The sequence below is a fragment of the Arthrobacter sp. 10L424 genome, from assembly GCF_056395325.1.
This window is the reverse complement of record NZ_JBFTJH010000002.1, coordinates 168,690-281,892: the sequence shown is the minus strand read 5'-3', so window position 1 is coordinate 281,892 and position 113,203 is coordinate 168,690. Positions and strand designations below refer to the sequence as shown.

The window sequence follows — 113,203 nt, the reverse complement described above, 5'->3', positions numbered from 1 at the left end:
GATCTCCGCCCGGGCCCTGCAGCTCGACGCCGTGTTCGAGGTGCGCCGCATCATCCAGCGGCTGCGCCCCTCCGCACTGTTCGCCGCCGAGACCCTGAACGGCTTCCACCTGGAACCGGGGTTCATCGAGAACGGCTCCAGCGAACTGCTGGCCGAGGTCACACCGGCGCCCCTGCACACCACCCTCGCTGCGACGGACTCCGTCGTGAAGTTCCTCGCCATTGTCCGGGAGGGCACCGCCGACGAATTCCTCGCCGAAGTAACCCCCGCCGTCGCGCATCTTGCCGCCGCCACCCACTCGGCCCCCAACATCGCGCTCCTGGAGCTGTCCCTGCCCGGCGTCAACAAGGCCGTCACCCTCGCCGAATACGCTGCTTCCCTCGGCATCGCCTCCGCCGATGTGGTGGCCTTCGGGGACATGCCAAACGACATCGAGATGCTGCGCTGGGCCGGCGACGGCTACGCGATGGCCAGCGGCCACCCGGAAGCCATCCTCGCCGCCGGGCAGCAGGCCCCGCACTTCGACGACGACGGCGTCGCCCAGATCCTCGAGGCCAAGCTCGCCGCCCTGGGTGTCCGGCTGCCCTGACGCGCCGGCAGGGCCCCGCCGCGACTGGCCCGGTCAATCCAACAGCGGGCCCGCGCGGACACCGGACTCCCAGCTATTGGTCAACTGGCGTTCACTTTGGCGTCCTACGCTGAAATCTCACGACGGATCAGCTGACTGACGGTGGGACATCATGGCCAGGTACCGCACGAACAATATGGAAGACATGCCCCTGCGCCCGGCGGCGCCGGACGCGCACTGGAAGAGCCTGCAGCAGGGTGACCGGGTCAGCGTCCGGCTGGCGCCCGGCTACGAGACCGGAGGCCGGGTGGACGCCGTCACGGCCGACCACACCGCCGTCTGGGTAGACCTCGACGGCGGCCGTGGCCGCACGCTGCTGCACTGCAGCGACGGCGTGGAGATTCTTCCGCACACGAACTGATCCAGCCCGTCGGGCGGCCGGAGCACAGCAGAATGCCGGCGCACAGCAGAATTCAGCGTTAACCAGAGACTGAACGCTTTCACGGTCACTGATCGCCAGGGAGCTACGGCCCTGTGTGAAGGACGGTGCCGCCCAGGCTCTTCTGGATGCGATCCGGGTCTTCGCTGACGACGGTCCAGTTCTTGCCGACGTTGACTGAACCCTGCCTAGCCGGCGTCCCGAAATCAAGCTGCGACTGCAGGTACATGTCGTTGCTATAGGTAGCAAGGAATAAGAACTCGCCGCAGCTTCCCGAGGAGGAGGCGAACTTTGCGGGCGGTGTGTCCAAGACCAGCTCCGGGCATCGCAGGCCGGCGGATTCCACAGCTTCCTTTAATTCGTCAATGGTCCCAAACGTGCCGCCATCGGCCGGCGGGGGCGTGGCATTGGAAGTGGAACAAGACGCCAATGAGAGAGCGATGACGGCTGTGGCAGCGCCCAACGTAAGTCGGTTCATATCTGGTCCCCAATCAGAAAACTCTTCCGTCACTCCAGCCTACGGCCGGCGAAAGCCTCAGCCGCCCAACCAGATCGGCTGAATCCTGAATTGATACCGGAATTGACCAGGGGAGCATTGAAAGCAAGGCCCTCCTGGCACGCATTGCGCGCGGGTCAGCCTACGGGCTCGATTAAACGAACTGTGGCGCCTTCCGGGGCCGCGGATGCCTGTCCGCACAGTGCTGTGCCGTGCTCCGCTAGGCTTCAGGAGTGAGCACCCTGCACCCGTTTTTTGCCTCCGGCTCTGCCGCCGCTGACGGTCCGGATCTTCCCGTGGCCATGGCCCACCGCGGCTTCTCCCGCGACGGCCTGGAGAACTCCATGGCCGCGTTCCGCGCCGCCGTCGAACTGGGGTTCCGGCACCTGGAGACGGACGTGCACACCACCGCCGACGGCGTTCTGCTGCTGTTCCACGACGAGACCCTGGACCGGGTCACGGACGGCCGCGGGCGGATCTCGGAACTCCCGGCAGAGACAGTGGCCCGGGCAAGAATCGGCGGCGCGGAGCCTATCCCGCTGTTCGAGGAACTCGCCGAGGCCTTCCCCGACGTCCGGTTCAACCTCGACGTCAAGGACTGGAACTCGGTGGACACCCTGGCCGCGGCGATCGAACGGTTCGGCCTGCATGACCGGGTACTGATCGCCAGCTTCTCGGACCGCCGGCGCCGGGCCGTACTGAAGCAGCTGAGCCGCCCCGCCGCTGGTTCGGCCGGCATCGTATCCAACGCCCTCTTCGTCCTGCTCGGACCGGTACTCCCCGCCCCGCTCCTGCGCCTCACGGCCGGACGTGCGCTCCGCGGCGTCCACGCCCTCCAGGTCCCGGTCAGCTACGGTGCCGTGACCGTGGTGACCCCCGGCTTCGTCCGGCGCGCGCACCGGCACGGGCTGCAAGTGCACGTCTGGACCGTCAACGATCCCGCGGAGATGCACCGGCTGCTGGATCTCGGGGTGGACGGGATCGTCACTGACCGGGCGGACCTGCTCAAAGAAGTCCTCCAGGAACGCGGCGTCTGGAGCGCCTGAACCGGGCCGGCTTCCGGGACTGGCAGGATGGGACCATGCGCATTTTGATCGCCCCGGACAAGTTCAAGGGCTCCCTGACCGCCGCCGAAGCCGCCGCCGCCATCGCCGAAGGAGCCCTGCGCGTCTATCCCGACGCCGAGACCATACAGTTTCCGGTGGCCGACGGCGGCGAAGGAACCCTTGAGGCGGCCGTCGCCGCAGGGTACGAGGAGCGGCTGAACGCGGTGGTCGGCCCGATCCTGGCGCCGGTCGGCGCGGCCTGGGCGATCCGGAAGGACGCCTCCGGCGGGGCCACCGCCGTGATCGAAACCGCGCAGGCCTCCGGGCTGGCGCACATGGAACCCACCCCGGCCAACGCCCTGCGCGCACACAGCTACGGCTGCGGCCAGCTGATCGCCGCCGCCCTCGACGCCGGCGCGACGGAGATCGTGCTGGGCCTGGGCGGCTCGGCCATGAGCGACGGCGGCAGCGGTGCCCTTCGCGCGCTGGGCCTCAAGCCGCTCGACGCCGCCGGCAACGTGGTGCCGCTCGGCGGTGGCTCGCTCGCCGAGGTGGCGCAGCTCGATGTCAGCGGACTCGATCCGCGGCTCGGCTCGGCCAGGTTCCGGATCGCCGTCGACGTGCAGAACCCGCTCGTCGGTGCCGACGGCGCAGCCCACGTCTTCGGCCCGCAGAAGGGCGCCGACGCGGACACCGTGGAACTGCTCGACGCCGGACTCCGCAACTGGGCCTCAGTGCTGCGCCAGTCCACCGGCCGGGACGTCAACGTCCCCGGAGCCGGGGCGGCCGGCGGTTTCCCGGCGTCGTTCCTCGCCTTCAGTGACGCAGCGCTGGAAGGTGGCTTCGAGCTGGTGGCCGGACTCACCGGGCTGGCCGACAAGCTCGTACAGGCCGACCTTGTGATCACCGGCGAGGGCTCGCTGGATTCGCAGTCGCTGACCGGCAAGGCGCCGATTGCGCTCGCCGATGCCGCGCAGCGCCTGGGTATTCCCGTCATTGCGGTCGCCGGACGGATCCTGGTCACGCCTGAGGACCTCGCCAAGCACGGGGTGGTGGCCGCGGCGCAGCTGTTGGACGTGGCAGGGAGTCCCGAGGACGCCGTCGCCAACGCCGCGAAGTACCTCGTCTGGGCCACCAGCCAGGTGCTCGAGGGCGCCTGAGCGCTTAGGCGCCCGTCTCATAGTGCGGCTCCGCGACCGGTTTGGATTCGGGGGAGCCCCGCTCCCGTAGGTACACCGAAGCGCCCACGAGCACGGCGACCGCCAGGAACTCGCTTTGCCAGTTCTGGAAGGACTCAAACCAGAAGCGGCTCGTTGCGAGATACTCAAGGACTGTCACGGGAGCCTCGCCGTGGCTCTGTTGCTCGGAGCTGTACGCGTCCGCCCCTCCGACGGCGTGGAGCACGAAAGATGCGAGGAACAGCAGCAGGAACATGATCGACAGTGAGTGTTCATACAGCTTGAGGACCCACCCCCCGCGGCGCACGGGCCATGGGGTGGCCGCCTTCAGGTCCGCGGTCCGGGGGTCCTCGTCCTGCGGGGCATCCCGGCCCACCGGTTTGGACTCCGAGGATCCTTTCTGGAACAGGAAGACCGTCAGGATGACGTACATGCCCATCTGCAGGAACTCGGACTCCCAGTTCTCAAATGTCGCTTCGACGAACGCGCCGGTGCCCAGGTATCCCAGCACCGTCACGGCCGGCTCGCCGTGGGCCAGCTGGTCCGAGCTGTAGTCCGCGGCTCCACTGAGGACCATGCCGCCGAAGAACACCACGAACAGGCCGATATTGGCCAGCAGCAGGCCGTGGTTCTTGACCCACGAGCCCTTGCTTCGTCCCGGTTGTGTGCCCTGCGGGCTTGGGTTTGCCATGTCAGTTACCTCTTTCGGCATGCCGGCGGAGCCTGCTCGGTACGTAAGCCAGCAGGACGAGCAGTACAACCAGCAGCACCCCGCCGGCCCACAGCCCCGCCGCCCGGCCTGCGGTGACGTCGAAGACCAGTGCCGAGGTGCCCACGCTAAGGAGCCCGACGCAGGCCAGGGACACCTTGGCGATCCGGTCCGCGCTGGCCACGAGGGCCGCCCTAAGATGCAGGCGGAACAGCCGGCGGTGAACGCTCACGGGCAGCAGGATCAGCGCAGTGGTGAGGGCGGCCAGCGCCACGTTGGCAAGGTAGAGGGCAGTCTGGAAATCGTCCAGCGTCTCGAACCTCGACTGGAAGGGCAGCGTCAGCAGGAAGCCCCCCAGTATCTGCACACCTGTCTGCAACACGCGCAGCTCCTGCAGCAGTTCCATCCAGTTGCGGTCCAGTTTTTCGATGGCGGACTCGTTGCGCCCGCCCGCCGTGTACTGGTTCTTGCCCCCAGTCGGGGACTCCCCGGGAGCGGACTCCGGCTCTAAATCGGACAAGTGGCCTCCACTGGATGACGGTCTGGCTGCGGCGGCAGCCAACTCTCAACCTAGGCTTGAGCGTTACGGAATTCAAGCCGGTACTAAGCGTACTGATCAATTTTGCGGGTAGGGTGGGATTGTTTACTTCGCGGGCAGCGTCGCAGCTCCGGGCCATTGCCCGTTGCGGGCGACGCGGTCCTAGGAAACCGACACGTTGGGTAGGTGGACGATGAGCGATTCACGCAAACAGCAGGACCAGCCGCGCGACCCCCGGGGCGGCTACTACTCCGGGTCGTTCCCGGAGCAGGTGCAGGAACAGCCGGGCCTCACCGCGCCCATGGACCCCCAGCCGGACCACGGCGAGGAGAGCTACGAAGGCAGCGGCGCCCTCACCGGGAAGGCCGCGCTGATCACAGGCGGGGATTCCGGGATCGGCAAGGCGGTGGCGATCGCGTTCGCCCGCGAGGGGGCCGACGTCGCCATCTCCTATCTGCCGGAAGAGGAAACCGACGCCCAGGACACTGCGGCGTGGATCCGCAAAGCCGGCCGCAAGGCGCTGCTGATCTCCGGGGACGGACGCAACGAGGAATTCGCCACCAGGATCGTCGACGACGCGCTCGCCGAGTTCGGCCGGCTCGACGTTGTGGTGCTGAACGCCGCGTACCAGAAGAACCGCGACAGCTTCGAGTCGCTCCCCACCGAGGAGTTCGACCGCGTCTTCCAGACAAACCTCTACTCGCTGATCTGGACCGCCCGGGCGGCGGTGCCGCACCTGGAGGCTGGCGCGTCGATCATCACCACGGCGTCGATTCAGGCGTTCAACCCCTCGCCGGAGCTGATCGACTACGCCATGACCAAGGCCGCGCAGGTCGCCTTCACCAAGGCCCTGGCTCAGGAGCTCGGCCCGAAGGGAATCCGGGTCAATGCCGTGGCACCGGGACCCATCTGGACGCCCCTGATCCCGGCGACCGAGTGGCCGGAGAAGCTGCCGTCGTTCGGGCAGGACACCCCGCTGCAGCGCGCGGGACAACCGGCTGAGCTCGCGCCGGCCTACGTGCTGCTGGCTTCCGACCACGGCTCCTACATTTCCGGCGCGGTCCTGCCTGTCACCGGCGGCAAAGGCCTCTGACCCCTGTCACGGCAATTCCGGCAGATCCAAGAAACCAGGCAGTTCACCATTCCACTACGGGAGGAACAGCATGACCGAGGAACAGCAGCAGGAACCGATCGAGGAAGCCGGCGGCTACGGAACGCCGACGGTGGAGCAGGAGCTACCGGGCGGAGACGCCAAAAAGTTCGCCCAGCCCCGCGAAGAAGAAGCTTTCGACGCCGCCGGACTCAGCCAGGACAGCCCGGACGGCGAGACCTACCCCGCCGGCGCACCGGACCTGAGCCAGTTCGGCGCCGAAGACCAAGACAGTGCAGGAGAACCCGGAGCAGGACGCTTCGGAGGAACGGAGGAACAGATGAGTTCAGAAAACGCCAGCACAACCCCCGGCTACGACGCAGACGCCACGGAGAATTCCGAGGTGGCCATGCCATCCGCTGAGGCGGAGATGGATGCGACCAACACCGAAGAGCCCGACGCCGGGCGGCCGTTCTCCTCGGAGCCCGGCCAGGATGCGGCCGGCCTTCCGGACGGATCGGGAACGGACCTGCCCGAAAGCAAATCGGCCAAGGACGGCGACGGCGACGACGAGGAACCCTTCGACGCCGGCTAAAGCCTCCGCCAGCTAAAGCCAGCGCGCCGCCCGCACCGCCGCGCGACGCAGCGAAGGCCGGGATCCGGACACCCACGTGGTGTCCGGATCCCGGCCTTCGGGCTGTAGCAAGGCGGCGGCGCTACCGGCGCTTCTTCGGCGCGCGTTTCACTGCGGCCGTGGCAGCAGGCACCACGCCTTCCGTTTCCGGCTCGGCCACGGTGCCGCGGACCTTCGCGATCGCCGTCATGCCGTGGTAAATCACCAGGGCCGCCGCCGAGCCGAGGGCGATGCCGGTGAACACGAGGTCGCCGATGGTCCAGGTGTAGTCGGCGATGCCGACGATCAGTGCGACGGCGGCCGTGGTCAGGTTGATCGGGTTGGAGAAGTTCACCTTGTTCTGCACCCAGATCTTGACGCCCAGGACGCCGATCATGCCGTAGAGCATCGTCGCCGCGCCGCCCAGGACGCCGGCCGGGACGGTGGCGATGAGTTCGCCGAACTTGGGCGAGAAGCTCAGCACCACGGCGAAGACACCGGCAACCCAGTAGGCCGCCGTCGAGTAGACCTTGGTGGCGGCCATGACGCCGATGTTTTCCGCGTAGGTGGTGGTGCCGGAGCCGCCGCCCATGCCGGCAAGGACGGTGGCGGCGCCGTCGGCCATCAGCGCCCGCCCGGAGACGCCGTCGAGGTTCTGGCCGGTCATGGCGGACACGGACTTCACGTGGCCGATGTTCTCCGCCACGAGGACCAGGACCACCGGCACGAACAGGCCGACGACGCCGATGTGGAATTCGGGGGTCTGGAAGAACGGCAGTCCCACCCAGGCGGCGGAGTCCATTTTGGTGAAGTCAACTTCGCCCCGGATCATCGCCACGAGGTAGCCCGCCACAACGCCGACCAGGATGCTCAGCCGGCCCAGGATGCCGCGGAAGAAGACGCTGACGACGATGATCGTGGCCAGGGTGATGAGGGCCGTGATCGGGGCGGCATCGAAGTTGGCCTTGGCGGCCGGGGCGAGGTTGAGGCCGATCAGCCCCACGATGGCGCCGGTGACGATGGGCGGCATCAGGCGGTTGATCCAGCCGGCGCCGAACTTCTGCACCACCGCGCCGATGACCGCCAGCCCGACGCCGGCCAGCACCACGCCGCCGAGCGCGCCGGCGACGCCGTACTGCTGCTGCGAGGCCATGATCGGTGCGATGAAGGCGAAGCTGGACCCGAGGTAACTGGGCACCTGGCCCTTGGTGATGACCAGGAACAGCAGTGTGCCGATGCCGGAGAAGAAGAGCGTGGTGGCCGGGGGCATGCCCGTGATGATCGGGACCAGGAAAGTTGCGCCGAACATGGCGACGACGTGCTGCATTCCGACGCCGATGGTCAGCGGCCAGGCAAGGCGCTCGTCCGGCCTGACGACCTCACCGGGGCGGATGGCCTTGCCGTTGCCGTGGAGCTTCCATTTGGTACCGAGCATGCTCATTGCCGGGGCCTTTCAGAGAATGTGTGGCGGGGCGGGAAGGAATCTTCCGGGGGCAACTTTACCGCGCCGGTGTTTCCGGCATGCGTCGCCGGCGGCGGCCCTGTATCTGACGGCTGCGCGGCTGTAACTGACGACGGCGCCGCTGTGCCGGACGTCACGGGGCGTTGCGGGAAGTGGGAAGCACAAGTTGAAGTTGCAACTATAGACAGTAACCAGTGGCCGCCGTTCCCGGCGGGTACGCCCAGCGAAAGGGATGCTCTTGACCATCGCCCATGAAGAAGCAGTAATCGACGCCGCCGCAGTGGACGCCATCTTTGCCGAGGCCCGCACCGCCAACACCTTCACCGGTGAGGTCACCGACGAGCAGGCCCGGGCCATCTACGAACTCACCAAGTTCGGGCCCACCGCGTTCAACTCCCAGCCGCTGCGCGTGACCTACGTCCGGTCCGCCGAGGCCCGCGCTACTCTAGTGGAAACCCTCGCCAACGGCAACCGCGCCAAAACCGCTTCCGCACCGCTCGTCGCCGTCCTCAGCTACGACACGTCCTGGCAGGACCAGTGGGACAACTTCCTGCCCGGCTACAACGCCCCCAAGGCCATGTACGACGCCGCCCCGGACCTCGCCGCGGCCACCGGCAACAACAACGCCCACCTGCAAGCCGGTTACTTCATCCTCGCCGTCCGGTCCCTCGGCTTTTCCGCCGGACCCATGACGGGCGCGGACTTCACCGCGATTGACGAGGCATTCTTCCCCGACGGCGGCCAGAAGAGCTTCCTCGTCGTCAACATCGGACAGGCCGCGGCCGACGCCTGGGGTGCAGCCAAGCCGAAGTTCGCTTACGACGACGTCGTCCGCACCGTCTGACGGGTGGCCGCTGACGCGGAGGTGCTCCGGCACCATTCGAACGCGGAGGTGCCTCCGGCACCATGGGGGACAGGCCGGAGGCACTCGGGACGCAATTCTGCGGTTGAGCGCAAGGCCGCATCCGGGGCCGCTTCCAGTTTAGTCCGCTTCGGTCCTCTGGCTACAGGGCTGCGGGGCCCGCAATGGGGTTTCGTGGCGGACTTGCCGGTCGAACAGCGGGTCGCGCTAAGTCATGTCCGAGACGGGTGTCACACTTTGTGCGACGGGGTGCAATACTAGGCTCACCCGCGGCGCTCAGTCGGCGCATATCGGGCTATTGCGAGCGGACCGGGGGGCCACTACATGACGCTTGACACCTTATCTTTGCGTGTCGCCCTGGCGGTGGTCGACCTGACGCTGCTGCTGCTTTTCTACTTCATTACGTTCCGCCGGACGCGGTCTGCCTACAGCGGCTCGTGGTGCCTGGCGCTCCTGTTTTTCCTGTCCGGCAACGCGGCCTACCTGCTGGACGGTTCGCCGCACCAGGTCTGGGCCAACCCGCTGGGGAACGTGTTTCTCGTGGCCGGCGCGTCCAGCATCTGGGCGGGCGCCCGTTCGCTGCGGACCAGTGTTCCCAAGATCTGGTATCTGGCGGCCGGCCCCGCCATAACGGCCGTGGCATCGGCGCTGGACCAGCCCGCCACCAACGTGTGGTCCGGCGGCCCGGCCTATTTGGGATTCATGAGCCTGCTGATCGGCTTCGCCTGCCGGGAACTGTTCCTGCTGGACAGGCACTTCTCGCGCGTGCACCGCACGCTGGCCGTGGGCTCCGCCTTCCTCGCGGCGTTCTATCTGGGCCGCCTGGTTACCTTCGTTCTCGAGGGACCCGACGGAGCTGTGTTCCTGACCGTCTTTGGATCCGTCCCGGCGACGGTGACTTCGGCCGTGATCATGGTGGTGGCGTCATTCACCATGGCGGAGCTGAGCTACGAGCAACAGACCCAGGACCTCCGTGCCCGCGCCACGGTGGACGGGCTGACCGGGCTGCTGAACCGCACGGCTTTCCTTGACTTGGCCGAGGACGAACTGCGACGCCTCACCCGTGCCCGGACCACGGCGTCGCTGATCCTGGCGGACCTGGACCACTTCAAATCCATCAACGACGAGTATGGCCATTCGGCCGGCGACACCGCCCTGCAGGCGTTCGCAGAGGCCTGCACGTCCACCGTCCGATCCACGGACCTTGTGGGCCGCTACGGCGGCGAGGAATTCATCATCCTCCTGCCGGGCGTTTCGCCGGAAACGGCCGCCGACATCGCCCGGGACATCAGCGCCCGGGTGCAGGCCTCGGCGTCGCCCGTAATCCCCTGCCTGCCTACTTCCAGTTACGGCATCGCGTCGACCTCGCCCGGCCGCGTGGACCTTGACGCGTTGATCGCCTCCGCGGACGCCGCGCTTTACCGTGCCAAGACCCTGGGCCGCGACCGCTCAGTGCTCGCCGGCAGCCTCGAGGCAGAACCCGCCTAAGCAGCCCGGCCCGGGACCGGCGGGCCGACGCCCGGCCCGAAGGCCGGGCCGTTGGCAGATGCCCGCGTTAGGAGATGACGCCGTCCACCAGCGCTTTTGCCTCGGCCTGGACCTGCTTGAGGTGTTCGGCGCCCTTGAAGGACTCGGCGTAGATCTTGTAGACATCCTCGGTGCCGGAGGGGCGGGCCGCGAACCAGGCGTTCTCGGTGACCACCTTGAGCCCGCCGATCGATGCCCCGTTGCCGGGCGCCTCGGTCAGCTTGGCCGTGATGATTTCTCCCGCGAGTTCCGTGGCGGTCACGTCTGCCGGTGAGAGCTTGCCGAGGGCTGCCTTCTGCTCCCGGGTGGCCGCTGCGTCGATCCGCGCGTAGACCGGGTCGCCGAACTGGTCGGTGAGGCCCTTGTAGAGCTGCGACGGCGACTTCCCCGTTACCGCGGTGATCTCCGACGCCAGCAGCGCCAGCAGGATGCCGTCCTTGTCGGTGGTCCAGACGCTGCCGTCTTTTCTGTTAAAGGACGCGCCGGCGGATTCCTCGCCGCCGAAGGCGCCTTCGCCGGAGAGCAGCCCCGGGACGAACCACTTGAAGCCCACCGGAACTTCGACCAGTTTGCGGCCCAGGCTTTCGGCCACGCGGTCGATGATGGAGGAGGAAACCAGGGTCTTGCCGATCACGGACTGCGGGTTCCATCCGGTCCGGTGGCGGTAGAGGTAGTCAATCGCCACCGCGAGGTAGTGGTTCGGGTTCATCAGCCCGCCCTGCCCATCAACAAACGGCGTCACGATCCCGTGCCGGTCGGCGTCGGCGTCGTTGCCGGTGGCGATGTCGAAGGGTGCGGACCCGTCCGCACCAGCAGCCATGCGGTTGATCAGCGAGGCCATCGCCGACGGCGAGGAGCAGTCCATCCGGATCTTCTCGTCCCAGTCGAGCGTCATGAACGCCCACTGCGGATCGACGGTTGGGTTGACCACCGTGAGGTTCAGGTGGTGGCGTTCGGCGATCTCGCCCCAGTAGTCCACCGACGCTCCGCCCATCGGGTCGGCGCCGATCCGGACCCCGGCCTCGCGGATGGCATTGAGGTCCAGGACGGAGGGGAGATCGTCCACGTAGCTGCTGAGGAAGTCGAACTTGCCCGTGGTGCCCGCGCTGAGCGCGTCCGCGATGGGAACCCTTTTCACCCCGCGGAGGCCGTTTTCCAGCAGTTCGTTGGCGCGGTTGGCGATCCAGCCGGTGGCGTCCGAGTCGGCGGGTCCGCCGTGCGGGGGGTTGTACTTGAAGCCTCCGTCGCCGGGCGGGTTGTGGCTCGGCGTCACCACGATGCCGTCTGCCTGCGGGGCCCCGGCCGGGGAGTTGTTGTTGTGCGTCAGGATGGCGTGGCTCAGTGACGGGGTGGGGGTGTAGCCGTGGCGGGCGTCGATCAGCACGTTGACGCCGTTGGCCGCGAGGACTTCCAGGGCGGAATTCTGCGCCGGCTCGCTCAGGGCATGGGTGTCTTTGGCAAGGTACAGGGGCCCGGTGATCCCTTGGCCTGCCCGGTACTCCACGATCGCCTGCGTGATGGCGAGGATGTGGGGTTCGTTGAAGGAGGCTTTCAGGCTCGACCCCCGGTGCCCGGACGTGCCGAAGACCACCCGCTGGCCGGGATCGCCCAGATCCGGTGAAACGTCGTAGTACGCATCCAGGAGCGCAGTGAGATCAACAAGGTCTTGGGGTTGGGCAACAGTGCCCGCGCGGCTAGCCATGGCACCAGCATGCCAGACCGTCGCGGCAGGGGACATGATTTCGGCGGATTACGGCCCCTGTGACGCAAGAAATATCCTGCCCCTTGAAGCGGCGCGGCGGTAGGCTGAATCCAGAGACTTCACGAGGGGAAAACCATGACTGACCAGCCGAAACCTGACAAAGACGAGACTCCTGAGGGCTACCGGCCGCCGTCGTATATTCCGGCGCAGGAGTCCGACGTTCCTGCGCCCCCGGCTCCGCCCGCGACGTCGGCGTTCGAGCAGCAGGACTACGGCCACCGGACATCCGGAGCGCCGGGCCAAGGTGAGCAGTACGGCCAGTCCGCGCCGGACTACAGCCAGCCCACCGACCCGTACGGCACGCCGGCACAGTATGGCCAGCAGCCGTACGGCCAGCAGCCGTACACCCAGCAGCCTTACGGGCAGCAGCCTCAGTACGGCCAGCCGGGCACGCCGTTTAACGCCTACGGCCAGCCGGCGTACTACGGGGTCCCGCCGGAACCCAAGGGCCTGAGCATCGCCAGCCTGTGCTGCGGCATCGCCGCCTTTGTGGGGCTGGGCTTCTTCCTCCTGCCGCAGCTCGCGGCGGTCATCCTGGGGCACATGGCCCTTAAGCGCGAGCCGGCGGGCAAGGGCATGGCCATTGCCGGCCTGGTCATGGGCTATGTGGGGATCGCGCTGGCCATTCTGGTGATCGTGCTCATCGTGGTGGGGCTGGCCATCGGCAGCTCGACCTACCGGGGGTACGGGGTCTAGGCACTTCCGCCAGAGGTAAGAGCCGCGACCAGCCGTCCGGCGTTGGCTTCGAGCCAGGTGCCGCGGCGGCGGATCACGTCGCCCACGCCGTCGTCCCACATCCGCGCCCAGCCGCCGCCGAGCGCCCTGGCGTTGTTCCGCATCCGCTCGTGGCTCAGAGCGGTGGACTCGATTCCGAACGCGGGCAAACGCCGGCGTTCCTCGGCGTTCCAGCCGAAGGCGTCAGCGAAAATCCGGAGCCGCCGGAACGGGTCAACCGCCTCCCAGCCGGGCCAGGCGTCGGCGGGGTCCCGGAGCGGAACCCAGTGCATCGCGGTGTTGAAGGAGTCCTTGAGCGCCGTCGTGGGGCCGGCGAGGTCGAAGTCAACCAGTCCGGCGGCACGGCCGCCCCGCACCACTACGTTTTGGGGCGTGACGTCGAGATGGCAGACCAGCTCTGCCGGATCCTGCCGGACCGGGCGGCGCGGGAAGGGGTGGGCGCCCGGCACGAAACCGGCCGATGCCCCGTGCAGGCGCCGCAGCAGTTGCGCTACGGAGACCAGGAGATCCTCGGACTGGACCCACGCCTCCGGGACGGGGCCGGCGCACTGTCCGGGCAGGTAGGTCAGCGCGTCCCGCCCTTCCGCGTCCCGGCCCAGGAACCGCGGGGCGCCGTCGAATCCGGCGTCTTCCAGCCAGTCAAGGTACGCGGCGACGGCGAGGGACTGGGGCTGGTGCGGGCGGCGGATGGTTCCGCCCACCCGCACCACACCGGCGGTGACATCGCCCGCCGGCATGAGTTCGACGTCGGACGCCTCGCCTGCGGCGGGGGCGTAGACGCGGGACTCAAGCGGCGCGCGGTGCCTGGAGCTCATCGGCTCAGCGTACGCCGCCCATCAGCTTCTTGATCGCCGGCGAGGCCGCGGCCAGGCCAACGGCGAGCAGCATGGCCGTGCCGCCGATGCCGATGAAGTAGGGCAGCTCGTCCTCCGGGTTGTACAGGCCGGAGAGCAGGCCGGCCAGGGTGGTGCCCAGCGACACCGAGAGGAAGAACAGCGCCACCATCTGGGTGCGGAAGGCTTCCGGCGCCAGCTTGGTGGTCACGGACAGGCCGATCGGGGACAGGAAGAGCTCCGCGAGGGTGAACAGGAACAGGATGCCCACCAGTGCCAGCAGCGGGGTCTTGCCCTCTCCGGCCAGCGGGATGAAGGCCAGGAAGGCCAGGCCCATCACAAAGAGGCCAATCGAGAACTTCAGCGCCGAGCCGGGCTGTTTGCGGCCCAGCCGGGTCCAGAGCGCAGCCATCACGCCGGCGAAGATGATGATGAATACCGGGTTGATGGACTGGACCCAGGCTGCCGGCATTTCCCAGCCGAACAGGTTCCGGTCCAGCTTCTCCTCCGAGTACACGGCGATGAAGGTGAACTGCTGCTGGAACAGGGCCCAGAATGCGGCCGAGGCGATGTACAGGGGGATGAATGCCCCGACGCGCCGGCGTTCGGTGCCGTTGACCTTTTTGCTGCTGAAGATCAGGGCGAAGTAGAGCACGGACGCGCCGATGGCCGCGTAGGCCATGGACATGGCCAGGTTCCCGGCGTTCACGATGCCGGTGGCCAGCAGCACGGCGATCACGGCGGCGATGGCGGCGAAGCGCAGGCCGTACTTGGTGCGCTCGGCGGCGGGCAGCGGGTTGTGCACCCGGTTTGCCTCTTCAGGCAGCTTCTTGCGGCCCACCGAGTAGATGGCCAGGCCCACGCCCATGCCGATGGCGGCGGCGCCGAAGCCCCAGTGGAAGCCTTGGCTTTCCTGCAGCCAGCCGGTGACCAGCGGGCCGATCAGCGCGCCGGCGTTGATGCCCATGTAGAAGATGGAGAATCCGGCGTCGCGGCGTTCGTCCTTCTCCCGGTAGAGGCTTCCCACCAGGGCCGTGGCGTTGGCCTTCAGGCCGCCGGAGCCGACGCCGACCAGCACCAGGCCGGTGATCAGGCCCGGAATGCCCGGTACCAGGGCGAGGCCGATGTGGCCGGCCATGATCAGGATGGCGGAGCCGAACAGCACCTTTTCGGAACCGAAGAGCCGGTCCGCGAGCCACGCGCCCAGGATGGTGGAGAGGTAGACGCCGCCGCCGTAGGCGCCGACGAGGCCGGCGGCCAGGGCCTTGTCGATTCCCAGGCCGCCTTCAGCGGCCGTGAAGTACATGTAGTAGAGCAGGATGCCCTGCATTCCGTAGAAGGAGAAGCGCTCCCACATCTCTACGGAGAAGAGGCTGGCCAGCATCTTTGGGTGGCCAAAAAAGGACGTATCGCCCGGCGTTGTAGCGGGGGGACGGGATAAATGAGTTGTGCTCATTTACTTAATGCTGACACTGTGACGCGGGATTGTCACATTCGCGGCGCCCCGGGGCAAGTCATTCGCCCGGCGTTTCGCCCTCCTTTTCCGCCCCGTTGCGCTGCCAGTTAATGCTGCTATTGGGCCGGAATGGCAGCAACGTCTGATAGCGCAACGGGGCGGGATGCGGGCGGGGTGGAGCGGTCAAGCGAGGCGCGGCTACCCGGCGTCGAACATGATGACCTGGCGCACGGCCTTCCCGTCGGCCAGCTGGTCCATGGCCTGGTTGATGTCCGCCAGCGCGATCCGCGAGGAGATCAGTTCCTCCACCGGCAGCTTCCCGTCCCGCCAGAGCTGGGCGTATTTGGGAATGTCCCGCGACGGCACCGCGGAGCCGAGGTAGCTGCCGACGATTGTCCGGGCCTCGGCAGTGACGGTCAGCGGCGAGATCTGGGCGCGTGCGTCCGGGTGCGGCAGGCCGGCGGTGATGGTGGTGCCGCCCGCCGCGGTCGCGGCGAAGGCGGTTTCGAAGGCCCGCGGATTCCCGGCGCATTCGATCACGTATCTGGCCTTGACGTCCTCCTCGAGCACCTGCTGCGGGGTGTAGGTCTCGTGGGCGCCCAGGCGGCGGGCGTGCTCGAGTTTTTCCGCCAGCGTGTCCACGGCAACGATCCGTGAAACACCCTGCGATATTGCCGTGATCAGCGCGGCCATGCCGACGCCGCCAAGCCCCACGATCATGATGCTGTCCTGCGGCCGGGGCTGCGCTGCGTTCAGGACGGCACCGCCTCCGGTCAGCACGGCGCAGCCGAGGACGGCGGCGACGTCCGCCGGGATGTCGTCGTCCACCGGTACGGCCGAGGCGCGGTCCACCACGGCATGGGTGGCGAAGCCGGAGACGCCCAGGTGGTGGAAGATCTTCTCGCCGTCGCGGTCCAGGTGCATCGATCCGTGCAGGAGGGTGCCTTCGCCGTTGCTTTTCGAGCCGGCCGTGCAGGGGAGCCGGCCGTCTTCGGCGCAGTTTTCGCACTCTTCGCAGCGGGGCAGGAAAGACATCACCACGCGCTGGCCGGGGGCGATGTCCGTGACGTCCGAGCCGACCTCGACGACGCGCCCTGCGGCCTCATGCCCCAGCAGCATCGGCACCGGACGCACCCGGTTGCCGTCCACAACGCTCAGGTCCGAGTGACAGATGCCGGCCGCCTCGATCTGCACCAGGATTTCGGTGGGGCCGGGACCTTCGAGCTCCAGCTCGGCGATGGTGATGGGCCTGGAATCCGCGAACGGCCGGGGGCGGCCGATTTCCTCAAGTACTGCGCCGGTAATCTTCATCGATCCCTCTCATGTGGTTTCCAGGCTGAAAACGTTGTGGCTTTGCTCTGCTAAACCGTAGCGGCACCTGCCCGGTAATTCACCCACGCCGGGCGGATAGCGGGGCTAGCACCCCAACTGCGCGGCCAGCTGCAGCAGCAGCGCCTCGGAACCCATCGGCCCGATCAGCTGGACGCCCATCGGCAGCCCCGCACCCGTCGCCCCGCCGGTCCAGTGCACCGGAATGCTGATCGCAGGCAGCCCGCACACGTTCACCATGGACGACCACGGCGCGTACTCGCACTGCTTGCGGTAATCGCCGTCGGCATCCCCCGCCCATTCGGCCGCCGGCCAGTACCCGTCGCCGTGGGCGGCCCCGGTGAACCAGCCCACCGGGCGTGGGGTCTGCGCCAGCGCCGGCATCAGCATCAGGTCCCAGGCGGCGTACTGGGCAAGCGTGTCCCGCTGGAACTGGCGCAGGAAACCAAGGGATTCGGCGAGTTTGGCCGGCCCGCGCTGCTGCGCGCGGCGCCGGAATGTCCGTGTCAGCGGCGTCAGGAGCGCCTCGCGCTGGGGAGTGATCCGGGCGTCCCCGACGGCGGCGGTCCAGGCCGTGGTGAAGGCGCCCGGGTAGCGGTTGTCGTAGCGGATGGAGGCTTCCGAGGTTTCGTGCCCGGCCGCCTCGAGCCGCCGGATGCCTTCGGCCAGGGCGTCCAGCGCCGCGGGGTCCGGGGTGAAGGGGAAGATCGTCTGCCACGGGCTGTCCAGGCTCACCCCGATCCGGAGCCCGGGCGGGTCCTGCGCGGTGAGTTCGAGGTAGCTGGAATCGGTCTTCTCGGTCCCGGGGCCGGTCCCGGGGACCATGGCATCGAGCAGCAGCGCGGCGTCCGCCGCGGAACGGGCCAGCGGCCCGGACACCACCAGCCCGGCCGGATCGCCGGTGCTCTCACCCGCCGGAGCCAGCCCGCGGCCGGGCTTGAGGCCCACCAGCCCGCAGGCGGCGGCCGGAATGCGGACCGAACCGCCGCCGTCGGAACCGGGGGCAAAGGGAACCAGCCCGGCCGCCACGGCGGCGGCGCTGCCGCCGCTGGAACCTCCCGAGCTGCGGCTGAGGGCATGCGGGTTCCGGGAGGGCGGCGCGATCCGGTTCTCGCTGTAAGCCGTCAGTCCGAACTCCGGAACCTGGGTCTTGCCCAGTGAGACCACACCCGCGCCTTTCAGGGCGGCGACGAGGGCGCCGTCGGTCAGGGCGGGCTTGTGGTCCAGTGCGGCGCTGCCGTGGGTGGTGACGACGCCGGCGACGTCCGTCAGGTCCTTGAAGGCCACCGGCATCCCGTGCAGCAGCGCCAGGCCGGTCCCGTCACGCGTGGCCCGGGCGTGGGACTCATCAGCCATGGTCGCGTCCAGCAGTGCCTGCTCCGCGGTGACCGTGATGAAGGCGCCCAGCTGAGGGTTTTCAGCAGCGATCCGGTCGAGGAAATGCCCCGTGGCCTGCCGCGAGGACAGCTCGCCGGCGCGGAGGGCATCGCGGAGCTCCACGGCGGAGAGCTCGTGGATCTCAGCCACAGTCACGCGGCTCCCCGGGTGCGCCCTCCGGGGGACATGCCCAGTGGTGGTGCCGGCGCGTGGACATGTTGGCATTGTGCCCAGCCGTCGCGGCGAGGGGAGGGCATGTCCCGTGGGCGGGGGAGCGGGGAGCTACAGGGATCGCTGGCCGGTCAGCTGCCTCGGGTCTCCTTTGCGCCATCCCAGAAGCGTAACGTGCTGCCGGGTAGGGGTGCGGCACGGGCGGCTGGCGATACGCTGGAGGCAGACCATGCATTCTGCGGAAGGGACGACCATGAGCGACTTTGACACCGTGACCGTGTCCGGCATCCCCGAAGGGGCCACGATCCTTGATGTCCGCGAAGGATACGAATGGGTCGCGGGCCACGCCGCCGGTGCGCTGCACATCCCCCTGGACCAGCTCCCGGCCCGGCTCGAGGAACTCGACCCCGACGAGGACCTCTACGTCATCTGCCGCACCGGGGGCCGCTCCTTCCGCGCGGTCCAGTGGCTCTCCGGGCAGGGGTACTCCGCCCTGAACGTGGCCGGCGGCATGGACCAGTGGCTGGAAACCGGTATGCCGCTGGTGTCCGACAACGGACTCAAGCCCGTCATCCTGTAGTTGAAGAAAGAAGCGCCGATGCCCGCATCACCCGCCACATACACCTTTCTCGGACCCGCGGGCACCTTCACCGAGGCAGCCCTGATGCAGGTCCCCGGCGCGGAGGACGCCGTCCGCGTACCGTCGTCGAACGTCAACACGGCGCTGGACAGGGTCCGCGACGGCTCGGTGGACGCGGCGATGGTGCCGATCGAGAACTCCGTGGAAGGCGGCGTCACCGCCACCCTGGACGCAATCGCGACCGGACAGGAACTGCGGATCCTGCGTGAAGCCCTGGTGTCGATCAGCTTCGTACTGGTGGCCCGGCCCGGGATCAGGATTGAGGACATCCGCCGGATCTCCACGCATGGCCACGCCTGGGCACAGTGCAGGCTCTGGGCAGAAAAAAACATTCCAAATGCGGAATATATCCCGGGCTCTTCCACGGCCGCGGCGGCCATGGGACTGCTGGAGGGCGACCTCCATTACGACGCTGCGATCTGCGCCCCGATCGTGGCGGCAGAGCAGCCAGGGCTCGCGGTGCTGGCGGAGAACATCGGTGACAACCCCGGTGCGGTGACACGTTTTGTGCTGGTCGGCCGGCCCGGTGAACTGCCGGAGCCCACCGGCGCGGACAAGACCACTGTGGTGGTGCCGCTGCCGGAGGACCGCCCCGGCGCCCTCATGGAGATCCTTGACCAGTTCGCCACCCGCGGCGTGAACCTCAGCCGGATCGAGTCGCGGCCCACCGGCCAGTACCTCGGCCACTACTTCTTCAGCATCGACGCCGACGGCCACGTGGCCGACGCCCGCGTCGCGGACGCCCTGGCAGGCCTGCACCGGATCAGCCCGGCCACCCGCTTCCTGGGTTCCTACGGCCGCGCCGACGGGCACCGGACCGTTGTGGAGCCACACACGTCCGACCAGGCATTCCGGGCAGCCCATGCGTGGGTCAAAGACATACTGTCCGGAGCATCAGTGGTGCCGGAATATACGTCCGGGGCTTCGCCCACAGCGTAGACAAATGCCACATCGGGCACTTCCGCCCCTATGAAACTGTGCGTATGCTTGCCTGATCCATATTGGGGAAGTCCTCTATCGAGGGAGCAGGTCATGGCAGGAACCAGCCTTGAAAATGACGGCCAGGGAATGATCGTGAATCCCAAGCCGACCGCTGACAACCAGGACTGGGACGGCGACGACGCCGACCGTGCAGACCGGCTGCGCTTCGAAGAGGAGCAGGCCATGATCCGCGAACAGTCCGAGGCGCGCGCCGCCAAGGCGGCCGCGGAAGCTAAGAAATCCGCAGCCGCGGACAAGGAAACCGCAGCCAAGGACGCCGCAGGGAAGTAGGCCGCCACGAAGGCAGCTGCGGCTAATCGTCCTCGGTGCCTTCCTTGACCCGGACGAGCAGCGAGCCGGGAGCAATCTGCACGGTGACTTTCGTGGCCGCGCCGGTCGGATCGCCGTCGACCTGTGTTGGCATCGGCTCCGCGCAGCGGATGGTGACCTTGCCCGAGCGGTAATACGTCATCACCGGCAGGTTCCTCTTGTGCTTCAGCACGATTTTCCAGTACATCGCCAGCCAGCCGATCGCGCTGCGCGGACTCATCACCACGACGTCGAGCATCCCGTCATCGATCATGGCCTGGGGGATGAAGTCGATGCCGCCGGGGATCAGGCCGCAGTTCGCGAACAGCACGCTGCGGATCTTCCGGCTCTGTTCCGGCTGGTCGTCCAGCGCGATGGACACCTTCTTGCGGCGGCCCGGGAGGTGCCGCACGCCCGCTTCGGTGTAGGCCAGCCAGCCCACGGCCTTCTTCAGCCCGTCGTTGGTGTCGCCCACCACCTCCGCATCCATGCCGATGCCGGCAATGACCAGGAACGTGTGCTCCGCCGCCGCGTTGGTGCGTGAGTTCTCCACCTTCATTCGCGCCGTATCGATGAAGCGCTGGTGCCCGAACAGGGCTGTCTGGACACTTCCGTTCAGGTCGCCCACGTCGAGGTGGATGTTGCGGGCCAGCAGGTTGCCGGTGCCAAGCGGAATGAGGCCCATGGCGATGTCCGTGCCGGCGAGGGCGTCCGCCACCACCCGCACAGTGCCATCGCCGCCGCCCACGAGGACGACGTCGGCGCCGTACTCGATAGCGGCCCGCGCCTGTGAGAATCCGGGGTCCTCGGCGGTGGTGTCGAAGAACCGCGGCGGCACCCAGCCGGCCGCGGCGCATGCACTTTCAATCACCGTGCGGGCCTCGTCGGACCGGGACTTGATGGGGTTCATCACCACGGCGACCTTCTGCTGGCCCTGGCCGGGGCTGTGCGTTTCCTCCCACACGGCGCTGCGGGTGTGTTTGGCCTTGAGCTTGCGCACCCCCCACCAACTGGAGACGGCGAACGCCAGGACTCCAGCGATGATGAGGTACAGCAGCCAGTCGCGCATTGTGCTCCAACACTATCCCGCCGGTGGCCGGAGCCCTGATTGCCCGTCGATTGCCCGGTAATGCTGGTTGGATTGGATACTCTTGTCTGGTGATCGACGTAAAAGACCTCAGCGAAAATCCGGACAAGTTCCGGGCCAGCCAGCGCGCCCGCGGCGTCGACGAATCCGTGGTGGACGCGATCATCGCCGCGGACTCGGACCGGCGCGCCGCCCTGATCCGCTTCGAGAACCTGAGGGCAGAGCAGAATGCGTTCGGCAAGAAGGTGGCACAGGCCAAGGGCGAAGAAAAGCAGGCCCTGCTGGCCGAGGTGAAGGTCCTCGCGGGCGAGGTCAAGGCCGCCTCCGCCGAGGCCGACGTCGCACAGGCAGCCCATGAGGAACTGCTGCGCGGCATCCCGAACCTGATCGTGGACGGCGTTCCCGAAGGCGGCGAGGACGACTACATCGTGGTCAAGACCGTCGGTGTGCCCCGCGAATTCACCGATTTCGAACCCAAGGACCACCTGGAGATCGGTGAGCTGATCGGCGCCATCGACATGGAGCGCGGCGCCAAGGTCTCCGGATCGCGTTTCTACTTCCTGCGCGGCGTCGGAGCCCGGTTGGAAATGGCGCTGCTGCAGATGGCCATGGAGCAGGCCATCGACGCCGGCTTCGTGCCGATGATCACGCCGACGCTGGTGCGTCCGGAAACCATGCAGGGCACCGGTTTCGACGTCAAGCACGACGCCGAGATCTACCGCCTCGCCGAGGACGACCTCTACCTCGTGGGCACGTCCGAAGTGGCCCTCGCCGGCTACCACGCGGACGAGATCCTGGACCTCTCCGCCGGGCCGATCCGCTACGCGGGGCAGAGCTCCTGCTACCGCCGCGAGGCCGGTTCGCACGGCAAGGACACCCGCGGCATCATCCGGGTCCACCAGTTCAACAAGGTGGAGATGTTCATCTACACCACCGTTGAGGAGGCCGCGGCCGAGCACGCCCGGCTGCTGGCCTGGGAAGAGGAGATGCTGGCCAAGTGTGAACTGCCCTACCGGGTGATTGACACCGCCGCGGGAGACCTCGGCAACTCCGCCGCCCGCAAGTTCGATTGCGAGGCGTGGGTCCCGACGCAGGGCGCGTACCGCGAGCTGACCTCCACCTCCAACTGCACCACCTTCCAGGCGCGCCGGCTCAACATCCGCGAACGCGTGCTGAACGAGGACGGGGCCCCCAAGGGCACCCGCGCCGTCGCCACGCTCAACGGCACCCTGGCCACCACCCGCTGGATCGTTGCCATCCTGGAGCACCACCAGAACCCGGACGGCTCCGTCAGCATCCCGAAGGCACTGCAGAAGTACCTCGGCGGCATGACGGTCTTCCCGGTCATCTGACCCGCAGTCCCGGCCCGTGGCCCCGCCAAGTGCGGCGGGACCACGGGCGCCAGCAACTGTTCATCCCCGGTTCACCGCACGCTGTGGCCTGCGTCCTAGCGGCTGTCGGGGGTGTCTGCTCTACTTGTGAGATGACAACATTGACTGAATCCTCAGTCGCCGGCAACGATGACCGGCGAGACAACAACCAGAACCAGAAGAACGCAGCTGCCCACAAGCTGATGGTCGCGCTCGACGTCGACGGAACCCTCGTGGATCACGACGGCCACATGTCCGTGCCCGTCCGCGAAGCCGCCAGAGACGTCGTCGCCGCCGGCCACCACGTCACCATCGCCACCGGCCGGTCACTCAACGCGGCGCTGCCCATCATCGAGCACCTCGGCATCGACAACGGCTACGCCGTGTGCTCCAACGGCGGTGTCACGCTGCGCCTGGATTCCAGCCTCAGCGACGGCTACGAGATCGTGCACAAGGCCACGTTCGACCCGGGTCCCGTGCTGCGTGCGCTGCGCAAGCGGCTCCCCACGGCCAAGTACGCGCTGGAGGACAAGGACGGGAACTTCCTCTCCACCGAGCGCTTCCAGGACATGAGCTTCGGCGTGGAGGCCATCGGCGTCGACTTCCAGACCATGCTGGAGGCCACCGCGGTCCGCGTGGTGGTCTTCAGCGCCGAGAACACGCCCGACGAGTTCAACACCGCCATCCGGCAGATCGGCCTGGCCGGGGTGACCTACTCGGTGGGCTGGACCGCGTGGCTGGACATCGCCGCCGCCGGCGTCACGAAGGCCAGCGCGCTGGAGCACCTCCGCGGACGGCTCGACGTCGAGGCGCACCGCACGGTCGCCGTCGGCGACGGCCGCAATGACATCGAAATGCTCACCTGGGCCGCCCGCGGCGTTGCCATGGGCCAGGCGCCCGAGGAAGTCATTGCCGCCGCGGACGAGGTCACCCACTCCGTGTTCGACGACGGCGCCGCCCACGTGCTGCGCAGCCTGCTGCTCTAGCAACGCCGCGCGGGCCGGGCTCTGTCAGCCTCGTGCCGTCAGCGCACCTCGAGGATGAGGCCCAGAAGCCTTGCCGCGGCAGGACGCGCCGCGTGTTCCTCATTCCACTGGGCCCGCGCCACGGCCTTGCTGACCGCCTGGGTCGTAATGCCGAGCTCCTCGGCCACCGCCTTCTGCTGCCCGCGGACGCCCGGGGTCAGCAGGTCCAACACCCGCCATTCCGCGGGGCTGCGGTCGTGCACGATGTGCCCCAGCAGCCGCAGCACAGCTTCCGACTCCGCCGCGAGGTCAGCCAGCGGGCCCTCCACGGCCACCGGGATGCGGTCCTTGCCGTTGCGCAGGCGGTCCACGGCCCGGCGGGCGTAAATCAGCCCGTGGCCTGAGGCGTCCTTAATCTGGTTCGGCAGCGGCTCATTGACTGGCCCGACGCCGATCCCGACGTACCAGGCGCCGGTCCGCAGTGCGATCATCGCCGCCTCGACGGCCTGGTGCGGTACGTCCACGATGCCCTGGACCTCGTCCTCCACGGAACGGTCGAAGTCGAGGCGCGCCGGGATGTGCCGCAGGTCCTTGAGGAGCTGCGGCACGCAGTCGCCGTCGCGCCGGCTGTCTGTCTGGTTGATGGTCAGCGTGAACATTCTGGGACCACACTACCCGGTGGTAGATTCGTGGCAAATGTCCCAGTCGGGCCTTGTCACATGACGGCCAGAGCCGGTGGAAACGCCGAATCGGCGGCCGGCTGGAAACTGGAACGGGCGGGTTGCCCCGACTGACCGGAGATGTTGCGATGGATGCTGCGCCGCCGACGGAGGCCCGAGGGAAACGAGGACTGCAGTGAAACGTGACGCGAACGATGCCCGGCCCGCTGACGAAGAACTGGAGCTCGTGGACCGCTGGTGGCGGGCCGCCAACTACCTGTCCGTCGGGCAGATCTACCTTCGGGCCAACCCGCTGCTGCGGGAGCCCCTGACCCCCGGCAACACCAAATCCCGGCTGCTGGGCCACTGGGGCACCACCCCTGGGCTGAACTTCGTCTACGCCCACCTGAACCGGGTCATCCGCCGGGACAGCCAGAGCATGCTGTTCATTGCCGGCCCCGGGCACGGCGGTCCCGCCGTCGTAGCGAACGCCTGGCTCGAAGGCACCTACACCGAGATCTACAGCAACGTCGGCGACGACGAACAGGGCATGGCTGAGCTGTTCCGGCAGTTCTCCTACCCCGGCGGCATTCCCAGCCACGCCGCCCCGGAAACCCCTGGCTCCATCAGCGAGGGCGGAGAGCTCGGTTATTCCCTGGCGCACGCCTACGGCTCCGTCTTCGACAATCCGGACTTGATCACCGCCGTCGTCATCGGCGACGGCGAGGCGGAAACCGGGCCGCTGGCGGCGAGCTGGCATTCCCACAACTTCCTGGACCCGGTGCATGACGGCGCGGTGCTGCCCATCCTGCACCTGAACGGCTTCAAGATCGCCAACTCCACCATCCTGGCACGTATGCCCGAAGCCCAGCTGGAGCAGCTGCTCCGCGGCTACGGGCACGAGCCGCACTTTGTGACCGTGGCCGATCCGGACGACACGGCGGCCGCGCACCGGGACTTCGCAGCGGTACTGGACGACTGCCTTACCGAGATCCGGGACATCCAGTCGGCCCGCCGGGGCGATGCCGCCGGACCGGGCGAGGGAGGAACCACCCCGGGAGACGGGTCAGCCGGCGGCGACGCCCCCGCGGCGCGCTGGCCCGTGATCGTGCTGCGCTCGCCTAAGGGCTGGACCGGGCCCAAGGTAGTGGACGGGCTGCAGGTGGAAGGGACGTGGCGGAGCCATCAGGTGCCGCTATCCGAGGTGCGCACCAACGCGGAGCACCTGGAGCAGCTGGGGGAGTGGCTCGAATCGTACCGGCCCGGCGAACTTTTCGACGGCGCCGGGCGCCTCCGCCCGGACGTCGCGGCGAATGCCCCCGCGGGCGACCTCCGGATGAGCGCCACCCCGTATGCGAACGGCGGCGTCCTGCTGCGGGACCTCAAGCTGCCGGAGTACGGGGACCACGCCGTCCCTGTCGCGCAGCCGGGGGTGGAGCGGGTCAGCGCCATGATCACGCTGGGGTCGTGGCTCCGGGACGTGATCAGCCTCAACCCCGAGACGTTCCGGCTGTTCGGCCCGGACGAGACGGCCTCCAACCGGCTGCAGGACGTCTACGCGGTTACCGACAAGGTGTGGCAGTACCGGATCGAGGAAGTCGATGAGCACCTTGCCCGCGCCGGACGGGTCATGGAAGTCCTCAGCGAGCACCTCTGCCAGGGCTGGCTGGAGGGGTACCTGCTGACCGGACGGCACGGTGTCTTCAGCTGCTACGAGGCCTTCATCCACATTGTCGACTCGATGTTCAACCAGCACGCCAAGTGGCTCAAGGTGCACCGTAACCTGGCCTGGCGCCGCCCGGTCGCGTCGCTCAACTACGTGCTGTCCTCGCATGTCTGGCAGCAGGACCACAACGGCTTCTCGCACCAGGATCCCGGCTTCATCGACCACGCCGTGAACAAGAAGGCCGAGGTCATCCGGGTGTACCTGCCGCCTGACGCGAACACCCTGCTCTCCGTCATGGAGCACTGCCTCGAGTCACGGGACTACGTCAACATCGTGGTCAGCGGCAAGCAGCCCTCGCCGACCTGGCTGGGCCCCGCCGAGGCCGCACACCACTGCCAGCGCGGCCTGGGAATCTGGAAGTTCGCCGGGTCCGAGGTCCCCGGCGAGGAGCCCGACGTCGTGCTGGCCTGTGCCGGCGACGTGCCCACCGTGGAGACGGTCGCCGCCGCGGAACTGCTCAAGGCCGGGGTTCCCGGGCTGAAGATCCGGGTGGTCAACGTGGTGGACCTGATGCGGCTCCAGGACGCCAGCGAGCACCCGCACGGCCTGACGTCCCGCGATTTCGACGGGATTTTCACGGCGGACAAGCCCGTCATCTTCGCCTACCACGGCTATCCGTCACTGATCCACCGGCTGGCGTACCGGCGGACGAACCAGGAGGGGCTGCACGTCCGCGGCTACCAGGAGGAAGGCACCACCACGACGGCGTTCGACATGGCCATGCTCAACGGGATCGACCGCTTCCAGCTCGCCATCGACGCGATCGACCGGGTGCCGGGCCTGGCGGAGAAGCACTCGCTGCTGCGGCAGGCGCTACAGGACAACCGCATCCGGGCGCACAACCACACCCGGGACCACGGCGAGGACTCGAAGGAAATCAGCGGCTGGACCCTCGGCCTGGGGTAGCCCGGCAGCCGGACCGCTACGGGATTCCGGCCAGCACGCCCAGCCCGCCGGCGGGCAGGTGGATCCAGCCCTCGGTCCGGGCTGCCCGGGCATGCCCGGCATCCGGGGGGATGGTCGCGCCGAGGGCCACTGCCCGCGCGGTGAGGGAGGCGATGAGCGCGTCGAACATGTCGTCGGAGCCGGCCAGCCGGTCCTCGAATCCGGCCAGGTCCAGCCAGGGTGCCGCCTGCTGCAGCCCGTCCAGGATCCCGGCCAGCCGCTGGGTTTCCGCGAAGCCGCCGCCCTTGTAGCCGCGGGCCAACAGGCCCCAGGACTTCAGCGACGCCGCCGGATAGACCTCGGCCAGCCGGCCGCTGCCGTCCCTGGCCTGAGGTCCGTGTTCCACGGCGATTTTGGCCTGGATGACGGCGCAGCGCATCGCGGGGTGGGCCAGCCGGTCGGCGGAGACGCTGAGCGGGATCAGCCCGGTCCGGGCGGTGATGAAGCGGTCGGTGTCCCGGTAGGCCAGCAGCCGGCGGCCTTCGATGCCGTCATGGTCCAGCACGGGATGCGGCTCGGACGCCAGATGCCCGGCCAAGAAGGGCAGGAAAGCATCCGGCCAGCCCACAGGGCAGTCGATCCCGGTCATGTCGGCGGAGCCGAAGAGCCGCACAATCTCCGCGTCGCCGACGTCGAGGGCCAGGTGCGCCAGGCGGGCACCCCCGTCGCCCCATTCGACGACGGCGGCGGCGGTTTTCCGGGCGGCCGCGGCGAGGTCGACGCCGAGGGTCAACACCCGCGGGCCCGGGGGCGCAGGGACGCGGGCGTGGAATCGACCGTCATCCGGCTCAGACCTCGTGGTACCGCAGGGCGCCGGGCAGTCCGCCGCGGCTGTCCAGGCCGTCCCCGGCGGCAAAGCGGGCCCACACGGCGCGAAGTGCCCGGCCCTGGGCGTTGATTTCCTCCCACGAAGCACCCGCGAGCAGGCCCGCTCCTGCCCAGGTCTGCCTGTTGCCGAACAGCAGCGGCAGGTCAACGGTGTGCGCGGCACCGTAGACGTTTCCCGGCGCCGCCCAGCTCAGCACGTAGCTGTACGCCGTGCCGCCCGCCTGCGCGTGCCGGCGGGCGAACTTCCGTGCGCCCCTGCCGTAGACCGCCTCGGTCACGGCCCAGTTGATGGCTTTGACCACAGCGGTTCCGAGGAACGGGACCCTGGCCAGGCGGCTGACAGCCCGGTTGCGCGGCAGGAACAGCCGGGCCTCATCGGAGGTGTGGCCGATCAGGACCTCGATCCCGGGGGCCGTGGCATTCCAGGCGTCCTCAATGCCGGATTCCGGCGGCAGGGGAGCGTGCCCGTACTGGGTGCCGAACGGCATGGCCGCGATCAGCCCGAATTTCCGGGCCACCTGCGACACGTGCCCTTCGATCTCGACGACGTCCATCGCCGGGGTGTCTTCGGTGACGGTTTCGGCCGCGATGCCCATGGCGGTGCTCATCTTTTCCCGGCCCCGGGTGATGCCCAGCGGTGCGCTCTGGATGATGGCGCGCTGGAAGAGGGCGGGGGCCTCCGGCGTCGCCATGAGGTGGGCGACGGCGTCGCCTCCGGCGGACTGCCCGAAGGCAGTCACGCGTCCCGGATCGCCGCCGAAGGCGCTGATATTGCGCTGGACCCAGCGGAACGCCTCGAGCTGGTCCAGCAGGCCGAGGTTCGCGGGGCGGCCCGTGCCGGTCGCCAGGTAACCGAAGAGGCCCAGACGGTATGTCACGGATGCAACGATGACCCGGTTTTCCGCGACGAGGGCCTTGGGGTCGAAGATGGCAAGGTCGCCGGAGCCGGAGGTGTAGGACCCGCCGTGGAGCCAAACCATCACCGGGACCCGCTCGTCCGCGGCAAGGCCGGCCGGCATGGTGATCGAGAGCCGCTGGCAGTCCTCGCTGCCGGGAAGCTCGCCGTAGCGGGTGCCGAGGATGTCATCCAGGAACGGGACCGGACCCTGCGGGCACGCCGGGGAAAGGGACGTGGCCGCGAGGACCCCGGCCCAGTCGGGTGCAGCCACCGGGGGCTGGAACCGTCCCGCAGCGGCGTAGGGGATCCCGGTGGCGCGGACCACGTCGCCGTCCCGCCATCCGGTGACCGGACCGCAGGGGGGACTAAAGGAAGGCTCGGCGTTCATGAGCCAACGATTTCACACATTCCTGACCCGCCACTGACAACCGCCAACCCACTGACCTGAGCCGCCGCCGTCGGGCCCTAAACAGCAACGCGGGGTCACTTCCGGCCCATCCCGAGGGGATTTATGGGCGGCAAGTGACCCCGCGTTGGAGTTGAGGAACGTTAGTGCGTGTGCGGAACGAAGCGCTTGATGGATGCCTCGAGCTCGGCCTCGGCGGCGGCGCGGTCGCCCCAGCCCTCGGCCTTGACCCACTTGCCCGGCTCCAGGTCCTTGTAGCGGGTGAAGAAGTGCTCGATTTCCTTGATCAGGAACTCGCTGACGTCGCTGATCTCGTTGATGTGATCGAAGCGGGCGTCGGCCGGCACGCAGAGCACCTTCGCGTCTCCGCCGCCGTCGTCGGTCATGTTGAACACGCCGATGGGGCGGGATTCAACGATCACGCCGGGGTGCAGGTCGAAGTCCTGCAGCAGCACCAGGGCGTCCAGCGGATCGCCGTCTTCACCGAGGGTGTTCTCGAAGAAACCGTAGTGCGTGGGGTACTGCATGGAGGTGAACAGGACGCGGTCCAGGCGGACGCGGCCCGTTTCGTGGTCGACTTCGTACTTGACGCGTGATCCCTTGGGGATCTCGATGGTCACGTCATGCTTCATGGACTGCTCCTTGACGAATTCAGGGGGTTCGCGGCACCCGTGACATCTCCAAAAAGCAGTGCCGGTGCCGCCGACTACTATTGAGGATATAGCGAGAGGCCCTGGTTTCAGGAACTAGTGGGGACATTTCAGGACTAAAGGACCAGCAGCAGCATGAAACGCAGAACGATCCGCGCAGGCATGGCCCCGATCTCCGGGCCGGTGCGGCGGAGCCTCCCGCTGCTGTTCCAGACCCTGCTGGTGGTGGCCGTCGCCCTCCCCGCGGGCATGGCCGCCGCACCGGCCTTCCTCGGCCCCCAAACCCCCGCAAACCCGGCACAGCCCGCCCCGGCCTGGCACCAGGCGCCCGGCACACTGGCCGCCGGCGGCGGCACAACGGACGGGATCGAACCGCTCACTGCCGCGGCCCCCGTCCCGGAGCCCGGCTCCCTCGCCGCACAACTCAGCGAAACGCTAAAGGTCGACGGCGCCGGAAGCTTCACGGGAGTGGTGCAGGACGCCGCCACGGGAGAGGTCCTCTTCGACCGTTCCGGCGACCAGGTCCGCGTTCCCGCCTCCAACATGAAGCTCCTCACGGCCGCCGCCGCGCTGCGGACGCTCGGCCCGGAACGCCGCTTCAGCACCAGGGCAGTGGCGGGCGCCGCTCCCGGATCCGTGGTGCTGACCGGCGGCGGCGATGTACTTCTCGGCGCGGGCGAATCAGTCCCGGGTGTGGTGCTGGGCCGGGCCGGGCTCGCCAGCCTGGCGCAGGCGACAGTCCGCGCCCTGCAGGACGACGGCGTCACCGTGCCCCTGACGGTGATGCTGGACGACTCCCTCTTCACCGGCCCCGCGCTGAACCCGGCCTGGAGCCCGGAGGACGTCGCCGCCGGTGAGGTGGCCCCGTTGTTCCCCCTGGCACTGAACTCGGCCCGCTTCGACCCGGTCAAGACCACCGGTCCGCGCCCGCAGGACGCCGCCATGAGCGCCGCCGAGGCGTTCTCCGCCCAGCTCGCGACGGCCGCCGCCGCCGCGGGGCTGACGGTGGCACCCGGCGTCGTGCGGGTTCCCGCCGGAACGGCACCAGACGGCGGAACGGGCGGCGGCGCTGGTTCGGACACCGGTGCCGCCAGGGTCCTGGCCGAGGTCCATTCCGCCACCGTGGGCGAGCAGGTGGACTTGCTCCTGCGCACCTCGGACAACTACCTCACCGAGGTGGTCGGCCGGATGGCTGCGCTCGCGGCCGGGAAGCCCGGCAGCAACGAGGGCGCGGTCGCGGCGGTGCTGGAGCAACTCGAACAACTGCAGATCCCCGCCGGCACGCTGCGCGCCGCCGACGTCTCCGGACTGGCGCTGGCCAACCAGGTCTCCGCCCGGCAGCTCTCCGAAGTGGTCCGGGCCATCACCTCGGGTGCGGACACGCGGCTGCGCGCCGGGCTGGCCGGGTTCCCGGTCGCCGGGCTCACCGGAACCCTGGGGGACCGCTACATGGATGCCACCACGGCCCGCGGCGCTGGACTGGTCCGGGCCAAGACCGGCACCCTGAACACGGTGATCGCGCTGAGCGGTTATGTGGTGGACGCCGACGGCCGGCTTCTGGTGTTCTCCTTCATCGGCAACGGACTGACCCCCGGGGCGGCGAACAAGACCGCGCTGGACCGTACCGCCGCCGTCCTGGCCGGTTGCGGCTGCCGCTGAGGGCACCGCGGTCGCCGTCGAACCGCCGACTGCTCCGCAACTGCCCTTTTGGGCCCCCAAAACGGCGGTTTGGGCCCACGCCGGCAGGGTTCCCTGGCCGAGCTTGCGAGGCGAGGGGGCAGGTGGGGAGCAGCGGATGGGCAGGACGACGGCGATGAGCCCGCCGGCGTTCGCCTCCCGACGAATTTAAGGCGCATTGTCAGGCCCTTGTGATCTGATGGGACCTATGGAGTCCTCTGCCCGCGAGACATCAGCCCAAGCCCAAGCCCTCATCAACTGGGAGCTCGCCGCTTCCACCGCCGCCCGTCTCACGCCTGCCGGGCCTACCCTGAGCTCGGCTGAGATCGGCGCCGCCGTCGAGAATCTGCGGCTTATGGCGGACATTTCCGTGCCGCACGTCCATGACATCACCGGACTGGAAGCCGCCCGAGACCTGCGTGATTCCTCGGTCCTCGTCGTGGACCGGGCCTCCTGGTCCAAAGCCAACACCCAGAGCTTCGCCGTCATGCTTCAGCCCGCGATGGAGAAGATGCTCGAGGGCCGCCGGGGCACGCTGAACCCCGGCGCGGCCAGCGTCAGCGGCGCCATCACGGGCAGCCAGCTCGGCGCCATCCTCGCCTTTCTCTCGAGCAAGGTCCTGGGCCAGTACGATCCCTTCTCCGCGCTCGCCGAGAACTCCACGGCCCCTGCCGCCGGACGCCTGCTCCTCGTGGCGCCGAACATCATTTCCGTCGAACGTGAAATCAACGTCGAACCCGAAGACTTCCGGCTCTGGGTCTGCCTCCACGAACAGACCCACCGCGTGCAGTTCGCCGCCGCGCCCTGGCTGCGGCACCACATGCTGGACGAGATCGAGAACCTCAGCGGCCAGCTGCTCGGGAACGTCGATTCCCTGATGGAGCGGGCCTCCGCCGCGGCGAAATCGCTCAAGGACCGCACCGCGTCCGGAACCGCCCCGAGCCGTGGCGCCATCCTCGACCTGCTGCAGAACCCCGAGGAAAAGGCCGCGATCTCACGCCTGACCGCCCTGATGAGCCTGCTCGAAGGCCACGCCAACGTGGTGATGGACGCGGTCGACTCCAGCATTGTGCCGTCCGTGAAGACCATCCGGCAGCGCTTCAACTCCCGGGCCACGGAGCGCGGCGTGATCGAAAAGTTCATCCGCAACCTGCTGGGCCTGGACGCCAAGATGCGGCAGTACAGCGACGGCGCGAAGTTTGTCCGCGAAGTAGTGGACGTGGCCGGCATGGAGGGTTTCAACAAGGTCTGGGAGTCCGCGGACCACCTGCCGAGCGAGGCCGAAATCCACGATTCCAGGCTCTGGCTCGAGCGGATGGGGCACTAGTTCCCGTGACTTCCAGTCCCGTATCCGGCGGACAGGCTTCCGGGGGCCAGGTTTCGAGTGGAAGGCGCAGGCCCGGCCGGCTCGCGCCCGTCGTCGGCACCGCGCGGAAAATGCTGCAGGACGCGCTCGCCGCTGCGGGCTACCCGGAACGGGTCCTGGTCGCCTGCAGCGGCGGGCCCGACTCGCTGGCCCTCGTCGCCGTCGCCGCCTACTTCGCCCGCCGCGGGCACGTGGACGGCCACCCCGTCTCCGTGGGTGCCGTCGTCGTGGACCACCAGCTGCAGCCCGGTTCCGCCGACGTCGCCGCCGCCACCGCGGCGGTGCTGAGGGAACTTGGGCTCTCGTCCGTGCAGATCAGGACCGTCGACGTCGCCTCCACCGGCATGGGACCTGAGGCGGCGGCCCGAGACGCCCGCCACGCCGCCCTCGAAGCCGCCGCCGACGACGCCGGCGCCGGGGCAATCCTGCTCGGCCACACCCTTGACGACCAGGCCGAACAGGTCCTGCTGGGACTCGCCCGCGGCTCCGGCACGCGCTCCCTGGCGGGGATGCGGCCCGCGCGGGACCGCCTGCTGCGGCCTTTCCTGGGGCTGCGGCGCGCGGACACGCTGGCGATCTGCGACGTTGAGGGCCTCGACCCCTGGCACGATCCGAGTAACGCCGATCCCTCATTTGCGAGGTCCCGGACCCGTGTAGAGGTCCTGCCGCTGCTGGAGGAGAAGCTGGGCCCGGGGGTTGCCGAATCGCTGGCGCGGACTGCCGCCATCCTGCAGCTTGACGCCGACTACCTCGAAGACGTGGCGGAAGACACCTATCTCCGGCTCCGGGAACAGTCCGGGGCCACCATCAGCCTCCCGGAGGAAGCCGTGCGCGAACTCGCGCCGGCCGTGAGGTTCCGTGTCATCGCGAAAGCAGCGGCCGCCGTCGGAGGCCAGCAGCCCAGCTACCAGCGCCTGCTGGCCGCGGAAGCACTCCTCCGCCGGCAGGGATCGGCCGGTCCCGTGGAGCTCCCCGGCGGGGTCAGCGTCTACCGGCTCTCGCTCGCGCAGCTCCTCGCCGAGGGGCAGCCCGGCCCCGGCAGCGTTCCCGTTCCCCGCGAAGCGGCCCGCTGTGGGAAGCTTGTATTCCGGCCTCAAAAACCGCCCAAAATATAGTCGCCCCCGCATCTACACAGGAGTTATTGGTGGATTCAAACGACGTCCAGGCAGATCTCAAGCACGTTCTGTACTCCAAGGAGCAGATCCAGTCACGGATCACCGAACTCGCTGCCCAGATCGACAAGGACTACGAAGGCCGCGATCTGCTGATCGTCGGCGTGCTCAAGGGCGCCGTGATGGTCATGGCTGACCTCGCCCGCGCGCTTCACAGCCACGTTTCAATGGACTGGATGGCCGTCTCGTCCTACGGTTCCGGCACCCAGTCCTCCGGCGTGGTCCGGATCCTCAAGGACCTCGACACGGACCTCATGGGCAAGGATGTGCTGATCGTCGAAGACATCATCGACTCCGGCCTGACCTTGTCCTGGCTCAAGACCAACCTGGAATCACGCGGCACGGCGTCGGTGGAAATCTGCACCGCATTCCGCAAGCCCACGGCCGCAAAGGTCCAGATCGACGTCAAGTACGTCGGCTACGACATCCCCAACGAGTTCGTAGTGGGCTACGGCCTGGACTACGCCGAGAAGTACCGCAACCTGGACTTCGTCGGCACCCTGGCGCCGCACGTCTACGAGTAAATCGTTCACGCAGAGGCACCCCCCGCCCGGGACCGGGCGGCGGGGAGGCCCGGCTCCGCTACGCCCTCAGGGAACTTTTGGACTACACCGTGCGTGACTTACAGCGACGGTGTATAGCTAGAAGCTGACGCAGCACCACACGCGCGCAGATCGGTCGCCGTGCAGCACTACCAGGAGGGACGGGGCCTGCCCCGATCAGATGAAAGCTAAGAGTTTCTTCAAGGGCCCGGGCATCTGGATTGTCGTTGTCATCGGCATGCTCCTGCTGGCTTTTGCCACCCTGTCCCCGGGCGGCTCCGCCCGAATCGACACCGACAAGGGTCTCGCGCTGCTGACCGATGGCGGCAAGGTCGAACAGGCCAAGATCTTCGATGCGGAAAACCGCGTGGACCTGGTCCTGAAGGAAAACCTGCAGGTTGACGGCCAGGACAAGGGCAAGAACATCCAGTTCTACTATGTCAACGCCCGCGCCGACGATGTGGTCAAGGCTGTCACCGACTCCCGGCCCCCGAGCGGTTACACCGACCAGCCGATCGAGAACAACTGGTTCGCCGGACTGTTCTCCCTCCTGATCCCGGTCCTCCTCCTCGGCGTCCTGTTCTGGTTCCTGCTCTCCCGCATGCAGGGCGGCGGCTCCAAAGTCATGCAGTTCGGCAAGTCCAAAGCCAAGATGGTCAACAAGGACATGCCCCAGGTGACCTTCAGCGACGTCGCCGGAGCCGACGAAGCCGTCGAGGAACTCGAAGAAATCAAGGAATTCCTCCAGGAACCGGCGAAGTTCCAGGCCGTCGGAGCCAAGATCCCCAAGGGCGTGCTGCTCTACGGCCCTCCCGGCACCGGCAAGACCCTCCTGGCCCGCGCAGTCGCCGGCGAAGCCGGCGTCCCCTTCTTCTCGATCTCCGGTTCCGACTTCGTGGAAATGTTCGTCGGCGTCGGCGCCTCCCGCGTCCGCGACCTGTTCGAGCAGGCCAAGGCCAACTCGCCGGCCATCATCTTCGTGGACGAGATCGACGCCGTCGGCCGCCACCGCGGCGCCGGCATCGGCGGCGGCAACGACGAACGCGAGCAGACCCTCAACCAGCTGCTGGTCGAAATGGACGGCTTCGACGTCAAGACGAACGTCATCCTGATCGCCGCCACCAACCGCCCCGACGTCCTCGACCCGGCGCTGCTGCGTCCGGGCCGCTTCGACCGTCAGATTTCCGTCGAAGCCCCCGACCTGATCGGCCGCGACCAGATCCTCAAGGTCCACGCCAAGGGCAAGCCGATGGCTCCCGACGTCGACCTGAAGGCCGTGGCCAAAAAGACCCCCGGCTACACCGGCGCGGACCTCGCCAACGTCCTCAACGAGGCCGCCCTGCTGACCGCCCGCTCCAACGCCAACCTGATCGACGACCGAGCCCTCGACGAGGCGATTGACCGCGTGATGGCCGGCCCGCAGAAGCGCAGCCGCGTCATGAAGGAACACGAACGCAAGGTCACCGCCTACCACGAAGGCGGGCACGCCCTCGTGGCCGCGGCACTGCGGAACTCGGCTCCGGTCACCAAGATCACCATCCTGCCCCGCGGCCGTGCCCTGGGCTACACCATGGTGGTCCCGGAAAACGACAAGTACTCCATCACCCGCAACGAACTGCTCGACCAGATGGCCTACGCCATGGGCGGCCGCGTCGCGGAAGAGCTCGTCTTCCACGACCCGTCCACCGGCGCGTCCAATGACATCGAAAAGGCCACCGGGATCGCCCGCAAGATGGTCACCGAGTTCGGCATGAGCGAGCGTGTGGGTGCGGTGCGGCTTGGCCAGGGCGGAGGCGAGCCCTTCCTGGGCCGCGACGCGGGCCACGAGCGCAACTACTCCGACCAGATCGCCTACATCGTTGACGAGGAAGTACGCCGGCTGATCGAGGGCGCCCACGACGAGGCCTACGCCATCCTGACCGAGAACCGCGACGTCCTCGATGAGCTGGCCCTCGAACTGCTGGAACGCGAAACGCTGAACCAGGCCGAAATCGCCCAGGTCTTCACCCAGATCCGGAAGCGCGATTTCCGCGAGATCTGGCTCTCCAAGGAGACCCGTCCGATCCAGGAAATCGGCCCGGTGGAATCTCGCATGGAGAAGGCCGAACGCGAAGCGCAGGAAGAAGCCAAGGAAGCCCGACTCGAGGAACCGCTGGACGCCCTGCCGCCGCACGCTCAGGGCGTTGCCGGACAGGATTCGTTCCAGGGCGGTGTAACGGATCTCGGGACCGATGGCCATCCCGGCTAGGCTTCTTCAGTGACTTCTTTCTTCAATGACGACGACGACGCTCCCGCCACCGATGATTTGGCGGCGGGAGGGTCCGTTGCCGGCACCGTCGTGGACCAGGCCCGGATCCAGGCGGCAGTCCGCGAGATCCTGCTGGCCATCGGTGAGGACCCGGACCGCAGCGGGCTCCTGGACACCCCGAAGCGGGTCGCCAAGGCCTACACCGAGATGTTCGCCGGGCTCCACCACGATCCGGCGGAAATCCTGGCCACCCAGTTCGACCTGGACCACGAGGAACTCGTCCTGGTCAAGGACATTCCGTTCTACTCCACCTGCGAGCACCACCTCGTGCCGTTCCACGGGGTCGCCCACGTGGGCTACATTCCCTCGCATGACGGGAAAGTCACCGGGCTGAGCAAACTCGCGCGGCTGGTGGACATGTTCGCCCGCCGTCCCCAGGTCCAGGAACGCCTGACCACCCAGATCGTCGAAGCCCTCGTCACCCACCTCAAGCCGCGCGGCGCCATTGTGGTCGTCGAATGCGAACACCTCTGCATGTCGATGCGCGGCATCCGCAAGCCCGGCGCCAAGACCGTCACCAGCGCGGTACGCGGGCAACTCCATGACCCGGCCACCCGTGCCGAAGCCATGAGCCTCATCATCGGAAGGTAAGAACACAGAATTATGGATTCCCTCGCCGCAGCCCCCGGAACCGGACCCGCGACCTCGCCCCTGCCCGTACTGCGCAAGTCGCGCCCGGCAGCGCAATTCAAGGATCTCCCCACGGACCGGACGCTCGTGATGGGGATCCTGAACGTCACCCCGGATTCCTTCAGCGACGGCGGCAAGCACGCCACCGCGGACACGGCCATCGCGGCCGGCCTGCGGATGTTCTACGCAGGAGCGGACATCATCGACGTCGGCGGTGAATCCACCCGCCCGGGAGCAGCCGAGGTCGGCGCCGAGGAAGAGCAGCAGCGGGTCGTGCCCGTGATTCAGGCGCTGGTCAAGGCCGGTGCCCTGGTCAGCATCGACACGACGCACGCCGCCACCGCCGCGGCGGCCCTCGATGCCGGGGCCGCGATCATCAACGACGTTTCCGGACTGAGCATGGAGCCGGAGATGGCCGAGCTCGTGGCCCACAGCAAGGCCCCGTACATCCTCACCCACCGCCGGGGCAATGCCGTCACGATGGACTCCCTGGCTGAATACGGGAACGTCGCGGACGAAGTGGCCGCCGAACTGGCCGGAGTCCGCGACAAGCTGTACGCGGCCGGCGTCGCCCCCGAACAGATCATCCTGGATCCGGGCCTGGGCTTCTCGAAGAACGAGGAGCAGAACTGGGAACTCCTCCAGCGGCTGGACGTCCTGCAGGCCATGGGCCACAAGGTCCTGGTGGCGGCCTCCCGCAAGCGCTTCCTCGGCAGCCTCCTGACCGTGGCGGGCAAGGCCGCCCCACCGGCCGAACGCGACGCCGCCACGGCCGCCGTGACCGCCATCAGCGCCTTCCGGGGCGCCTGGGCAGTCCGCGTGCACGACGTCGGTCCCAGCCTCGACGCCGTCAAAACCGCCGCCCGCATGACTCCGGCCCTGCCGGCTGCCGCCGGCCACGGCTGAACCGACAGACCACCCATGGACCAGATCACGCTGAGCGGCGTCACCGCCGTCGGCCATCACGGAGTGTTTGATTTCGAACGGCGCAACGGCCAGCCGTTCGTCGTCGACGCCGTACTGCACCTGGACTTCAGCCGCGCCGCCGCCTCCGACGACGTGCTCGACACCGCGCACTACGGTGAAGTGGCAGAGTGCATCCGGGGCTGGATCACGGGGGAACCGCTGAACCTGATCGAGGCGCTGGCCGTGCGGATCGCCGAGGACGTGCTCCGGAAGTTCCCCGTCGCCGCGGTGGACATCACGGTGCACAAGCCCAAGGCTCCGATCGAAGTCGAGTTCGGCGACGTCTCCGTCAGCGTCCGGCGGACCCGGCAGGAGCAGCCATGAAATACACCCGGGCCGTCCTGGCGCTCGGCAGCAACCTGGGGGAGCGCAGCGACACTCTTTCGGCGGCGGTCGCGGACATCGTCGATCCGCCCGAGGTGCGGCTCCTCGCGATTTCGCCGATCGTCCAGACGAAAGCCGTCGGCGGGCCGTCCGGCCAGCCGGACTTCCTCAACATGGTGATCGCGGTGGAGACCACCCTGACGCCCCTTGAGTTGCTGCAGCACTGCCACGCCGTGGAACAAAAGCACCTCCGCGTCCGCGAAGTGCACTGGGGCCCGCGCACCCTCGACGTCGACATCATCACGTACGGGGAGCTGGTCAGCTCCGACCCGGACCTGACGCTGCCCCACCCGCGGGCGGCGCAGCGGGCGTTCGTGCTGTACCCGTGGTCGCTCATTGACCCGGCGGCCGAGCTGGACGGCGAACGCGTGGGCGAGCTGGCCGCCAGGGCCGCGGACTTCGCCGACCTCGTGCCCTTCGACGGCTTCGAAAACCTCCACGGCGTGGCCGGGGCGGTGGAGTGATGAAGCTGACCAACCCCCTGACCCTGCTTGTGATCGGTTCTGCCGTGGGGGTCCTCGGCTGGCTCGCCGCCGTGCTGACCACCCGCTACGGCCTGAACACCCCCGTGCTGCCGCTCAACGCGCTCATCACGATGGGTGTGATCGTTGCGCTCACGCTCGTGCTGGGCATCAGGGTCCGCCGCTGGCGTAACGGCAACAAGAAGAAAATGCTCAACCCCATCCTGGCCGCCTGGACCCTGGTCCTCGCCCAGGCCTGCGCCTACACCGGCAGCGTGCTGCTGGGCTGGCATGCCGGGATCTTCGTTGACCAGCTGCGGCTCTGGAACCTGCGCAGCGACCAGACCCTCGCCTGGCAGGCCCTGGTCATGGCCGGCGGCGGCCTGATGATGATCGTGGTTGGCCTGATGGTGGAACGGTTCTGCCGGATACCCCCCGAGGACGGCGAGGGCGAGTCGGCTCCGGGCCGCCAGGAACAGCGCAAGCCCAAGTCGGAAGGCGAATATGCATACCGAGGCGATTGATCCTCCGGGCATCACGTGGCAGCGCGTCTCACCAAAGTACGTCACGGTACGGGTCGCCAGCTGGGCCCTGGCCAACCTCATCGTCGTCGGGTTGCTGTGCCTTCCCCTGATCCTCGTCCTCAACGGCTGGTGGAAGTCGTTCCCGCTCTGGCTGGCCATTGCCATCCCGGCGGTGATGCTGGTCCTGGCCCTCTGGCGGCTGCTGCTCATTCCCCGCCAGGTGCGGGCCATCGGCTACGCCGAGCGCGAGGATGACCTGCTCATCCGCCGCGGCATCTTCTTCCAGCGCACGCTCGTGGTCCCCTACGGCCGCATGCAGTACGTGGACATCGGCGCCGGGCCGGTGGAACGCGGGCTGGGGCTGTGCACGCTGAAACTGCACACCGCCTCCGCCGGCACCAGCGCGGAAATCCCGGGCCTGCCCGCCGCGGAAGGCGCGCGGCTCCGCGAGCAGCTCTCCGCCCGCGGTGAAGCCCGGCTGGCCGGGCTGTGACGGGTTCGCCGTGCAGGCCACGCAGTGCAGGCACAGCAGTGAAGGAACAGCAGTGAAGGCCGGCGCAGGGAAGGGGTCCCGGTGAAGCCGGGCGCTGCCCCGGAGGCCGCCGCCGCCGGGACCGAGGCGGGAACCACGGACGGTGCGTGGCTGCGTGTGCACCCCGCCTCACCCTTTGTGCGCGGCTGGGTGGCGCTGGCCGCCATCGGATTCTTCTTCTTCCGGGATACTTTCGAGCGGCTGCTCCGGGGCGGGCCCTTGATCGATCAGCAGCTCGCCGGCCGGGCGCCATGGCTGCTGTTGGGCGGCGGCGTGCTGTTGCTGCTCACCGTCCTCGGTTACATCCTGAGCTGGTACTTCACCCGCTACCAGGTCGCGGAAGGCTATGTCCGGCTGAACACCGGCTTCCTCTTCAAACAGCAGCGGCAGGCCAGGCTGGACCGCGTCCAGGCGATCGACATCGTGCAGCCCCTGCTCGCCAGGATCTTCGGGCTGGCCGAGCTGAAGTTCGAGGTGGCCGACGCCGGGGAATCCGCGGTGCGGCTCGCCTATCTCCGCATGGACGAGGCACGGCAGCTCCGCGCCGCGATCCTGGCCCGCGCCGCCGGCGTGGTGCCGGACCCCGCGCACCCCGGCGAGGCCGCCGCGGAGGCGCCCGAACACGCCGTCCTGACCGTCCCGCCGCGGCGCCTCATCGGGTCACTGGTGCTGAGCGAGCAAAGTGTGTTCATCGTCGTCGGCGGCGTGGTTTCCGTGGTGCTTTCCGCCCTGACCGAGAACCGCAGCTTCTACCTCTTCCTGATCCCGGCCCTGCTGGGCATGGCGGCCGCGTACTGGAACGCCATCAACCGCGGCTACAACTTCACCGCAGCCATTTCGCCGGACGGAATCCGGCTGCGCTACGGGCTGCTCGACACGCAGGCGCAGACCCTGCCGCCGGGCCGAATCCAGGCGCTGCGGGTCAGCCAGCCGCCGCTCTGGCGGATCTTCGGCTGGTACCGGATCCAGGTCAATGTGGCCGGCTACGGTGCGGCGGGAAGCGACGGCGAAAGCTCGTCCCGGACCACGCTCCTGCCGGTGGGGACATTCCCCGACGTCCTCACCATGCTCTCCCTCGTCCTGCCCGATCCAGGCACCCCGGACCCGGTGGCGGTTTTCAGGGCCGGCATTACCGGCCTTGCCGGCCCGGACGGGGTTCCGGCGGGTGCACCGCGAGCGGACGACGCCGGTTTCGTCACTACCCCGCGCCGGGCCCGGCTGCTGGCACCCCTGGGCTGGCGCCGCAACGGCTTCACCGCCACCGACACGGCCCTGCTGATCCGCTCGGGCCGCTGGTGGAGCCACCTCGTGGTGGTCCCGCACCAGCGCACCCAATCCATGTCGCTGGAGCAGGGCCCCCTGGCGCGGCGCTTCCGCGTCGCGGACCTGGTCCTGCACACCACGGCCGGGCCCGTGTCCCCGCGCCTCATCCAGGCCGGCCTCGACGAGGGGCGTGCCCTGCTGGACGCGCAGGCGGCCCGCGCCCGGGCCGCGCGCAAGCGGCAGACCAGCGAGCACTGGCTGGACCAGGTCCGGGCACTCGCGTCCGAACCCCTCAATACCGCAGCACCCTCCCACACCGCAGAACCCGACAGGCAGGACGACCGTCAGCATGGCTAAACCAGGACGACTCGGCATCGGAATCGTCGGCGCCGGCAAGGTCGGCGCCGTGTTGGGGGCTGCGCTGCGCGGCGCGGAGCACGCCGTCATCGGTGTCTCGGCGGTCTCGGACGCCAGCCGCGAACGCGCGGAAACCCTGCTACCCGGCGTCCCGGTGCTGGACGTGCAGGACATCGTCGAACGGGCCGAACTGGTGCTGCTGGCCGTCCCCGACGATGCGCTCGGCCCGCTCGTCGAGGGCCTGGCCAAGCTCGGCGCCTGGCAGCCCGGCCAGCTGGTGGCCCACACGTCCGGCCGCTTCGGCGTCGGAATCCTGCATCCGGTCCGCGCCGCCGGGGCCATCCCGCTGGCGCTGCACCCCGCGATGACCTTCACCGGGATGAGCCTGGACCTGACCCGGCTGCTGGACTGCACCTTCGGCGTCACGGCGGACGCTGCCATGCTGCCCATCGCGCAGGCCCTCGTGGTGGAAATGGGAGCGGAGCCCGTCGCCATCGCGGAGGCCGACCGGACGCTCTACCACGCGGCCCTCGCCCACGGCTCAAACCACCTGGTCACCCTCGTGGCGCAGGCCTCACAGCTGCTCCGGGAGGTCGGCGTCGAAGCCCCCGAACGCATGCTTGGCCCGCTGCTGCGCGCGACCCTGGAGAACGCCCTGGCCTCAGGCGAATCAGCCCTGACCGGGCCGGTGGCCCGCGGCGATGCGGGCACCGTGGCCGCGCACGCCGAAACCCTGCGGGAGCACGACGGCGGGGCCGGCGGCGATATTCTGGAGGCGTACCTGGCCATGGCCCGGGCGACAGCCCGCCGGGCAGGACGCCGCGGACTGCTGAAGCCGGAGCAAATCGACGCCATCGCGGAGGCGCTCGAGGGCCCCGGCGACAACGGCCGGCAACCCTAAGGAAGGTCCAAAACTTTGGCGATCCAACTCGTGACCACGGCTGCCCGGCTCCGTGCCGAAAGCGCCCGCCTGCTCAAGGAGAAAGGTGGCACCTCGCAGGGCCTGGTGCCCACCATGGGCGCCCTGCACGAAGGCCACGCCGAGCTGGCGCGCACCGCCGTCGAGCAGAACGACGTGGTGGTGGTCAGTATCTTCGTGAACCCGCTGCAGTTCGGCGAGGCCGTTGATCTGGACCGGTACCCGCGGACCCTGGACGCGGATCTGGCACTCCTTGATGCCGTGGGCGTGGACCTGGTGTTCGCTCCGGATGTCGACGAGGTCTATCCCGGCGGGGAACCCCTGGTCCGGATCAGCGGGGGTCCGATGGCCGGCAAGTGGGAGGGCGCCTCCCGCCCCGGGCACTTCGACGGCGCCCTGACCGTGGTGGCCAAGCTGCTGCATTACGGAATGCCCGGCGCGGCGGCGGGCGCCGAAGTGCCGGCCTACCGGGCGTACTTCGGCCAGAAAGACGCCCAGCAGCTGGCCCTGGTCCAGCGCATGGTTGCCGACCTGAACTTCCCCGTCGAGATCATCCCGGTGCCGATTGTGCGGTCGGCGGACGGGCTGGCGCTGTCCAGCCGCAACCGTTTCCTCTCCGCCGAGGAACGCGAGGCGGCCCTGGTGCTCTCACGGGCCCTGCGCCTGATCGAGGAACGGGCCAACGCCCACCAGCCGCTGGACCTGGAGTCCGTGCAGGCGCTCGTGGAGTCCCAGCCGCTCGTGGAACTGGACTATCTCGACGTGGTGGACCCCGCCACCCTCGAACCGCTCGCCGAGAACTGCCGGGACACGCCGTTCCGCGGACAGGGCCTGGCCCTCATCGCGGCCAAGGTGGGCCCGGTCCGCCTGATCGACAACGTCCCGCTGGACTCCTGAGCCAACCCCCCACCTCCACTGCAACGCGGGGTCAGACGCGGCCCATGCCGAGGCTTTCCATGGACCGCAGCTGACCCCGCGTTGTATTTGGGGCCGCAGGAATTTTTCTCCACCGTCGGGAATTACCGCGGCGGATCCCCGGTTAGCATTTTCAGTAGCGGTCAACGCCGCAGGACCCCACTTCAAAACTCCCTGAGGGAACCCCTATGTCTACAGACGTCTCTTCACAGACTCCCGGCGATCCCGTGCAGACCTCGCCGGCCGCGCCGCCCCAGGTTGCCGGCGGGGGTGCCGCACTCCCAGCGAAGATGTCCCGCGAATCGGTTACCGTCATCGCCACCCTGCTGGTGGCCACCTTTGTGGTGATCCTGAACGAGACCATCATGAACGTCGCCCTGCAGCGGCTGATGGTGGATCTGGGGGTCACGGCACCCACCGTGCAGTGGCTGTCCACCGGCTTTATGCTCACGATGGCGATCGTGATCCCCACGACCGGCTTCATCCTGCAGCGGCTGTCCACCCGCGCCGTCTTTATGCTGGCCATGGGCCTGTTCTCCGGCGGCACGCTGCTCGCGGCGCTGGCCCCGGGATTCGAAATCCTCCTGCTCGCCCGGATCATCCAGGCCGGCGGCACCGCCATCATGCTGCCCCTGCTGATGACCACCATCCTGACCCTGGTCCCGGTGACACGCCGCGGCTTCGTGATGGGCAACGTCAGCATCGCCATCTCCGTGGCCCCGGCAATGGGCCCCACCGTTTCCGGGCTGATCCTTGAGCACTTCTCCTGGCGCTTTATGTTCGTCTTTGTCCTCCCGATCGCCCTGGCCGCCTTCGCCATCGGCGCTCGGTTCCTGACGAACATCGGCGAAAAGGAGAAGACCCGGCTTGACCTCCTGTCCGTGCTGCTGACCGTCCCCGCGTTTGGCGGGCTGGTCTACGGCCTCAGCCAGATCGGCGGAGGCGAGGGCGGCCCGGGCTCGCCCGCCATCATTGCCCTGGCCGTGGGCGTCATCTCCATGGTGGCGTTTGTCCTCCGCCAGCTGCGGCTGCAGAAGACCGCGGCGCCCCTGCTGGACCTGCGCGCCTTCACGTTCAGGATGTTCACGGTGTCCGTGCTGCTGCTTGTGGTGGCCATGATCGCCCTCTTCGGCGCAGTGATCCTCCTGCCGCTGTACCTCCAGGAAGTCCGCGGGCTGTCGTCCCTGGAAACAGGGTTGACCCTGCTCCCCGGAGGCCTCGCAATGGGGCTGCTGGGACCGTTCATCGGACGCCTCTTCGACAAGGTGGGCCCGCTGCCGCTGACCGTCACCGGCTCGTCAATGCTGGTGCTGGCACTGTTCCAGTTCTCCCTGCTCGACGCCGGCACCCCGGTCGGGTGGATCATCGCGCTGCACGTGGGCCTCAGCCTGGGACTGGCCCTGATCTTCACACCGGCCTTTACCACCGGGCTGAACCCGCTGCCGCCGCATCTGTACTCCCACGGCTCCGCCATCATGAGCACCTTGCAGCAAGTGGCCGGGGCCGCCGGAACGGCGCTGCTCGTCTCGATCTTCGCCGTGGTGTCCGCCGGTTCCGGAATGGTCGCGGGCATGCACGCGGCGTTCCTCACGGCATCGGTCATCGCCGTCGCCGCCGTCGTGCTGGCCGCCATGATGCGCAAGACCGCCGCCGTCGAACACCCCGCAGCGGAGCACGCCGCGGCCCACTGACCGGTTAACCCAACGCGGGGTCATTTGTCGCCCATCCGGAGCTCCGGAATGGGCGACAAATGACCCCGCGTTTTTGGTGCGGCCAGGCTTCGCCCTAGCTGGCGAAGAACTCGCTGAGCGCGGTGATGAGCTTGTCCGGTGCCTTGTTGACGCCGTCGTGTCCCATGCCCGGCAGGATCGTGTAGCTGGAGCCGGAGAGCACCTCGTGGATCTGGGCGCAGGCCACACCAAAGTACGCGGGGCTCTTCTCGCCGACAATGATCAGCGTTTCCAGCGGCAGTTCCAGGAACGGCTCGGCCGGCATGTCCGCGGCGATGATCGCCTTGATCTCCCGGACTCCGGTCTTCATGAGCTCGCGCATCTGCTTGCCGAGGGGGGTGCCGGCGGCCAGTTTGTTCGCCAGGGTCAGCATGGACAGGGGCATCCGGGACAAAGCGCTGCCGGTTTCGAGGCCCCTGAGCAGGACGGCGAGGGCGCGGTCGTCGTCGCCGGCCGCCGTCGCCTTCTCGTATTCGGTGGTCCAGTCGGCGGTGACGCTGTGGTTCACGGAGACGGCGGGGTCGTACACGGCGAGGCGTTCCACCGGCAGGGTGCGGGCAGCGTGCAGCGCCACCGCGCCGCCGAAGCTGTGCCCGAAAACGTCCGTACTGGAGGTGTGCTTCATCACCGCATCGAGGTCATGGATGTCCACGTCGAGGGTGTAGTCCTCCGGCTGCGGCGACGAGCTGCCGCGGCCGCGGCGGTTGAAGGTGTGCACCGGGCGGCCCAGGGACGCGCTGAGCTTCTGCGCGAAGCGGGTGTAGTCGGCGGCGGTCACCATTGACGCCGGAACGACGACGACGCCGGAGCCCGCCGAGGCAAGCTCGGCACCCGTGCTGAAAAGCTCGATCGTTCCGCCGTCGGGGGTTCTGATGTTCTCGCGGGTCATGCTCCGAGCCTAGCCGAGGCTGCAGCTACGGCGTAGTAGGGCGCTGGCGGACAGCCGGAAGCGGGGGAGGCGGCATGGTCTGCCCGGAGGATACGCGCCGAGAGCGGGATCAGTTTGCCGTGTTCTGCCAGTTGTCCGCCGCGGCGCCGGAAGGCTTCGTGCCCGCCCGGACGACGTCGACGCCCAGCCCGTGAATCTGCTGCGCGGCAGTCTCGCTCAGCCCTGCATCGCTGACAATGAGGTCAAGCTCCTCCAAGGCAAGGACGCGGTATTTCGCGTAGCGCCCGAACTTGCTGCTGTCCGCCAGCAACACGGTTGTCTCGGCAGAAGCCATGGCGGCACGCTTCGGGTCGATCTTGGCCTCTACCGGCGTCGTTACTCCGTGCTGGATGTCCCAGGAACTGGATGACAGAAAAGCAATATCCAGTGACAGCTCGGCCAGTGTGAGCGCGGCGAGCCGGCCGATCATGGACTTGTTGTCCCGGTCGACCCGGCCACCAACACAGATCAGATCGACCCCGGGCTGGTCCAGGAAGGACGTCGCTGTGACCAAGTCGTTGGAGACGATGGTGAGGTCTTTGCGGTCCTGAAGGTAGGGGCTCATCGCCTGGACCGTGGTGCCGGCATCAAGGTAGACGGTCATGGAGTCGGAGACCAGGTCTGCGGCATGGCGGGCGATCGCCGCCTTGGCCGTCAGATCAGCTGCTTCCTTCACGGAGCGGCGCGGTTCCTGCAGCAGCTTGGTGACGGCCAGGACGCCACCCTGCGTCACCTGGACCTTGCCCTCGTCGGCGAGAGCCGCGACGTCGCGGCGGGCGGTCATGTGGCTGACGCCGAGCAGTTCGGTGAGCTCCCGGTAACTGAGCACTCCGTGGGCACGCAGGTGCTCAAGAATCTGCTGCCTGCGCTGCTCGGGAATCAGGGATGTTGACTTTGCCAATGGTGCCTCCCGGGTCAATCTACCGGAGAATGCGTCCAGGGACTGTCCCACCGGTCAGCGAGCTCCCGGATCTGATCGGGGGTGAGTTCGCGGCGCGGGGAGTTTTCGGTCAGGAGCGCGATCCGGCACGCTTCCTCCAGTTCGGCTGCGCGTTCGACGGCGTCACCCAGGTCCCTGCCGGACACAACGGACCCGTGGTTGGCGAGCAGTGCAGCACGGAAGGGTCCCCGAGCCAGCCGGATGTCGTCCCCGAGGGCGGCGTCACCCGGATGCCGGTACGGCAGCATGGGAGTCTGCCCAACCCGCATAACGAAGTACGGGGTCAGCGGCGGGACGGCATTGCCTTCAGACCAGGGGCTGCGGCAAGACAGGGCGACGGCCTGCGGCGAATGCAGATGGACGATCGCCTGGTGCTCCTCCCCGCGACCGTAGAAACCGACATGCAGGGGAGTCTCTTTCGACGCCCGGGCACCGCCGAGGTGAACACCCGCGAGCGAAATCTCCGCGATGTCCGCCTCGGTCAGGCGGCCCAGGGACGCGCCGGTGCCGGTCACGAGGATTGTGTCCCCGTCCCGGATGCTCAGGTTGCCCGTGGCCCCGGGGCTCAGGCCCATGTCGACGAGGCTGCGTCCTGCTGCGATGAGTTGCTTCCGGACATTCATGCCAAGCGCTCCCAAGCCGAAGTGAAGAGATCGTCCTCGCCGAAGTTGCCACTCTTGAGTGCGAGGGCGACTGTACGTCCGCCGGCTTCCGCTGCGGACCAGCACACCCCGGGGGCCACTTCGGGGCCGATCTGCAGAGACTGGATATCCAGTCCGCGCACAACAGCTCCGCTGGTCTCGCCGCCGGCGACTATCAGGCCCGCGACGGTTCCTTGCCCTATGAGCAGGCTCGCTACTTGTGTCAGCACACGTTCGATGACGGGGGCGGTCTCAACGCCGTCGACGCGGGGGCGGACATCGGCGCGGTCGCGTGCGGCGCACACAACGGGCGTGGAGCCAGGCGGCTGCGCGACGACCCAGGCGGCGAGCCCGGCGGCCGCCGCATCGGGATTAGCGATTGCGGCGTGGACGTCGATCTGGCGTACCGGCTGCGTGCGGGCGGCATGCGCGATCTGGGCCAGCGTGGCGCGGGACACACTGCCGCAGAGGATGGCACCACGTCCACGGGCCGGCGGCGACCAGGCATCCGCGGCCCCTCCGCGTCCGGTGATGCCAAGGGCCAACCCGGAGCCTCCGGACACAAGCAAGTCATCCGCCGTCGCAATACCGATGCTCGCGAGGTCTTCATCGTCAATGGCGTCCACCACAACATAGCGGGACTCTGCGGCGTCAATAGCGGAGCGGAGCGCGGCATGTCCTTTGCGCACAGTCCCGTGCATTACTTCACCGACAGGATGGCGCGTCTGCGGGCGCAACAGGTCGGCGACGCGGGAGCGGGTCATGGGAGTGAGCGGGTGGTGACGCATGGACGAGTTTTCGAGAAGCCCGCCATCCACGAAGAGGTGGCCGTTGTAGACGGTGCGACGGTTGGCCGGGAGCGAGGGCACCACAACGCAGGTCCGCACACCGAGTTCCTCCGTGATTGCGTCGAGAACCGGCCCGATATTTCCTTCGGCCGTGGAATCAAAAGTCGAGCAGTACTTCACGTAGAAGCGGTTCGCGCCCCAGGCGCGGAGGCGGCGGAGCGCACTAAGTGAAGCGGCCACTGCGGCGTCCTTCGATCCGGACCGGCTCTTCAACGCGACGACGACGGCGTCCAGCTTGGCCAGTTGTTCCGGGCCGGGGGTGCCGTCCTCGATGACGACGGCCACTCGATGACCAGAGCGCCGGAGCATAGTGGCTACGTCCGTGGCGCCGGTGAAGTCATCAGCGATGATTCCAAGCACTTTGATTCCTTTCTGGACCAGCCCCTCCAGGCGGCGGTGGTCGGAATCGACTGTAACACTCGCACGATACTGTTTGTTAAACTTTGGTAAGTTCTTGTACGAATTTAGAATGTGTGTCACAGTGATCCACGGCACGTTCGAAAGTCGGACGTCGCACGAAGATTTGGAACCAACCGTGATCCTCCCTCACCGCGCTCGACGACGAGATCCCATCCGCGTAGCCCTGACCGGGGCTAACGGCGGTTACGGACGCACGTTCCTCGCCCAGCTGGCCCATACTCCCGAAATCCTGCCCGCCATCCTGATCGATCCGGACATCGACGGCGTGCTGCGAATGCTCGCTGAACTGGGTATCCCCGCCCACCGCGCCACCGGCTCCATCGACCCTGCACAGACTGCGGAGATTGTTGCCGACGGCCGGATCGCCCTGATCGCGTCCGTTGAAGCTGTGGACTGGGCCGGCATCGACGTCCTGGTCGAGGCCTGCGGCCGGGTCGGCGTCGGCTCGGCCTACGCCGAGGCGGCACTGAACAACAACACCCACGTTGTGATGGTCAGCAAAGAGGTCGACACTGTCGTCGGAGTCGAGCTCGGCGCGCGGGCGGCCAGCAAGGGACTCAGCTACCTCCCGGGCGACGGCGACCAGCCCGCCAACCTGCTGCGCCTCGTCGACTGGGTCAGCGCCGTCGGGCTCGACATCGTCGCGATCGGCAAGGCAGGGGAGTATGACCTCCAGTTCAACCCCGAAACAGGCCGCGTCACGCAGGCCGGGGAGACCATCGACGCACAGCAGCTGACCGGGCTGCTGGACCTCGGTGAGGACGTTGCGGCAACGCTCCAGAAGCGGGCCGCAGCCGTCGGCTCCCTGAAGCGGGCAGCCGCCGCCGATTCGTGCGAAATGACAGTGGTGGCCATGCGCACCGGCATGATGGCCGACGTCGAGGCAATGCACTACCCGGTGGCCCGCATCGATGAGCTCGCCGACATCTACGCCGCACGCGCGGACGGCGGCATCACCAACAACGACGGCGTGGTGGACGTCTTCTCCGCCCTGCGGCTGCCCGGCGAGGCCAGCTTTGCGGGCGGGGTCTTCGCCATTGTCCGCACTGGCGATCCGGTGACGTGGGAAATCCTTCGCGGCAAGGGCCACGTTGTCAGCCGGAACGGCAAGTACGCGTGCATCTACTGGCCATACCACTACATGGGTGTGGAGACGCCGCTGACGGTACATGCCGCCGTCGACTGCGCCGCCGCTCCCGCCGCGCAGCCCGGCATGGTCCTGGCCGGCCGCGCAACCCGGGATCTTCCCGCCGGCACCGGACTGGCCGTGGCGGGGCACCATCACGAGATTGCCGGCGTGGCGCCGGTAATGATCGCAACAGACCACGAAGCCTCCCCGTTCTACCTGCTCGACGGCGCCTGCCTGACCCGCCCCGTGGCCCGCGGCGAGCTCATCGGATTTGAGGACGTTGACGGCGTGGACGCCGGCGCCCTTGCCCTTTACCTCGCGGGAGCCTCCCGCGAAGCCAACCTGATCGGAGTAAATCAATGACGTACTTTGCTTCCCACGCCCCGCACCAGGTGCGCACACCCGGTGAGCGCACGGCATGACCCCCGAGATCATCGCCCTGATTGGGCTGGCGTTAGTCTTCACCATCTCCTCGGTGCGCAACGTCCACATGGGTGCCCTGGCCCTGGTGTCCGCGTTTATTATCGGCATCGGCGTGGTGGGTGAGAGCCTGAAGGAGGTCCTCGGCGGCTTCCCGGTGGACGCCCTGATCATCCTGGTGGGCATCACCTACCTGTTCGGCATCGCCCACGAAACCGGCACCATCAAGTGGCTCGTGGACCGCTCGCTCGACCTCATCGGCGACCGCGTGGCCCTGCTGCCTTGGGGCCTGTGGGCCATTGCATCAGCGGTTGCCTGCATGGGCACCTCCCACGCAGCGTTCGCCGTCGTCCCGATCGCCATGACGCTCGCCCACAGCCACAAAATCAACTCCACCATGATGGGCATCGCCATGAGCTCGGCGATCGTCGGCGGCGCGCTGGCCCCCACCAGCATCGTCGGCATCACCGTGCAGACCGTCGCCTCCGAGGCCAACGTCCCGTACAACGCCGCCCTGATGTTCGCGATCTCCATCGGCGTGAACGCCCTCGTGGTCCTGGTGGCCTTCTTTATGTTCGGCGGGCGCGAACTCATCGCCCGCACCCGGGCAGGTTCCGCCGGCCGCGGCCGGCCCTCCGGCGACAGTTCGCCGCTGGGCGGCGGGTCGGGTGCCCGCACGGAAGCCGGCGGCACGCTGACGCTGACCCGCACCGAGACGCGCGTTGACGCAGCACCGCGAACCAAGCTGGTGCCCATCCAGATGCTTGTCATCATTTCGCTCTTCGTGCTGGTGGGCGGGTTCTTCACCCTCAACCAGCTCGACGTCGACGTCAACCTCGGCGTCGTGGCCCTCACCATCGCCGTCATCATCGCACTCGTCGATCCGGGCGTGGGCCGCAAGGCGATCGCCCGCATCGACTGGAGCACCACGCTGCTCCTCGGCGGCATCATCACCTATGTGGCCGTCCTGACCCGTCTGGGTGCCATCGACCAGCTCGGGGAGGCAGCCCGCTCGGTGAGCCAGCCGCTGCTCGCGGCGTTCGTCATCTGCGTCATTGCCGCCCTGGTCTCGGCCTTCGCGTCAACCATCGGCATCATCGGCGCACTGATCCCGCTTGCGGTTCCGCTGCTGGTGCCCGGCGGCGGGCTCGAGATGACGGGCTTCATCTACGCGCTGGCCATCTCGGCCTCCCTCGTGGACTGCGCCCCCTTCGGAACAACGGGCGCGACGATCGTCGCCTCCACCGTGGAGGAGCACCGTCCCACGGTCAACAGGAACCTCACCATCTGGGGCCTGTCGATGGTCATCATCGGACCGGTGGTCACGCTCGGGGTCCTCGTGGTTCCCTTCCTCTGGGCCTAGCTCCAGGCAACAATCCACAAAACCTGAAAGGGCGGGTGCTGCTGAAAAGCAGTGCCCGCCCTTTCGCGCGTGACTGACCCCCGGCCAACCGGGCGTTGCCTTCTAGCTGCCCAGCCGCCCGCCGGAGACCTCCAGGTAGCAGGAGCCGCAGAGCGACTCGTACCAGACATCCTGGCCGTCGATCGCGACCTGGTCGCCGTCGAAGACCACCGCGTCGCCCGCCCGGCGGGTGTTGAAGATGGCCTTGCGGCCGCACCGGCAGATGGTCTTGAGTTCCTCGAGGGTGTGCGCGATCTCCAGGAGCCGCAGCGATCCCGGGAATGCCCGTGTGCGGAAGTCCGTGCGGATTCCGTAGGCCAGCACGGGAACGTTGTCCAGGACTGCGATCCGGAAGAGATCGTCTACCTGCGCGGGTTCGAGGAACTGGGCCTCGTCCACCAGGAGGCAGGCCACGGGCTGCGTGTCCACATGCTCCAGCAGTGCGTTGGGGTCGTCTCCATGGGCCTGGGCGGTGAACAGCTCGCGGGCGGAGGCGCCGGCCGGGATGAGAAAGTCCACCGAGCGGGTCATGCCCAGGCGGGACACGACGTCGGCGTCACCCTTGGTGTCCACATCCGGCTTGGCCAGCAGAACGCGCTGGCCGCGTTCCTCATAGTTGAAGGCGGCCTGCAGCAGGCCCGTCGACTTGCCGGAGTTCATCGCGCCGAAGCGGAAGTAGAGCTTGGCCAAGGGGGTCCTTTCGAAGGGGTCGCCCACCGATTGTAAGGGCGCGCCCCTCAGCGACCCAGCCTGAAGCGCCTCCTGCGCGCCGGGAGGGGCTGCAGGCTCCCCTCCCCGGCCAGGAGGAACCGGGCAACCGCCCGGGGCAGCCGGATTCCGGGGCGGAGCGGGCTCTCGTGGAGCTGGCCCGGCAACACAGCAGACTCGATGGCAGGGACCGCTGCGGCGAGCTGCCGGGCCGTTTCTGTGAAGTAGTCCGGGCTCCAGCCGCCGCACAGCATCAGCGTCGGGGTGGTCACAACCGCGAAGTCGTCCAGTTCGGCGTCGGCGTCCAGCACCGCCCGTATCTCCGCGACGGCGGTGGGCAGCAGTTCGCGCATCTCGGCGCCCATGCTGGTCCGTGCCGAGATGATGCTGAGCATCCGCAGCGCACCCAGCGGAAGCTTGGCGACGGGCCCGCCCACCTCAAGGCCCTGGACCATGTGCGCCCAGGCCTCGTCGAGCTGCCCGGCGGCGACCGAACGCTCCAGCTCGGGCCGCCAGCGCCGGGTGAGGTTCCCGGAGAGGGACACTGCCGCGTCATAGGTGACCATCCGGCGGATCGGCACCGTCCGTGCCGCCTCCAGGGCCACGAAACCGCCGTAGCTGTGCGCCACCACGTCGCTCGACCCGGTCTCCCGCAGCACCGCAGCCAGATCGTCGACCTCCGTGGCCGCCGAATAGCCCGGCGGTTGGGGGGAGGACCCGGCCCGCCCGCGCCGGTTGTAGCAAAACACCGGGCGGCCCAACAGGCGGCTGATGTTCCACGCGAACGGGCGGTACAGCGCGGCGGTGATCGATGTGCCGTGCACAACGACGATGCCCGGGCCGGGCGCCGGCCCTGGTGCAGGCCCTCCCGCCGGGACCGGGCCGGCAGGCGGACGGAAGGAGAGCAGCTCCAGGTGCCCCTCGCCGTCGTCGGTGCTGATGGTCCGCGTCTCCACAGCCCTGAGTCTATTCCGCGGCGGGTGTCCTGCGGTGGTCTTTACCGGGCCGGAACTGCCCCCGGCCGAATCCCCGGTAAACTTGGGGATTGTGACTTCCCAAAACACCTCCGCCCCGAACACCGCCGCCGATTCCCACGACGCCAGCGAACAGACGCGCATCCGCATGGAGAAGCGCGCCAAGCTGATCGAGCGCGGCATCGAGGCGTATCCGGTAGGTGTCGAACGCACGCATTCACTGAACGACGTCCGCGAAAAATACGCGCACCTCCAGGCTGACGAAACCACCGGCGACGTCGTCGGGGTGACCGGCCGCATCGTCTTCGTCCGCAACACCGGCAAGCTCTGCTTCGCCACGCTCCAGGAGGGCGGAGTTGACGGCAAGGCCGTCCGGCTGCAGGTCATGCTGAGCCTGGCCAACATCGGCGAGGACGCGCTCGCCGACTGGAAGGCCCTCGTGGACCTGGGTGACCACGTCTTCATCAAGGGCGAGGTCATCTCCTCGCGTCGCGGCGAGCTCTCCGTCATGGCCGAGTCCTGGTCCATGGCGTCCAAGGCCCTGCGGCCGCTGCCCGTGCTGCACGCGGAGCTCAACGAGGAAACCCGCGTCCGCCAGCGCTACGTTGACCTGATTGTCCGCGACGAGGCCCGCGAGATGGTCTACACCCGGGCCGCGATCACGCGTTCCATCCGCGAAACCCTGCACCGCCAGGGCTACGTCGAGGTGGAAACCCCCATGCTGCAGCTGGTGCACGGCGGCGCCACGGCCCGCCCCTTCGAGACGCACATGAACGCCTTCGACCAGAAGATGACCCTGCGGATCGCCACCGAGCTGTACCTCAAGCGCACCGTCGTCGGCGGAATCGACCGCGTCTACGACATGGGCCGCGTCTTCCGCAATGAGGGCGTGGACTCCACCCACAGCCCCGAATTCACCACCCTGGAAAGCTACGAGGCCTGGGCCGACCAGTTCGTTATGGCGGACCGGATCAAGGAACTCATCCTCGACGCCGCTGACGCCGCCGGCGTGGGCCGCGTCCTGCAGACCGAGGCCGGGGAGATCAACCTCGACGGCGACTGGGCCTGGATGGCTGTCTACCCGGGCCTGTCCGACTTCGTGGGCCAGGACGTCACCCCGGAAACCCCCGTCGCCGAGCTGCTGGCACTGGCCGCCAAGCACGAGGTGAAGGTGGACGCCAACTGGGACGCCGAGAAGCTCGTCGTGGAACTCTTCGGCGAGCTCGTCGAACCGACGCTGCTGAACCCGACCTTCGTCTACGATTACCCGCCGTCCGCCCAGCCGCTGGCCCGCCAGCACCGCGAGGATGACCGGCTGATCGAAGCGTGGGACCTCATCATCGGCGGCATGGAGCGCGGCACCGCGTTCTCCGAACTGATTGACCCGGTAATCCAGCGCGAACGGCTCACCGAGCAGTCCCGCCGCTCCGCCGCCGGCGACGTCGAGGCCATGCAGCTGGACGACGACTTCCTCCGAGCCCTCGAGTACGGAGCCCCGCCGATGGGCGGAATCGGCCTGGGCATCGACCGGCTGGTCATGCTCTTCACCGGCGCCGGTATCCGCGAAACAATTCTGTTCCCGCTGCTGAAGCCCGAAGGACACTGACCATGGAGTACGTTGCCGTATTGCTTCCCTCCGTGGTGGTCGGGCTGATCTTCTGGTTCGCCATGAAATCCATTTTCAATGCCGACAAATCGGAGCGCCAGGCCGAAGCCCGGGCCCAGGCGGAGGCCGATGGAAATGTCTCCGGGGCGGATACCCTCCGCAACGACGGCCATTCCAACGGCCCGAACTAATAGCAGACTATTCCGCCTTGGGTTTTCCTTTGGAAGCGTTTTTTCGCTTTGACTCGCCGCCATAAAGCAGAGGATACTTTTAACCAGATACATCCTGCTTTTCCTAAATACTCATCCTTTTGGAAAGAGAGTCTTTAATGGCACAGAAAGTGAAAATCATCCTTGTCGATGATCTGGATGGGGGATCCGCGGACGAGACCGTCCGGTTCGGCCTTGACGGCGTCAGTTACGAAATCGACCTGTCGGCGGGCAATGCTGCAGAACTCCGCTCGGCAGTTGAGCGGTTTGTAAACCACGCACGCAAGACCTCAAGCGGCCGCGCAACGCGCACCAAGATTGCATCCGGCCGCAATCAGGACTCGGCCCAGATCCGGCAGTGGGCCCGCGATAACGGCTATGCAGTAAACAGCCGCGGCCGTATTCAGGCTGAAATTCAGGAAGCCTACCAAAAGGCAAATTCCTAGCAGCCGAGCCGGGAACGCTGCGTCGTGGACGGAGCGTCAGGCCGCAATACCAATGACTGGCCCCCGCCTTCGGGCGGGGGCATTGTCATGTGTGCCCGCAGCGGCCGGAATCGTCGCCGGCAGTTCCAGGTCGCCGTGCGGTCCAGCCCGGTTACCGGCCAAGAAAGAAGCCAACACCCGGGGACGCGCCGGCTGGTCCGGGGTGGCGGGGGAAGTAGCCGGGCAGGAGCGCGCCAGGCCCGGAATCGAAGCCCACAGCCGGCCCGGCCGCTCCACTTGCTTCCGACGCCGGACCGCCCGCCCGCGCTGTCGCGGGGCCACCGCCGGCCCGCGTTCACACCCCCGTGTGACGCCGCTTCGGCGTCCGGGTTTCCCCTGTGGCGAACAAGCCCCAAATCTTGAACCCGGCCACGTAGCATCAAAGTACGTCGTAGCTAGGAGTGTGGCGAAATGTTTGAGCGATTTACGGACCGTGCCCGTCGCGTAGTTGTGCTTGCCCAAGAAGAGGCACGCATGCTGAACCACAATTACATTGGTACCGAACACATCCTCTTGGGTCTGATCCATGAAGGTGAAGGTGTTGCTGCCAAAGCCCTTGAGTCCTTGAGCATTTCGCTCGACGGCGTCCGCGAGCAGGTACAGGAGATCATCGGGCAGGGCCAGCAGGCCCCATCCGGACACATCCCCTTCACCCCGCGCGCCAAAAAGGTCCTGGAACTCTCGCTCCGCGAGGCCCTCCAACTGGGACACAACTACATCGGCACCGAGCACATCCTGCTCGGCCTCATCCGCGAGGGCGAAGGCGTTGCCGCCCAGGTGCTGGTCAAGCTCGGTGCGGACCTCAACCGCGTCCGGCAGCAGGTCATCCAGCTGCTCTCGGGCTACCAGGGCAAGGAAACCACCGGTGCCGGCGTCGGCCCAGGGCAGGCCGAAGGCACTCCCGCCGGTTCCGTCGTCCTGGACCAGTTCGGCCGCAACCTGACCCAGGCCGCCCGCGAGAACAAGCTGGACCCGGTCATCGGGCGCGAATCGGAAATGGAACGCGTCATGCAGGTCCTTTCCCGCCGCACCAAGAACAACCCTGTCCTGATCGGTGAGCCCGGCGTCGGCAAGACCGCCGTCGTCGAAGGCCTCGCCCAGGCGATTGTCCGCGGCGACGTTCCGGAAACCATCAAGGACAAGCAGCTCTACACGCTGGACCTCGGGTCCCTCGTGGCCGGTTCCCGCTACCGCGGCGATTTCGAAGAGCGCCTCAAGAAAGTCCTCAAGGAGATCCGCACCCGCGGCGACATCATCCTGTTCATCGATGAAATCCACACCCTGGTGGGTGCCGGTGCCGCCGAAGGCGCCATCGACGCGGCTTCGATCCTGAAGCCCATGCTGGCCCGCGGCGAGCTCCAGACCATCGGTGCCACCACGCTGGACGAGTACCGCAAGCACATCGAGAAGGATGCCGCGCTGGAGCGCCGTTTCCAGCCGATCCAGGTCAAGGAGCCCTCTGTCGCTCACGCGATCGAGATCCTCAAGGGCCTCCGTGACCGGTACGAGGCGCACCACCGCGTCACCATCACCGACGGCGCCCTCGCCTCCGCGGCGAGCCTGTCCGAGCGCTACATCTCGGACCGGTTCCTGCCGGACAAGGCGATTGACCTGATCGATGAGGCCGGTGCACGGCTGCGTATCCGCCGGATGACGGCCCCGCCGGAACTCAAGGTCATGGACGAGAAGATCGCCGCCATGAAGCTGGAGAAGGAATCCGCGATTGACGCGCAGGACTTCGAAGGCGCCGCCTCGCTGCGCGACAAGGAGCAGAAGCTCATTGCCGAGCGTGCCGAGAAGGAACGCCAGTGGAAGACCGGCGGCATGGACGACATCTCCGAAGTTGATGAGGACCTCATCGCTGAGGTGCTGGCCAATTCCACCGGCATCCCGGTCTTCAAGCTCACCGAGGAAGAGTCCTCGCGTCTGCTGAAGATGGAAGACGAACTGCACAAGCGCGTCGTCGGCCAGGACGAGGCCATCCGGTCCTTGTCCCAGGCGATCCGCCGCACCCGTGCAGGCCTCAAGGACCCCAAGCGTCCGGGCGGTTCGTTCATCTTCGCCGGCCCCACCGGCGTCGGCAAGACCGAACTCGCCAAGGCCCTGGCCGAATTCCTCTTCGGCGAAGAGGATGCCCTGATCACCCTGGACATGTCCGAGTACTCGGAGAAGCACACGGTGTCGCGCCTCTTCGGTGCCCCTCCGGGCTACGTGGGTTACGAGGAAGGCGGACAGCTGACCGAAAAGGTCCGCCGTCGTCCGTTCTCCGTGGTCCTGTTCGACGAAGTGGAGAAGGCGCACGCCGACCTCTTCAACTCGCTGCTGCAGATCCTGGAAGACGGCCGCCTGACCGACTCCCAGGGCCGCGTGGTGGACTTCAAGAACACCGTGATCATCATGACCACCAACCTTGGCACCCGGGACATCTCCAAGAGCGTTGCCACCGGCTTCCAGTCGGGCACGGACACGCAGACCGGCTACAACCGGATGCGGGCCCGCGTCACGGAGGAGCTCAAGCAGCACTTCCGCCCCGAGTTCCTGAACCGTGTTGACGACGTTGTGGTCTTCCCGCAGCTGACCCAGGACGAGATCATCGAGATCGTGGACATGTTCGTTGGCCGCCTGGAGAAGCGCCTCAAGGACAAGGACATGGGCATCGAGCTCACGCCCGCGGCCAAGGTGCTCCTGGCAACCCGCGGTTACGACCCCGCCATGGGTGCCCGGCCGCTGCGCCGGACCATCCAGCGCGAGATCGAGGACCAGCTCTCCGAGAAGATCCTCTTCGGCGAAATCCACGCCGGCGACATTGTTGTAGTGGATGTGGACGGCGAAGGCGACGACGCCAAGTTCACCTTCGCCGGCAACACGAAGCCGCGCATCCCGGAGATCGCTCCGAGCGTCTAAGCCCTAAAGCCATGGCCCCGTCATTCCCGCAAGGGAGTGGCGGGGCCTTTGCGTTATGCCGCCGCGCCAATCTGAAAGTATCGTTTCACTCTTAGTGAACTTGATGTGATCCAGCGCACAGGGGGTGTTGAATCGGTGCATGGCTTCCAACGATTCAGAGACCCTGAGCGAAAAACCCGAAACACCGTTCCACGACCTGGACCACTACCTCGCCATCCCGAAGGTAAGCGGCCTGGCGCTGAGCCCCGACGGCAGCAGGCTGGTCACCACGGTGGCCACCCTGAACGCCAAGGGCACCGAATACGGCACCGCACTCTGGGAACTGGACCCGGACGGGCAGAAGCACGCCCGCCGGATCACCCGCAGCGCCAAGGGCGAGGCTGGTGCAGTGTTCGCCGCCAGCGGTGACCTGTACTTCAGCTCCGCCCGCCCCGACCCGGAAACCCCCGAGGCCGATCCCGTGAACGCCCTGTGGATGCTGCCCGCGGACGGTGGCGAGGCCCGCGTCGTGCTCACCCGGGCCGGTGGCGTCAGCGGACTCCTGGCCGCGAAAGACACCGGCGCCCTGTTCGTCAACGCCTCCGTGCTCGCGGGATCCACAGACGAGGACGGCGACGAGGAGCGCCGCAAGGCGCGGAAGGACAACAAGGTCGCCGCCATCCTGCACAGCGGCTATCCCGTGCGCTATTGGGACGCCGACCTGGGGCCCGCCCAGCCGAGGCTCTTCGCCGTCGAACCGGGCGCGGAACCGGAGCCGGGCAAGCCGGCAACGGTTGACGCCGCGGCGCCGCTCAAGCTCCGCAACCTGACCCCCGACGCCGGGAGCGGACTCCGCGACGCCGATTCCGTCGTCAGCCCGGACGGCAAGACCATCTACAGCAGCTTCAACAAGCCGCTTGCCCGCGCGAATTCACGGTCCGTCCTCGTCGCGATCGACGTCGCCACCGGCACCCGCAAGGTCCTGCTGGATACCGAGGGAATGAGCTACTTCCCCGGGCTGGTCAGCCCCGACAGCCGGACGCTCGTGGTGCTCAGCGAGAGCGACACCACGCCGGAAGAGGCCCCGCAGGTCAAACTGCACCTGCTCGACGTGACCGGCGGCGCGCCAGCGGTCGAAACCTCCCTGAGGCCGCTGGCCCACGACTGGGACCGCTGGGCATGCCCGGCCGCCTGGCTGCCGGACGGATCGGCCCTGCTCGCCACCGCCGACGACGACGGCGCCTCGCCCGTCTTCCGGATCAGCGTGACCGGAGACGGAGGAGCCGGCCAGGTCACCCGCCTGACCGCCGACACGGCCGCGTACACCGACGTCGTGGTCGCCCCCGACGGGCGCACCGCCTACGCGCTGCGCAGCTCCTATGAATTCCCGGCGGAAGCGGTGCGGATCGACCTCGTCGGCGGCGACGTCGTCCGTCTCCCTGCCCCCGCAGAGCGCCCGCACTACAAGGGCTCCCTGGAACGCGTCGAGACGACGGCGGCCGACGGAACCCGCGTGCCGGCGTACCTGGCGCTCCCCGAAGGCGCCACCGCCGGAAGCCCTGCACCCCTGCTGCTCTGGATCCACGGCGGCCCGCTGGGCTCCTGGAACGCCTGGACCTGGCGCTGGAATCCGTGGCTGCTGGTGGCCCGGGGCTACGCCGTGCTGCTGCCGGACCCGGCACTCTCCACCGGCTACGGCCAGCACCACATCCAGCGCGGCTGGGGCGAATGGGGCAAGGCTCCGTTCACCGACCTGATGGCAATCACCGACGCCGTCGTGCAGCGGCCGGACATCGACGAGACCCGCACGGCGGCCATGGGCGGTTCCTTCGGCGGCTACATGGCCAACTGGGTGGCCGGCCACACCGACCGCTTCAAGGCGATCGTCACCCACGCCAGCCTCTGGGCCCTCGACCAGTTCGGCCCCACCACGGACGCCGCGCAATACTGGCTCCGTGAAATGACGGCCGAGATGGCGTTGGAGAACTCTCCGCACCTGCACGTGGAGAACATCAGCACCCCTATGCTCGTCATCCACGGCGACAAGGACTACCGCGTGCCGATCGGCGAGGGCCTGCGCCTCTGGTACGAGCTCCTCTCCAAGTCCCAGCTGGCGGCCGACGAAAACGGCGAAACCGAACACCGCTTCCTCTATTTCCCCGACGAAAACCACTGGATCCTGCAGCCGCAGCACGCCAAGGTCTGGTACGGCGTAGTGGAGCACTTCCTCGCTAGGAACCTGCTCGACAAGGACCTTCCGGTGCCTGCTGAGCTGGGTCTCTAGACGGGAGGCCGTTCCTTCTCGCCTTCGGCTCGGAGGCTGGGACATTTACCGCGTGCTCGCTCGTACACCCCGCCGTCCCCCTGACCTCGCAAGCTCGGCCAGGGAACCCGGACGGCGGGGCACTCGCTTAGACGCACGCTACATAAATGCCCCACCCTCCTCCGCCTAGCGCGTCAGTCACCGATCCAGAAAAGCAATTCAGATAACCCCCTCCCAGGGGCGGTCACCAAAGGGGCGGCTCACCTTCCTGGACGCCGGAGAACTTAACTCATCCGCGCTATTTCTGATCTTTCTCCGCTGCCAGTTGCCATCCTTGAGGTCCTCCGTTCCGCGGGATTGGCGACGTTGCCGCCCAAGCCGAACGCGAATAGTTCGCCTATCATCTGAGCGGTGACACAAGCACGAGCGGCGGACGGAGCGGGCATTTGTGTAGGCGCCGTCTAAGCGAGGCACGAGCGAGGCGCCGGCAAATGGCTGTCCGGCCGCTGCGAAGGCGAGGCGCTGACAGACCTAGGAAAGAGCAAACAAGAGACCCCAGTAGGATTGGGCTGTGACTGAGCCAATCCGCATCCGCCTTGCCCGCACCAGCGATGTCGGGGCGATCAAGACGCTCGTGGCCCCCCTGGCCGATCAGCGGATCCTCATGGCCAAGGAAACGGTGGCCTATTACGAAAGCCTGCAGGAGTTCCGGATCGCCGAGTCCTCTGACGGCGAAGTGATCGGCTGCGGGGCGCTGCACGTTATGTGGGAGGACCTCGCCGAGGTGCGCACCCTCGCGGCATCGGATGCCTGGCGGGGCAGGGGCGTGGGCCATCTGCTCGTGGAGCGCTTGCTGGAGGACGCCCGGGCTCTGGGCGTCTCCCGCGTGTTCTGCCTGACCTTCGAGGTGGACTTCTTCAAGAAGCACGGCTTCGAAGTCATGGCCGACCAGACCGCCGTCGACCCCGTGGTGTACTCGGAACTGCTGCGCTCCCATGATGAGGGTGTTGCCGAGTTCCTGGACCTTGCCCGGGTGAAGCCGAATACGCTGGGCAACACAAGAATGATCAAGACCCTGTAATTCCGGCGTGACCGGCGCCAGTTCCGAGCCGTACACGCCCCCGTCCCGCCCGGAGCCCGTCCGCCTATAGCCGAGGCGAGAGTTCGCGCCCATGGCTGGCCCCGACATCGGCGTGAAGTCTCACCTCGGCGCGGGCGACGAGCGCGGGCGACGAGCCCCGGCAACCAGGGCCCAGCGGGGGCGGAAGCGTCGCCGCAGCAAGGGGAGCACGGGTCTTCCCATCAATAAATTTGATGGATAAACTGATCCCGGTCCAGGGGGTGGACTTCCCGAGTTTCGGAGGCAAGAAATTGCACGATCGCGTGATTTTTCCTGATTTCTCAGCATTCCAAATGACTATCGCGGACGCGGCATCACCGGGGCGCGCCGAGGACCCGGGCGCCGGGGACGACGAAGACCCGGCGCCGGAGATTAACGGCGGGCGGCTCAATGCGCCGCCCTTCTCCTGGCTTGGCAGCGACGCCTGGCCGAACTTCCCCTTGTGGGCGGACAAACCAACCTGATGCACCCGCGGATCCCGGGGCGGGCTGCCGTCCGAAAGAACCCCGGTTCCGCGTAAAAGGTTGTGAAACCGGAGCCTACCGCTCGCATAGGCCCCGGTAGTAGGGTTCAAGCAAGCAGCCAGGACACCATCCAGGGAGCACAGCCATGAAGAAGCTCATCAATGATCCCCGCGCCGTGGTTGACGAGTCAGTGGAGGGCTTCGGGCTTGCCCATGCCGACCTCGTGACCGTCTTTGCGGACCCCAAGTACATCGTGCGCAAAGACGCGCCGGTGGCAGGAAAAGTCGGGCTCGTCTCCGGCGGCGGCAGCGGGCACGAGCCCCTGCACGGCGGCTACGTCGGGATGGGAATGCTCGACGCCGCGGTGCCGGGAGCTGTTTTCACCTCACCCACACCCGACCAGATCCTCCCGGCCACCCTCGCCGTCAACTCAGGCGCCGGCGTCGTGCACATCGTAAAGAACTACACCGGCGACGTCCTCAACTTTGAGACGGCTGCCGAGCTGGCCCAGGCCGAAGGTGTGGACGTCCGCACCGTGCTGGTCAACGACGACGTCGCGGTGGAAGACTCGCTGTACACCGCCGGGCGGCGCGGGGTGGGCGGGACCGTCCTGGTGGAAAAAATCGCCGGTGCCGCCGCCGAGCGCGGAGACAACCTTGACGCCGTCGCCGCCGTCGGAGACCGGGTCAACCAGAACGTCCGCAGCATGGGCGTCGCGCTGACCGCCTGCACCGTCCCGCACGCGGGGGCGCCAAGCTTCGTGCTGGAAGAAAACGAAATCGAGATCGGCATCGGCATCCACGGTGAACCCGGCCGGCACCGCATCGCGATGGAGAACGCCGACGGGATCACCGACCGCCTGCTGGAGCCGGTGGTCAGCGACCTCGGGCTCACCTCCGGAGACAAAGTGCTCCTGTTCGTCAACGGCATGGGCGGCACCCCGCAGAGCGAGCTCTACATTGTCTACCGCCGTGCCGCGCAGCAGCTGGCAGAGCAGGGCATCACCGTGGCGCGCTCGCTGGTCGGGAACTACATCACCGCCCTCGAAATGCAGGGCTGCTCCATTTCCGTCCTGCGCCTCGATGACGAGATGACGGCGCTCTGGGATGCGCCCGTCCACACCCCGGCCCTCCGCTGGGGCGTCTGACCGTGGGGCTGGACGTCACCTGGGCTGTGCGGTGGCTGACCCTTTCAGCCCAGGCCATGGCGGACCACCGGGAAGAACTCATCGAGCTGGACAGGCCGATCGGCGATTCTGACCACGGCGAGAACATGGACCGCGGCTTCAAAGCGGTGATGGTCAAGATTGCCGAGACGCCCCCGGAAACGGCAGGGGCGGCCCTGAAGCTGACCGCCATGACCCTGATGTCCAAGGTGGGCGGGGCCGCCGGCCCGCTGTACGGCACGGCCTTCCTCCGGGCAGCCACGGCACTGGGCGAGGCGACCGACATCGACGCCGGCACGCTCGCCGCCGCCTTCCAGGCCGCCAGGGACGGGATCGTGGCCCGCGGAAAGGCCGAATCAGGCGACAAGACGATGGTTGACGCCTGGACCCCGGCGGTCGACGCCGCCGCTGCCGCCGCCGGCGACAGCGACGTGCGCCGGGTTTTGGCGGCCGCCGCGGAGGCAGCCGAGGCCGGGGCCGTATCCACCGACCCGATGCTCGCCCGCAAGGGTCGCGCCAGCTACCTGGGGGAGCGCAGCATCGGCCACCGGGATCCGGGCGCCGTCTCCAGCGCCCTGATCCTGCGCGCCGCCGTAGGGGCGGCCGAATGACGGTCAAGCTCGTCGTCGTCTCCCACAGCGAAAAGATCGCCGACGGCGCCGTCGAGCTTGCCGCCCAGATGGCGCCCGACGTCCTGATCCTTCCCGCCGGCGGTACCGACGACGGTCGGATCGGCACCAGCCTCGAGCGGGTCATGGCGGCGCTGGAACAGGCGGCGGACGCCAACAGCGACGGCACTGTCGTCCTGACGGATCTGGGTTCGGCGGTGATGACAGCCGAGTCCGCACTGGAGTTCGTGGCGGATCCTTCGTCCGTGCTCCTGGCCGATGCGCCTCTCATCGAGGGGCTCGTCGCCGCCGCCGTGGCCGCCCAGGCCGGAGCAGACGCCGCCGGCGTGAAGGAAGCCGCGGAGGCGGTCTACCGGCCGCCGGCCGCGCCGCAGCACCCCCACGAGCACCGGGCGCCGGAGGCGACAGGGGACTTTGAACTGGTCAACCAGGCCGGCATGCACGCCCGTCCCGCGGCGAAGATCTCCGGCGGGCTGTCCGGCCTGGACGCCGAGGTGACCATCAACGGCGCCGACGGCGCGTCGATGACGGAACTCATGATGCTCGGGGCGGCGAAGGGGACGGTGCTGCACGTTGAGGCCAGCGGCCCCGATGCCGCCAAAGCCGTGGACTATCTGCGCGGACTGATCACGGCAGGGTTCGGGGAACCCTAGCGGCCGGATCTCACGCCGTATCGGCCGCGGTCAGATCCGCCGCCGGCGCGGTGTCCCGGGATCCGCTCCACGCGATCCACCCGCCGCCGATTGCCATAAGTAACGCCCCTGCCGGCTGCGTCGGCAGGCTGCTGCCCGTCGTCGCCTGGCCCAGAACGACCCCCAGGACATAGAACATGACGGCCCCGGCCACCCAGAGCGCCCCGGTCCAGCGGGGGAGCATGTGGGAACGCCACGCCGCGACCCCCAGCAGCACGTTGCCGAGGAATGCGAGCACGAGGCCAAGCATGAACGCCCCTGTCATTTGCCACGGGAACTCCAGCTGCATCACGTCGTGGTGTCCGGCCAGGTAGGCCTTTCCGATGGCCGGCGTGGCAAAGGTCGAAATTGCGGCCGGCACCAGCAGCAACGCCGTACCCGCGACGGCGATGACCATCGCGGCCAGCGCCAGGCGCCCGACCCGGCTGTTCGCCAGGTAGCAGCCGAGGGCGAAGACACCAAAGATCGCGAGGATGGTGCCGCCCGTGCCGCCGAAGATGTGGCCGACCTGGTAAGAGCCGGAACTGACGAACCGGGCCCAGGCATCCGGGTCCTTCTCCTGGTCCGGCTGTGGCTCCAGCGTGGCCCAGGCAGTGACGAGCGCCGAGACCGGCAGCGCCCATAGACCCGCCCGGATCCAGTGGCTGATGTTTGACGAGTTCACGTTGCACTCCTTTCACCGCATGGGTTAGCCGGCCTGCTGGAGGCCTTCCGCATCCAGCAGCACTCCGGCTGAAATGAACCGGCCGCACTGCGCGCCGTAGGGGTAGGCGGCGCGCGGTGTGAACGTCACCGTGCGCACAGGCAGCGGCAGGCCGTCGGGGCCGGTGCCGCTGGAAGTGGCCTCGACGGGGGAATCCGTCAGCGGCTCGAGCAGTAGTGTTCCCACCAGGGTGCCGTCGGGGGAGGCGGTTGCGGAACAGGGCCGGTCGCCGTCGTAGGGTCCCGGTTCACAGCCCTGATCGACCGGGGTGCTGCCCGGGCGGAGTTCGAGTTCCGCCTCCGAGCAGCGGCCGTCCTGGCAGGCTTTGAGCCGGAGCGTCCCGACCGACCCGGCGTACTCCCGCGCCACGGTCAGGGCAACCACCGGAGCCTGGGCGATCGCGGGGCACGCCGTCCCGGGCTGGCACCCGGTGACCAGGAGTGCCGCGCAACCCAGACCCGCCACTGCCGCGAACGTGCGCATGTTTCAGGGTAGTTCCGGGACGTCCGTCCAGCTAGGGGCGCCGTGCGACCGCCCCGGTGGGACCGGTATCAGGCGGGAAGCTGGAGGCCGGAAGGATGCAGCTCTGCCAGCCCGTCGCCCAGGAGCCCGGCCAAGGCGCGCTCCAGCTGCTCCGGGGCGGAGTTGAGCCGGTGCAGGGCGGCCAGCGGAATTCCGATCCCCTCCGGTTCGAAACCAAGGTCCGCCGGGGCCTGGTGGAACAACTCCGGGGCCACGGGCGAATCGGCCACGCGGAGCACTGCCATCACGGCGCCCCGCACCTGGCGGTCGGTTCCGTGCCACGATTGCCCCTTCGGCGTGTACGTCGGCGGCGGCTCCCCGGCCGCCAGCCAGGCGCACGAGCCGCTGACCGGGCATTCCCGGCACTTCGGTGACCGCGCAGTGCACACCAGCGCCCCGAGTTCCATAACGGAGGCGTTCCAGCGGACGGAGGAGCCGACGTCGTCCGGCAGCGACTGCGCGGCGAGCCGCATCTCAGCGGCGGTCAGTGCCTGTGCCGGCAGGGCCGCGCCGGAAAACAGCCGCGCATGGACGCGGCGGATATTGGTGTCCACCACGGTTTCGCGGCGCCCGAAGGCGAAGGCGGCGACGGCCGCCGCGGTGTAGCTCCCCACGCCGGGCAGCTCCAGCAGGTCCGGGTAGGTGCCGGGGACCTTGCCGCCGTGGTTGGCGCCGATGGCGACGGCGGCCGCGTGCAGCCGCAGAGCGCGCCGCGGATATCCCAGCCGTCCCCAGGCCCGGACCGCTTCGCCGGCAGGCTCCCGGGCCAGGTCGGCAGGTTCCGGCCAGCGCCGCAGCCATTCCTCCCAGACCGGCAGCACGCGCACCACCGGGGTCTGCTGCAGCATGATTTCGCTGACCAGCACGCCCCAGGGTGTGCAGTCAGCAGCCCGCCACGGCAGGTCACGGGCGTTCGCCTCGAACCATTCGGCGAGGGCGTCGTGAATGGCGGGCAGCGGGAGGCCCCCGGGAGTATCTTCCGGGCGGGCGGCAGCAGCAGGGGCAGCGGGGGAATCGGCAAGAGCTTTGATGGATTCAGCGTAATAGATGAGGGCCACACTCCGCCCGCGGCGTGGGAGGGCGCCATACCCGGCGCGGTTCTCTAGCCTAGAAGGATGGGCAGGCAAGACAATTCAGGACCGCAGGGTTCCCGGCCGAGGGCTTCCGGCAGCGGAGCAACCGCGGCGCGCAAGCCTGCCCGGAAACGGGCTCAGGGGCCGGCCCGCAACCAGGCCCGGAGGCCGGGGCGGAAGCCTGCCAGCCCCGTCTACCGCCGCCGCCGGCTGTTCGTGGGCGCCGCGCTGCTGCTGGTGATCGCCGTCGCCATCGGCGGGTTCGCCGCCGTTTCCAGCGTCCTCAACGCAGGGCAGTCTTCCTCCGGCGGGCAGTCTTCCCCGGGTGGAGGACCGGCGCCGTCGGGCCAGGAAACGGGACCGGCCGCCGGGCCGGAGAGCACACCCTCACCTGCTGCTACTCCGGAGGGGGACGGCTGCGAGCAGAATCTCGTGACAGTCACGGCCGCCACGGACAAGCCGGCCTACGCGGACGGCGAGAACCCGTTGCTCACGCTCAAGGTAACGAACAACAACCGGGTGCCGTGCGAGATCAATATCGGGACTTCGCAGATGGAATTCCTCGTGACCAGCGGTTCGGACCGGATCTTTTCATCCACAGACTGCCAGGCGGACGCCACCGACCTCGTGAAGACCATCGCGCCGGGGCAAAGCGAGACCGCCAACTTCCCCTGGGGGCGCAACCGCTCGCTCGAGGGCTGCAAGGTCATCGAGGCCAAACCGGGAGCGGGCGGCGCGTACTACGTCTTCACCGCACGGCTGGCGGGCAAGACCAGCCCCAAGGCCGTGTTCCAGCTCAACTAACCCCCAGCCGGCGGGGGTTGGCCGGCCTGAATCAGAGGAAGCGGTCCAGCAGGCTGGCCTCGGCCATCCGGCTCAGGCCCTCGCGGACCGTCCGGGCGCGCTGGTCGCCGATGCCGTCCACAGTCATGAGGTCATCGATCGTGGCCGCCATCAGGAACTGCAGGCCGCCGAAGTGGTCCACCAGGCGGTCGGCGACGGCCTTCGGCACAGCCTTAAGCCCGGACAGCAGCCGGTAGCCGCGCGGCTGGACGACGGCGTCGAGGTTGGCCTCGCCGCCGGCGAAGCCCACGATCCCGGCGATCTTGCCCAGATCGATCAGCTCGGTGGGCCCCAGGTTCACGAGCGACTTCACAGCGAGGTCGATGTCCTCGGCGGAAGCATCCGGGCCCGAATAGTCACGGATGATCACGTCACTGCCGGGGCCGCGGCCGACGGTCAGTTCGTCCAGCTGGAGTGAGAGCAGCCGGCCGTCCTCGCCAAGTTCCAGCACGTACTGGGAGATCTCCTCGGAAATCCGGCGGACCATCTCCTGGCGCTGCAGGGTCACGGCAACGTCGCGGACCGTCACCATGGCCTCGATTTCCAGGGCCGACAGGGAACTGGTCACCTGGTCCAGGCGCGAACGGTAGCGTTCCAGCGTCGCCAGGGCCTGGTTGGCGCGGGCCAGGACCTTCTCCGAGCCCTCCAGGACGTGGCGGAGCCCGTTCACGTAGAGGGCGATGATCTGCATGGACTGGCTGACCGAGATCACCGGGACGCCCGTCTGGATGGCCACGCGCTCGGCGGTCCGGTGCCGGGTGCCGGATTCCTGGGTCTCGATGCTGGAGTCGGGCACCAGCTGGACGGCCGCGCGCAGGATGTTGCTGGCATCCTTGTCGCAGATGATGGCACCGTCCATTTTGGCCAGTTCCCGCAGACGGGTGGGGGAGAAGTCGATGCCGATGTCGAAGCCGCCGGAACAGATGGATTCGATGGTCCTGTCGATGCCGAGCACGATCAGGGCGCCGGTCCGCCCGCGGAGGATGCGTTCGAGGCCGTCACGGAGGGCGGTGCCCGGTGCCACTCGGCCCAGCGTCGCCTTGAGTGAATCTTCAGGGCTCCGAGCCATAGATATTCCCTTCAAAGGTGCGGACCTCGGTCCGCAGGTGCGCCGGGTTCCACTGTTTTTCCAATGTGGCCGGCAGGATCAAAAGTACTCGGTTCCCCGCTCTCACCATAGTAGAGGTAAAGCGGGCCAACTTCCGCACGGACAAGCCCCAAAGTGGTCCAAAAAGATGTCCGCCGGAACGCCTTCGGAACGCTTGTCCGGACCCCTATCCCGGACCGCACTTTTGACCCCCGATGCTCCCGTGCCGGGGCCACTTCGCGGCGGCGGCACGGGCTGCGATAAACTTGGAGCCTTGGGGTGCACCGTCTGCCCGGCGCCGCTCCCCACCTACATCCAGCAGTTCCGCAGAACTCCCGGACAGCCCGCGCTCCCGCCGGGCGAGCCGGATTCCCGCAGGCCCGGGACCGCAACCATTCAAAGCCGCAGCGAAAGTAGCATCGTGTCTCAAGAAGTCCTTAGCCCCGCCCGAGTCCAGGAGATTCACAAGCAGGCGGCCCGGCGTCGGACTTTCGCGGTCATTTCACACCCCGACGCCGGCAAGTCCACGCTGACCGAGGCGCTCGCACTGCACGCGAAGGTGATCGGCACCGCCGGCGCCTCCAGCGGCAAGGCCAACCGCAAGGAAACTGTCTCGGACTGGATGCAGATGGAAAAGGACCGCGGCATCTCCATCAGCTCCGCGGCCCTGCAGTTCGCCTACCGGGACACCGTCATCAACCTGCTGGACACCCCCGGTCACGCGGACTTCTCCGAGGACACCTACCGGGTGCTCGCCGCCGTCGACTGCGCCGTGATGCTCGTGGACGCCGCCAAGGGCCTGGAAACCCAGACCATGAAGCTCTTCGAAGTCTGCAAGCAGCGCAACCTGCCCATCATCACCGTCATCAACAAGTGGGACCGGCCGGGCCTGGATGCCCTCGCCCTCATGGACGAGATCACCGAGCGCACCGGCCTCCAGCCCATGCCGCTGACCTGGGCCGTGGGCATCTCCGGTGACTTCCGCGGTGTCTGGGACCTTCGCAACGACCGCTTCGCCCAGTTCAAGCGCAACAACGCCGGCGCCAACATCGCCCTCACCGAATACTTCACCCCGGACGAGGCAGCGGCGAGCCAGGGCGATGACTGGTCCAACGCCGTCGATGAGGCAGGGCTGGTCATCGAATCCAACCTCGATTTCGATATCGAAGCCTTCCACGCCGGCAAGGCCACCCCGATCCTCTTCAGCTCCGCGGCCTTGAACTTCGGCGTCAAGGAGATCCTCGACGCCCTCGTGGACTTCGCCCCGCCGGCCGCCCCGCGGCCCGACGTCGACGGCGCCCCGCGGCCCGTCGACGCGCCCTTCGCCGGCTTCGTCTTCAAGGTCCAGGCCGGCATGAACAAGGCACACCGCGACCACGTCGCCTTCATCCGGGTCTGCTCCGGCATCTTCGAACGCGGCATGGTGGTGACCCAGGGCCGGACCGGGAAGTCCTTCGCCACCAAATATGCCCAGCAGGTCTTCGGCCGTGAACGCGAGGTCATCGACGAAGCCTTCCCCGGCGACGTCGTGGGCCTGGTGAACGCCTCCTCGCTGCGGGTGGGCGACAGCCTCTTCCTTGAGCAGCCGGTGGAGTTCCCCGCCATCCCGCTGTTCGCCCCGGAGCACTTCCAGGTGGCGCGCTCCAAGGACCCCAGCCGCTTCAAGCAGTTCCGCCGCGGCATCGAGCAGCTGGAACACGAGGGCGTCATCCAGGTGCTCCGCTCGGACATCCGCGGCGATCAGGCGCCGGTGCTGGCCGCCGTCGGCCCCATGCAGTTCGAGGTGGTGGAGGACCGCATGGCGCACGATTTCAGCGCGCCGATGCGGCTGGAACGCCTGCCGTACTCCATTGCCCGGATTTCGACGGCGGATGCCATGGAGGCGCTGGCCACCGTGCCCGGCGCCGAGGTGCTGCTGCGCTCCGACGGCGAATACCTCGCCCTGTTCAATGACGTGTGGGCCCTGCGCCGGATCGAGAAGAACCACCCGGACCTGACCCTGCTGCCGATCGGCACGCACAACCCCGCGAAGTAGCGGCCGGCACCCCGGGACCGGCGGGAGACAGCTCCCGCCCGGGTCTTCCTGAATCCCGTTTCCGCGGTACCATAAGTAACCTTGCTACTTTGCGGGCGCCGTACGGTTTGCGGCTTTGAACTGATCCCGCGACCTCGTCGGCGGGCCCTGCCTCCAAGGGATAACGAACCCTCTTTGACTGACTACAACAGAAAACTCGGCATGGAACCAGGATTCCTGCTGAGCGGGCGCTACCGGATCGAATGCCTCATCGGCAGGGGAAGCCAGTCCACCGTGTACCGCGCCCATGACGAACTCCTGCAGCGCGAGGTGGCCATCAAGCTCTTCCGTGATGACGCGGACGATCTTGAACACACCCGCCGGCAGGGGCAGGAGATCCGTATTCTCGCCGGCCTGAGCCACCACGCCCTCGTGACGCTGTTCGACGCCGGCGCCGACCTGAGCGACCCGGAGGCGCGCCTCACTTACCTGGTGATGGAACTGGTCCGGGGGCCGGACCTCCGCCACCGCGCCGCCCAGGGGCCGCTGTCCGCGGCCCACATGGCGCTGATCGGCCACGACCTGGCGGACGGGCTCGCCTATATTCACTATCACGGCATTGTGCACCGCGACGTAAAGCCGGCCAATATCCTGCTGGTGGACTACAACAACGACGACAGGCGTCCGAGGGCCAAGCTCAGCGACTTCGGCGTTGCCACCAAAACGGGGAACGGCCGGGTGCACGACGACGGCGGAACCTCCGGCACGCCCGCGTATCTGAGCCCGGAGCAGGCCGCCAGCGAACCCGCCGGGCCGCTCAGCGATGTGTATTCCCTCGGGCTGGTGCTGCTCGAAGGGCTGACCGGGAAGATGGCCTACCCCGGGGCGCCTGTCCAGTCGGCCGTCGCGCGGCTGCTGCGCGATCCGCAGATTCCCGAGGAGCTCGACCCCATGTGGGTTGCGCTGCTTTCCTCCATGCTCGCCCGGAACCCGGCAGAGCGCCCGCAGGCCCGGGAAGTTTCGCTGGCCCTGCGTCAGGAAGTCATCAACAGCGCGGCACGCCACCGCCTGGATGCCCCCGGTGCAACCGACGAGGAAGACCGGATGCGGGCGGTGGAACGCTACCGGATCCTCGACACCCCCGCGGACGGCACCTTCGACCGGGTAGTGGGACTCGCGGCACGGATGTTCTCCGTACCGGTGGCGATCGTCAGCGTCGTTGATCATGACCGGATCTGGTTCAAGGCCCACCACGGCACCGAGGTCACGGAGATCGGCCGCGACCCGGGGCTGTGCGCCTCAGCAATTCTTCAGGATGACGCCTGGGTTGTTGAAGATGCCGTGACGGATCCCCGCACCCTCGCGAATCCGCTGGTGGCAGGCGACTTCGGGCTGCAGTTCTACGCCGGCGTCCCGCTGCGCACGCCGGACGGCTACAACCTGGGCACCTTCTGCATCCTGGACCGGGAGCCGCGGGAGTTCAGCGCCGACGACGTCCGGGCACTGGAGGATCTGGCCGCGATCGTTATGCACGACCTGGAGCAGCGGCTGCATAGCCGGGAAGCGATCCTCAGCTAGACGGATTCGACGGCGGACTCGACGCCGGACTCGACGGCGGGCGGCGTCCGCTAACGCCTGCGCTGTTCAACGCCTGCGCTGTTCAACGCTTCCGCTGTTCAACGCCTGCGCTGTTCAACGCTTCCGCTGTTCAACGCCTGCGCTGTTCAACGCTTCCGCTGTTCAACGCCTGCGCTGTTCAACGCCTGCCGGCGTGGAGCGCCAGCTCCAGTTCGAACCGTGCCTTCGGGTCCTCCAGGGTGTCGCCGAACAGCTCGCGCAGCTGCGCCGCCCGGTAGCCGACGGTCTGCGGGTGGATGCCGAGCTCTGCCGCCACCGGGGCGCGCTGGCCCCAGTGCCGCAGCCAGGACAGCAGCGTCTCCGCGAGCCGCTCGCGCTGGGCCGGGCGGAGCCCTTCCAGCGGTGCCAGGCGGCGGTTGGCCAGTTCCGCGATGGCGGAGGGTTCCGCGCCGAGGATCACCTCGGCCAGATGCTCGTCGGCCCAGATCGGCAGGTCCTCCGGGCCGTCGCGGGGCGGCAGGACCGAGGCTGCGAGCACTGCCAGCCGGAGGGAATCGGGGACCTTCTCCCAGCCGCCCGCGGGCCCCACGGCTGCGCCGCGGCCCCGGAGCGCCTTCTCCAGGTCCGCCCGCGCGGATTTGGACTTCCGCGCCGGAACCAGGGCGACGGCGTCGGTCTCCCGTTCGATGACCAGCGTTCCCGGCCCCAGCCGGAGCCGCAGCCCCGCGGACCGGTCCACCGGCAGGGTCACCACCACCATCCGCTGCGGCAGCGACCAGTCCGCCATCGCAGCTGTCTGGCGCAGGGCCGCCTCATCGGCCTGCCCCAGCAGCAGCAGGTCCAGCAGTTCGGTGCGCCGGCGGTCCACCGCGCCGGCCCGCTCGGACTGTTCGAAGGCGTACGCCTCGGCGCTGACCGCGGACAGTTCGTCAATGTAGGCCAGGATCGATTCGCCCAGGTCCACCACCACGGTCTGGCCGAGGTGGTGCTCCACGGACACCCGGGACATCTCGCGGAAGGTCACGCGGGCCCCCATCCGGTAGGCGCTCAGCAGCGCGTCCATGCTCCGGCCCTGCCGGAACTCGCCGCTCCCCAGCCCCGCCACGAGTTGCCTGCTCTCCTCGGACAGGGCGGGCAGCCTGGTCCCCGGCAGCTGCAGGAAGCGGTCCAGGGCGGCCGCCACGCCGCGGCGGAGCCCGCGCCCGAAGCGGCCCTCGATCGGCCGGGCGTAGGCCGGCACGAGCTGCGGCACGGCGTCGATGATGGCCTCGACGATGCCCGGCATCATCGGCCGGAGCACATCGCTGACCTCGCGCGGCAGGGCCAGCCACGGGGGGTCGTAGGCGGGGGAGCCGGGAGTGCCGGTGGGGGAAGTGTTCATGAGGCTGATTCCAGTATGTTGTTGCGAGGCGATAGTTTCTTCTGGTCGATCGTATGCCTTGGGTGAAGAACTATGACCCCGTCTGACATAAGATTGATAAATGATCCGGCTCCGTAAGCTGGCGCGCGCCGCATCTCTACTGACCACCCCACTAGCTCCAGAAGACATTCTGTCGCTGTTCAACCCTGTGTTTTCTGCCCGCCAATTGCGCGGCGTGGTCACCCGGGTGGTTCCAGAAACGGCCGATTCCGCCACCATTTTCTTCCGTCCCGGCCGCGGCTGGCAAGCGCACCTTGCCGGCCAGTGGGCCCGTATTGGCGTCGAGCTCGACGGCGTCCGCCACTGGCGGTCGTACTCGCTCAGCGCCCCCGCAGGCAAAGACCCGGCCATCACTGTCAGCGACATGGGTGCCGTCTCCGGGACCCTCGTGCGCAACACCAAGCCCGGCGACGTGCTCTTCCTGGCCCCGCCGCAGGGCGACTTCGTCCTCCCCGAACACCCGCGGCCCCTGCTGATGCTCACCGCCGGCAGCGGCATCACCCCGGTCATGTCCATGATCCGCACCCTCGTGCCGCACCGCCCGGACTCCGACGTCGTCCTCATCCACACAGCCCGGACCCCGGCGGACGCCATCTTCCGCGAGGAACTGGCCGAACTGGCGGACCAGTTCCCCAACTTCCGCGTCATTCACTGGTTCACCGGCGAACGCGGCCGGCTCGACTTCAGCTCCATGGCCGGGCTCGAGCAGCTCTGCCCGGACTGGCGCCAGCGCGCCGCCTACGCGTGCGGCCCCGAAAGTTTCCTGGACGACGCCGAGGCGCTCTGGGAAGCGGAGACCGCCACCGCCGAACCTTCGGACGCCACCCTCACCATCGAGCGCTTCAGCACCAAGCTCGCCGGCGGCGAAGGGCACGACGGCGGGCTGGTCACGTTCGAGGCGTCGGACCGCGAAGTCGAAGCCGACGGCGACACGCCGCTGCTCGACGTCGGCGAGGACGCCGGCGTCCTGATGCCCAGCGGCTGCCGCATGGGCATCTGCCACAGCTGCCTTATCCCCCTCCGGGCCGGCCAGGTCCGTGACCTGCGCACGGACGAAGTCCATGGCGAGCCCGGCCAACTAATCCAGACGTGCGTTTCGGCAGCCGCCGGACCCGTTAACCTCGACCTCTGAGGAGTACCCACAGCATGACGATTGTTTCCGACAAGCCCGACGTTTCCGAGGACGCTCCCCAAGGCGCTGACGACTCTGCCAAGGCGCCTGCTGCCGTGAAAACGCGGCGCGGCGCCCTGGCCGAGACCGGCAGCCCCACCGTCCGGCCGCCCGCCGCAGCGCACCTCTCCGACGAGCAGGTCGCCGAACTGGGCCGCGAACTCGACGCCATCAAGGACGACATCCTTGCCAAGCGCGGAGCATCTGACGCCGCCTACATCCGCCGCATGATCAAGATCCAGCGCGGCCTGGAGATTTCCGGCCGCGCCACGCTTCTGGTCAGCAAGCACAAGGCCGCCTGGGTTGCCGGGACCACGCTGCTCAGCCTGGCGAAGATCCTGGAAAACATGGAGCTTGGACACAACATCCTGCACGGCCAGTGGGACTGGATGCGGGACCCGGACATCCACTCCACCACCTGGGAGTGGGACTTCGTGACCCCGGCACGCTCCTGGCAGCACACCCACAACGATCTGCACCACCGCTGGACCAACGTCGTCGGCAAGGACAACGACGTCGGATACAACCTCCTGCGGATGGACGCGGAGCAGGAATGGAAGCCGTTCAACCTGGGCAACCCGGTCTATAACGCCCTGCTGGCCCCGGTCTTCGAATGGGGCATCGCGATCTACGATCTCGAGCTGAACGACTACAAGGAGGGCAACAAGTCCAAGGAAGCCCTCACCAAGGACCTCAAGGCCCTCGGCCGCAAGGCCCTCACACAGTTCACCAAGGACTACGCCGCCACGCCCGCCGTCGCCATGCTGACCGGCTCCGGCAAGCAGGCGCTCTACGGCACCCTGACGGCCAACGCGGTCCGCAATGTGTGGGCCCACGCGGTGATCTTCTGCGGACACTTCCCCGAGGGCACGGACACCTTCACCGAGGAAATGGTCGAAGGCGAGACCCGCGGCGACTGGTACGTCCGGCAGATGATCGGCTCCGCCAACATCTCCGGCTCCAAGTTCATGCACCTGATGACCGGCAACCTCTCGCACCAGATCGAGCACCACCTCTTCCCGGACATTCCGTCCAACCGCTACGCCGAGGTGGCACCGAAGGTGCAGGAAATCTGCCGGCGCTACGGCCTGCCCTACACCACGGGACCCATCTGGAAGCAGGTCGGCTCCACCTGGGCCAAGGTCTTCAAGCTGGCACTGCCGCCCAAAAAGGCCTAAGCACCGGGCCCACAAGGTTGGAATGATTGACGCAAGGGGCGTCTGCCATCGCGGCAGGCGCCCCTTTCGCGTGGCGTCGTGCGTTAGCCGACGCTCCTGCCCAGTTACCTGCCGTGGGCGGTCCCGACGGCAGCGGAAAACCCCGGAAATCCGGGCCGCAGAAAACCGGTGGGCCGAGGTAGCCGGGGAGGAACGTCGCGCGGAGGCGTCACAGCGGGGGCGGCGCTCAGGGTTTGCTGGCAAGTCCCAGAACGTGGGCCAGCCGCGGGTTGCCGGGGAGGACCGAAAAGCCGAACCGCTCCAGGTCCTGCACCGTGAAGCCGGCCCCGGCGATCGCGGCCGGGGTGTCGCGGTTGGGGTGGCATCCGCCTGCCATCCGGCTCCATAGAGGGGTGAGCAGGTCCTCGGCGGCCGCCAGCACCGGGTGGGCCGAGCGGACATGTTCATAGAACAGCAGCAGGCCGCCCGGCCGCAGGACCCGGGCCATTTCCGCCAGGACGACGGACTGGTCCGCCACGCTGCACAGCACCAGGCTGGAGACTACGACGTCGACTGAGGTGTCCGCCGCCGGCAGTGATTCAGCCACGCCGTCTTCCACGGTGACAGGCACCCGCGCCCGGCCGGCAGCGGCCCGGGCCAGCTCCCGGAGCAAGGGGTCCGGTTCGATGGCCAGCACGCCCGTCACAGCGGCCGGGTAGAACGGAAACGTCGCACCGTAACCCGCCCCGATTTCGACGACGACGCCGTGCGCCGCTGCCACGAGCCGCCGTCGGTGGTCCGCCGCCCCGCGGGCGTCCATCCGCGGGCCTACCCGCGCATAGGATCTCCCGAATGATGACTCGCGCGGACTGCTCTCAGGCACGGGTGTTTCCTTCCGGTCAGCCGGCGTCGGCCGGGTTGAGTTTGAGGCCCCGCAGCAGCTGGGCGTTGAGGGCCACCACGATCGTGGAGGCGGACATCAGCACGGCGCCGGCGGCGGGGGAGAGGACGATCCCGGCGAAGGCCAGGACGCCGGCGGCCAGCGGCACGGCGATGATGTTGTAGCCCGTGGCCCACACGAGGTTCTGCCACATTTTCCGGTAGCTTGCCCGGGACAGGTCCACCATGGACAGCACAGCCCGGGGGTCGTTCCCGGCAAGGACCACACCGGCGGACTCCACCGCGACGTCGGTTCCGCCGCCGATCGCGATTCCCACCTCGGCCCGGGCCAGGGCGGGGGAGTCGTTGACCCCGTCCCCCACCATCGCCACCCTGAGGCCGCGGGCCTGGAGTTCGGCCACTTTCTTGTCCTTGTCCGCGGGGAGGACCTCGGCAAAGACCTCGTCGATCTTCAGTTCGGCGGCCACGGCCCGGGCTACCTGCCGGGCATCGCCGGTGATCATGGCAACCTTGATGCCGCGGCGCTGCAGGGCCGCGACGGCCTGGCGGGATTCCGGCCGGACCGCGTCCTCAAGGCTCACGGCGCCAATCACGGCGCCACGGTCCACCACATGGAGCACCGCGGCGCCGCGCTCCCGCCAGTCGGCCGTGACGGAGGCCAGCTCCGGCGGTTCCGCCGTCCCGAGCTCCCGGAGCAGTGCCGGACCGCCCACCCGGACGGTCCGGCCGCCGACCGTGGCACGGACGCCGCGGCCGGTCAGGGAGGTGAAATCGCTCGCTCCCGGGACCGGCAGACCGCGCCCGCGGGCGGCGGCCACAATGGCGCGGGCCACCGGGTGCTCGCTGTCCGACTCCGCCGCGGCAGCCAGCGCGAGCAGCCCGTCGCCGTCGGTCCCTTCGGCGACGGCAACGCCCTTAAGTTCCGGCTGGCCCTTGGTCAGGGTCCCCGTCTTGTCGAACAGCACGACGTCGACCGTCCGCATCCGCTCGAGCGCCATCCGGTCCTTGATCAGCACACCGGCCCGGGCCGCCCGCTCCGTGGAAATCGCGATGACCAGCGGGATGGCCAGGCCCAGGGCGTGCGGGCAGGCGATCACCAACACCGTCACGGTGCGCTCCACGGCGTCGGGCACACTGCCCAGCAGCGTCCAGGCGATAAACGTGAGAACGCCGGCGCCGGCGGCGAAGTAGAACAGGAAGGCGGCGGCGCGGTCGGCGAGGGCCTGCGCCCGCGAGGAGGAGGCCTGCGCTTCGGCCACGAGCCGCTGGATCCCGGCCAGGGCGGTGTCCTCGCCGGTAGCTGTTACCTGAACCCGGAGGCTGTTGTCCGTGGCGATGGTCCCCGCCACCACCGGATCGCCGGGGGCGCGCAGGACGGTCTTGGACTCGCCCGTGATCATGGACTCGTCGAATTCGGCCCGCCCCTGGGTCACGGTTCCGTCCGCCGGCATCCGGCCTCCGGAGCGGACCAGGATGGTGTCGCCGCTCCGGAGCTCGGCCACGCTCACCGTCTCCGTTCCGGAACCGGTGATGCGCTCGGCCTCGTCCGGGAGCAGCGCCGCGAGGGCATCCAGGGCGCCCCGGGCCGAGCCGAGGGCGCGCATTTCGAGCCAGTGCCCCAGGAGCATGATGTCGACAAGGAGTGCCAGCTCCCACCAGAAGTCGAGAGCGAATCCGCCGATCCCCAGTGTGGTCGCCCACGAGGCGGTGAACGCCACCGTGATGGCCATGGCGATCAGCAGCATCATTCCCGGTTTCCGGGTTTTCACCTCATTGAGGCCGCCCTTGAGGAAGGGCTGGCCGCCGTAGAAGAAAATGACGGTTCCCAGCACGGGAGGAATCCAGGCTGAGCCGGGGAAGACGGGAGGTTCGTAGCCGAGCAGATCCCCGAACATGGGGCTGAAGAAGACCACCGGGACGGCCAGGGCCAGGGTCAGCCAGAACCTGTGCCTGAACATTGCCACACTGTGCCCGGCGTGCTGGCCGTGGCTGTGAACGAGGTGCTCGTCGTCCATCTGGCGGGCCGGGCCGGCGTCGGGCATGCCGTGCGGCTGATGCCCGCCGTGTCCTGCCGGCGCGGAGGCCAGTTGCTGGCCGTCCGGCGTGTGGCTGCCGTGCCGGTGTTCCATGATGCGCTCCCAGGGAGATTCATCGTTTGTTCAGGATCAGCCCACCATACCCCTGGGGGGTATGTCTGGCAAGAGGTTCCGCCGGTCAGCGGACCTCGATCACGCCCATCATGCCCAGGTCCTCGTGGTCCAGGACGTGGCAGTGGTACGCAGAGCGGCCGCTGAAGTCGCGGAACGAGATCCTGACCGTGGCGCGCCCGTTCGCCCGCACGTTCACGACGTCCCGCAGGTCCACGGATTCCACTACCCGGCCGTTGTCCTCGATGACCTGCATCGGCCACACATGCAGATGGAAGGGATGGTCCATGGGGCTGGTGTTGATCAGCGTCCATTCCTCGACCGACCCGGCCGCCACGACCGTGTCCGTGCGGGCCTCGCTGTATTCACGGCCGTTGATGGTGAACCGCATGCCTCCCATGCCACCGCCCATGCCTCCCGGGCCGCCGCCCATGGCGAGGAGCAGCTGCCGGCGGGCGGCCACAGGTGCGGAGCGGAGGTCCTCCTGGGCCCGCCTGGCAGTAACGGCGCCGGGCGGTGCCCCGGGTTCGCCGTCCACCCGGACGACCGCCAAGGCGCCCGTGCCTCTGGCGGGGAGCCGTCCCTGCCCCATCATTCCCGGCATCCCACCACGGTTGTAGGGGAGGGCCAGCAGGACCGATTCGCCGGCGGCGGCCGTCATCAGCAGGTCCGCACGGTTGCCCGGCGCCAGCAGGAGTTCGCTGACGGTCTCCGGATCGGGGGACCGTCCCGAGTCCAGGCCCAGCAACTGCAGCTGCTGGCCGTCCAGCCGGAGCCGGACAAAGCGGGCAACACAGGCGTTGACGATCCGCCACCTCTCCCGTTCGCCGGGGCGGGCGGTCAGGAGCGGAGTGCTTTGACCGTTGAGCAGGAGCAGTTCACCTTCCCGGCCCCCCATGCGTTCCATCGGCGACACCGTGGCGATGTTCCCGGCACCGTCCAGGGTGGTGTCCGAGACGACCAGAACCCGTTCCCTGCTCACGGGGATGTCCTCCGGATCCTCAACGATGATGGCCCCAAAAAGCCCCGCGAAGATCTGCCCCGCAACTGTGCCGTGGTGGTGCGGGTGGTACCAGTACACGCCCGGCGGGTGGTCCGGTGGCAGCCGGTAGCTGTAGTCGAAACCCTCTCCGGGCCTGACCGCCACGAACACGTTGTCGCCGTTGGCCTGGGGCGACACGTGCAGGCCATGGACGTGCAGGTTCGTCGGCCCGTCGAGGCTGTTCACGAGGCGGATGGCGAGCTCGTCGCCCGGCCGCAGGCGGAGCGTGGGCCCCGGGACGGTGCCGTTGTAGCAGAAGGCTCCCGCCCGGCGGCCGCCGAGTACCACCTGCCCGGGGGCGGCCTCAAGGGTGAGCGCCAGCCTGCCGTCCGCGCTGCGGAGTTCCGGGGGGCCGTGCAGCCCGGAATCTTCCGCGGGAAGCGTGCCGCCGGTCGGCTGCTGCGTGGAAGCCAGGGACCACCACAGCCCCGCGCCGCCTGCCACCGTTGCCGCCGTGCCCAGGCCGCCCAGGAGAAGGGCATCGCGGCGGCTGATCGGCCGCACTACGGCTCCTCGCCGAGCACTTTCAAGTTCTCGCGGTATTGTTCCGCGGTGAGCTCGCCCCGCGCGAAGCGCTCATCCAGGATCAGGCGGGCCCGGCTCTTGCCGCCCGGAATGCCGGGGCCGCCCGGGGGAGTCCCCTGCGGGCCGTAGGGCGGGGCGCCGTAGGGGCCGGTCCCTCCCGGTTGGGCGGGGCCTCCGCGGCTGGTTCCGCCGGTGAACAGCCGGACCGCAAGCAGCACCAGCACCGCGATCCCGACCAGCAGCAGCAGACCCCAGAGCCACATCAGGCCCAAGCCGTCCCAATTGCGTCCCATCATGGCCAGTTCCCTTCGCCCGTGACCGTTTAGTCCCTTTAGGCAATGGTCTTCCGGATACCCGGCGGGGGATAGGGTCATAAGTCGCCATCCGGGACGCCGGCCGACGTTCGTTCCCAGTTACCCGGCGAGTTTCCCGGCTTTGCGCACCGAGGCGCGCGGAAAGCCGCGGATGTCCGCCGCGGGCAGGCACCGGCCTGCGGAGTAACTGGGAAGGAACGTCGGGGTGGGCCCCGAAGTAACTGGGAAGAAACGTCGGGCTGGCCGCAACGTAACTGGGAATGGACGTGAGTTGGAAGGACCAGCCGGACAGGACCGCGACGCCGAAGCAGCGGGCTATGAAGGCCTCAGCTGATCAGCAGTCCCAGCGCCTCGGCCAGGTGCCCAACCTCGCGCACCGAGAAGCCCGCAGGCACCGGGCCGGGGCCGTTCGGGCTCGCGGGGACCACGGCGTGGGTGAACCCCAGCCGGTGGGCCTCCTGGATGCGCTGGTTGATGCCGGGCACCGGGCGGACTTCTCCGGCCAGACCCACTTCGCCGAACGCGATGAGCCGCTGCGGCAGGGGTTTCTTGGACTTGGCCGACGCCACGGCCAGCGCGACGGCCAGGTCCGTCGCCGGCTCGCTGAGCTTCACGCCGCCCACGGTCGCCACGTAGGAATCGTCCTTGCTCAGGAGGCAGCCGGCCCGCTGCTGGAGGACCGCCAAGAGCATGGCCACCCGGGAACTGTCCAGCCCGCTGGTTGCCCGGCGCGGCTGGGAGCTGGCGCTTTCGGCCAGCAGGGACTGCACCTCCGCGAGCAGGGGCCGGCGTCCCTCGAGGGTCACCGTGATGCAGGTGCCGGACACGGGCTCCTTGGTCCGGGAGACGAACAGCCCGCTCGGGTCGGCCAGGCCCACGATGCCGTCCTCGTTCAGGTCGAAGCAGCCGACGTCGTCGGTGGGGCCGTACCGGTTCTTGACCGCCCGCAGCAGCCTCAGGCGGGAGTGGCGCTCGCCCTCGAACTGGCACACCACGTCCACGAGGTGCTCGAGCAGCCGGGGGCCGGCGATGGAGCCGTCCTTGGTCACGTGGCCCACCAGCAACGTGGTCATGTTGCGGCGTTTAGCCGCGGCAATCAGGGAGGCCGCCACCTCACGGACCTGCGAAACTCCGCCGGCGCTGCCTTCGACGTCGGCGCTGCTCAGCGTCTGCACGGAGTCCACGATCAGCAGGCGCGGCTCTAGCTTCTCCACCTGGCCCAGGGCCTGGCCGAGGTCCGTTTCGGCGGAGAGGTACAGGGATTCGGCGACGGCGTCGATCCGGTCCGCGCGGAGCTTGACCTGAGCGGCGGATTCCTCCCCGGTGATGTAGAGGACGTCCTGCGCGGTGCGGGCAAACTTGGCCGCGACGTCGAGCAGCAGGGTCGACTTGCCGACGCCGGGTTCGCCCGCCAGCAGGATCACGGCGCCGGGAACCAGGCCGCCGCCGAGGACGCGGTCCAGTTCGTCCACGCCGGTGGGCAGGAAAGCCGCGGTGGTGGCGTCGACCTCGGAAATCCGGCGGGCCGGCTCCAGCACGGTGGCGGCCGCCGTCGTGCGTGCCACGGCGCCGCCGGTTTCCTCCACGCTGCCCCAGGCCTGGCACTCGCCGCAGCGGCCCACCCACTTGGCCGTGGTCCAGCCGCACTCGGCGCATTTATAGCCCGGCGCCTTGGTGGCCCGGGAAGTCTTGGTAGCCATTGCTCCACCCTATCCGCGCCCAGCGACAACCTTGCGCCGGCCCGGCGCCGGCCAGACGCGCCGCGGACGCGGCGCAGCGGAAGCTACAGCGGCGGCAGGATGTCGCGGGCCTCCGAGGAGTCCACCCCGGCTGCCTCCAGCAGGTCGACCATCAGCGGACGGAACAGCATGACCACGGTCTCGCCCTCCAGCCGCTGCACGTCCAGCAGCCGCGGATGCAGCCGGCCGGCGATTTCCCGCAGTTCCGTCCGGGCCGTCCGCAGGTGGGCGCGGCGGACGCCGTCGTGCACTTCCGCCAGGCCCAGGGAGAGCTCGTCGACGGCGTCGGCCGTGTCCTGCAGGACGTCGGCGATGTTCTGGGTGGCCTCATCGGACAGCGCCGCATGGTTGATGGCGCTGGTCAGGCGCCGGGCAAAGACCCGGCTGTTGCGCAGCGCGAGGTCAATGTAGTCCAGCGACTGCTCCATCTGGTCCAGTTCCTCCCGGTGCCGCCGGTGGGCCGGCGCCAGCGTGGCCACCTCACCGGAGGCCCGCAGGGACTGCCGCATGGCATCAACCAGCGGCTGGCAGTTCCGCCCCCGGATGAGCGCGTGCCAGGCCTGGGTGGAGTCGCTGTAGCTCAGCGCGGAGGCGCACTCGCGCAGCACCTCTGCGAGCTCGTGCAGGAGCTTCTTGACGTCGTTGCGGGGTTCACGCCGCGGGTCCTTCGGGACCAGGATCGTCACCAGCAGGGCGAACACGCCGCCCACGATCGCATCGATGCTGCGGGTGAACGGCCCCCCGGCCGGCGCCGGCAGGAGCACCACCAGCACGGACTGCAGCCCCAGCTGGGTGGTGAAGATCGTGCCGCTGTCCAGGAAGCGCGCCAGCAGGATGGAGAACAGGAGAACGACGGCGGCCTGCCAGATTCCGGAGCCCAGCCAGTGCAACAGCAGGTCGCCGACCACGATGCCGATGGTGCAGCCCAGGCCAACCTCGATCACGCGGCGCAGCCGGGGGTCCCGGGAAAAGCCCAGGGCAATCAGGGAGGACGTAGCGGCGAACAGCGGGCCGCTGTGGCCCAGGACGTACTCGGCAAACGCGTAGGCGCCGACGGCGCAGCCGGTCATCTGGATGGCGGGCCCCAGGGAGTTCCGGCTACGGACCAGGCCGGTGCGGACCCGTCCGCGCAGGAATCGGGCACTTGCTGAGAGTCCGGGGGCGGGGGCCATGCGCTCCAGTCTATTTGTTTGTTCCTCGTGCGCAGGCCGCGCCACAATCCCTACGGACGTGACGCAGGTAACGCAAGAGGAACCCGGCGGATGTAAGCCAATGTCCCGGCGTCGTTAACCCTTCGTTTACCTTGGACCGGCATTCTCTTCATCTGGGGCACTTACCTTCAGTAAAGGTACAAACCGTACGCATCCCCTGCCCGGCCTTCTCCGGCCCGGCACGCATAGAAAATCCCTGGAAGGGGTACATCTAGTGAAGGCACTCCGCTTCGGCCGCCACGCGGCAATCGCTGTCATCGCAGCCGGCGCTCTCGCGCTGACCGCCTGTGGTTCTGACAACGCAACGGGCACCGCCCCCGCAACCGCCACGGCATCGGGACCCAAGGTCACCGGCACCCTGACGGGTATCGGCGCCTCATCGACCGGTGCGGCGATGGACGCCTGGAAGGCCGGCTTCACCGCCGCCAACCCGGGAGCAACGGTTCAGTACTCCCCGGACGGCTCCGGCGCCGGCCGGAAGGCGATCATCGACGGCTCGGCCCAGTTCGCCGGCTCCGATGCCTACCTGAAGGACGAGGAAGTTGTCAGCTCGCAGGCCAAGTGCGGCCCCGAAGGCGCCCTCAACATCCCCGTCTACATCTCCCCGATCGCGGTGGCCTTCAACCTGCCCGACGTCAAGGAACTGAAGCTCGACGCCGCCATCGTCGCCAAGATCTTCCGCGGTGAAATCGCGAAGTGGAACGATCCCGCGATCGCCGCCCTGAACGCCGGCGTCACGCTCCCGGATCTGGCCGTCACCCCGGTCAACCGCTCCGATGACTCCGGCACCACGACCAACTTCACGGAGTACCTGGCCGCCGCAGCTCCCGAGGTATGGACGGACAAGGCCGCCGGCATCTGGCCTGCAACCCTCCAGGGTGAGAACGCCAAGGGCACCTCCGGTGTGGTCAAGACCGTCACCGACACCCCGGGCGCCGTGACCTACGCGGATGACTCCGCCGTGAGCGGCAAGCTGGGCGTCGCGCAGATCAAGGTCGGCTCCGAATTCGTGACGATCTCGGCCGATGCTGCCGCCAAGGCTGTCGAGGCCGGCAAACCGGTTGAAGGCCGCTCGGCCAACGATGTCGCGATCAAGCTGGACCGCACGACCACCGTGGCCGGCGCCTACCCGGTTGTCCTGGTTTCCTACCACGTCGTCTGCAGCACCTACGCTGACCAGAAGACCGTGGACCTGGTCAAGGCTTTCGAAAACTACGTAGTCTCCGAGGCAGGCCAGAAGACCGCGGCCGATGCCGCCAAGTCCGCCCCGCTGTCCAAGACCCTCCAGGACAAGGCCATCGCGGCCATCGAGTCCATCAAGGTCAAGTCCTAGGGATTACCTTCCGCCGCAAGGCATAGTGGAAACACCAGCCTGACCCAGGTTCCCTGTTCCGGTCAGACGGTCACCGACCGTCCGCCCGGGGCAGGGAACCTGAGCGTTTTGTCCGAAGTACCAAAAGATTCGAAGCCGAAGGACCCTGAAGTGACCACCACCTCCCTGACCTCGTCACGGGGCGCAGGCCGCGCCGGAGACAAAGTCTTTTCCGGAGCCACCCTGGCCGCAGGGTGCCTCATCCTGGCCGTGCTCTTCGGAGTGGCGCTGTTCCTCGTAGTCCAGGCATTCCCCGCCCTCACGGCCTCTCCTGACAAGATCAAGGGCGGCGAAGGGTTCTTCGCCTACATCTGGCCGATCGTGATCGGCACGCTCATCGCGGCCACGATCGCCCTGGTGATCGCCACTCCGATCGCTATCGGCGTCGCACTGTTCATCTCGCACTTCGCCCCGCGGCAGCTCGCCTCCGGCCTCGGCTACGTCGTCGATCTGCTCGCCGCCATCCCCTCCGTGGTCTATGGAGCCTGGGGCGCGGCGTTCCTGGCCAAGGAAATCTCGCCGGCCTACAACTGGCTGGCCGGCAACATGGGCTGGCTGCCGATCTTCCAGGGCCCGGCCTCCGCCACCGGCAAGACCATCCTGACCGCGGGAATCGTACTGGCCGTCATGGTCCTGCCCATCATCACCTCCCTGACCCGCGAGATCTTCCTGCAGACCCCCAAGCTGCATGAGGAAGCCTCCCTGGCGCTGGGAGCCACGCGGTGGGAAATGATCAAGATGGCGGTACTGCCGTTCGCCCGCCCCGGAATCGTCAGCGCCGTCATGCTGGGCCTTGGCCGCGCATTGGGCGAGACCATGGCTGTTGCGCTGGTACTGTCCTCCGGCGCCCTCACCGCGAGCCTGATCCAATCCGGCAACCAGACCATCGCCGCCGAGATTGCGCTGAACTTCCCTGAGGCCAGCGGGCTTCAGGTCAGCACCCTGATCGCGGCAGGCCTGGTCCTGTTCGTGATCACCCTCGGCGTGAACATGATTGCCCGGTGGATCATCACCCGGCACAAAGAATTCTCGGGAGCCAACTAAATGACCGCCACCCTGACCCCCGTCAAGAAGCGCTCGGCCCTCACCAAGGGCCAGCTGCCCAAATGGGCCCCTTACGCAGTCCTGGGCCTGGCCCTGATCCTCGGTGCCGCCGTCATGGCCCTGATCGGCTTCAACGCCTTCGGCTGGGGCATCGTCTCTGCCATTCTTTTCACGGCCGGCCTTGTCGGCTGGAGTGCCGCCGCCGAGGGCAGCCGCAAGGCCAAGGACAAACTGGCCACGTGCCTCGTCGTCGGTTCGTTCCTGGTTGCCCTGCTGCCGCTGATCTCCGTGATCTGGACAGTGCTCGTGAACGGCCTTCCCGGACTCACCGACCCGGGTTTCCTGTCCACGTCGATGAACGGCGTCACCGGAGCCTTCGACAACAAGAGTGTCGAGGAAGGCGCGCCGGTGGTCGGCGGCATCTTCCACGCACTGATCGGCACCCTGCTGATCACCGCGGTCGCGACGGTCATCTCGGTGCCCGTCGGCCTGCTGACCGCCATTTACCTGGTGGAGTACGGCAACGACCGCCCGCTGGCCCGCTCCATCACCTTCTTCGTGGACGTCATGACCGGCATCCCCTCGATCGTGGCCGGCCTGTTCGCTGCGGCCTTCTTCTTCGCCGTCATGGGGCCGGGCACCAAGACGGGTGCCGTCGCCGCCGTCGCGCTGTCCGTGCTGATGATTCCCGTGGTGGTCCGCTCCAGTGAGGAAATGCTGAAGATCGTCCCCAACGAACTCCGCGAGGCGGCCTACGCCCTCGGTGTGCGCAAGTGGCGGACCATCCTCAAGGTGGTCATCCCGACGGCGATCTCCGGCATCGCATCGGGCGTCACCCTGGCGATCGCCCGCGTGATCGGTGAGACCGCGCCGATCCTGGTCACCGCCGGCTTCGCGACGTCGATCAACTACAACGTGTTCAGCGGCTGGATGGCCTCGCTGCCCACGTTCATCTACACGCAGATCCTCAACCCGACGTCACCGTCGAACCCGGACCCGTCCTCCATGCGTGCCTGGGGCGCGGCCCTGGTCCTCATCATCCTGGTGATGCTGCTCAACCTGATTGCCCGCCTGATAGCCCGCATGTTCGCCCCCAAGACCGGCCGCTAGCCCGGTTTCGGAACCCCCACTCTTCAGCCCGTACCCCAGCAAGTGAAGGAACATCATGTCTAAGCGCATCGACGTCAAAGACCTGAACGTCTACTACAGCAAATTCCTGGCCGTCGAAGACGTCAACATCAACATCGAAGCCAAGTCCGTCACCGCCTTCATCGGCCCGTCCGGCTGCGGCAAGTCCACGTTCCTGCGCACCCTGAACCGCATGCACGAGGTCATCCCCGGCGCCCGGGTCGAGGGCGAGGTGCTCCTCGACGGCGACAACCTTTACGGGCCCGGCGTCGATCCGGTGACGGTCCGCTCGCAGATCGGCATGGTGTTCCAGCGCCCCAACCCGTTCCCCACCATGTCCATCCGGGACAACGTGCTGGCCGGCGTGAAGCTCAACAACCAGAAGATGTCCAAGGGCGAGGCCGATGCCCTTGTGGAGCGCTCACTGCGGGGCGCCAACCTGTGGAACGAGGTCAAGGACCGCCTCGCGAAGCCCGGCTCCGGCCTGTCCGGCGGCCAGCAGCAGCGGCTCTGCATCGCACGCGCCATTGCGGTGGAACCCCAGGTCATCCTGATGGACGAGCCCTGCTCCGCCCTGGACCCGATTTCCACGCTTGCCATTGAGGACCTCATCAATGAGCTCAAGGACCAGTACACCGTGGTGATCGTGACCCACAACATGCAGCAGGCCGCCCGGGTATCCCAGAAGACTGCCTTCTTCAACATCGCGGGCACCGGGCAGCCGGGCAAGCTGATCGAGTACGGCGAAACCCACACCATGTTCAGCAACCCGACCCAGAAGGCCACCGAGGACTACGTCTCCGGCCGCTTCGGATAGGCGCTACTGCTCATCGATTGCTCCGTAGGCGCCCTTTTGAACCCTCAAAAGGGCGCCTACGGAGCAATGGGCGTGTCTCTTAGAGCTCCGCGAGCGGTGACAGGGCCAGGGCCAGCACGAACGCCGCCGCCGCGGTGACTATCGGCGTGAGGACCCAGAACAAAAGCACTCCGATCACCACTTTCCGGTTGGTGTCGGGGAAACGCTGGTTGGATCCGGACCCCAGTACGGCCGAGGTGACCGTGTGTGTGGTGGAGATGGGCAGGTGGAGCCCGATCGCGCCCACCAGCAGCATGACGGAGCTGAGCAGCTGTGCCAGGGAGCCGCGCAACGGATCCATCCGGATCAGCCGGTAGCCGATGGTGTAGGAAATCCGCCAACCTCCGGCCAACGTCCCGGCGGTCAGAAGAACCGCGGTGAACACGGCCACCCAGACCGGCAGTTCTCTGACGTCGGACAGCCCCGACGCCAGCAGGGCCAGGATCAGGACGGCGCTGGTCCGCTGGCCGTCCTGCAGGCCGTGGGCGAAGGCCACGGCGCCCGCCGCGATGCTCTGGCCACGCCGCGACCGGCTGTTGACGACATTCGGCGGCGTGTACCGCGCAGCCCAGGTTGCAGGCCAAACCAGCAGATAGGCGCCGGCGAAGGCCAGCGCCGGTGAGAGCAGCAGCGGGAGCACCACCTGGAAAAGCAGAGACGTGTCGACGCCGCCCACGGCATTTCCGCCGACGGCGACGCTGGCGACGCCCGCCCCGGCCAGCCCGCCGACCAGCGCGTGGGTCGACGACGACGGGATGCCCCGCCACCACGTGTAGATGCCCCAGAGCACGGCACTGACAAGGCCGGCTATCAGGATGGCCAGCCCGTTTTCGCCGGCGGGGAGCTGCACCCACGTCCGGCTCACGGCGAGGGCCAGGGCGGCGCTGAGCCCGGCGCCAACAAAGTTGAAGAACCCCGCCAGCAGCACCGCAACTGTGGGGGTGAGGGCGCGGGTCCGCACCGCCAGCGCCACCGACGCCGAGGCATCCCTGAAACCGTTCAGGAAGGCGAATGCCCCGGCGAGGATGACCACCAGGGCAAACAGGAAGATGGTCACGTCAGGATTCCTTGACGATGATGCTGCCCACCTGGGTTGCGATCCGGCGCATGTCCCTGGTGACGCCCACCAGTTCGTCGGCGATGTCCCTGGTGCGGGCGTACCGCGCCGCCTTCATTTCATTGAGCATGTCCGCCACCCAGACCCGGTGCGACCGTTCTGCGCGCTTGGAGAGGCGGAGGATCTCGATCCAGTAGTCCTCAAGATCGTCCAGGTTGTCCAGATTGCGCATGGCGTCCACTGTGAGCTCCGCCTGCCGGCTGATGATTTCCAGCTGGTCGGCGGCGCGTTTGGGCAGACGGTCCAGCTTGTAGAGCGACACCAGCTCGGCGGCGGCATCGAGTTTCTCCATCGCCTCGTTGAGGTACCGGGACAGGGCATACATGTCCTCGCGGGGGAGCGGGCTCACGAAGGTGGTCCGCATATGCGTCAGCAGGGCAAAATGCAGCTCCGCGCACTTCGCCTCGTGGTTGTGCATGTCCTCCACCAGCCGCTCGTTCTCGCTGGCGGGCGCGCCGAGGATCTCCGACAGGGTGCCCGTAGCGAGCACAATCTGGCGTGCCAGCTGGGCAAGGAGGTTCAGCCCGGCGGGCTCCTGGGGGAAAAGGCGCAGCTTCACGTGTGATTACCGGTCTTTGGGAGGGAGGTGCACGGGTGTTGTGTGCCGGGCGTGTGAGGTGATGAAGACCCGTGCATGGGGCTTACTTTACCGTCCGGACTGAGAGCGCCGGGAAGGCGCCCGGGCGGCCTCCGGAATATGACGGCGGGCCGGTCGGTCGGGCAGGCGCCCGGTCACTGGCGGGCCCCAGACCGGATGGTGCGCAGCAGGCTTCGTCGAGGGCCTGCACAACAGTGGCAAAGAATTCATGGGCCTACTTGGCGCACAGATTGACAATCGTCGATATAGTTGGAAATACTTCATATCGACAAGCATCAATCTAAAGCTGAGCAGCACAGGAGTCCCGTGAGCATCCAGACTGATCCATCGCCCACCCTGAAGGGTGAATCTGCCGGCGTCGGAAAACTCTCCACCCTGGACCGTTTCCTGCCGGTATGGATCATCGCCGCCATGGTCCTGGGGCTGCTCCTGGGCAGCTTCATCCCTGGCCTGAACACCGCCCTCGAGGCAGTCAAGGTCGGCGAGGTCTCGCTGCCAATAGCCATCGGGCTGCTGGTGATGATGTACCCGGTGCTGGCCAAGGTCCGCTACGACCAGGCGCACCGCGTCGTTGGGGACCGCAAGCTTATGGTCACGTCCCTGGTGTTGAACTGGGTCCTCGCGCCGGCATTCATGTTCGCCCTGGCCTGGATCTTCATCCCGGACCTGCCCGAGTACCGCACGGGCCTGATCATCGTGGGCCTGGCCCGCTGCATCGCCATGGTGATGATCTGGAACGACCTTGCCTGCGGCGACCGTGAAGCGGCGGCCGTGCTGGTGGCCATCAACTCCGTCTTCCAGGTCATCGCGTTCGGCGCGCTCGGCTGGTTCTACCTGCAGCTCCTGCCGTCCTGGCTGGGCCTGCCCACCACCAGCGCGGACTTCTCCTTCTGGGCCATCACCGCCTCGGTCCTGGTATTCCTTGGAATCCCGCTGCTGGCCGGATTCCTCACCCGCACCCTTGGCGAAAAGGCAAGGGGCCGGGACTGGTACGAAGGCACGTTCCTGCCGAGGCTTGGCCCCTGGGCACTCTACGGCCTGCTCTTCACCATCACGCTGTTGTTCGCCCTGCAGGGCGGAACCATCACCTCCCGGCCGCTCGACGTCGTCCGGATCGCCCTGCCGCTCCTGGTCTACTTCCTCGTCGTGTTTGGCGCAGGGATGCTGATCGGCAAGTGGCTGGACCTCGGCTACGCAAAAACCACCACACTCGCCTTCACCGCCGCCGGCAACAACTTCGAACTCGCCATCGCCGTGGCGATCGGCACCTTCGGAGTCACGTCCGGGCAGGCGCTGGCCGGCGTCGTCGGCCCCTTGATCGAAGTTCCCGTTCTTGTTGCACTGGTTTACGTGGCACTCTGGGCCCGCAAACGCTACTTCACCGCCAGCTCGCTTTCGATCTGACCTCAACAAACTTCAGGAGAAACCCCGTGACCGCCGAATCCGCCAAGAAGCCCTCCGTCCTGTTCGTCTGCGTCCACAACGCCGGCCGCTCCCAGATGGCGGCCGCGTTCCTCACCACCCTGGGCGAGGGCCGAATCGAGGTCCGCTCCGCCGGCTCGCAGCCAGCCGACAAGGTCAACCCGGCCGCCGTCGAGGCCATGGCCGAACTGGGAATCGACATGTCCGCCGAGATCCCCAAGATCCTCACCACCGAGGCCGTCAAGGAATCCGACGTCGTTATCACCATGGGCTGCGGCGACACCTGCCCGATCTTCCCGGGCAAGCGCTACGAGGACTGGGAACTCGAGGACCCGGCCGGCCAGGGAGTCGAGTCCGTCCGCCCCATCCGCGACGACATCAAGGCCCGCATCGAGGACCTGATCGCGTCCCTCACGCCCGCCAAATAGGAGCACGGCCATGACTGAACAGCTGATCATCATCGGGTCCGGCCCCGCCGGCTACACCGCGGCGATCTACGCCGCGCGAGCCGGGCTCAAGCCGCTCGTCCTCGCCGGGGCGGTCACTGCCGGGGGTGCCCTGATGAACACCACCGAGGTGGAAAACTTTCCCGGCTTCCCCGGCGGCATCCAGGGCCCCGAGCTCATGGACGGGCTCCAGCAGCAGGCCGAGAAATTCGGCGCGCAGGTGGTGTTCGACGACGTCACCGAAGTGACGCTCACCGGGCACCTCAAGCGCGTGGTCACCGGCGCCGGAGAGACGCACGAGGCGCCCGCCGTCATCCTCGCCACCGGCTCCGCCTATAAGGAACTTGGCCTGCCCGAGGAGAAGAAGTTCAGCGGCCACGGGCTCTCCTGGTGTGCCACCTGCGACGGCTTCTTCTTCCGCGACCAGGACATAGTCGTCGTCGGCGGCGGCGACTCGGCCATGGAGGAAGCGACCTTCCTGACCCGGTTCGGGAAGTCCGTCACGGTGGTGGTCCGCAAAGGAGAGCTCCGGGCCTCCCGGATCATGGCGCAGCGCGCCAAGGACAACCCCAAGATCAGCTTCGCGTGGAACTCCGCCGTCACGGCCATCCACGGGAACGGCAAGGTCACCGGCGTCACCCTGACCGACACCCGCACCGGCGAAACCCGGGAACACGCCGCCACCGGCATCTTCGTCGCGATCGGCCACGTCCCGCGGACCGAACTGCTGCACGGCCAGGTGGACCTCGACGCCGAGGGCTACATCAAGGTGGATTCCCCGACCACCGTCACCAACCTCTCCGGGGTCTTCGCCTGCGGGGACGCCGTGGACCACCGCTACCGGCAGGCCATCACCGCCGCCGGCACCGGCTGCGCCGCCGCCCTGGACGCCGAACGCTACCTCGCCGCACTCGACGACGCCGACAGCATCGCCACGGCCCTCGTCGAGGAACCCACCCACTCCTGACCCCCGCAGAGGAAAGGAGGTGAGCTGAATGGATGCCGGCTGCTGCACCGACTCGACCTGCACCGACGCCAGCCAGGACTGCTGCGACAGCGACCTGGACTGCTGCTGAGCACCACCGCCGCTTGCCGGTCCCACAAGGACCGGCAGGCACCCGCTAATAACCGCCCACCCCACCGGATGAACCAGAGGAAACCATGGATGTAGCCACCAACCTTCCCGTAGCTGTCATCGGAGCCGGGCCAATCGGCCTCGCCGCAGCGGCGCACCTGCTCGAGCGCGGCCTGGAGCCGCTCATCTTCGAGGCGGGCCCGACGGCGGGCGCCGCCATCGAGCAGTGGCGCCACATCCGACTGTTCTCTCCGTGGCGGTTCAACATCGATGCCGAGGCCGTCCGCCTGCTCGAAGCCGCCGGCTGGGAATTACCCCGCCCCACCGCCCTGCCCTACGGCGGGGAACTGATCGATAACTACCTCGCCCCGCTGGCCGCGCTCCCGGCCATCAGCTCAAAGCTGCAGACCGGCGCCCGGGTCATCGCCGTGACCCGGGCCGGGATGGATAAGACCCACACCCGCAACCGCGAGACCACCCCGTTCACCGTCCGGGTCGAGCACGCGGACGGAGAAGTCCGCGACCACGCCGCGGCAGGTGTCATTGACGCCTCCGGCACCTGGTCCACCCGCAACCCGCTGGGCACCTCTGGGCTTCCCGCCATCGGCGAAGACTCCGCGGCGGACCGGATCTCCGCGCCGCTCCCGGACGTCACCGGCCGTGACCGCGCCGCGTTCGCCGGCCGCCGGGTCCTGGTGGTCGGCGCCGGCCACTCCGCCGCCAACACGCTTATAAGCCTCGCCGGCCTGGCCAAGGAAGAACCTGGCACCCGGATCCTCTGGGCCGTCCGCGGCCCGTCCGCCGAGAAGGTCTACGGCGGCGGCGACGCCGACGGACTGCCCGCCCGCGGCCAGCTCGGTGCCCGCCTGCGCCGCCTCGTCGAGGCAGGAACCATTGAACTGCACACCGGATTCGGCATCGGCTCGCTGAAGTCCCTCGCCTCGCGCGTGAGTGTCGAGTCCGTGGACGGGCGGACCCTGGACGCCGACGTCGTCGTTCCGTGCACCGGGTTCCGCCCGGACCTGGACATCCTGCGGGAACTCCGGCTGAACCTGGACCCCGCCGTCGAAGCACCCGTGGAGCTCGGCCCGCTGATCGACCCGGAATTCCATTCCTGCGGCACCGTCCCCCCTCACGGCGCGGCGCTGCTGGCCCACCCGGACAAGGACTTCTACATCGTGGGCATGAAGTCCTACGGCCGGGCGCCCACGTTCCTACTGGCCACCGGCTACGAGCAGGTCCGCTCTGTCGCGGCCGCGCTGGCCGGAGACCGCGAGGCCGCGGACAGGGTCCAGCTCGAGCTGCCGGAGACCGGCGTCTGCTCCTCGGACATCGGCACCAGCTGCGACGTCCCGGCCGCCGCCACCGCGGCTTCCGCCGCCGTAACCTCCGGGGGTTGCTGCGGGGCGCCCGAACCGGTCCTCGTCGGGTTCCCCACCGGGCTGGCCCACGGCCGCTCCGGCGAAAACTGACCAGCCGGGCAGGCGGCCAGGTTCGCGCCTCCGACATCGTCATCACCATGGGCTGCGGCAGCCCTGCTCAGCAACACCGAGGCGGACAAGGAAGAATCAACCGCATGACTGAAACCACGAAAAAGCCCAGCGTCCTGTTCGTCTGCAGCAAGAACGGCGGGAAGTCCCAGCTCGCCGCCGCACTCATGAACCAGCTCGCGGACGGTTCCGTCACGGTGCACTCGGCCGGGACCAAACCCGGCACGTCGCTGAACCCCCAGTCCGTGGACTCGCTGGCGGAACTCGGCATCGACATCACCGGCGAACACCCCAAACCCTTCAGCGACGAAGAACTGAACGCGGCCGACGTCGTCATCGTCCTGGGCAACGAGGCAAAAGTCGAAGCCCCCGAGGGAAAGCGGTTCGAGGTCTGGGACACGGACGAGCCCTCCGAACGCGGCATCGAAGGCATGGAACGCATGCGCCTGGTCCGGGACGACATCAAGGCCCGGGTCCAGAAGCTGTACACGGAGCTCGCCGGGAACTGACCGCAGCCACGGGGCGGCACGAACATGGGCTGCGGTCCGGGGGCACTTTGACACGGACGCGCCGCCGACGCCGAACCCAGGGGCCGGAATTGCGTTCAAAGGCCCCCCGCACGGCTGGCGGCGGTGTCCGGCGGCTGCCCGTACGCACGTTTGCCCGGCATCCAGCCGGCAGCCGGCAGCCGGGCAAAAAAGGGCATGAAAATGGTGCCGAACCGGATACGCCTCTCGGCGGTAGGCCGCTCTAGGCGGCTAAATGTTGAAGCCCGGGGGTTTCGCGGTTCGGCACCGCTTTTAGTTTTCTACGTGGTTGGGGACAAGTCAACATTGACAGTCCGCGGGCGGCATGCGTACCGGGGGGCCGGCGGCATGCCAGGGGGCTCAGTCCAGTTCGCCCAGCCGCCACGCGTTGGCGGCGTGCTCGAGGTCCTCGGCGGTCTTCACGAGGAGATGCGAATTGCGCGTGAGCTTGCTCGCGTGACTCTCGTTGCCGTGTTCTGCGCCGTCGGCGAGGGTGGCCTGGCCCAGCGCCACGACGCGGCAGAACGCGGCGGAACGTTCCAGCGCGACGTCGAAATCGCCGTCGAACGCGCCCGAGAGGATGGCGTCCGCCATCGACTTCATCTCGTCCGCTCCGGGGGGCTCGGCGGCGCCGGCCACCACGTGCGAGACCTGGGCGGTGTCCTTGCCGGCTCTGAAGTACACGGAGATCCGCTCGGGGTCCTGGATGGTGGCGGCACGGAGGGCGTACAGGCGCCAGAGAGCGCCGGGGAGCGAGCGTGCGGGGCTTTCGGCCCACATTTCGGCGATGGCCTCCAGACCCTGTTCGTCGGCGAGCTTCACGAGCCGCTTGGTCACAACCGGGTCATCGCTGTCGCGTCCGCGGCGCACGAGTGCCTGCGCGGCGAGATGGGCGGCCTCGGAGATGCGGGCAGGGTCGGCTCCGCCCGCGAAGGGCTCAAAGTCGATGGGGGCGAAGGCCTTCGGCTTGTGGTGCCGGTGCGGTCCGGGGGCGCTGGATCCTGCTTGCTCGCTCATGCCACCACGCTACTCCAGTGCCGTCGGGGAATCGAGCATACGGCCCGCAGGCCGGAGGCGGCTCCGAAGCCGGAGGCCGGGCCGGCGCCGGAGACCCGCCCGGCGCACGACGGCGGCGTCCGGGCCCGTGCGAAAAACCGGCCGCGGTCTGGGGTACAGTATTAACGTCCAGAAATGGACTGGGCTGATCGGCCCTAAAACAGCGGATTCATCCGCGGTTTCAGGGCATCGGCTGGGGCCTTTAGCTCAGTTGGTAGAGCATCGGACTTTTAATCCGTGGGTCGTGGGTTCGATCCCCACAGGGCCCACTCTTTTAGCGAAGAGTGGGAAAACCCCGGCATCCTGGCGACAGGATGCCGGGGTTTTTTGCGTCCGGCCCCGGTTTGCTCCCGCGTGGGCGTTAGGCGGTCCGTGCGTTCGAGTGTGATCTTGATGCTGGCAGCGATGGCCCGTGCGAAGCTCCGGGGATATCATGCCGTCATGGACGCCCGGCTCTTCGCCTACCTCAGCTACCGAGACGCGCCGGCGGCACTGTCGTGGATGGAGCACGTCGGGTTTTCCTTGGTCCGCCGTCAAGATTCCGGCGCCGGCGAAGTCGCACACGCCGAGGTCCGCATGGGTGACGCCGTCATCATGGTCTCGAGCGCCGATGCGGACTACCAGCGACCCGCACTGATCGGCAGATCCACGGGCGGCGGCCTCTATCTCCTGGTCGATGACGTTGATGACTTCTACCGGAAGGCCTTGTCGGGCGGGGGGAGTGCCGTGATCCCGCCGGAAGAGACGGAGTGGGGCACGCGCAGGGCTAGGGTGCTTGACCCCGAAGGTCAGGAGTGGAGCGCCGGGACTTACGAGCCCGGTGCCAGCTGGTAGGGGCCGCGGCTCAGCTCACCGCAGGCATCTCCGCTCTACCAGGGCCCTGGCGTTACCCGGCCGTCCGCGCAATAGCACGATGGGCTAGTAATCAGTTGGGCTAGGATTGCCGGATGAACGCGAACAGCCACCCCGGCTCCGGGTATTGGTATGGACCCGACGACGGCCTTGACCCGCCCGGCGCCGTCCTCCAGGCCCTGCGTGAGTACCGCATTGTGGAAGTCGCCCGGCGGCGCTCCACCAGAGACTCCATGGGAATGGGCGAGACGGACCTGCTGGCGTTGAGGTACCTGCTTCGCGCCCAGGCTGCCGGCGAGCAGGCGGGACCCAAGGACCTTAGCCGCGTCCTGGGAATCACCACGGCCTCCACCACCTCGTTGATCGACCGGCTCGTAAGCAGTGGACATGTCCGCCGTGAGCCACACCCCACGGACCGGCGCTCGCTGGTGATCGTCCCCACGGCGGCTACGGATGCAGAGGTCCGCGCCACCCTGGGGGAGATGCACCGCAGAATGATGACCGTCGCGGAAGGTCTCAGCAGCGAGGAGGCGAGAACCATAGTCAAGTTCCTGAGGCGCATGAGTGAAGCCATCGCGGAGCCGTCAGCCGACGTCGGAGATTAACCGGCGCGTCAACTAGCTAGTCTGACTAGTTATATGTATGCTTACCAACTATGTCTGATATTAGCTTTTCCGGCGGCGCCGTGGCTGAAATGGCACCAGCCGTTCTGCCTCCCGCGCAGGCCTTGGCTGCACCGAGCCACTGCGGGATGCCAATGGAGTGGAAAGCCCCGGCCGCGGCCACTATTTCCGTGTACTCCTTCGCGCCGGTCGATGCCGCGGCAGAGCTGCCGCCGGTCTGGCGCTGCGGTTGCGGCTTCCAGCTGGACGGCATAGTGCATACGTCCGGCATTCTGTCCGAGCTCAGCCGGTGACCCTGCCCTCAACTGCGGTCTTGGCGGAACGGCCCGCGGTCACCGCCCCCGCGGTCATTTCAGCCGGACTCGGTGCCAGAGTGCTGGCGCTTCCTGACGCCCCCTCGGGGCGTTTCGTCGTCCATGAGCTCTTGGGGCGGGGCGCCACCGCGACAGTGTTCCGCGGGACGGACCTGCACGACGGACGGCCCGTCGCGATTAAAGTCGCCGAAGGCCCTGACCCGCGGCAGTCGGAACGGATCCACGCCGAGGCGCGCATCCTGGCTTCGCTGGACCACCCCGCGGTCGTCACCTTCATCGCCGAGGGTATTGTCCCGGCAGGTGACCAGTGGGCGGGCCGCCCGTTCCTCGTCGAGGAGTATGCCTACGGCGGAAGCCTCGCCGAGCGGATCCGCAACGGCGCCGCAGCCGCCGGCGACGTGGCCCGCTGGGCTGAGGCGGCACTGTCCGGGCTGGCACACGTCCATGCGCGGGGCCTGGTCCACCGGGACATCAAACCCGCGAACATCCTGCTGAGTGAACTGCGGCGTTCCGCCGTCCGGATCGCCGATTTCGGCATCGCCACCCCGGCCGGCACCGAGCTGGAGCCGGGGGATTCCTCCGGCACCGTGCACTACATGAGCCCGGAGCAGGCCGCAGGCCGGCACCCGGGCGAGCCCGGCGACATCTACTCCCTGGGACTCGTGCTGCTGGAGTGCCTCACAGGGTCCAAGGCGTTCCCGGGAACCCCGGTGGAATCCCTGGTGGCGCGGACCCTTCGCGATCCCGCGATACCGGCCGGCCTCGGTGCGGCTTGGGTAGCGCTGCTGGCCGCCATGACCGCCATGGATCCCGCGGCTCGGCCTTCGGCTGCCGCGGCGGGCAAGCTCGCAGCCAAGCTTCCGCGCGCATCCTGAGCTGCCGGGCGGCTCGGACTCAAGGCAGCTCAAGCTCCGGGCGGCTCAGCCTGCCTGGGTGCCCGCCCCGGTGAACCCGATGACCGCCCGGTTACGGCCCGCCGCCTTGGCCTCATACAGGGCCCGGTCCGCTTCCCGGAGGAGGCGCTGCAGCCCCGCGTTCCGGTCGCGCGAGTCAACCACGCCAAAGCTCGCCGTCGGCGCGTCCATGCCGTCGGGCAGGGAACTGTTTTCGGCCAGCGAGGCGTTGATCCTGTCGGCGATCCGGACGCCCTCCTCGGCGTCGGCGCCGTCGAGCAGCAGCGCGAATTCTTCGCCACCGTAGCGGCCCACCAGGTCAGCGTCCCGCACGGCTGAGCGGCAGGCGTCGGCGAAAGCCCGGATGACGCCGTCGCCCGCGTCATGTCCGAAACGGTCGTTGACTGCCTTGAACCGGTCCAGGTCCGCCATCACAACCGCCGTGTCGACGCCGGCCGCCAGGTTGGCCCGGAGCCTGCGGTTGGCCTGGTGCATGAATTCCCCGCGGTTCAACAGCCCGGTCAGCCCGTCACGGTAGGCCAGCTCCTGCAGGTCCTCGGTGCGGCGGGCGTAGTTCAGCGATGTGATGCTGGAAGAGACCACCACCAACAGGACCATGGCCATCAGCAGGGTCACGCCCGTGCCGAACAGCACCTGGAACAGCGGATCCGCCGGGCCAAGCGCGGCCAGCCCGACTGTCCGGCTCAGATAATACGCGGCACAGCCCGCCGTCGCGACGGCGAGGGACCGGACAAGGTGCCAGGACTCTTCCCGCTCGCGCCACAGTTCCACGGACGCCAGTCCGATCGCGGTGCCCATCAGCGCCAGGAGCACCACGCTGCCGATCCGGGCGTTTTCTGAATAGCGGACTGCGGCGTCAACGGCGACAGCCGCCGTCGCCGGGAACCCGAAAAGCCCGGGCCGGACCCGCCGGCCGGCCAGCGAGCGGGTGCCGGCCCAGACGCAGCCCGAGCCGAGCACCATCACACCGTTGCCCAGGCTCGTGGCCCAGCCGACTGCCTGGACCTCGCCCAGGAAGTACAGGACGGCGGCCACGAAAAAGGAAGCGACAGCCCAGCACCACCACCCGGCGAAGGGAGCCCGGCTCTTGCGGTAGGTGTCGAAGTAGAACAGGACCAGCATGGTCAGCGTCATCACGGCGAAGACCACCATGAGCGTAGACCGGTCGAGCAGCACCATAATTCTGAAGATTTCCCAGCTGCCAGGCCGGCCCTCCCCATGGACCGCCGGCGTAGTTCCCCACCGGATCAGGCCCCGGCCGGGACAAGTCTCTCAGAACGAAGGCACCGCTGCCCAAAACGCCGCGACATTCGAACACCCCGGAGGTCCCCGGCACCCCCGCCGGGGTGCAAGATGGTGCCATGGATGCCGTCGACGCGCTCAATGAGATTGCCTTCTGGCTCGAACGCGAGCTCGCGCCGACGTTCAAGATCCAGGCGTTCCGGAAAGCCGCCGGGATCATCGCCGGCCTCGAGGCCGAAGAACTGGCCGCCCGGACCCGCGACGGCCGGCTGAAGCGGACCAAAGGGATCGGCGACCGGACCTTCCAGGTCATCAGTCAGGCGCTCGACGGTGACGTTCCGGAGTACCTGGGCGGACTGCGAAGCCGGGGAGCCCAGCCGCTGGTGCCGGGCGGACACGAGCTGCTGGCCGCGCTGCGCGGTGACCTGCACAGCCACAGCGACTGGTCCGACGGCGGATCCCCGATTGAGGCCATGGTGGACGCCGCCAAGATCCTGGGCCGCGAGTACCTTGCCCTGACGGACCATTCGCCCAATCTCAAGATCGCCAACGGTTTGAGTGCCGGGCGGCTCGCGGAGCAGCTCGCCATTGTCGAGGAGATCAACGCCGACGGCGGCGTCCGCCTCCTGCGGGGCATCGAGGCCGACATCCTCGAGGACGGCACCCTGGACCAGACCCCGGAGATGCTGGACCGGCTGGATATCGTCGTCGCCAGCGTGCATTCGAAGCTTCGCTCCGACAGGCGCACCATGACCCGCCGGATGCTTGGCGCCGTCACGGACCCGCACACCAACGTGCTCGGCCACTGCACCGGCCGCCTGGTCCAAGGCGGCCGGGGCACCCGCCCGGCGTCGGAGTTCGACGCCGAAGAGGTCTTCGCTGCCTGCGCGGAGCACAACGTCGCCGTTGAAATCAATTCACGGCCCGAACGCCAGGACCCGCCCGGCGCCCTCATCGACCTGGCCCTCGACGCCGGCTGCCTGTTCAGCATCAACAGCGACGCCCACGCCCCGGGGCAGCTCGATTTCCTGCAGTACGGCGCCGAACGGGCCGAAAGCAACGGCGTGCCGGCGGAGCGGATCGTCACCACGTGGCCACTGGACCGCCTGCTGGACTGGGCCGGCTCGGGGCGCTGACGGGCGCGCGGATGCTTCTTTCCGCGGGACATGCGCTCCCGCTGCTTCGAGGGTTGGACATGGCGGTGTTAGGTCCGGTCCTGGGTCCGGGGAATGGGCATGTCCCGCGGTCACGGGTTGCCGGGCATGTCCATCCGCCGCCTCCTGTGCGGGACATGCGGCCTTCGGCAGCCGTGATTCGGAAGCCATTTATCGCATGGACATGGTGCCGTCCTGCCACTTCGGTAGCATGAGATTTCCGGCACACTAACGGAAGGGGATCCTTGGCATGACCGCCCCTCCCGCGCCCCGGCCCGAGGTCATTACGCGGCTCAATATCGTCAAGAGGCTCCGTGCGGCCGGCTGCGTCTTCGCGGAGGAGGAGGCCAGGCTGCTGGCCGAGGCCGCAGCCACACCGGATCACCTCGACGCGCTCGTGGAGCAGCGGGTTTCCGGCCTGCCCCTCGAGCACCTCCTCGGCTGGGCGGAGTTTTGCGGACTCCGGATCCAAGTGGACACCGGAGTCTTTGTGCCCCGCCGCCGCACCGAGTTCCTGGTCCGGGTGGCCGCGCGGCTCCTGGGCGCATCCGGCGGCACCGGACAGGCGCCGGTCGTCGTCGACCTCTGCTGCGGCTCCGGGGCGGTGGGGACCGCGCTCGCGGCGCTGGCCGGTCCCGTGCAGCTTCATGCCTCCGACGTCGACGAGGCAGCCGTGCAGTGCACGGTCCGCAACATCGTGCCGTGCGGCGGTGAGGTCCACCAAGGGAATCTTTACGGGCCGCTCCCGGAGCGGCTGCGCGGCCGGGTCGATGTCCTCGCCGTCAACGCCCCGTATGTTCCCTCCGCCGAAATTGGCACCATGCCGCAGGAGGCCCGCCTCCACGAGCCGCGGGTTTCCCTCGACGGCGGTGAAGACGGGCTTCAGGTGCAGCGGCTGGTGGCGGCCGGGGCGCCGCAGTGGCTGGCCCCCGGCGGGCACCTGCTGATCGAAACGAGCCGGCGGCAGGCGCCGCAGACCGTGGATCTTTTCATCCGCAGCGGCCTGACGGCCCGGGTGGCCAGCTCTGAGGAGCTGGACGCCACGGTCGTCATCGGGACACCCGTGCGGGGTGTGCCCTCGTAGCCCGAACGGCTTGGGTTAGGACAGCTTGTCGGGGTCGACGTTGGTCGCGGGACCGGCGCTGGTGGCTCCGCCTTCGTCGGACCAGTCCTGGCCGGCCTGGTCGTTCAGTGCCGGGTCCGACTCGACGTCGGACGCGGTGGAGGTCCCGAGGTTGACGGTTTCGGGATGGGCGCTGTGCGCGGGGATGCCACCGCCGGAAGCCGTGATGCCGCCGTCGTCCGCCTTGCCTGCAGGCTCGGTGGGGGAGGGGTCACGGCGGACCGCGGAACCAATGACCGTCCCCGCCCGCCGGGCGGCTTCGCCGAGCTGTTCGGACACCTCGGGGGCCTTTTCCTTCACCGCGTCGGTTGCCGCGGCCACCTTGTCCTGGACGGGCTGGCTTTCCCAGAGGGCTGCCGCCCGTGCCTTGAGCTTCTCGTAGGCGGCGCGTCCGGACCGCGACCCGAGAACGTAGCCCGCTGCGATTCCTGCTCCGAAAAGAAGTTTGCCTTTCATGCCGTACTCCTGTTCCTCGATGGTGCTGGGTATTAAAAGTGGTGGGGGCCGTGTGCCAAAAAACCGGCCCCGGGAAAAATCCCGGGACCGGTTTCCGGTCGCGTTGGCTTTAGCGGGCCGAACGCTTGGTGATCATGCCGTAAACGAGCAGGACGATGATCGCACCGCCGATGGCCAGGAGCCAGGTCGACAGCGAGAAGAACTCATTGATGCCCGTGTTGAAGAGCAATCCGCCAATCCAGCCGCCAAGAATAGCGCCGACGACGCCGAGCAGCAGCGTGATGAGAATGCCACCGCCCTGCTTGCCCGGGAGGATTGCCTTAGCGATTGCGCCGGCGATGAGGCCCAGAATCAGAAATGCGAAAAAACCCATTTTTATCGTTCCTTCTTCTTCATTGAGGAGGCACCCGGGTTGCCGGGTGCGCTACATCCTTCTTCCCCCAATACTAATCATGCTTAGTATCAAAGAGCCATTCGAGAGGAAGGGAATCCTCCTCGCCGCGGCTGCCGTGGGGTTTTACGCCCCTATTTGTGGCTGGTAACAGCTCTCCTTTCTCCGTGGCTGGCCATCCGCCGATCTCGATTAATTGCGGGTGTCACCACGCATAGTCCTCCGGTGCCGTCCTGTATCCGGGGAAAATGTCATCGAGGCGCTGCAGCGCCTCGGGCTCGAGCGCGAGGTCCAGGGCGCGGAGGGCTGAGCCGAGCTGGTCCTGGGTGCGGGGGCCCACCACCGGGGCGGTGACGGCCGGCTGGTGCAGCAGCCATGCCAGGGCGACATCACCCGGTTCCCGCGCCAGTTCCCGGGTGAAATCCTCGTATTGGCGGATCTGGTCCTGGTGCTTCTTGAGGGTTTCGAGGGACCGGCCCTCGGTGCGGCGCACACCGTCGCGCCCCGGCTTCAGCACGCCGCCCAGCAGCCCGCCCTGTAACGGCGACCAGGGCATCAGCCCGAGCCCGTACTGTTGCGCGGCCGGAATGACCTCCAGCTCGACGTTGCGGGTCAGCAGGTTGTAGATGGACTGCTCGCTGACCAGACCGTAGGTGTGGCGGCGCGAGGCAGCCTCCTGCGCCCGCGCGATCTGCCAGCCGGCAAAGTTGCTGCTGCCCGAATAGAGAATCTTTCCCTGCTGGACCGCGACGTCGATCGCCTGCCAGATTTCGTCCCAAGGCGTGGCCCGGTCCACGTGGTGGAACTGGTAGAGGTCGATGTAGTCCGTCTGCAACCGCTTCAGGCTCGCGTCGAGGGCGCGTCGGATGTTCAACGCGGAAAGCCGCGACTCGTTGGGCCGGTCCGTCATCGTGCCGTAAAGTTTCGTCGCCAGCACGGTCCGTTCACGCCGCTGGCCGCCGGTGGCGAACCATCGGCCAAGGATTTCCTCCGTACGGCCCCGCTGGCCGGTACCGCCGTAGACGTTGGCGGTGTCGAAGAAGTTGATGCCCGCACTCAGTGCCGAGTCCATGATGGCGTGGGCATCCGCCTCTTCGGTCTTTGGGCCGAAGTTCATGGTTCCGAGGCAAATCCTGGAGACTTTCAGGCCCGAGCGGCCGAGTTGCGTGTACTGCACGCGATGGTCCTGCGAAGGCGGGGCGTGCGGGGCGGCGTCGGAGGCTACCGTTCCAGCCGGAACCCGAGCTTGATGGTCACTTGCCAGTCGGACACCTCGCCGTTTTCGAGGTGTCCGCGGATTTCCTTGACTTCAAACCAGTCCAGGTTCCGCAGGGTCTTGGCGGCCTCGGCGATGCCGTTGCGGACGGCGGCGTCAACGCCGTCGTTCGACGTTCCGACAATTTCAGAAATGCTGTAAGTGTGATTAGACAACTTCGCTCCTCGTGATCGCCATCGAGACCCGGCGGTGGGCCGTTCCTGCAGATTAGCCGACAGATCGCAACGGGACTAGGGTCCGGAGGCAGCGCCTCAGACTGCAGGGCTTCAGGATCCGTAGACCGGGCCCGGCTCGGGACGCTTGGCAGTCCGCAGCGGGGCATCGGACCGTTTCCGGACGCGGCTGACCATCCAGGGAAGCAGGTAGTTGGTGAACCAGGCGAGGTCTCCGGCTTTGCTGTCCCGCCAGCTCGCTGCGGGCATGGGCTTGGGTTCCAGCGGCCTCAGGGTGTGGGGGACGTCGAGAGATTCCAGCACCATGGCCGCGATCGTGTGGTGCCCGAGCGGGGAGAAGTGCAGGCGGTCGGGATCCCACATTCTCGGTTCGGAGAGCTGCCGCAAGGCCCAAAGATCGGCGATGACCCCGTGATGGCGCGTGGCGATGGTCCGGATGTTCTCGTTGAAGACGGCCACCCTGCCCCGGTTATGGCCCAGCAGCGGAGTGTCGCCCCAGTCCGGGCCGGTGAACAGCACGATGGTGGCGCCGGTGGCACTGAGCATGCCCACTGCGGCGTCGAGGGTGGCAGCCAGCCGGTCCGGATCGCTCCGGTGGAAGACCAGGTCGTTTCCGCCGGCGGAGAGCGTGACCAGGTCCGGCTTCAGTGCGATTGCGGGTCCGAGCTGCCGCTCCAGGATTTCACGCAGGACCAGGCCGTTGACAGCGAGATTGGCGTAGCGGAAATCCGCCCTGCCCTCGCTGAGTTCTTCGGCGACTCGGTCCGCCCAGCCCCTCATGCCGCCCGGACTCAGTGGTTTCGGATCCCCGAGACCGGCCGTAAATGAATCCCCCATGGCGACATATCGGCTCCACAGCCCCTCGGTCCTGATCCATGGAGCGCCCTGCCTCCGGCCCTGCCCCGGCGCGGGGCCCCGTCCGCCGGCCCAGCCGGCGCCAGGATCCAGGAAACCGGCGGCGTTCACACTCCCAGCAATACGCCGGGAATTCAAGTTTCACTAGGTACTAAGGTCCCTAGCGGGAGCCGGGCATCCGACGGCGCTCGGACGGCTGCCGATGGAGCCCGGCTCCGGCGGGACTCCTTTTAATACACGGAGCCTTCCAGTAACTCCGAGAGCCTGCCTGCCGCGCGCCGCAGCTCCGGAACGCCGGCCCGGAGCGTGGCTTCGGTGGCAGCCTCAACCGGGCTCGTCAGGGAAATGGACTCGCTGGGCGGGCCGGCCCGGTGAGGTACGGCCACAGCGACTGACAGGACTCCCGTGGCGCGTTCATCAGCCGAGTATGCGTAGTCGTCTCCGGGCCCGGGTAGCCGGGAGCGCAGCGCCTCGGCCGTAAATGTGGCGTCCTCGTGGCCTGCAGCGATCGCTGCTGCCGCCACCTGCTGGAGCTCCTCTTCGGAAGCCGAGGCAAGGAGAATCTTGCCCGCCGCCCCCAAAGTGAGCGGAAGCCGCTTGCCCAGGGGGAGGTCGTAGCGAAGGGGGGCCTCGCCATCGACGCGGGCAACCAGGATCCGCTCGAATCCGAGACGCGTATACAGCGATGCCGTGAGCCCGGTCTGGGATGCCACCTGCTGCAGGACGGGACGAGCCGCGACGACCAGTGGATCATTCTCCAGGTAGCTTCTGGCTGCGGGCAGCACGGCCGGCCCGATCCGGTAGGACTTATCCGTTTGGCTGACCATGCCGAAGTCCTGCAGGACCCGCAAGATTCGCAGTGTGGTGGGCGAGCTCATGCCGCATGTCCGGGCCAGGTCGCTGAGGCGCTGCGGGCGCTCTGCGCGCTGGAGCTCGGCGAATACCTCCATGGCCCTGGAGAGGGAGCGCATATTCGAGCCCTTCGGCTCATCCGCGGACCTGCCCGAGTGCGTGGATGTCAGCGTCGTCATCATTTCATTCTATGTAACTTCCTTGCGCTTGACAGCCCCTGTGTCCGGTGTCACTATTTCTCTGTACGCAATATAATTTCATTCTATGAAATTTATCAGGTGAGTTAGAAGGAAACGATGACAACGGAGTCCATCAAGACGAAACCCGAGAGCGAGAGCCGAGCCCGAGTGGCTCGCTCCGTGCTGGTGGGTATCAGCGCGTTCGCCGCCGTCGGCGCCTACGTCCTGGTCAATTCGGTCGGCCTCGGCCTGTGGACCTCGCTGGGGCCGGGCCCCGGCCTGTTCCCGTTCGCCATGGGAGCGGTGCTGGTCGCGATGTCGGCGCTCTGGCTCATCCAGGAACTGCGCAGCCCCAGCGAGACAGGCGAAGGTGTGGACCGGCGACTGGTAATTGAGGTCGTCGTGAGCCTGGTCATCCTTGCGGCGGTGATGGACATGCTCGGCTTCCAGCTGAGCATGTTCGTGTTCCTGATGTACCACCTGAAGGTGCGCGGACGCCGGTCCTGGGTATCTTCCCTGGTCACGGCCCTCGCCGGCAGCGTTGGTGCGTTCTACGCCTTCAACTACGGCCTGAACGTGTCGCTGCCCGTCTCGGCCTTCCCCCTGCTGAACACGATCGGACTCTAGACGTGGAAATCTTCAACGAACTTATGGGCGGCTTCGCGGCCGCCATGACCTGGCAAAACCTGCTCTTTGCCTTCCTGGGCTGCATCCTCGGCACCATCATCGGCGTCCTGCCCGGAATCGGGCCCGTCGCCGGTGTCGCTCTCTTGATCCCCCTCACGATGAACCTGGATGCGACCGGCGCGATCATCATGCTGTGCGCCATCTTCTACGGCACCGCCTACGGGGGAACCATCACCAGCGTGCTGCTGAACACGCCCGGTGAGGCCGCTTCTGCCATCACGACCATTGACGGCTACGCGATGACAAAGATGGGCAAGGCGGGGGCGGCACTTACCATCGCCGCCGTCGGATCCTTCGTCGGCGGAACGATAGCCACCTTGGGCCTGGTCGCGGCCGCGAAACCCCTTGGGGAACTCGGCCTGCTCGTCGGACCACCCGAATTCTTCGCCCTGATGGTCGTCGGCATATCCCTCCTCGTCGCCCTGGCCGGCAAATCCATGGTGAAAGCAGTCATCTCCGGCGCCCTGGGCCTGCTGATCGCCATGGTCGGTATCGACCCGGTTGCCGGCGCACCCAGGTTCACCTTCGGTATGGACCGGCTCCTGGACGGCGTCAGCTTCGTCGCCGTGATCGTGGGCGTCTTCGGACTCTCCGAACTTCTCTCCCACCGCAAAAACAGTGCAACGCCCACAGTGCATGCACCGAATTTCCGTTCCCTGCTCCCCAACCGCGGGGAATGGCGCCGGAGCGCACCGGCCATGGCCCGCGGCACCGGCATCGGCTTCGGACTCGGACTCATCCCCGGCATGACCGGTTCCGTGTCCTCCCTGCTGGCATACGGCGCCGAAAAGAAGTTTTCCCGCCACCGCAACGAGTTGGGCAAAGGCGCCATCGAAGGTGTCGCCGGCCCGGAAACAGCCAATAACTCCCACGCCAACGCCGCACTGATCCCGCTCTTCACCCTCGGCATCCCGGCATCACCCACCATCGCCGTGCTGATGGGAGCATTCCTTCAGCAGGGCCTCACCCCGGGGCCGACCCTCTTCACCGAGCACTCCGAAATCGCCTGGGCGATCATCGCGAGCCTCTTCATCGGCAACCTTCTCCTGCTGATCCTGAACGTTCCCCTGGTCGGGCTGTGGACCTCCATCCTCCGTGTGCCGACAACGATCCTGACCGCCCTCATCCTGCTCTTCATGGTCATCGGCGCCTACACCATCAACTTCAGCGTCTTCGATGTCTTCGTGATGATCGGCTTCGGCCTCCTCGGCCTCGCCCTGCGGCACCTGGATATTCCACTGGCGCCCATGGTGCTGACGCTGGTACTCGGACCGCTCATGGAACGCTCCCTCCGGGAATCCCTGGAAATCTCGCAGGGCGACTTCGGCATCTTCGTCAACCGCCCCTTCTCTGCAGTCCTCATCGGCCTCGGCCTCCTCATCGTCTTCAGCCCGCTGCTCAAGCTCCGCAAGCCCAAGGCACTGAACGAAGACCCCGAAACCTAAAACCACCCCTCACATGCACTACCCCCAAACACCCCTTCAAAGGAGAAGAACAATGATCACCCGTCCCCGTATCGCCGCTGCCTTCGCAGCAGCAACCCTGATCGCCCTCACCGGCTGCGGTGCCAACGCCGGAGCCACCACCACCGCCGCCGACGACTTCCCGAAAAAGGGCAAGTCCATCGACATCGTCGTCGCCTTCGGCTCAGGCGGGGCAGTCGACACGGCAGCCAGGCTCATCCAGCCCATCCTGGAGAAAGAGCTGGGCACCAACGTTGAGGTCATCAACAAGCCCGGCGCCGGCGGCCAGATCGGCTACACCCAGCTGACCAGTGCCAAGGCCGACGGATACACCATCGGCGCCACCGGCTCCCCGTCAGTGGTCGTTTCACCCCTTGATCCCTCCCGCGGCGCCAAGTACACCCGCGAGAGCTTTCAGCCCCTCGGCCGTCAGGTCATAGACCCCGCCGTCATCGCCGTACAGCCCGACAGCCCCTACCAGACGCTGAAGGAACTCCTGGACGCCGCCAAGGCCAACCCGAAGTCCATGACCGCCTCCACCACGGGCCTGCAAACCGGCGAACACTTCGCCATGGCGCAGATCCAGGAAGCTACCGGTGCCGAGTTCGCCCCGGTCCACTTCTCCGAAGGCGCATCCCAGGCCACCACCGCGTTCCTCGGCAAGCACGTTGACATCCTCGTCGCCAACGTCAGCGACGTGACCGACCTGACCAAGCAGGGCAAGGCCCGCGTCCTGGGCGTAATGACCTCCGAGCGGTCCCCGGCGTTGCCCGATGTCCCCACCTTCAAGGAATCAGGCTACGAAGTTGAAGCCGGTACCGTCCGCGGCTACTCCGCCCCAGCTGGGCTGCCCGACGGTGTCGCGAAGAAGCTGGAAGCTGCCCTGCAGAAGGCCATCGAAGACCCGGCCGTGGTGCAGAAGATGAAGGACCTGGGCCTGCAGACCAGCTACCTCAACGGCGGCGACTACAAGCAGTTCTGGGCCGGCCAGGAAGAGGACTTCAAGAAGGTCCTCCCACTGGTTCAGAAAAAAGACTAGTCCTCCCACCAACCCCCATCCACGGAAGACACCACCATGACAACGCCCGTCCTTGAGGACATCGACGCAGACTTCGCCCGCCCCGACAAGGACGTGCTCGAGCGCCTCGCCAAAGTGCCCGCCGCCAACATCGGCGACGCCATGGACCGCCTCGGAATCGCCGACTCAGCCATCCAGGCCATCTGGCCCGGCGCCCGCCTCGCCGGACCGGCCTTCACCGTCTGGACACGCCCCGGCGACAACCAAGGCATCCACCGCGCCCTGCAGCTCGCCCGCCCCGGAGACGTGATCGTCGTCTCCGGCGGCGGGGACGAATCCCGGGCCCTGGTGGGCGAACTGATCGGCGAACGCGCCATCAACCTCGGCATCGCGGGCTTCGCCCTGGACGGGGCGGCCCGCGACGCCGAAGCCCTCGGCGAGATCGGCATGCCGGTCTTCGCCCGCGCCACCACCCCCGCCGGCCCCTACAAGAACGGGCCCTCCCGGCTCGGCACCCCGATTTCCTTCGGCGGGGTGCCCGTCCTGCCGGGCGACGTCATTATCGGCGACTCCGACGGCGTGGTTGTCATTCCGCGGGAACAGGCAGCAGCCGTGGCGGAAGCCGCCGAGGCCGTCTTCGCCGACGAAACCAGCCGCCGGGCCGCCATCATCGCCGACCGCCACTAGACAGAAAAGACACCTAACAAATGACAGCGTGCACCGTTATCGGCCTCGGCGAAGCCGGAGCCACCTACGCCGCAGCCCTCACTGCCGCCGGCCACACGGTCACCGGGTTTGATCCCGTGGCCCCGACCACCCCGGCCGGCGTCACCCGCGCAGCTACCGCCGCCGAAGCCTGCGCCGGAGCTGACATCGTCCTCGTCCTCACCGGGGCCGGCGCCGCACGGGCAGTCGCGCAGGAGTGCCTGCCGGTCCTGCCCGCGGGGAGCTGCTACGCGGACTTCACCTCATCCTCCCCGCAGGCCATGCGCGCACTCGGCCAGCTTCCCAGCCGGGCAGCCTTCGCCGACGTCGCCATCCTCGGGCCGGTCCCCACTCAGGGTGTACGGACACCGCTGATGGTCAGCGGCCCCGGCTCCCGGGCCGTTGCCGAGCTCCTGTCCCCGCTGGGGGCCGACGTCGAAATCGCCGACGGCGAGCCGGGTGCGGCCATGGCCCACAAACTTCTCCGCAGCGTCCTGATGAAGGGCCTGGCCTCAGTCGTCGTCGAAGCGGTCACCGCCGGGCGGGCCGCCGGGCTGGAGGACTGGATCCGGGCCCAGATCGCCGGTCAACTCGCCGGAGACGGCCAAGCCGTCATCGACAGGTTCCTGACCGGCACCGCCAAGCACGCCGTGCGCCGCTCCAAGGAAATGCAGGACACCGCCAGCTACCTGTCGGACCTGGGCGTGTCGGCCGAGATGACGTCAGCCTCCGCAGCCGCCCTGACCCGCATGGCCCAGGAAGAGGTGCCGGCGGCCGCTGCCTTGCGCTGACCCCAGCATGAGGCAGAATCAGGGACAGGAACCAACGATGAACCTTCCAGCAGCAAAAAATTCCCCGGCAGGAGCGGCAACATGATCGGCATCTGGGCTCTTGGAGCCTACCTGGCCGTCATCCTGCTCTGGACGACACTGCTCAAGCGCAGCGTGGGGGAAGCCATGATCCTCGGCTTCCTGGTGGTTCTTCCCTTCACTGGTCCCGCCGCTGCACAGATCGGAGGGGAAGCGCTGTACTCGGCCGTGACCGACGAAATCGTCTACGCGACGATGGCGTTCGTCTTCATGGGATACCTCCTGGACAAAACCGGCGTGCTGGACCGGCTCATCGACCTGCTGAACTCCCTGATCGGCGGCGTCAAGGGCGGACCCGCGTGGGTCTCCACTGTCGCGTCGGCGGGCCTGGGCGGAGTGGTCCACAACCAGGCCGCCATCGCCGCAACGGTCGGATCCGTCACCATCCCCTGGATGGAAAAGTCACGGCTGGACAAGCCCGCGGCGGCGACGCTTGTCGCGGGCAACGCGGGAATGGGGATCACCTTCCCGTTCAGCGCCTCAATGTTTGTCCTCGTCGGGTCCGCCACCGTGGGGCCCCTGCTGGACATCGACGACCTCGTCCTGCCCTTGCTCATCGGCGGCCTGTGGTGCTTCCTGCACCGGCTCATCGTTACCTGGCTGCTGATCCGCAAGAGCGGGATGACGCCGATGGATGCCGCTCACCGGCTGCCATTCCGGGTAGCGGTGGGCCGCGGCTGGGCCACAATGTTGCTGTTCGTGGTCGTGGCCATCCCGCTGATCATCACCTCCGGCGCGATCGCCACGGCACTTTCAGACTGGACCGGGGGAGACATCAGCAAGGCCGTCAGCGTCATCGTCTGGATCCCTGTGCTCCTCATCATCACCGGAGCCCTGCTGGGCAGAAAGCAGCTGCCTGGCAGCGGCCGCGGCTGGTGGTTGCTGCTGCAGAACTCCGCCCCCAGGTTCGGGATCGTCGGCATCACGGTCGTGTTCGCCTTCGCCGGAGCCAACGCCCTCGCCGCCACCGGCCTCCCCAAGCAGATGACCGACCTGCTGAACGGGATGAACCTGCCGCTGTGGCTGCTGGCCATCGTGATCGGGCTGATCGTCATCGCCGTCGCAGCTCCGCTGTCGGCTACGGCGACGATGGCCGCCGTGGGAACGGTGGGCGTCGCCGCCCTCGTGGCCGCAGGAGTGCCGGCAACAACAG

109 protein-coding genes and 1 tRNA gene (2 of these 110 only partly in view) are annotated in these 113,203 nt (G+C 67.9%); 69 read left to right on the top strand and 41 right to left on the bottom strand.

Annotated elements, in window-relative coordinates:
• Positions 1–589, top strand: partial view of an HAD family hydrolase gene (locus AC1DC5_RS04485; RefSeq protein ID WP_476864341.1) — the 3' portion only. 230 nt of this gene lie to the left of the window's left edge; 589 of the gene's 819 nt are visible here — the last part of the coding sequence; its start codon lies beyond the left edge, outside the window; its stop codon occupies positions 587–589.
• A 151-nt stretch (positions 590–740) separates the two neighbouring features.
• Positions 741–989: a hypothetical protein gene (locus AC1DC5_RS04480; protein ID WP_441407121.1), complete on the top strand. Its 249-nt coding sequence runs from the start codon at positions 741–743 to the stop codon at positions 987–989.
• A gap of 103 nt (positions 990–1,092) precedes the next feature.
• Here AC1DC5_RS04480 and AC1DC5_RS04475 read toward each other — a convergent pair whose 3' ends face one another.
• Entirely contained in the window at positions 1,093–1,317 is a 225-nt protein-coding gene (locus AC1DC5_RS04475) for a hypothetical protein (RefSeq protein ID WP_476864340.1), read from the bottom strand.
• A gap of 488 nt (positions 1,318–1,805) precedes the next feature.
• Here AC1DC5_RS04475 and AC1DC5_RS04470 point away from each other — a divergent pair, with 488 nt between their 5' ends.
• Positions 1,806–2,549 (top strand): glycerophosphodiester phosphodiesterase family protein, encoded by a 744-nt coding sequence (locus AC1DC5_RS04470; protein ID WP_476864475.1) that lies wholly within the window; start codon positions 1,806–1,808, stop codon positions 2,547–2,549.
• A 35-nt stretch (positions 2,550–2,584) separates the two neighbouring features.
• Positions 2,585–3,709 carry a glycerate kinase gene (locus tag AC1DC5_RS04465; RefSeq protein ID WP_441407124.1) on the top strand — a complete coding sequence of 375 codons (1,125 nt, stop codon included), beginning with the start codon at positions 2,585–2,587 and terminating at the stop codon, positions 3,707–3,709.
• A 4-nt stretch (positions 3,710–3,713) separates the two neighbouring features.
• Here the strand turns inward: AC1DC5_RS04465 and AC1DC5_RS04460 are convergent, their stop codons facing one another.
• Positions 3,714–4,418 carry a DUF6766 family protein gene (locus AC1DC5_RS04460; protein WP_441407125.1) on the bottom strand — a complete coding sequence of 235 codons (705 nt, stop codon included), beginning with the start codon at positions 4,416–4,418 and terminating at the stop codon, positions 3,714–3,716.
• Between the two features lies 1 nt (position 4,419).
• On the bottom strand, positions 4,420–4,866 hold the full coding sequence (locus tag AC1DC5_RS04455; protein ID WP_441407149.1) for a DUF6328 family protein: 447 nt from the start codon (positions 4,864–4,866) through the stop codon (positions 4,420–4,422).
• 301 nt (positions 4,867–5,167) lie between these two features.
• On the opposite strand from AC1DC5_RS04455, the gene AC1DC5_RS04450 reads away from it, so the two are divergent.
• Both AC1DC5_RS04450 and AC1DC5_RS04445 read left to right on the top strand, forming a co-directional pair.
• Positions 5,168–6,067, top strand: coding sequence for an SDR family oxidoreductase (locus tag AC1DC5_RS04450; protein WP_441407126.1), 900 nt, complete (start codon positions 5,168–5,170; stop codon positions 6,065–6,067).
• Between the two features lie 70 nt (positions 6,068–6,137).
• Positions 6,138–6,659, top strand: coding sequence for a prolipoprotein diacylglyceryl transferase (locus AC1DC5_RS04445; protein WP_441407127.1), 522 nt, complete (start codon positions 6,138–6,140; stop codon positions 6,657–6,659).
• 121 nt (positions 6,660–6,780) lie between these two features.
• Here AC1DC5_RS04445 and AC1DC5_RS04440 read toward each other — a convergent pair whose 3' ends face one another.
• Positions 6,781–8,118 (bottom strand): uracil-xanthine permease family protein, encoded by a 1,338-nt coding sequence (locus AC1DC5_RS04440; protein WP_476864339.1) that lies wholly within the window; start codon positions 8,116–8,118, stop codon positions 6,781–6,783.
• Between the two features lie 259 nt (positions 8,119–8,377).
• Between AC1DC5_RS04440 and AC1DC5_RS04435 the strand changes: the two genes are divergently transcribed.
• Both AC1DC5_RS04435 and AC1DC5_RS04430 read left to right on the top strand, forming a co-directional pair.
• Entirely contained in the window at positions 8,378–8,983 is a 606-nt protein-coding gene (locus AC1DC5_RS04435) for a malonic semialdehyde reductase (protein WP_441407129.1), read from the top strand.
• A 342-nt stretch (positions 8,984–9,325) separates the two neighbouring features.
• On the top strand, positions 9,326–10,489 hold the full coding sequence (locus AC1DC5_RS04430) for a GGDEF domain-containing protein (RefSeq protein ID WP_476864338.1): 1,164 nt from the start codon (positions 9,326–9,328) through the stop codon (positions 10,487–10,489).
• 67 nt (positions 10,490–10,556) lie between these two features.
• Here the strand turns inward: AC1DC5_RS04430 and pgm are convergent, their stop codons facing one another.
• The gene (gene pgm, locus AC1DC5_RS04425; protein WP_476864337.1) at positions 10,557–12,230 is read right to left on the bottom strand and encodes a phosphoglucomutase (alpha-D-glucose-1,6-bisphosphate-dependent); all 1,674 of its coding nucleotides are present in this window, start codon (positions 12,228–12,230) and stop codon (positions 10,557–10,559) included.
• Positions 12,231–12,365: 135 nt separating this feature from the next.
• Here pgm and AC1DC5_RS04420 point away from each other — a divergent pair, with 135 nt between their 5' ends.
• A complete protein-coding gene (locus AC1DC5_RS04420; RefSeq protein WP_476864336.1) occupies positions 12,366–12,986 on the top strand; it encodes a DUF4190 domain-containing protein in 621 nt (206 codons plus the stop codon).
• Here AC1DC5_RS04420 and AC1DC5_RS04415 read toward each other — a convergent pair.
• The 4 genes from AC1DC5_RS04415 to AC1DC5_RS04400 all read right to left on the bottom strand — a co-directional run bounded on the left by AC1DC5_RS04415 (position 12,983) and on the right by AC1DC5_RS04400 (position 18,170).
• The gene (locus tag AC1DC5_RS04415; protein ID WP_476864335.1) at positions 12,983–13,840 is read right to left on the bottom strand and encodes a phosphotransferase; all 858 of its coding nucleotides are present in this window, start codon (positions 13,838–13,840) and stop codon (positions 12,983–12,985) included. The two genes, AC1DC5_RS04420 and AC1DC5_RS04415, sit on opposite strands and share 4 nt — an antisense overlap.
• A 4-nt stretch (positions 13,841–13,844) precedes the next feature.
• Positions 13,845–15,314 carry a peptide MFS transporter gene (locus AC1DC5_RS04410; RefSeq protein ID WP_441407135.1) on the bottom strand — a complete coding sequence of 490 codons (1,470 nt, stop codon included), beginning with the start codon at positions 15,312–15,314 and terminating at the stop codon, positions 13,845–13,847.
• A 198-nt stretch (positions 15,315–15,512) separates the two neighbouring features.
• Positions 15,513–16,625 (bottom strand): alcohol dehydrogenase catalytic domain-containing protein, encoded by a 1,113-nt coding sequence (locus tag AC1DC5_RS04405; protein ID WP_476864334.1) that lies wholly within the window; start codon positions 16,623–16,625, stop codon positions 15,513–15,515.
• 105 nt (positions 16,626–16,730) lie between these two features.
• Entirely contained in the window at positions 16,731–18,170 is a 1,440-nt protein-coding gene (locus AC1DC5_RS04400; protein ID WP_476864333.1) for an amidase, read from the bottom strand.
• A 274-nt stretch (positions 18,171–18,444) separates the two neighbouring features.
• Between AC1DC5_RS04400 and AC1DC5_RS04395 the strand changes: the two genes are divergently transcribed.
• The 3 genes from AC1DC5_RS04395 to AC1DC5_RS04385 all read left to right on the top strand — a co-directional run bounded on the left by AC1DC5_RS04395 (position 18,445) and on the right by AC1DC5_RS04385 (position 20,103).
• Entirely contained in the window at positions 18,445–18,771 is a 327-nt protein-coding gene (locus tag AC1DC5_RS04395; RefSeq protein ID WP_476864332.1) for a rhodanese-like domain-containing protein, read from the top strand.
• Between the two features lie 18 nt (positions 18,772–18,789).
• Positions 18,790–19,770, top strand: coding sequence for a prephenate dehydratase (gene pheA, locus AC1DC5_RS04390; RefSeq protein ID WP_476864331.1), 981 nt, complete (start codon positions 18,790–18,792; stop codon positions 19,768–19,770).
• Between the two features lie 93 nt (positions 19,771–19,863).
• Positions 19,864–20,103 carry a hypothetical protein gene (locus AC1DC5_RS04385; protein WP_476864330.1) on the top strand — a complete coding sequence of 80 codons (240 nt, stop codon included), beginning with the start codon at positions 19,864–19,866 and terminating at the stop codon, positions 20,101–20,103.
• 22 nt (positions 20,104–20,125) lie between these two features.
• Here AC1DC5_RS04385 and AC1DC5_RS04380 read toward each other — a convergent pair whose 3' ends face one another.
• A complete protein-coding gene (locus AC1DC5_RS04380; protein WP_476864329.1) occupies positions 20,126–21,190 on the bottom strand; it encodes a diacylglycerol/lipid kinase family protein in 1,065 nt (354 codons plus the stop codon).
• A gap of 89 nt (positions 21,191–21,279) precedes the next feature.
• On the opposite strand from AC1DC5_RS04380, the gene serS reads away from it, so the two are divergent.
• Both serS and AC1DC5_RS04370 read left to right on the top strand, forming a co-directional pair.
• A complete protein-coding gene (serS, locus tag AC1DC5_RS04375; RefSeq protein ID WP_476864328.1) occupies positions 21,280–22,560 on the top strand; it encodes a serine--tRNA ligase in 1,281 nt (426 codons plus the stop codon).
• A gap of 131 nt (positions 22,561–22,691) precedes the next feature.
• On the top strand, positions 22,692–23,564 hold the full coding sequence (locus AC1DC5_RS04370; RefSeq protein ID WP_441407143.1) for an HAD family hydrolase: 873 nt from the start codon (positions 22,692–22,694) through the stop codon (positions 23,562–23,564).
• Between the two features lie 38 nt (positions 23,565–23,602).
• Here AC1DC5_RS04370 and AC1DC5_RS04365 read toward each other — a convergent pair whose 3' ends face one another.
• Positions 23,603–24,202: a MarR family transcriptional regulator gene (locus AC1DC5_RS04365; RefSeq protein ID WP_441407144.1), complete on the bottom strand. Its 600-nt coding sequence runs from the start codon at positions 24,200–24,202 to the stop codon at positions 23,603–23,605.
• 196 nt (positions 24,203–24,398) lie between these two features.
• Here AC1DC5_RS04365 and AC1DC5_RS04360 point away from each other — a divergent pair, with 196 nt between their 5' ends.
• On the top strand, positions 24,399–26,834 hold the full coding sequence (locus tag AC1DC5_RS04360; RefSeq protein ID WP_476864327.1) for a phosphoketolase family protein: 2,436 nt from the start codon (positions 24,399–24,401) through the stop codon (positions 26,832–26,834).
• Between the two features lie 16 nt (positions 26,835–26,850).
• Here AC1DC5_RS04360 and AC1DC5_RS04355 read toward each other — a convergent pair whose 3' ends face one another.
• The 3 genes from AC1DC5_RS04355 to AC1DC5_RS04345 all read right to left on the bottom strand — a co-directional run bounded on the left by AC1DC5_RS04355 (position 26,851) and on the right by AC1DC5_RS04345 (position 29,637).
• A complete protein-coding gene (locus AC1DC5_RS04355; protein ID WP_476864326.1) occupies positions 26,851–27,609 on the bottom strand; it encodes a DUF429 domain-containing protein in 759 nt (252 codons plus the stop codon).
• Between the two features lie 52 nt (positions 27,610–27,661).
• Positions 27,662–28,987: a carboxylesterase family protein gene (locus AC1DC5_RS04350; RefSeq protein ID WP_476864325.1), complete on the bottom strand. Its 1,326-nt coding sequence runs from the start codon at positions 28,985–28,987 to the stop codon at positions 27,662–27,664.
• A gap of 161 nt (positions 28,988–29,148) precedes the next feature.
• On the bottom strand, positions 29,149–29,637 hold the full coding sequence (locus tag AC1DC5_RS04345; RefSeq protein WP_441406094.1) for an inorganic diphosphatase: 489 nt from the start codon (positions 29,635–29,637) through the stop codon (positions 29,149–29,151).
• 153 nt (positions 29,638–29,790) lie between these two features.
• On the opposite strand from AC1DC5_RS04345, the gene dacB reads away from it, so the two are divergent.
• The 15 genes from dacB to AC1DC5_RS04270 all read left to right on the top strand — a co-directional run bounded on the left by dacB (position 29,791) and on the right by AC1DC5_RS04270 (position 45,362).
• The gene (dacB, locus tag AC1DC5_RS04340; RefSeq protein WP_476864324.1) at positions 29,791–31,314 is read left to right on the top strand and encodes a D-alanyl-D-alanine carboxypeptidase/D-alanyl-D-alanine endopeptidase; all 1,524 of its coding nucleotides are present in this window, start codon (positions 29,791–29,793) and stop codon (positions 31,312–31,314) included.
• Positions 31,315–31,540: 226 nt separating this feature from the next.
• Positions 31,541–32,659 carry a zinc-dependent metalloprotease gene (locus tag AC1DC5_RS04335; RefSeq protein ID WP_476864323.1) on the top strand — a complete coding sequence of 373 codons (1,119 nt, stop codon included), beginning with the start codon at positions 31,541–31,543 and terminating at the stop codon, positions 32,657–32,659.
• 110 nt (positions 32,660–32,769) lie between these two features.
• Positions 32,770–33,813, top strand: a complete 1,044-nt coding sequence (tilS, locus tag AC1DC5_RS04330) for a tRNA lysidine(34) synthetase TilS (protein WP_476864474.1) — start codon at positions 32,770–32,772, stop codon at positions 33,811–33,813.
• A 29-nt stretch (positions 33,814–33,842) separates the two neighbouring features.
• A complete protein-coding gene (hpt, locus tag AC1DC5_RS04325) occupies positions 33,843–34,394 on the top strand; it encodes a hypoxanthine phosphoribosyltransferase (protein WP_069950289.1) in 552 nt (183 codons plus the stop codon).
• Positions 34,395–34,593: 199 nt separating this feature from the next.
• A complete protein-coding gene (gene ftsH, locus AC1DC5_RS04320) occupies positions 34,594–36,660 on the top strand; it encodes an ATP-dependent zinc metalloprotease FtsH (protein WP_476864322.1) in 2,067 nt (688 codons plus the stop codon).
• Between the two features lie 9 nt (positions 36,661–36,669).
• Complete coding sequence (gene folE, locus AC1DC5_RS04315; RefSeq protein ID WP_476864321.1) at positions 36,670–37,311, top strand: GTP cyclohydrolase I FolE; 642 nt, start codon at positions 36,670–36,672, stop codon at positions 37,309–37,311.
• Positions 37,312–37,323: 12 nt separating this feature from the next.
• Complete coding sequence (gene folP / locus AC1DC5_RS04310; protein ID WP_476864320.1) at positions 37,324–38,256, top strand: dihydropteroate synthase; 933 nt, start codon at positions 37,324–37,326, stop codon at positions 38,254–38,256.
• Between the two features lie 15 nt (positions 38,257–38,271).
• Positions 38,272–38,640: a dihydroneopterin aldolase gene (gene folB / locus AC1DC5_RS04305; protein ID WP_441406088.1), complete on the top strand. Its 369-nt coding sequence runs from the start codon at positions 38,272–38,274 to the stop codon at positions 38,638–38,640.
• Positions 38,637–39,164 carry a 2-amino-4-hydroxy-6-hydroxymethyldihydropteridine diphosphokinase gene (gene folK, locus AC1DC5_RS04300; RefSeq protein ID WP_476864319.1) on the top strand — a complete coding sequence of 176 codons (528 nt, stop codon included), beginning with the start codon at positions 38,637–38,639 and terminating at the stop codon, positions 39,162–39,164. The genes folB and folK overlap by 4 nt, the downstream gene beginning before the upstream one ends.
• A complete protein-coding gene (locus AC1DC5_RS04295; protein WP_476864318.1) occupies positions 39,164–39,685 on the top strand; it encodes a DUF3180 domain-containing protein in 522 nt (173 codons plus the stop codon). The genes folK and AC1DC5_RS04295 overlap by 1 nt, the downstream gene beginning before the upstream one ends.
• On the top strand, positions 39,666–40,178 hold the full coding sequence (locus tag AC1DC5_RS04290) for a PH domain-containing protein (RefSeq protein ID WP_476864317.1): 513 nt from the start codon (positions 39,666–39,668) through the stop codon (positions 40,176–40,178). Before AC1DC5_RS04295 ends, AC1DC5_RS04290 begins: the two co-directional genes overlap by 20 nt.
• Before the next feature lie 81 nt (positions 40,179–40,259).
• On the top strand, positions 40,260–41,837 hold the full coding sequence (locus AC1DC5_RS04285; protein ID WP_476864316.1) for a PH domain-containing protein: 1,578 nt from the start codon (positions 40,260–40,262) through the stop codon (positions 41,835–41,837).
• Positions 41,830–42,738: a Rossmann-like and DUF2520 domain-containing protein gene (locus AC1DC5_RS04280; protein ID WP_476864315.1), complete on the top strand. Its 909-nt coding sequence runs from the start codon at positions 41,830–41,832 to the stop codon at positions 42,736–42,738. The genes AC1DC5_RS04285 and AC1DC5_RS04280 overlap by 8 nt, the downstream gene beginning before the upstream one ends.
• A gap of 15 nt (positions 42,739–42,753) precedes the next feature.
• Positions 42,754–43,653 carry a pantoate--beta-alanine ligase gene (gene panC, locus AC1DC5_RS04275; protein ID WP_476864314.1) on the top strand — a complete coding sequence of 300 codons (900 nt, stop codon included), beginning with the start codon at positions 42,754–42,756 and terminating at the stop codon, positions 43,651–43,653.
• Between the two features lie 206 nt (positions 43,654–43,859).
• The gene (locus AC1DC5_RS04270; RefSeq protein ID WP_476864313.1) at positions 43,860–45,362 is read left to right on the top strand and encodes a DHA2 family efflux MFS transporter permease subunit; all 1,503 of its coding nucleotides are present in this window, start codon (positions 43,860–43,862) and stop codon (positions 45,360–45,362) included.
• A gap of 94 nt (positions 45,363–45,456) precedes the next feature.
• Here AC1DC5_RS04270 and AC1DC5_RS04265 read toward each other — a convergent pair whose 3' ends face one another.
• From AC1DC5_RS04265 to otnK, 4 genes are all read right to left on the bottom strand, one after another.
• Positions 45,457–46,290, bottom strand: a complete 834-nt coding sequence (locus tag AC1DC5_RS04265) for an alpha/beta fold hydrolase (RefSeq protein ID WP_476864312.1) — start codon at positions 46,288–46,290, stop codon at positions 45,457–45,459.
• 109 nt (positions 46,291–46,399) lie between these two features.
• A complete protein-coding gene (locus tag AC1DC5_RS04260; RefSeq protein WP_476864311.1) occupies positions 46,400–47,230 on the bottom strand; it encodes a DeoR/GlpR family DNA-binding transcription regulator in 831 nt (276 codons plus the stop codon).
• Between the two features lie 14 nt (positions 47,231–47,244).
• Complete coding sequence (locus AC1DC5_RS04255; protein ID WP_476864310.1) at positions 47,245–47,892, bottom strand: class II aldolase/adducin family protein; 648 nt, start codon at positions 47,890–47,892, stop codon at positions 47,245–47,247.
• Complete coding sequence (gene otnK, locus AC1DC5_RS04250; RefSeq protein ID WP_476864309.1) at positions 47,889–49,118, bottom strand: 3-oxo-tetronate kinase; 1,230 nt, start codon at positions 49,116–49,118, stop codon at positions 47,889–47,891. Before otnK ends, AC1DC5_RS04255 begins: the two co-directional genes overlap by 4 nt.
• 175 nt (positions 49,119–49,293) lie before the next feature.
• Between otnK and AC1DC5_RS04245 the strand changes: the two genes are divergently transcribed.
• Complete coding sequence (locus tag AC1DC5_RS04245; protein WP_476864308.1) at positions 49,294–50,670, top strand: homoserine dehydrogenase; 1,377 nt, start codon at positions 49,294–49,296, stop codon at positions 50,668–50,670.
• 55 nt (positions 50,671–50,725) lie between these two features.
• Positions 50,726–52,090 (top strand): SLC13 family permease, encoded by a 1,365-nt coding sequence (locus AC1DC5_RS04240; RefSeq protein WP_441406076.1) that lies wholly within the window; start codon positions 50,726–50,728, stop codon positions 52,088–52,090.
• Positions 52,091–52,192: 102 nt separating this feature from the next.
• On the opposite strand, the gene AC1DC5_RS04235 is transcribed toward AC1DC5_RS04240, so the two are convergent.
• Together AC1DC5_RS04235 and AC1DC5_RS04230 are read right to left on the bottom strand one after the other, a co-directional pair.
• Positions 52,193–52,819: a thymidine kinase gene (locus tag AC1DC5_RS04235; RefSeq protein ID WP_441406075.1), complete on the bottom strand. Its 627-nt coding sequence runs from the start codon at positions 52,817–52,819 to the stop codon at positions 52,193–52,195.
• A 47-nt stretch (positions 52,820–52,866) separates the two neighbouring features.
• Positions 52,867–53,793, bottom strand: coding sequence for an alpha/beta fold hydrolase (locus AC1DC5_RS04230; RefSeq protein WP_476864307.1), 927 nt, complete (start codon positions 53,791–53,793; stop codon positions 52,867–52,869).
• A gap of 91 nt (positions 53,794–53,884) precedes the next feature.
• Between AC1DC5_RS04230 and lysS the strand changes: the two genes are divergently transcribed.
• The 10 genes from lysS (at position 53,885) to dhaM (ending at position 65,288) form a co-directional block, all read left to right on the top strand.
• Positions 53,885–55,417, top strand: a complete 1,533-nt coding sequence (lysS, locus tag AC1DC5_RS04225) for a lysine--tRNA ligase (RefSeq protein ID WP_476864306.1) — start codon at positions 53,885–53,887, stop codon at positions 55,415–55,417.
• Between the two features lie 2 nt (positions 55,418–55,419).
• A complete protein-coding gene (locus AC1DC5_RS04220; RefSeq protein ID WP_476864305.1) occupies positions 55,420–55,608 on the top strand; it encodes a hypothetical protein in 189 nt (62 codons plus the stop codon).
• A gap of 137 nt (positions 55,609–55,745) precedes the next feature.
• Complete coding sequence (locus AC1DC5_RS04215) at positions 55,746–56,072, top strand: histone-like nucleoid-structuring protein Lsr2 (RefSeq protein ID WP_441406071.1); 327 nt, start codon at positions 55,746–55,748, stop codon at positions 56,070–56,072.
• A gap of 450 nt (positions 56,073–56,522) precedes the next feature.
• Entirely contained in the window at positions 56,523–59,015 is a 2,493-nt protein-coding gene (locus AC1DC5_RS04210; RefSeq protein ID WP_441406070.1) for an ATP-dependent Clp protease ATP-binding subunit, read from the top strand.
• Between the two features lie 139 nt (positions 59,016–59,154).
• Positions 59,155–61,278 (top strand): S9 family peptidase, encoded by a 2,124-nt coding sequence (locus AC1DC5_RS04205; RefSeq protein WP_476864304.1) that lies wholly within the window; start codon positions 59,155–59,157, stop codon positions 61,276–61,278.
• 550 nt (positions 61,279–61,828) lie between these two features.
• Positions 61,829–62,338 (top strand): amino-acid N-acetyltransferase, encoded by a 510-nt coding sequence (locus tag AC1DC5_RS04200; protein ID WP_441406068.1) that lies wholly within the window; start codon positions 61,829–61,831, stop codon positions 62,336–62,338.
• 233 nt (positions 62,339–62,571) lie between these two features.
• Complete coding sequence (locus tag AC1DC5_RS04195; RefSeq protein WP_441406067.1) at positions 62,572–62,841, top strand: hypothetical protein; 270 nt, start codon at positions 62,572–62,574, stop codon at positions 62,839–62,841.
• Positions 62,842–62,986: 145 nt separating this feature from the next.
• Positions 62,987–63,988, top strand: a complete 1,002-nt coding sequence (gene dhaK, locus AC1DC5_RS04190) for a dihydroxyacetone kinase subunit DhaK (protein ID WP_441406066.1) — start codon at positions 62,987–62,989, stop codon at positions 63,986–63,988.
• Positions 63,989–63,990: 2 nt separating this feature from the next.
• On the top strand, positions 63,991–64,617 hold the full coding sequence (gene dhaL / locus AC1DC5_RS04185) for a dihydroxyacetone kinase subunit DhaL (RefSeq protein WP_476864303.1): 627 nt from the start codon (positions 63,991–63,993) through the stop codon (positions 64,615–64,617).
• On the top strand, positions 64,614–65,288 hold the full coding sequence (gene dhaM / locus AC1DC5_RS04180; RefSeq protein WP_476864302.1) for a dihydroxyacetone kinase phosphoryl donor subunit DhaM: 675 nt from the start codon (positions 64,614–64,616) through the stop codon (positions 65,286–65,288). The genes dhaL and dhaM overlap by 4 nt, the downstream gene beginning before the upstream one ends.
• A gap of 10 nt (positions 65,289–65,298) precedes the next feature.
• Here the strand turns inward: dhaM and AC1DC5_RS04175 are convergent, their stop codons facing one another.
• The 3 genes from AC1DC5_RS04175 to AC1DC5_RS04165 form a co-directional block, all read right to left on the bottom strand.
• Positions 65,299–65,991, bottom strand: a complete 693-nt coding sequence (locus tag AC1DC5_RS04175; RefSeq protein ID WP_476864301.1) for a hypothetical protein — start codon at positions 65,989–65,991, stop codon at positions 65,299–65,301.
• Between the two features lie 24 nt (positions 65,992–66,015).
• Positions 66,016–66,513 carry a hypothetical protein gene (locus AC1DC5_RS04170; RefSeq protein WP_476864300.1) on the bottom strand — a complete coding sequence of 166 codons (498 nt, stop codon included), beginning with the start codon at positions 66,511–66,513 and terminating at the stop codon, positions 66,016–66,018.
• Positions 66,514–66,581: 68 nt separating this feature from the next.
• A complete protein-coding gene (locus AC1DC5_RS04165; protein ID WP_476864473.1) occupies positions 66,582–67,418 on the bottom strand; it encodes an HhH-GPD family protein in 837 nt (278 codons plus the stop codon).
• 249 nt (positions 67,419–67,667) lie between these two features.
• Here AC1DC5_RS04165 and AC1DC5_RS04160 point away from each other — a divergent pair, with 249 nt between their 5' ends.
• Positions 67,668–68,429: a hypothetical protein gene (locus AC1DC5_RS04160; protein WP_476864299.1), complete on the top strand. Its 762-nt coding sequence runs from the start codon at positions 67,668–67,670 to the stop codon at positions 68,427–68,429.
• Between the two features lie 31 nt (positions 68,430–68,460).
• Here the strand turns inward: AC1DC5_RS04160 and disA are convergent, their stop codons facing one another.
• A complete protein-coding gene (gene disA / locus AC1DC5_RS04155) occupies positions 68,461–69,537 on the bottom strand; it encodes a DNA integrity scanning diadenylate cyclase DisA (protein WP_441406060.1) in 1,077 nt (358 codons plus the stop codon).
• A gap of 439 nt (positions 69,538–69,976) precedes the next feature.
• Here disA and AC1DC5_RS04150 point away from each other — a divergent pair, with 439 nt between their 5' ends.
• Both AC1DC5_RS04150 and AC1DC5_RS04145 read left to right on the top strand, forming a co-directional pair.
• Positions 69,977–71,590, top strand: a complete 1,614-nt coding sequence (locus tag AC1DC5_RS04150; protein WP_476864298.1) for a peptide chain release factor 3 — start codon at positions 69,977–69,979, stop codon at positions 71,588–71,590.
• 201 nt (positions 71,591–71,791) lie between these two features.
• A complete protein-coding gene (locus AC1DC5_RS04145; RefSeq protein WP_476864297.1) occupies positions 71,792–73,147 on the top strand; it encodes a protein kinase domain-containing protein in 1,356 nt (451 codons plus the stop codon).
• Between the two features lie 178 nt (positions 73,148–73,325).
• Here AC1DC5_RS04145 and AC1DC5_RS04140 read toward each other — a convergent pair whose 3' ends face one another.
• Positions 73,326–74,528: a PucR family transcriptional regulator gene (locus AC1DC5_RS04140; RefSeq protein WP_476864296.1), complete on the bottom strand. Its 1,203-nt coding sequence runs from the start codon at positions 74,526–74,528 to the stop codon at positions 73,326–73,328.
• 100 nt (positions 74,529–74,628) lie between these two features.
• On the opposite strand from AC1DC5_RS04140, the gene AC1DC5_RS04135 reads away from it, so the two are divergent.
• The gene (locus tag AC1DC5_RS04135) at positions 74,629–75,699 is read left to right on the top strand and encodes a ferredoxin reductase (RefSeq protein ID WP_441406056.1); all 1,071 of its coding nucleotides are present in this window, start codon (positions 74,629–74,631) and stop codon (positions 75,697–75,699) included.
• A 14-nt stretch (positions 75,700–75,713) separates the two neighbouring features.
• Complete coding sequence (locus AC1DC5_RS04130) at positions 75,714–76,916, top strand: fatty acid desaturase family protein (RefSeq protein WP_476864295.1); 1,203 nt, start codon at positions 75,714–75,716, stop codon at positions 76,914–76,916.
• A gap of 226 nt (positions 76,917–77,142) precedes the next feature.
• On the opposite strand, the gene AC1DC5_RS04125 is transcribed toward AC1DC5_RS04130, so the two are convergent.
• The 6 genes from AC1DC5_RS04125 to AC1DC5_RS04100 form a co-directional block, all read right to left on the bottom strand.
• Positions 77,143–77,778, bottom strand: a complete 636-nt coding sequence (locus AC1DC5_RS04125) for a class I SAM-dependent methyltransferase (RefSeq protein WP_476864294.1) — start codon at positions 77,776–77,778, stop codon at positions 77,143–77,145.
• A gap of 16 nt (positions 77,779–77,794) precedes the next feature.
• Positions 77,795–79,924 (bottom strand): heavy metal translocating P-type ATPase, encoded by a 2,130-nt coding sequence (locus AC1DC5_RS04120; RefSeq protein ID WP_476864293.1) that lies wholly within the window; start codon positions 79,922–79,924, stop codon positions 77,795–77,797.
• 85 nt (positions 79,925–80,009) lie between these two features.
• Entirely contained in the window at positions 80,010–81,488 is a 1,479-nt protein-coding gene (locus AC1DC5_RS04115) for a multicopper oxidase family protein (RefSeq protein ID WP_476864292.1), read from the bottom strand.
• On the bottom strand, positions 81,488–81,805 hold the full coding sequence (locus AC1DC5_RS04110; RefSeq protein ID WP_476864291.1) for an SHOCT domain-containing protein: 318 nt from the start codon (positions 81,803–81,805) through the stop codon (positions 81,488–81,490). Before AC1DC5_RS04110 ends, AC1DC5_RS04115 begins: the two co-directional genes overlap by 1 nt.
• Before the next feature lie 344 nt (positions 81,806–82,149).
• Positions 82,150–83,523, bottom strand: coding sequence for a DNA repair protein RadA (gene radA / locus AC1DC5_RS04105; protein ID WP_476864290.1), 1,374 nt, complete (start codon positions 83,521–83,523; stop codon positions 82,150–82,152).
• 83 nt (positions 83,524–83,606) lie between these two features.
• Entirely contained in the window at positions 83,607–84,734 is a 1,128-nt protein-coding gene (locus AC1DC5_RS04100) for an FUSC family protein (RefSeq protein WP_441406049.1), read from the bottom strand.
• A 253-nt stretch (positions 84,735–84,987) separates the two neighbouring features.
• Here AC1DC5_RS04100 and pstS point away from each other — a divergent pair, with 253 nt between their 5' ends.
• The 4 genes from pstS to pstB all read left to right on the top strand — a co-directional run bounded on the left by pstS (position 84,988) and on the right by pstB (position 89,134).
• Complete coding sequence (gene pstS, locus AC1DC5_RS04095; protein WP_476864289.1) at positions 84,988–86,106, top strand: phosphate ABC transporter substrate-binding protein PstS; 1,119 nt, start codon at positions 84,988–84,990, stop codon at positions 86,104–86,106.
• Between the two features lie 150 nt (positions 86,107–86,256).
• Positions 86,257–87,189, top strand: coding sequence for a phosphate ABC transporter permease subunit PstC (gene pstC / locus AC1DC5_RS04090; protein WP_441406047.1), 933 nt, complete (start codon positions 86,257–86,259; stop codon positions 87,187–87,189).
• Entirely contained in the window at positions 87,190–88,299 is a 1,110-nt protein-coding gene (pstA, locus tag AC1DC5_RS04085) for a phosphate ABC transporter permease PstA (RefSeq protein ID WP_441406046.1), read from the top strand.
• Between the two features lie 55 nt (positions 88,300–88,354).
• Positions 88,355–89,134: a phosphate ABC transporter ATP-binding protein PstB gene (gene pstB, locus AC1DC5_RS04080; protein WP_441406045.1), complete on the top strand. Its 780-nt coding sequence runs from the start codon at positions 88,355–88,357 to the stop codon at positions 89,132–89,134.
• A 79-nt stretch (positions 89,135–89,213) separates the two neighbouring features.
• On the opposite strand, the gene AC1DC5_RS04075 is transcribed toward pstB, so the two are convergent.
• Positions 89,214–90,230, bottom strand: coding sequence for an inorganic phosphate transporter (locus tag AC1DC5_RS04075; protein WP_441406044.1), 1,017 nt, complete (start codon positions 90,228–90,230; stop codon positions 89,214–89,216).
• 1 nt (position 90,231) lies between these two features.
• A complete protein-coding gene (locus AC1DC5_RS04070; protein WP_441406043.1) occupies positions 90,232–90,849 on the bottom strand; it encodes a DUF47 domain-containing protein in 618 nt (205 codons plus the stop codon).
• A 345-nt stretch (positions 90,850–91,194) separates the two neighbouring features.
• Here AC1DC5_RS04070 and arsB point away from each other — a divergent pair, with 345 nt between their 5' ends.
• From arsB to AC1DC5_RS04045, 5 genes are all read left to right on the top strand, one after another.
• Complete coding sequence (gene arsB / locus AC1DC5_RS04065; protein WP_441406042.1) at positions 91,195–92,292, top strand: ACR3 family arsenite efflux transporter; 1,098 nt, start codon at positions 91,195–91,197, stop codon at positions 92,290–92,292.
• A 26-nt stretch (positions 92,293–92,318) separates the two neighbouring features.
• Positions 92,319–92,738 (top strand): arsenate reductase ArsC, encoded by a 420-nt coding sequence (locus tag AC1DC5_RS04060; protein WP_441406041.1) that lies wholly within the window; start codon positions 92,319–92,321, stop codon positions 92,736–92,738.
• Between the two features lie 10 nt (positions 92,739–92,748).
• Positions 92,749–93,723, top strand: a complete 975-nt coding sequence (gene trxB, locus AC1DC5_RS04055) for a thioredoxin-disulfide reductase (RefSeq protein ID WP_441406040.1) — start codon at positions 92,749–92,751, stop codon at positions 93,721–93,723.
• Between the two features lie 194 nt (positions 93,724–93,917).
• Positions 93,918–95,303 (top strand): FAD-dependent oxidoreductase, encoded by a 1,386-nt coding sequence (locus tag AC1DC5_RS04050; RefSeq protein WP_441406039.1) that lies wholly within the window; start codon positions 93,918–93,920, stop codon positions 95,301–95,303.
• A 104-nt stretch (positions 95,304–95,407) separates the two neighbouring features.
• Positions 95,408–95,830: an arsenate-mycothiol transferase ArsC gene (locus AC1DC5_RS04045; RefSeq protein ID WP_441406038.1), complete on the top strand. Its 423-nt coding sequence runs from the start codon at positions 95,408–95,410 to the stop codon at positions 95,828–95,830.
• 378 nt (positions 95,831–96,208) lie between these two features.
• Here AC1DC5_RS04045 and AC1DC5_RS04040 read toward each other — a convergent pair whose 3' ends face one another.
• Positions 96,209–96,865, bottom strand: a complete 657-nt coding sequence (locus tag AC1DC5_RS04040) for a hypothetical protein (RefSeq protein ID WP_441406037.1) — start codon at positions 96,863–96,865, stop codon at positions 96,209–96,211.
• 235 nt (positions 96,866–97,100) lie between these two features.
• On the opposite strand from AC1DC5_RS04040, the gene AC1DC5_RS04035 reads away from it, so the two are divergent.
• The 5 genes from AC1DC5_RS04035 (at position 97,101) to AC1DC5_RS04015 (ending at position 99,568) form a co-directional block, all read left to right on the top strand.
• Positions 97,101–97,173, top strand: a tRNA-Lys gene (locus tag AC1DC5_RS04035).
• 124 nt (positions 97,174–97,297) lie between these two features.
• Entirely contained in the window at positions 97,298–97,738 is a 441-nt protein-coding gene (locus tag AC1DC5_RS04030) for a VOC family protein (RefSeq protein ID WP_476864472.1), read from the top strand.
• 113 nt (positions 97,739–97,851) lie between these two features.
• A complete protein-coding gene (locus AC1DC5_RS04025) occupies positions 97,852–98,361 on the top strand; it encodes a MarR family winged helix-turn-helix transcriptional regulator (RefSeq protein ID WP_476864288.1) in 510 nt (169 codons plus the stop codon).
• A 152-nt stretch (positions 98,362–98,513) separates the two neighbouring features.
• On the top strand, positions 98,514–98,672 hold the full coding sequence (locus AC1DC5_RS04020) for a hypothetical protein (RefSeq protein ID WP_441406034.1): 159 nt from the start codon (positions 98,514–98,516) through the stop codon (positions 98,670–98,672).
• Positions 98,673–98,692: 20 nt separating this feature from the next.
• A complete protein-coding gene (locus AC1DC5_RS04015; protein WP_476864287.1) occupies positions 98,693–99,568 on the top strand; it encodes a serine/threonine-protein kinase in 876 nt (291 codons plus the stop codon).
• Between the two features lie 45 nt (positions 99,569–99,613).
• On the opposite strand, the gene AC1DC5_RS04010 is transcribed toward AC1DC5_RS04015, so the two are convergent.
• A complete protein-coding gene (locus tag AC1DC5_RS04010; protein ID WP_476864286.1) occupies positions 99,614–100,786 on the bottom strand; it encodes a GGDEF domain-containing protein in 1,173 nt (390 codons plus the stop codon).
• Positions 100,787–100,968: 182 nt separating this feature from the next.
• Between AC1DC5_RS04010 and AC1DC5_RS04005 the strand changes: the two genes are divergently transcribed.
• Positions 100,969–101,985, top strand: coding sequence for a PHP domain-containing protein (locus AC1DC5_RS04005; protein ID WP_476864285.1), 1,017 nt, complete (start codon positions 100,969–100,971; stop codon positions 101,983–101,985).
• A 268-nt stretch (positions 101,986–102,253) separates the two neighbouring features.
• Complete coding sequence (locus tag AC1DC5_RS04000) at positions 102,254–103,087, top strand: putative protein N(5)-glutamine methyltransferase (RefSeq protein WP_476864284.1); 834 nt, start codon at positions 102,254–102,256, stop codon at positions 103,085–103,087.
• Positions 103,088–103,102: 15 nt separating this feature from the next.
• Here the strand turns inward: AC1DC5_RS04000 and AC1DC5_RS03995 are convergent, their stop codons facing one another.
• From AC1DC5_RS03995 to AC1DC5_RS03970, 6 genes are all read right to left on the bottom strand, one after another.
• Positions 103,103–103,582, bottom strand: a complete 480-nt coding sequence (locus tag AC1DC5_RS03995) for a hypothetical protein (protein WP_441406029.1) — start codon at positions 103,580–103,582, stop codon at positions 103,103–103,105.
• A gap of 109 nt (positions 103,583–103,691) precedes the next feature.
• The gene (locus AC1DC5_RS03990) at positions 103,692–103,955 is read right to left on the bottom strand and encodes a GlsB/YeaQ/YmgE family stress response membrane protein (protein WP_476864283.1); all 264 of its coding nucleotides are present in this window, start codon (positions 103,953–103,955) and stop codon (positions 103,692–103,694) included.
• 223 nt (positions 103,956–104,178) lie between these two features.
• Entirely contained in the window at positions 104,179–105,150 is a 972-nt protein-coding gene (locus tag AC1DC5_RS03985; protein ID WP_476864282.1) for an aldo/keto reductase, read from the bottom strand.
• 44 nt (positions 105,151–105,194) lie between these two features.
• Complete coding sequence (locus tag AC1DC5_RS03980) at positions 105,195–105,404, bottom strand: dodecin (protein ID WP_476864281.1); 210 nt, start codon at positions 105,402–105,404, stop codon at positions 105,195–105,197.
• A gap of 111 nt (positions 105,405–105,515) precedes the next feature.
• Positions 105,516–106,295: an SGNH/GDSL hydrolase family protein gene (locus AC1DC5_RS03975; protein WP_476864471.1), complete on the bottom strand. Its 780-nt coding sequence runs from the start codon at positions 106,293–106,295 to the stop codon at positions 105,516–105,518.
• A gap of 212 nt (positions 106,296–106,507) precedes the next feature.
• On the bottom strand, positions 106,508–107,308 hold the full coding sequence (locus tag AC1DC5_RS03970) for an IclR family transcriptional regulator (protein WP_476864280.1): 801 nt from the start codon (positions 107,306–107,308) through the stop codon (positions 106,508–106,510).
• A gap of 117 nt (positions 107,309–107,425) precedes the next feature.
• Here AC1DC5_RS03970 and AC1DC5_RS03965 point away from each other — a divergent pair, with 117 nt between their 5' ends.
• From AC1DC5_RS03965 to AC1DC5_RS03940, 6 genes are all read left to right on the top strand, one after another.
• A complete protein-coding gene (locus AC1DC5_RS03965) occupies positions 107,426–107,935 on the top strand; it encodes a tripartite tricarboxylate transporter TctB family protein (protein ID WP_476864279.1) in 510 nt (169 codons plus the stop codon).
• A gap of 2 nt (positions 107,936–107,937) precedes the next feature.
• Positions 107,938–109,440 carry a tripartite tricarboxylate transporter permease gene (locus AC1DC5_RS03960; RefSeq protein ID WP_441406022.1) on the top strand — a complete coding sequence of 501 codons (1,503 nt, stop codon included), beginning with the start codon at positions 107,938–107,940 and terminating at the stop codon, positions 109,438–109,440.
• Positions 109,441–109,492: 52 nt separating this feature from the next.
• Positions 109,493–110,497: a tripartite tricarboxylate transporter substrate binding protein gene (locus AC1DC5_RS03955; protein WP_476864278.1), complete on the top strand. Its 1,005-nt coding sequence runs from the start codon at positions 109,493–109,495 to the stop codon at positions 110,495–110,497.
• A gap of 36 nt (positions 110,498–110,533) precedes the next feature.
• Positions 110,534–111,163 (top strand): RraA family protein, encoded by a 630-nt coding sequence (locus tag AC1DC5_RS03950; protein WP_476864277.1) that lies wholly within the window; start codon positions 110,534–110,536, stop codon positions 111,161–111,163.
• Between the two features lie 20 nt (positions 111,164–111,183).
• Positions 111,184–111,972, top strand: coding sequence for an NAD(P)-dependent oxidoreductase (locus AC1DC5_RS03945; protein ID WP_476864276.1), 789 nt, complete (start codon positions 111,184–111,186; stop codon positions 111,970–111,972).
• Between the two features lie 81 nt (positions 111,973–112,053).
• On the top strand, positions 112,054–113,203 hold the 5' portion of the coding sequence (locus AC1DC5_RS03940; protein ID WP_476864275.1) for a TRAP transporter large permease subunit. It continues 188 nt past the right edge of the window; the window shows 1,150 of its 1,338 coding nt (coding positions 1–1,150); its start codon is at positions 112,054–112,056; the stop codon falls past the right edge of the window.

Coding starts and splice junctions, on each gene's coding strand:
- AC1DC5_RS03995 (WP_441406029.1), bottom strand. CDS start 103,582: ATGAAAGGCAAACTTCTTTTCGGAGCAGGAATCGCAGCGGGCTACGTT.
- AC1DC5_RS04220 (WP_476864305.1), top strand. CDS start 55,420: ATGGAGTACGTTGCCGTATTGCTTCCCTCCGTGGTGGTCGGGCTGATC.
- AC1DC5_RS04215 (WP_441406071.1), top strand. CDS start 55,746: ATGGCACAGAAAGTGAAAATCATCCTTGTCGATGATCTGGATGGGGGA.
- AC1DC5_RS04385 (WP_476864330.1), top strand. CDS start 19,864: ATGGCAGGAACCAGCCTTGAAAATGACGGCCAGGGAATGATCGTGAAT.
- AC1DC5_RS04280 (WP_476864315.1), top strand. CDS start 41,830: ATGGCTAAACCAGGACGACTCGGCATCGGAATCGTCGGCGCCGGCAAG.
- AC1DC5_RS04135 (WP_441406056.1), top strand. CDS start 74,629: ATGATCCGGCTCCGTAAGCTGGCGCGCGCCGCATCTCTACTGACCACC.
- AC1DC5_RS04170 (WP_476864300.1), bottom strand. CDS start 66,513: ATGCGCACGTTCGCGGCAGTGGCGGGTCTGGGTTGCGCGGCACTCCTG.
- AC1DC5_RS04460 (WP_441407125.1), bottom strand. CDS start 4,418: ATGGCAAACCCAAGCCCGCAGGGCACACAACCGGGACGAAGCAAGGGC.
- AC1DC5_RS04100 (WP_441406049.1), bottom strand. CDS start 84,734: ATGGCCCCCGCCCCCGGACTCTCAGCAAGTGCCCGATTCCTGCGCGGA.
- AC1DC5_RS03990 (WP_476864283.1), bottom strand. CDS start 103,955: ATGGGTTTTTTCGCATTTCTGATTCTGGGCCTCATCGCCGGCGCAATC.
- AC1DC5_RS04365 (WP_441407144.1), bottom strand. CDS start 24,202: ATGTTCACGCTGACCATCAACCAGACAGACAGCCGGCGCGACGGCGAC.
- AC1DC5_RS04195 (WP_441406067.1), top strand. CDS start 62,572: ATGGATAAACTGATCCCGGTCCAGGGGGTGGACTTCCCGAGTTTCGGA.
- dhaM (WP_476864302.1), top strand. CDS start 64,614: ATGACGGTCAAGCTCGTCGTCGTCTCCCACAGCGAAAAGATCGCCGAC.
- AC1DC5_RS04445 (WP_441407127.1), top strand. CDS start 6,138: ATGACCGAGGAACAGCAGCAGGAACCGATCGAGGAAGCCGGCGGCTAC.
- AC1DC5_RS04255 (WP_476864310.1), bottom strand. CDS start 47,892: ATGAATGTCCGGAAGCAACTCATCGCAGCAGGACGCAGCCTCGTCGAC.
- AC1DC5_RS03945 (WP_476864276.1), top strand. CDS start 111,184: ATGACAGCGTGCACCGTTATCGGCCTCGGCGAAGCCGGAGCCACCTAC.
- AC1DC5_RS04050 (WP_441406039.1), top strand. CDS start 93,918: ATGGATGTAGCCACCAACCTTCCCGTAGCTGTCATCGGAGCCGGGCCA.
- AC1DC5_RS04130 (WP_476864295.1), top strand. CDS start 75,714: ATGACGATTGTTTCCGACAAGCCCGACGTTTCCGAGGACGCTCCCCAA.
- AC1DC5_RS04145 (WP_476864297.1), top strand. CDS start 71,792: ATGGAACCAGGATTCCTGCTGAGCGGGCGCTACCGGATCGAATGCCTC.
- AC1DC5_RS04110 (WP_476864291.1), bottom strand. CDS start 81,805: ATGATGGGACGCAATTGGGACGGCTTGGGCCTGATGTGGCTCTGGGGT.
- AC1DC5_RS04295 (WP_476864318.1), top strand. CDS start 39,164: ATGAAGCTGACCAACCCCCTGACCCTGCTTGTGATCGGTTCTGCCGTG.
- AC1DC5_RS04440 (WP_476864339.1), bottom strand. CDS start 8,118: ATGAGCATGCTCGGTACCAAATGGAAGCTCCACGGCAACGGCAAGGCC.
- AC1DC5_RS04405 (WP_476864334.1), bottom strand. CDS start 16,625: ATGAAGATTACCGGCGCAGTACTTGAGGAAATCGGCCGCCCCCGGCCG.
- AC1DC5_RS04020 (WP_441406034.1), top strand. CDS start 98,514: ATGGAGTGGAAAGCCCCGGCCGCGGCCACTATTTCCGTGTACTCCTTC.
- AC1DC5_RS04480 (WP_441407121.1), top strand. CDS start 741: ATGGCCAGGTACCGCACGAACAATATGGAAGACATGCCCCTGCGCCCG.
- disA (WP_441406060.1), bottom strand. CDS start 69,537: ATGGCTCGGAGCCCTGAAGATTCACTCAAGGCGACGCTGGGCCGAGTG.
- AC1DC5_RS04030 (WP_476864472.1), top strand. CDS start 97,298: ATGCTGGCAGCGATGGCCCGTGCGAAGCTCCGGGGATATCATGCCGTC.
- AC1DC5_RS03955 (WP_476864278.1), top strand. CDS start 109,493: ATGATCACCCGTCCCCGTATCGCCGCTGCCTTCGCAGCAGCAACCCTG.
- pheA (WP_476864331.1), top strand. CDS start 18,790: ATGCCCGCATCACCCGCCACATACACCTTTCTCGGACCCGCGGGCACC.
- AC1DC5_RS04410 (WP_441407135.1), bottom strand. CDS start 15,314: ATGAGCACAACTCATTTATCCCGTCCCCCCGCTACAACGCCGGGCGAT.
- dacB (WP_476864324.1), top strand. CDS start 29,791: ATGAAACGCAGAACGATCCGCGCAGGCATGGCCCCGATCTCCGGGCCG.
- AC1DC5_RS03965 (WP_476864279.1), top strand. CDS start 107,426: ATGACAACGGAGTCCATCAAGACGAAACCCGAGAGCGAGAGCCGAGCC.
- AC1DC5_RS04000 (WP_476864284.1), top strand. CDS start 102,254: ATGACCGCCCCTCCCGCGCCCCGGCCCGAGGTCATTACGCGGCTCAAT.
- AC1DC5_RS04005 (WP_476864285.1), top strand. CDS start 100,969: ATGGATGCCGTCGACGCGCTCAATGAGATTGCCTTCTGGCTCGAACGC.
- AC1DC5_RS04160 (WP_476864299.1), top strand. CDS start 67,668: ATGGGCAGGCAAGACAATTCAGGACCGCAGGGTTCCCGGCCGAGGGCT.
- AC1DC5_RS04025 (WP_476864288.1), top strand. CDS start 97,852: ATGAACGCGAACAGCCACCCCGGCTCCGGGTATTGGTATGGACCCGAC.
- pstA (WP_441406046.1), top strand. CDS start 87,190: ATGACCGCCACCCTGACCCCCGTCAAGAAGCGCTCGGCCCTCACCAAG.
- AC1DC5_RS04370 (WP_441407143.1), top strand. CDS start 22,692: ATGACAACATTGACTGAATCCTCAGTCGCCGGCAACGATGACCGGCGA.
- AC1DC5_RS03970 (WP_476864280.1), bottom strand. CDS start 107,308: ATGACGACGCTGACATCCACGCACTCGGGCAGGTCCGCGGATGAGCCG.
- AC1DC5_RS04465 (WP_441407124.1), top strand. CDS start 2,585: ATGCGCATTTTGATCGCCCCGGACAAGTTCAAGGGCTCCCTGACCGCC.
- pgm (WP_476864337.1), bottom strand. CDS start 12,230: ATGGCTAGCCGCGCGGGCACTGTTGCCCAACCCCAAGACCTTGTTGAT.
- AC1DC5_RS04450 (WP_441407126.1), top strand. CDS start 5,168: ATGAGCGATTCACGCAAACAGCAGGACCAGCCGCGCGACCCCCGGGGC.
- pstB (WP_441406045.1), top strand. CDS start 88,355: ATGTCTAAGCGCATCGACGTCAAAGACCTGAACGTCTACTACAGCAAA.
- AC1DC5_RS04470 (WP_476864475.1), top strand. CDS start 1,806: ATGGCCCACCGCGGCTTCTCCCGCGACGGCCTGGAGAACTCCATGGCC.
- ftsH (WP_476864322.1), top strand. CDS start 34,594: ATGAAAGCTAAGAGTTTCTTCAAGGGCCCGGGCATCTGGATTGTCGTT.
- AC1DC5_RS04240 (WP_441406076.1), top strand. CDS start 50,726: ATGACCCCCGAGATCATCGCCCTGATTGGGCTGGCGTTAGTCTTCACC.
- AC1DC5_RS04415 (WP_476864335.1), bottom strand. CDS start 13,840: ATGAGCTCCAGGCACCGCGCGCCGCTTGAGTCCCGCGTCTACGCCCCC.
- AC1DC5_RS04040 (WP_441406037.1), bottom strand. CDS start 96,865: ATGAGCGAGCAAGCAGGATCCAGCGCCCCCGGACCGCACCGGCACCAC.
- AC1DC5_RS04290 (WP_476864317.1), top strand. CDS start 39,666: ATGCATACCGAGGCGATTGATCCTCCGGGCATCACGTGGCAGCGCGTC.
- AC1DC5_RS03950 (WP_476864277.1), top strand. CDS start 110,534: ATGACAACGCCCGTCCTTGAGGACATCGACGCAGACTTCGCCCGCCCC.
- folP (WP_476864320.1), top strand. CDS start 37,324: ATGGATTCCCTCGCCGCAGCCCCCGGAACCGGACCCGCGACCTCGCCC.
- AC1DC5_RS04345 (WP_441406094.1), bottom strand. CDS start 29,637: ATGAAGCATGACGTGACCATCGAGATCCCCAAGGGATCACGCGTCAAG.
- tilS (WP_476864474.1), top strand. CDS start 32,770: ATGCTGCAGGACGCGCTCGCCGCTGCGGGCTACCCGGAACGGGTCCTG.
- AC1DC5_RS04335 (WP_476864323.1), top strand. CDS start 31,541: ATGGAGTCCTCTGCCCGCGAGACATCAGCCCAAGCCCAAGCCCTCATC.
- trxB (WP_441406040.1), top strand. CDS start 92,749: ATGACTGAACAGCTGATCATCATCGGGTCCGGCCCCGCCGGCTACACC.
- folK (WP_476864319.1), top strand. CDS start 38,637: ATGAAATACACCCGGGCCGTCCTGGCGCTCGGCAGCAACCTGGGGGAG.
- AC1DC5_RS04010 (WP_476864286.1), bottom strand. CDS start 100,786: ATGGTGCTGCTCGACCGGTCTACGCTCATGGTGGTCTTCGCCGTGATG.
- AC1DC5_RS04380 (WP_476864329.1), bottom strand. CDS start 21,190: ATGCGCGACTGGCTGCTGTACCTCATCATCGCTGGAGTCCTGGCGTTC.
- folB (WP_441406088.1), top strand. CDS start 38,272: ATGGACCAGATCACGCTGAGCGGCGTCACCGCCGTCGGCCATCACGGA.
- AC1DC5_RS04120 (WP_476864293.1), bottom strand. CDS start 79,924: ATGGAACACCGGCACGGCAGCCACACGCCGGACGGCCAGCAACTGGCC.
- AC1DC5_RS04265 (WP_476864312.1), bottom strand. CDS start 46,290: ATGACCCGCGAGAACATCAGAACCCCCGACGGCGGAACGATCGAGCTT.
- dhaK (WP_441406066.1), top strand. CDS start 62,987: ATGAAGAAGCTCATCAATGATCCCCGCGCCGTGGTTGACGAGTCAGTG.
- AC1DC5_RS04395 (WP_476864332.1), top strand. CDS start 18,445: ATGAGCGACTTTGACACCGTGACCGTGTCCGGCATCCCCGAAGGGGCC.
- AC1DC5_RS04210 (WP_441406070.1), top strand. CDS start 56,523: ATGTTTGAGCGATTTACGGACCGTGCCCGTCGCGTAGTTGTGCTTGCC.
- radA (WP_476864290.1), bottom strand. CDS start 83,523: ATGGCTACCAAGACTTCCCGGGCCACCAAGGCGCCGGGCTATAAATGC.
- AC1DC5_RS04420 (WP_476864336.1), top strand. CDS start 12,366: ATGACTGACCAGCCGAAACCTGACAAAGACGAGACTCCTGAGGGCTAC.
- AC1DC5_RS04350 (WP_476864325.1), bottom strand. CDS start 28,987: ATGAACGCCGAGCCTTCCTTTAGTCCCCCCTGCGGTCCGGTCACCGGA.
- AC1DC5_RS04430 (WP_476864338.1), top strand. CDS start 9,326: ATGACGCTTGACACCTTATCTTTGCGTGTCGCCCTGGCGGTGGTCGAC.
- AC1DC5_RS04270 (WP_476864313.1), top strand. CDS start 43,860: ATGTCTACAGACGTCTCTTCACAGACTCCCGGCGATCCCGTGCAGACC.
- AC1DC5_RS04205 (WP_476864304.1), top strand. CDS start 59,155: ATGGCTTCCAACGATTCAGAGACCCTGAGCGAAAAACCCGAAACACCG.
- AC1DC5_RS04045 (WP_441406038.1), top strand. CDS start 95,408: ATGACTGAAACCACGAAAAAGCCCAGCGTCCTGTTCGTCTGCAGCAAG.
- AC1DC5_RS04140 (WP_476864296.1), bottom strand. CDS start 74,528: ATGAACACTTCCCCCACCGGCACTCCCGGCTCCCCCGCCTACGACCCC.